Annotated in this window: 84 protein-coding genes, 2 tRNA genes and 4 pseudogenes (2 of these 90 cut by a window edge); 51 read left to right on the top strand and 39 right to left on the bottom strand. The window is 71.8% G+C overall.

Annotation, left to right across the window (positions count from 1 at the left end; genetic code table 11):
* A protein-coding gene (locus HCK00_RS04950; RefSeq protein WP_168100517.1) for a flavin-containing monooxygenase crosses the window boundary here: on the bottom strand, positions 1 to 17 show its 5' portion. 1,144 nt of this gene lie to the left of the window's left edge; the window shows 17 of its 1,161 coding nt (coding positions 1–17); its start codon is at positions 15 to 17; its stop codon lies off the left edge, out of view.
* Positions 18 to 396: 379 nt separating this feature from the next.
* Positions 397 to 1,047: a TetR family transcriptional regulator gene (locus HCK00_RS04945; RefSeq protein ID WP_168100516.1), complete on the bottom strand. Its 651-nt coding sequence runs from the start codon at positions 1,045 to 1,047 to the stop codon at positions 397 to 399.
* A 325-nt stretch (positions 1,048 to 1,372) separates the two neighbouring features.
* On the opposite strand from HCK00_RS04945, the gene HCK00_RS04940 reads away from it, so the two are divergent.
* The 3 genes from HCK00_RS04940 to HCK00_RS04930 all read left to right on the top strand — a co-directional run bounded on the left by HCK00_RS04940 (position 1,373) and on the right by HCK00_RS04930 (position 6,464).
* The gene (locus HCK00_RS04940) at positions 1,373 to 2,176 is read left to right on the top strand and encodes a VOC family protein (protein WP_168100515.1); all 804 of its coding nucleotides are present in this window, start codon (positions 1,373 to 1,375) and stop codon (positions 2,174 to 2,176) included.
* 446 nt (positions 2,177 to 2,622) lie between these two features.
* On the top strand, positions 2,623 to 5,196 hold the full coding sequence (afsK, locus tag HCK00_RS04935; RefSeq protein WP_168100514.1) for a protein serine/threonine kinase AfsK: 2,574 nt from the start codon (positions 2,623 to 2,625) through the stop codon (positions 5,194 to 5,196).
* A 653-nt stretch (positions 5,197 to 5,849) separates the two neighbouring features.
* Positions 5,850 to 6,464 (top strand): hypothetical protein, encoded by a 615-nt coding sequence (locus tag HCK00_RS04930; RefSeq protein ID WP_168100513.1) that lies wholly within the window; start codon positions 5,850 to 5,852, stop codon positions 6,462 to 6,464.
* 219 nt (positions 6,465 to 6,683) lie between these two features.
* Here the strand turns inward: HCK00_RS04930 and HCK00_RS04925 are convergent, their stop codons facing one another.
* The 3 genes from HCK00_RS04925 to afsR form a co-directional block, all read right to left on the bottom strand.
* Entirely contained in the window at positions 6,684 to 6,833 is a 150-nt protein-coding gene (locus HCK00_RS04925) for a hypothetical protein (protein ID WP_168100512.1), read from the bottom strand.
* A gap of 199 nt (positions 6,834 to 7,032) precedes the next feature.
* Positions 7,033 to 7,194, bottom strand: coding sequence for a hypothetical protein (locus tag HCK00_RS04920; RefSeq protein ID WP_206320014.1), 162 nt, complete (start codon positions 7,192 to 7,194; stop codon positions 7,033 to 7,035).
* 381 nt (positions 7,195 to 7,575) lie between these two features.
* Entirely contained in the window at positions 7,576 to 10,518 is a 2,943-nt protein-coding gene (gene afsR, locus HCK00_RS04915) for an SARP-family global regulator AfsR (protein WP_168100510.1), read from the bottom strand.
* Between the two features lie 750 nt (positions 10,519 to 11,268).
* On the opposite strand from afsR, the gene HCK00_RS04910 reads away from it, so the two are divergent.
* Positions 11,269 to 11,913, top strand: coding sequence for a class I SAM-dependent methyltransferase (locus HCK00_RS04910; RefSeq protein WP_311765170.1), 645 nt, complete (start codon positions 11,269 to 11,271; stop codon positions 11,911 to 11,913).
* A 241-nt stretch (positions 11,914 to 12,154) separates the two neighbouring features.
* Here the strand turns inward: HCK00_RS04910 and HCK00_RS28640 are convergent, their stop codons facing one another.
* Both HCK00_RS28640 and HCK00_RS04900 read right to left on the bottom strand, forming a co-directional pair.
* The gene (locus tag HCK00_RS28640; RefSeq protein WP_375781915.1) at positions 12,155 to 13,369 is read right to left on the bottom strand and encodes a DoxX family protein; all 1,215 of its coding nucleotides are present in this window, start codon (positions 13,367 to 13,369) and stop codon (positions 12,155 to 12,157) included.
* 100 nt (positions 13,370 to 13,469) lie between these two features.
* Positions 13,470 to 13,864 (bottom strand): annotated as a pseudogene (locus tag HCK00_RS04900) (PHP-associated domain-containing protein); the annotation flags it as partial.
* 122 nt (positions 13,865 to 13,986) lie between these two features.
* On the opposite strand from HCK00_RS04900, the gene HCK00_RS04895 reads away from it, so the two are divergent.
* Entirely contained in the window at positions 13,987 to 16,662 is a 2,676-nt protein-coding gene (locus HCK00_RS04895; RefSeq protein ID WP_168100509.1) for a bifunctional FO biosynthesis protein CofGH, read from the top strand.
* Between the two features lie 318 nt (positions 16,663 to 16,980).
* Positions 16,981 to 17,631, top strand: coding sequence for an SRPBCC family protein (locus HCK00_RS04890; protein ID WP_168100508.1), 651 nt, complete (start codon positions 16,981 to 16,983; stop codon positions 17,629 to 17,631).
* A gap of 58 nt (positions 17,632 to 17,689) precedes the next feature.
* Here HCK00_RS04890 and HCK00_RS04885 read toward each other — a convergent pair whose 3' ends face one another.
* Positions 17,690 to 20,434: an AAA family ATPase gene (locus HCK00_RS04885; RefSeq protein ID WP_168100507.1), complete on the bottom strand. Its 2,745-nt coding sequence runs from the start codon at positions 20,432 to 20,434 to the stop codon at positions 17,690 to 17,692.
* 480 nt (positions 20,435 to 20,914) lie between these two features.
* Between HCK00_RS04885 and HCK00_RS04880 the strand changes: the two genes are divergently transcribed.
* Positions 20,915 to 22,030, top strand: coding sequence for an ADP-ribosylglycohydrolase family protein (locus HCK00_RS04880; RefSeq protein WP_168100506.1), 1,116 nt, complete (start codon positions 20,915 to 20,917; stop codon positions 22,028 to 22,030).
* A gap of 274 nt (positions 22,031 to 22,304) precedes the next feature.
* Here HCK00_RS04880 and HCK00_RS04875 read toward each other — a convergent pair whose 3' ends face one another.
* The 3 genes from HCK00_RS04875 to HCK00_RS04865 all read right to left on the bottom strand — a co-directional run bounded on the left by HCK00_RS04875 (position 22,305) and on the right by HCK00_RS04865 (position 25,110).
* Entirely contained in the window at positions 22,305 to 22,565 is a 261-nt protein-coding gene (locus HCK00_RS04875) for a DUF397 domain-containing protein (RefSeq protein WP_168100505.1), read from the bottom strand.
* Positions 22,566 to 23,111: 546 nt separating this feature from the next.
* A complete protein-coding gene (locus HCK00_RS04870; protein ID WP_168100504.1) occupies positions 23,112 to 23,969 on the bottom strand; it encodes a helix-turn-helix domain-containing protein in 858 nt (285 codons plus the stop codon).
* 418 nt (positions 23,970 to 24,387) lie between these two features.
* Complete coding sequence (locus HCK00_RS04865; RefSeq protein ID WP_168100503.1) at positions 24,388 to 25,110, bottom strand: GOLPH3/VPS74 family protein; 723 nt, start codon at positions 25,108 to 25,110, stop codon at positions 24,388 to 24,390.
* Positions 25,111 to 26,650: 1,540 nt separating this feature from the next.
* On the opposite strand from HCK00_RS04865, the gene HCK00_RS28370 reads away from it, so the two are divergent.
* Positions 26,651 to 28,828, top strand: a complete 2,178-nt coding sequence (locus HCK00_RS28370) for a D-alanyl-D-alanine carboxypeptidase family protein (RefSeq protein WP_168100502.1) — start codon at positions 26,651 to 26,653, stop codon at positions 28,826 to 28,828.
* Between the two features lie 277 nt (positions 28,829 to 29,105).
* Here HCK00_RS28370 and HCK00_RS04855 read toward each other — a convergent pair whose 3' ends face one another.
* The 5 genes from HCK00_RS04855 to HCK00_RS04835 form a co-directional block, all read right to left on the bottom strand.
* Positions 29,106 to 30,347, bottom strand: a complete 1,242-nt coding sequence (locus tag HCK00_RS04855; protein ID WP_168100501.1) for a lipase family protein — start codon at positions 30,345 to 30,347, stop codon at positions 29,106 to 29,108.
* Positions 30,348 to 31,446: 1,099 nt separating this feature from the next.
* Positions 31,447 to 33,915 (bottom strand): HelD family protein, encoded by a 2,469-nt coding sequence (locus tag HCK00_RS04850; protein ID WP_206319980.1) that lies wholly within the window; start codon positions 33,913 to 33,915, stop codon positions 31,447 to 31,449.
* 387 nt (positions 33,916 to 34,302) lie between these two features.
* Complete coding sequence (locus HCK00_RS04845; protein WP_168100693.1) at positions 34,303 to 34,503, bottom strand: DUF397 domain-containing protein; 201 nt, start codon at positions 34,501 to 34,503, stop codon at positions 34,303 to 34,305.
* Positions 34,504 to 34,578: 75 nt separating this feature from the next.
* On the bottom strand, positions 34,579 to 34,791 hold the full coding sequence (locus tag HCK00_RS04840) for a DUF397 domain-containing protein (protein WP_168100499.1): 213 nt from the start codon (positions 34,789 to 34,791) through the stop codon (positions 34,579 to 34,581).
* On the bottom strand, positions 34,788 to 35,726 hold the full coding sequence (locus HCK00_RS04835) for a helix-turn-helix domain-containing protein (RefSeq protein WP_168100692.1): 939 nt from the start codon (positions 35,724 to 35,726) through the stop codon (positions 34,788 to 34,790). The genes HCK00_RS04840 and HCK00_RS04835 overlap by 4 nt, the downstream gene beginning before the upstream one ends.
* A 170-nt stretch (positions 35,727 to 35,896) precedes the next feature.
* On the opposite strand from HCK00_RS04835, the gene HCK00_RS04830 reads away from it, so the two are divergent.
* Together HCK00_RS04830 and HCK00_RS04825 are read left to right on the top strand one after the other, a co-directional pair.
* Positions 35,897 to 36,373 carry an ATP-binding protein gene (locus HCK00_RS04830; protein ID WP_168100498.1) on the top strand — a complete coding sequence of 159 codons (477 nt, stop codon included), beginning with the start codon at positions 35,897 to 35,899 and terminating at the stop codon, positions 36,371 to 36,373.
* 104 nt (positions 36,374 to 36,477) lie between these two features.
* Entirely contained in the window at positions 36,478 to 36,969 is a 492-nt protein-coding gene (locus HCK00_RS04825; RefSeq protein ID WP_168100497.1) for a GNAT family N-acetyltransferase, read from the top strand.
* Between the two features lie 307 nt (positions 36,970 to 37,276).
* Here the strand turns inward: HCK00_RS04825 and kilB are convergent, their stop codons facing one another.
* The 3 genes from kilB to HCK00_RS04810 form a co-directional block, all read right to left on the bottom strand.
* A complete protein-coding gene (gene kilB / locus HCK00_RS04820; protein WP_168100496.1) occupies positions 37,277 to 37,750 on the bottom strand; it encodes a plasmid transfer protein KilB in 474 nt (157 codons plus the stop codon).
* A gap of 81 nt (positions 37,751 to 37,831) precedes the next feature.
* Entirely contained in the window at positions 37,832 to 39,679 is a 1,848-nt protein-coding gene (locus tag HCK00_RS04815; RefSeq protein WP_375781914.1) for a phospholipid carrier-dependent glycosyltransferase, read from the bottom strand.
* Positions 39,680 to 40,068: 389 nt separating this feature from the next.
* Positions 40,069 to 40,686: a histidine phosphatase family protein gene (locus HCK00_RS04810; protein WP_311765150.1), complete on the bottom strand. Its 618-nt coding sequence runs from the start codon at positions 40,684 to 40,686 to the stop codon at positions 40,069 to 40,071.
* A 375-nt stretch (positions 40,687 to 41,061) separates the two neighbouring features.
* On the opposite strand from HCK00_RS04810, the gene HCK00_RS04805 reads away from it, so the two are divergent.
* Positions 41,062 to 41,457 carry a VOC family protein gene (locus tag HCK00_RS04805; protein ID WP_168100494.1) on the top strand — a complete coding sequence of 132 codons (396 nt, stop codon included), beginning with the start codon at positions 41,062 to 41,064 and terminating at the stop codon, positions 41,455 to 41,457.
* 65 nt (positions 41,458 to 41,522) lie between these two features.
* Here HCK00_RS04805 and HCK00_RS04800 read toward each other — a convergent pair whose 3' ends face one another.
* Positions 41,523 to 43,430, bottom strand: coding sequence for a protein kinase domain-containing protein (locus HCK00_RS04800; RefSeq protein WP_311765149.1), 1,908 nt, complete (start codon positions 43,428 to 43,430; stop codon positions 41,523 to 41,525).
* A gap of 634 nt (positions 43,431 to 44,064) precedes the next feature.
* Between HCK00_RS04800 and HCK00_RS04795 the strand changes: the two genes are divergently transcribed.
* Complete coding sequence (locus tag HCK00_RS04795; RefSeq protein ID WP_168100493.1) at positions 44,065 to 44,577, top strand: GNAT family N-acetyltransferase; 513 nt, start codon at positions 44,065 to 44,067, stop codon at positions 44,575 to 44,577.
* A 270-nt stretch (positions 44,578 to 44,847) separates the two neighbouring features.
* Entirely contained in the window at positions 44,848 to 45,720 is an 873-nt protein-coding gene (locus HCK00_RS04790; RefSeq protein ID WP_168100492.1) for a MerR family transcriptional regulator, read from the top strand.
* Positions 45,721 to 45,874: 154 nt separating this feature from the next.
* On the opposite strand, the gene HCK00_RS04785 is transcribed toward HCK00_RS04790, so the two are convergent.
* Positions 45,875 to 46,468 carry a TetR/AcrR family transcriptional regulator gene (locus HCK00_RS04785; protein ID WP_168100491.1) on the bottom strand — a complete coding sequence of 198 codons (594 nt, stop codon included), beginning with the start codon at positions 46,466 to 46,468 and terminating at the stop codon, positions 45,875 to 45,877.
* 61 nt (positions 46,469 to 46,529) lie between these two features.
* Here HCK00_RS04785 and HCK00_RS04780 point away from each other — a divergent pair, with 61 nt between their 5' ends.
* Together HCK00_RS04780 and HCK00_RS04775 are read left to right on the top strand one after the other, a co-directional pair.
* On the top strand, positions 46,530 to 47,255 hold the full coding sequence (locus tag HCK00_RS04780; protein WP_168100490.1) for a CPBP family intramembrane glutamic endopeptidase: 726 nt from the start codon (positions 46,530 to 46,532) through the stop codon (positions 47,253 to 47,255).
* A gap of 299 nt (positions 47,256 to 47,554) precedes the next feature.
* Positions 47,555 to 48,115, top strand: a complete 561-nt coding sequence (locus HCK00_RS04775; RefSeq protein WP_168100689.1) for a TetR/AcrR family transcriptional regulator — start codon at positions 47,555 to 47,557, stop codon at positions 48,113 to 48,115.
* Positions 48,116 to 48,280: 165 nt separating this feature from the next.
* On the opposite strand, the gene HCK00_RS04770 is transcribed toward HCK00_RS04775, so the two are convergent.
* Positions 48,281 to 49,075, bottom strand: a complete 795-nt coding sequence (locus tag HCK00_RS04770) for an aminoglycoside 3'-phosphotransferase (RefSeq protein WP_168100489.1) — start codon at positions 49,073 to 49,075, stop codon at positions 48,281 to 48,283.
* A gap of 114 nt (positions 49,076 to 49,189) precedes the next feature.
* Here HCK00_RS04770 and HCK00_RS04765 point away from each other — a divergent pair, with 114 nt between their 5' ends.
* The 9 genes from HCK00_RS04765 (at position 49,190) to HCK00_RS04725 (ending at position 57,168) form a co-directional block, all read left to right on the top strand.
* The gene (locus HCK00_RS04765; protein WP_168100488.1) at positions 49,190 to 50,395 is read left to right on the top strand and encodes a helix-turn-helix domain-containing protein; all 1,206 of its coding nucleotides are present in this window, start codon (positions 49,190 to 49,192) and stop codon (positions 50,393 to 50,395) included.
* A 75-nt stretch (positions 50,396 to 50,470) separates the two neighbouring features.
* Positions 50,471 to 50,962, top strand: coding sequence for a hypothetical protein (locus tag HCK00_RS04760; protein ID WP_240965262.1), 492 nt, complete (start codon positions 50,471 to 50,473; stop codon positions 50,960 to 50,962).
* Positions 50,959 to 51,153, top strand: a complete 195-nt coding sequence (locus tag HCK00_RS04755; RefSeq protein WP_168100487.1) for a hypothetical protein — start codon at positions 50,959 to 50,961, stop codon at positions 51,151 to 51,153. Before HCK00_RS04760 ends, HCK00_RS04755 begins: the two co-directional genes overlap by 4 nt.
* 223 nt (positions 51,154 to 51,376) lie before the next feature.
* Positions 51,377 to 51,916 carry a hypothetical protein gene (locus HCK00_RS04750; protein ID WP_168100486.1) on the top strand — a complete coding sequence of 180 codons (540 nt, stop codon included), beginning with the start codon at positions 51,377 to 51,379 and terminating at the stop codon, positions 51,914 to 51,916.
* Between the two features lie 96 nt (positions 51,917 to 52,012).
* Positions 52,013 to 52,279, top strand: coding sequence for a hypothetical protein (locus tag HCK00_RS04745; RefSeq protein ID WP_168100485.1), 267 nt, complete (start codon positions 52,013 to 52,015; stop codon positions 52,277 to 52,279).
* A gap of 272 nt (positions 52,280 to 52,551) precedes the next feature.
* Positions 52,552 to 53,229, top strand: coding sequence for a DUF3159 domain-containing protein (locus HCK00_RS04740; protein ID WP_168100484.1), 678 nt, complete (start codon positions 52,552 to 52,554; stop codon positions 53,227 to 53,229).
* Between the two features lie 409 nt (positions 53,230 to 53,638).
* A complete protein-coding gene (locus HCK00_RS04735; protein ID WP_168100483.1) occupies positions 53,639 to 54,262 on the top strand; it encodes a TetR/AcrR family transcriptional regulator in 624 nt (207 codons plus the stop codon).
* 202 nt (positions 54,263 to 54,464) lie between these two features.
* Positions 54,465 to 55,124 carry a TetR/AcrR family transcriptional regulator gene (locus HCK00_RS04730; protein ID WP_168100482.1) on the top strand — a complete coding sequence of 220 codons (660 nt, stop codon included), beginning with the start codon at positions 54,465 to 54,467 and terminating at the stop codon, positions 55,122 to 55,124.
* 151 nt (positions 55,125 to 55,275) lie between these two features.
* Positions 55,276 to 57,168 carry a S9 family peptidase gene (locus HCK00_RS04725; RefSeq protein ID WP_168100481.1) on the top strand — a complete coding sequence of 631 codons (1,893 nt, stop codon included), beginning with the start codon at positions 55,276 to 55,278 and terminating at the stop codon, positions 57,166 to 57,168.
* 257 nt (positions 57,169 to 57,425) lie between these two features.
* On the opposite strand, the gene HCK00_RS04720 is transcribed toward HCK00_RS04725, so the two are convergent.
* Entirely contained in the window at positions 57,426 to 57,992 is a 567-nt protein-coding gene (locus HCK00_RS04720; protein WP_168100480.1) for a dihydrofolate reductase family protein, read from the bottom strand.
* 692 nt (positions 57,993 to 58,684) lie between these two features.
* Here HCK00_RS04720 and HCK00_RS04715 point away from each other — a divergent pair.
* Together HCK00_RS04715 and HCK00_RS04710 are read left to right on the top strand one after the other, a co-directional pair.
* Complete coding sequence (locus tag HCK00_RS04715; protein WP_168100479.1) at positions 58,685 to 59,950, top strand: alpha/beta fold hydrolase; 1,266 nt, start codon at positions 58,685 to 58,687, stop codon at positions 59,948 to 59,950.
* 29 nt (positions 59,951 to 59,979) lie between these two features.
* A complete protein-coding gene (locus HCK00_RS04710; RefSeq protein ID WP_168100478.1) occupies positions 59,980 to 61,053 on the top strand; it encodes an alpha/beta hydrolase family protein in 1,074 nt (357 codons plus the stop codon).
* 384 nt (positions 61,054 to 61,437) lie between these two features.
* Here HCK00_RS04710 and HCK00_RS04705 read toward each other — a convergent pair.
* Positions 61,438 to 61,570, bottom strand: a pseudogene (locus HCK00_RS04705) (Uma2 family endonuclease); the annotation flags it as partial.
* Positions 61,571 to 61,985: 415 nt separating this feature from the next.
* Here HCK00_RS04705 and HCK00_RS04700 point away from each other — a divergent pair.
* The 3 genes and pseudogenes from HCK00_RS04700 to HCK00_RS28635 all read left to right on the top strand — a co-directional run bounded on the left by HCK00_RS04700 (position 61,986) and on the right by HCK00_RS28635 (position 65,581).
* A complete protein-coding gene (locus tag HCK00_RS04700; protein ID WP_240965261.1) occupies positions 61,986 to 63,716 on the top strand; it encodes an acetolactate synthase large subunit in 1,731 nt (576 codons plus the stop codon).
* Positions 63,713 to 63,943: pseudogene (gene ilvN / locus HCK00_RS04695) on the top strand (acetolactate synthase small subunit); the annotation flags it as partial. The gene HCK00_RS04700 and the pseudogene ilvN, both read left to right, overlap by 4 nt.
* A gap of 1,176 nt (positions 63,944 to 65,119) precedes the next feature.
* Positions 65,120 to 65,581 (top strand): tyrosine-type recombinase/integrase, encoded by a 462-nt coding sequence (locus tag HCK00_RS28635; RefSeq protein ID WP_168100476.1) that lies wholly within the window; start codon positions 65,120 to 65,122, stop codon positions 65,579 to 65,581.
* A 46-nt stretch (positions 65,582 to 65,627) separates the two neighbouring features.
* On the opposite strand, the gene HCK00_RS04685 is transcribed toward HCK00_RS28635, so the two are convergent.
* From HCK00_RS04685 to HCK00_RS04650, 8 genes are all read right to left on the bottom strand, one after another.
* Positions 65,628 to 65,700 (bottom strand) — tRNA-Arg (locus tag HCK00_RS04685).
* A gap of 417 nt (positions 65,701 to 66,117) precedes the next feature.
* The gene (locus tag HCK00_RS04680; RefSeq protein ID WP_168100475.1) at positions 66,118 to 66,516 is read right to left on the bottom strand and encodes a hypothetical protein; all 399 of its coding nucleotides are present in this window, start codon (positions 66,514 to 66,516) and stop codon (positions 66,118 to 66,120) included.
* Complete coding sequence (locus HCK00_RS04675; RefSeq protein ID WP_168100474.1) at positions 66,513 to 67,367, bottom strand: IS5 family transposase; 855 nt, start codon at positions 67,365 to 67,367, stop codon at positions 66,513 to 66,515. The genes HCK00_RS04680 and HCK00_RS04675 overlap by 4 nt, the downstream gene beginning before the upstream one ends.
* 88 nt (positions 67,368 to 67,455) lie before the next feature.
* Positions 67,456 to 68,862 carry a hypothetical protein gene (locus tag HCK00_RS04670; RefSeq protein WP_168100473.1) on the bottom strand — a complete coding sequence of 469 codons (1,407 nt, stop codon included), beginning with the start codon at positions 68,860 to 68,862 and terminating at the stop codon, positions 67,456 to 67,458.
* On the bottom strand, positions 68,852 to 69,802 hold the full coding sequence (locus HCK00_RS04665; RefSeq protein ID WP_168100472.1) for a site-specific integrase: 951 nt from the start codon (positions 69,800 to 69,802) through the stop codon (positions 68,852 to 68,854). Before HCK00_RS04665 ends, HCK00_RS04670 begins: the two co-directional genes overlap by 11 nt.
* Positions 69,803 to 70,076: 274 nt before the next feature.
* Positions 70,077 to 70,146, bottom strand: a tRNA-Gln gene (locus HCK00_RS04660).
* Positions 70,147 to 70,200: 54 nt separating this feature from the next.
* Positions 70,201 to 71,049, bottom strand: coding sequence for a helix-turn-helix domain-containing protein (locus HCK00_RS04655; protein WP_168100471.1), 849 nt, complete (start codon positions 71,047 to 71,049; stop codon positions 70,201 to 70,203).
* Between the two features lie 182 nt (positions 71,050 to 71,231).
* Positions 71,232 to 71,714 carry a hypothetical protein gene (locus HCK00_RS04650; protein ID WP_168100470.1) on the bottom strand — a complete coding sequence of 161 codons (483 nt, stop codon included), beginning with the start codon at positions 71,712 to 71,714 and terminating at the stop codon, positions 71,232 to 71,234.
* 579 nt (positions 71,715 to 72,293) lie between these two features.
* Here HCK00_RS04650 and HCK00_RS04645 point away from each other — a divergent pair.
* From HCK00_RS04645 to istB, 4 genes are all read left to right on the top strand, one after another.
* The gene (locus HCK00_RS04645; protein ID WP_168100469.1) at positions 72,294 to 72,617 is read left to right on the top strand and encodes a helix-turn-helix domain-containing protein; all 324 of its coding nucleotides are present in this window, start codon (positions 72,294 to 72,296) and stop codon (positions 72,615 to 72,617) included.
* A gap of 410 nt (positions 72,618 to 73,027) precedes the next feature.
* Positions 73,028 to 73,153: a hypothetical protein gene (locus HCK00_RS28115; protein WP_277348172.1), complete on the top strand. Its 126-nt coding sequence runs from the start codon at positions 73,028 to 73,030 to the stop codon at positions 73,151 to 73,153.
* Between the two features lie 103 nt (positions 73,154 to 73,256).
* Complete coding sequence (istA, locus tag HCK00_RS04640) at positions 73,257 to 74,504, top strand: IS21 family transposase (protein ID WP_168100468.1); 1,248 nt, start codon at positions 73,257 to 73,259, stop codon at positions 74,502 to 74,504.
* Positions 74,501 to 75,298, top strand: a complete 798-nt coding sequence (gene istB / locus HCK00_RS04635) for an IS21-like element helper ATPase IstB (protein WP_168100467.1) — start codon at positions 74,501 to 74,503, stop codon at positions 75,296 to 75,298. The genes istA and istB overlap by 4 nt, the downstream gene beginning before the upstream one ends.
* Positions 75,299 to 75,790: 492 nt before the next feature.
* Here istB and HCK00_RS04630 read toward each other — a convergent pair whose 3' ends face one another.
* Complete coding sequence (locus tag HCK00_RS04630) at positions 75,791 to 76,330, bottom strand: VUT family protein (RefSeq protein WP_206319950.1); 540 nt, start codon at positions 76,328 to 76,330, stop codon at positions 75,791 to 75,793.
* 478 nt (positions 76,331 to 76,808) lie between these two features.
* Between HCK00_RS04630 and dpdE the strand changes: the two genes are divergently transcribed.
* Genes dpdE through dpdD form a run of 8 tightly spaced genes read left to right on the top strand, consistent with a single transcriptional unit; the run spans position 76,809 to position 94,415 of the window.
* Complete coding sequence (gene dpdE / locus HCK00_RS04625) at positions 76,809 to 80,084, top strand: protein DpdE (RefSeq protein WP_168100466.1); 3,276 nt, start codon at positions 76,809 to 76,811, stop codon at positions 80,082 to 80,084.
* Positions 80,077 to 82,674 carry a protein DpdF gene (gene dpdF, locus HCK00_RS04620; RefSeq protein ID WP_168100465.1) on the top strand — a complete coding sequence of 866 codons (2,598 nt, stop codon included), beginning with the start codon at positions 80,077 to 80,079 and terminating at the stop codon, positions 82,672 to 82,674. Before dpdE ends, dpdF begins: the two co-directional genes overlap by 8 nt.
* On the top strand, positions 82,674 to 83,606 hold the full coding sequence (dpdG, locus tag HCK00_RS04615) for a protein DpdG (protein WP_168100464.1): 933 nt from the start codon (positions 82,674 to 82,676) through the stop codon (positions 83,604 to 83,606). The genes dpdF and dpdG overlap by 1 nt, the downstream gene beginning before the upstream one ends.
* On the top strand, positions 83,599 to 86,691 hold the full coding sequence (dpdH, locus tag HCK00_RS04610; protein ID WP_168100463.1) for a protein DpdH: 3,093 nt from the start codon (positions 83,599 to 83,601) through the stop codon (positions 86,689 to 86,691). Before dpdG ends, dpdH begins: the two co-directional genes overlap by 8 nt.
* A complete protein-coding gene (locus HCK00_RS27320) occupies positions 86,688 to 87,374 on the top strand; it encodes a hypothetical protein (protein WP_240965260.1) in 687 nt (228 codons plus the stop codon). Before dpdH ends, HCK00_RS27320 begins: the two co-directional genes overlap by 4 nt.
* Entirely contained in the window at positions 87,371 to 91,870 is a 4,500-nt protein-coding gene (dpdJ, locus tag HCK00_RS04605; protein WP_311765148.1) for a protein DpdJ, read from the top strand. Before HCK00_RS27320 ends, dpdJ begins: the two co-directional genes overlap by 4 nt.
* On the top strand, positions 91,867 to 92,385 hold the full coding sequence (gene dpdK / locus HCK00_RS04600; protein WP_311765147.1) for a phospholipase D-like domain-containing protein DpdK: 519 nt from the start codon (positions 91,867 to 91,869) through the stop codon (positions 92,383 to 92,385). The genes dpdJ and dpdK overlap by 4 nt, the downstream gene beginning before the upstream one ends.
* Positions 92,382 to 94,415: a protein DpdD gene (gene dpdD / locus HCK00_RS04595; RefSeq protein WP_168100461.1), complete on the top strand. Its 2,034-nt coding sequence runs from the start codon at positions 92,382 to 92,384 to the stop codon at positions 94,413 to 94,415. Before dpdK ends, dpdD begins: the two co-directional genes overlap by 4 nt.
* 67 nt (positions 94,416 to 94,482) lie before the next feature.
* On the opposite strand, the gene dbpB (HCK00_RS04590) is transcribed toward dpdD, so the two are convergent.
* From dbpB (HCK00_RS04590) to HCK00_RS04575, 4 genes are read right to left on the bottom strand one after another with little or no spacing between them, the layout of a single operon-like run.
* Complete coding sequence (dbpB, locus tag HCK00_RS04590; protein WP_168100460.1) at positions 94,483 to 95,577, bottom strand: DGQHR domain-containing protein DpdB; 1,095 nt, start codon at positions 95,575 to 95,577, stop codon at positions 94,483 to 94,485.
* A 47-nt stretch (positions 95,578 to 95,624) separates the two neighbouring features.
* Positions 95,625 to 96,848 (bottom strand): tRNA-guanine transglycosylase DpdA, encoded by a 1,224-nt coding sequence (gene dpdA / locus HCK00_RS04585; protein ID WP_168100459.1) that lies wholly within the window; start codon positions 96,846 to 96,848, stop codon positions 95,625 to 95,627.
* Complete coding sequence (gene dbpB / locus HCK00_RS04580; RefSeq protein WP_168100458.1) at positions 96,845 to 97,987, bottom strand: DGQHR domain-containing protein DpdB; 1,143 nt, start codon at positions 97,985 to 97,987, stop codon at positions 96,845 to 96,847. Before dbpB (HCK00_RS04580) ends, dpdA begins: the two co-directional genes overlap by 4 nt.
* Complete coding sequence (locus HCK00_RS04575) at positions 97,984 to 98,805, bottom strand: hypothetical protein (RefSeq protein WP_311765146.1); 822 nt, start codon at positions 98,803 to 98,805, stop codon at positions 97,984 to 97,986. The genes dbpB (HCK00_RS04580) and HCK00_RS04575 overlap by 4 nt, the downstream gene beginning before the upstream one ends.
* 202 nt (positions 98,806 to 99,007) lie before the next feature.
* On the opposite strand from HCK00_RS04575, the gene queC reads away from it, so the two are divergent.
* The 5 genes from queC (at position 99,008) to HCK00_RS04550 (ending at position 105,570) form a co-directional block, all read left to right on the top strand.
* On the top strand, positions 99,008 to 99,703 hold the full coding sequence (gene queC, locus HCK00_RS04570; RefSeq protein WP_168100456.1) for a 7-cyano-7-deazaguanine synthase QueC: 696 nt from the start codon (positions 99,008 to 99,010) through the stop codon (positions 99,701 to 99,703).
* Between the two features lie 2 nt (positions 99,704 to 99,705).
* Complete coding sequence (gene queE / locus HCK00_RS04565; RefSeq protein WP_168100455.1) at positions 99,706 to 100,341, top strand: 7-carboxy-7-deazaguanine synthase; 636 nt, start codon at positions 99,706 to 99,708, stop codon at positions 100,339 to 100,341.
* Positions 100,342 to 100,698: a 6-carboxytetrahydropterin synthase QueD gene (queD, locus tag HCK00_RS04560; protein WP_168100454.1), complete on the top strand. Its 357-nt coding sequence runs from the start codon at positions 100,342 to 100,344 to the stop codon at positions 100,696 to 100,698. It begins immediately after the preceding gene.
* 2 nt (positions 100,699 to 100,700) lie between these two features.
* On the top strand, positions 100,701 to 101,468 hold the full coding sequence (locus tag HCK00_RS04555; protein WP_168100684.1) for a GTP cyclohydrolase I FolE2: 768 nt from the start codon (positions 100,701 to 100,703) through the stop codon (positions 101,466 to 101,468).
* Between the two features lie 1,276 nt (positions 101,469 to 102,744).
* Complete coding sequence (locus HCK00_RS04550; RefSeq protein WP_240965259.1) at positions 102,745 to 105,570, top strand: FUSC family protein; 2,826 nt, start codon at positions 102,745 to 102,747, stop codon at positions 105,568 to 105,570.
* Between the two features lie 1,023 nt (positions 105,571 to 106,593).
* Here HCK00_RS04550 and HCK00_RS28795 read toward each other — a convergent pair.
* Positions 106,594 to 107,499: pseudogene (locus tag HCK00_RS28795) on the bottom strand (M6 family metalloprotease domain-containing protein); the annotation flags it as partial.
* 658 nt (positions 107,500 to 108,157) lie between these two features.
* Here HCK00_RS28795 and HCK00_RS04540 point away from each other — a divergent pair.
* Together HCK00_RS04540 and HCK00_RS04535 are read left to right on the top strand one after the other, a co-directional pair.
* The gene (locus tag HCK00_RS04540) at positions 108,158 to 108,886 is read left to right on the top strand and encodes a TetR/AcrR family transcriptional regulator (protein ID WP_168100453.1); all 729 of its coding nucleotides are present in this window, start codon (positions 108,158 to 108,160) and stop codon (positions 108,884 to 108,886) included.
* Between the two features lie 383 nt (positions 108,887 to 109,269).
* The gene (locus tag HCK00_RS04535) at positions 109,270 to 110,943 is read left to right on the top strand and encodes an MFS transporter (RefSeq protein ID WP_168100452.1); all 1,674 of its coding nucleotides are present in this window, start codon (positions 109,270 to 109,272) and stop codon (positions 110,941 to 110,943) included.
* 368 nt (positions 110,944 to 111,311) lie between these two features.
* On the opposite strand, the gene HCK00_RS04530 is transcribed toward HCK00_RS04535, so the two are convergent.
* Positions 111,312 to 111,950 (bottom strand): GNAT family N-acetyltransferase, encoded by a 639-nt coding sequence (locus tag HCK00_RS04530; protein WP_311765145.1) that lies wholly within the window; start codon positions 111,948 to 111,950, stop codon positions 111,312 to 111,314.
* Between the two features lie 167 nt (positions 111,951 to 112,117).
* Here HCK00_RS04530 and HCK00_RS04525 point away from each other — a divergent pair, with 167 nt between their 5' ends.
* The 3 genes from HCK00_RS04525 to pfkB all read left to right on the top strand — a co-directional run.
* Entirely contained in the window at positions 112,118 to 113,149 is a 1,032-nt protein-coding gene (locus HCK00_RS04525) for a sigma-70 family RNA polymerase sigma factor (protein ID WP_168100450.1), read from the top strand.
* Between the two features lie 642 nt (positions 113,150 to 113,791).
* Positions 113,792 to 114,553, top strand: coding sequence for a DeoR/GlpR family DNA-binding transcription regulator (locus HCK00_RS04520; RefSeq protein ID WP_168100449.1), 762 nt, complete (start codon positions 113,792 to 113,794; stop codon positions 114,551 to 114,553).
* A gap of 232 nt (positions 114,554 to 114,785) precedes the next feature.
* Positions 114,786 to 115,343 carry the 5' portion of a 1-phosphofructokinase gene (gene pfkB / locus HCK00_RS04515; protein ID WP_168100448.1) on the top strand. 393 nt of this gene lie beyond the right edge of the window, so only the first 558 of its 951 coding nucleotides appear in the window; the start codon lies at positions 114,786 to 114,788; its stop codon lies off the right edge, out of view.

The following is a 115,343-nucleotide window of genomic DNA, read 5'->3' as shown; positions in this document are numbered from 1 at the left end:
GCGGTGTTTTCCGGCATGACCGTGAGCGTAGCGGGGGATTGACGTGTGTCGGTCAATAGGGTCGCCGCTCGTCCGGCCTGTGGTGCGCGGCGTGCGGTTCGGGGCGCACGGCGCACGGTTCGCGGCTCGCGGATGCCGGCGTCCGGGAACGGGAGGGGAGGGGAGGGGAGGGGTGGGGGTGACGGTTACGGGCGCGGTGGGAGCGCCGGGAGGCCGCTGTCCCCGCGGGACGGGCCGGCGCCGCTGCGCACGGCGGTGGTCCACTGCGGTGACCTGGGGGTTCTCGTCCGGGGCTGGGCGACGGCGCTCGGCCGCCGGCGGACGGCGCGCGGCGAGGTGGCCGGCGGCGGGGGAGCCGACTGGCCCGGGGGCTGGCGGTAAGGGTGCCGCGGCCGGTTACTTGGCCGGCTTGCGGCCGGTGATGCCGAGGTGGACCAGCGACGCCAGGGTCGGCTTCAGATCGGCCTGCTTGACGCCCCAGCCGGAGAAGCCCTTCTGGTGCGAAGCCACGGCCGCCAGCATCATGACCACCGAACCGGCCACGGCCGGGGCGCTGAGGTCCTTGTCGACGCGGCCCTTGTCCTGGAGGTCCTTCACCGTCTCGGTGAGCGAGCCGGCGACCGCGTTGAGGATCTTCATGCGGATCTTGGTGAACCGTTTGTCGCCCTCGGCCGCCCCGAGGTCCACGACCCGGAGGATGGCGTCGTTTCTTCGCCAGAAGGTGAGGAAGCCGTCGACGAGTTGCTCCGCCGTCCGGCGGCCGGCTCTCCCGGCCCAGGACTCCCCGGCCAGGAGGGCCGTGAGGGTGCCGCTGCCGTCGCGGGCCGTCTCCTCGGCGAGTTCCAGCACGGCGCCCTCGACGTCCGGGAAGTACTGGTAGAAGGTCGCGGGAGAGGTCCCCGCCTTGCGGGCGACATCGATGACCTTGACATCCCGGTACGGGGACGACTTGAGCATCTCGCCGAGACAGTCGAGGAGCTTCTGGCGCGTCGCCTGCCCTCGGCGTCCGGCCACCCGCCCGTCGACGGTGCGAACTTGTCCTGTCATGGCGTCAGCTTACCGACGGGTGATCGGGGCGCGATCTGACCGCGGGCAAACGGGGGGTGGCCCCGGAGCGTCCCCGGCCCGCCGGGTTCCGGGGTTTTCGCTGCTCCGGCCCGGTTGCTCCGTTCCGGTGAGACCGGCTCCGTTCACCGCCGTCCACCGCCTGCGGAGGGCGTTCCGGGGGCCCGGAACGCCCTCCGCGCGCGTCGCCCGCCGGTGCTCTCCGGCGCCGGCGGGCGGATCCCGGACACCGCCGATAGCCTGGTTTCAGCCGATAGCCGTTGTCGGGAACGGGGTGCAACGGCCGTATACGGGAGGTGTGGGTCCCATGGCTCCATTCGCGGAAGGCGCGCCCTGCTGGGCGGACGCCATGCTGCCCGACCTGGAGGCGGGCAAGCGCTTCTACGGGGACCTGTTCGGCTGGTCCTTCGGCCCGTCGGAGGACCGTTTCGGCCGCTACACCCAGGCGTATCTCGGGGACCGGGCGGCGGCGGCCCTCTTCCCCAAGACCGACGGGCGGATGCCGACGGCCTGGAACGTCTACCTCGCCACCCCCGACGCGACCGCCCTCGCCGCCCGGATCCGGGAGGCCGGCGGGAAGCTGATCAACGATCCCACGCCCGTGCACGACTACGGGGTGATGGCCACGGCCGCCGACCCGGGTGGCGCCGTCTTCAGCTTCTGGCAGCCCGGCACCCACCAGGGGTTCGAGGCGACGGGAGAGCCGGGCGCCTACGCCTGGGCGGAACTCCGCACCCGCGACAAGACGGCCGCGGACCCCTTCTACGAGCGGGTCTTCGGCTACGCCACCCGGGATGTCCCGGGCGCCGAGAGCAGCGGGGAGGACGACGGCGGCCTGGACTTCCGGGTCTGGGCGCCCGCCGGCCGGACACCGGGCGAGGAGAGCGCGGTCGGCGGACGCGCGGTCATGGACGAGCGCTTCCCCGCCGAGCTGCCCCCGCACTTCCTGGTGTACTTCGCCGTCCCGGACTGTGACGAGGCCGTGGCCACGACCGGCCGGCTCGGTGGCCGGACGACGGCCGGGCCGATGGACACCCCCCACGGGCGGCTCGCGACCGTCGCCGACGACCAGGGCGCCGCGTTCGCCGTCATCGCCCTGGCGGGCCGGTAGGCGCGGCTCCGCCGTCCGCCGCGGTCGCCCGGTCCCGAGCCCCGGTCCCGAGCCCCGTTCCCGAGCCCGGGCGCGTCCGCTCCGGGAGGCCGGGCGGGGCGGCTCCCGCCGGTGCGGGGACCCGGCGGGAGCGAGGGGGCACCGGGCGTGAACGTGATCGTTCCGGCAGGTGACGCCAGGTGTCCCACGGGCGGTGGCCGACCCTGCGTACAGTGTCGTCCCGGGTGGCCCGACGGCCTCTCGCCGGGGCCCTCGGCCGGGCCCGCCGCGCCGGACGGCGGCGTGGCGGAACGCCGTGGCCCGCGGCGTGACACCCCGATCCGGCCCCGGTTTCGCAACCACAGTCTCCGGCAGGAAGAATCAGGGTGCGTGCGCCGGGACGGTTCCCGGTGAGACGCGGCACGGGGCCGGACGACTTCGAGCCCTGACGGGGAGGTGGCAGGCAAGTGGCGGAGCAGCTGACGCAGCACGATCCGAGACGGATCGGCCCGTTCGAGGTTCTCGGACGGCTGGGCGCCGGCGGCATGGGACTGGTCTATCTCGCCCGTTCGGCGTCCGGCCGGCGCGTCGCGATCAAGACGGTGCGGACGGAACTCGCCGAGGACCAGTTGTTCCGGGTGCGGTTCACCCGGGAGGTGGAGGCGGCGCGCGCCGTCAGCGGCTTCTACACGGCCGCCGTCGTGGACGCCGACCCGCACGCCGCCGTGCCCTGGCTCGCCACCGCCTATGTGCCGGCGCCCTCCCTGGAGGAGATCGTGGGCGAGTGCGGCCCGCTGCCCGTGCAGGCGGTCCGCTGGCTGGCCGCCGGGGTGGCGGAGGCCTTGCAGTCCATCCACGGCGCCGGGCTCGTCCACCGTGATCTGAAGCCCTCCAACGTGCTGGTCGTGGAGGACGGGCCGCGGGTGATCGACTTCGGGATCGCCTCGGGAGCCTCCTCCACCCGGCTGACGATGACGAACGTCGCCGTCGGCACCCCCGCCTACATGTCCCCCGAGCAGGCCCGGGACTCCCGCAGTGTCACCGGCGCCAGCGACATCTTCTCCCTCGGCTCCATGCTGGTCTTCGCGGCCACCGGGCACGCCCCGTACCACGGCGCCAACCCCGTCGAGACGGTCTTCATGCTGCTCCGCGACGAGCCCGACCTGGACGGCCTGCCGGACGAGCTGCGCCCGCTCATCGAGTCCTGCATGCAGACGGAGATCGAGCGGCGGCCCAGCCCCGCCGACCTCCAGTCCCAGCTCGCCCCGCACCTCTTCGCCTCCGGCAGCGACGACAGCGGCACCGCGTCGGCCTGGCTGCCGTCGAGCGCCGTCTCGCTGATCGAGCAGCGGCGCGGCGGACGGCGTCCCGAACGCGGCCGGGCGGCCGCGGCGCTCCCCGCGGGGCCCCCTCCCGGAGGGCTCCCGCCGCCCCCCGCCGTCCCGGCGCCGGTCGACCCGCGCGGCGGCCCCGGGGCGATGGCGGCACCGGCCGCCCAGGGCGGTGGCGGGCTCGCCATCGGGCCGGGCGGTCCGCCCGCCGTGGGCCGGACCTCGATCCGGCCGGACGGTTCCCCGCCCGGCGCCCACGGGGCCGGCGCGTACCCGGGCGCGCCCCGGCGCGCCGCGGCCCACGCGCCCGGCGGGCGCCACGCCGCCGGTTACGGGCAGGACTCCGTCCTGCTGACCGGCTCCGGAGTCCCCATCGGCCCCGGGCCCCGCGCCGACGCCCGGGAGCCGCAGACACGGCCCGCCGCCGGGGACGCCACCGGCTGGGTCCGGCCGCCGAACGGGCTGCCCGCGCCGCCGCCGCTGCCCCCGGGCGCCCCGCCGCCGCCCGCGGCGCCACCGCCCGGTTCCGTGCCGGCGCAGCACGCCCCGGGCGGGACCGGGTCCGGCGGGGCCGGGCCCTGGCGGCCGTGGCGGTTCCGGATGTCCAACGACGTCTGGGGCACCCCGTCCGTGGTGGACGAACTGCTCTACGTCTCCTCGTTCGAGGTGCACGCGCTGGACGTGGCCACCGGCCGCCGCCAGTTCAAGACCCGCGAGGTCGCCTGGTCGATGGCGGTGGCCGACGGCCGGATCCACGCCTCCGACGGCCCCACGCTGCACGCCCTCGACGCCAAGAACGGCGCCGAGCTGTGGCGCGCCCCCACCGACGGCTGGGTCTACACCCTGGGAACCGACCGGGGCACCGTCGTCACCGCCACCCGCGGCGGCGGCGTGCAGGCCTGGGAGGCGGCGAGCGGCGAACGGCTGTGGGAACTGGACGGCGCGCAGAGCGACTTCGAGACCCCGGAGGCCGGCCCGGTCGTCCACGAGGACACCGTCTACGTCTGGTCCGGCGGACGGCTGCTGGCCCTGGAGGCCCGGACCGGCGCCGAACGCTGGTCCTACCCGGTCGGTGACGCGGCCTCCTGTGGCGGGGTGCCGATCCGGCTGCTGCCCGCGGCCGACGGCGCCGTGTACGTCTGCGCCGGCACCCGGGTCCTCGCCCTCGACACCGCCCGGGGCGACATGCGCTGGCGCTTCGAGGCGCCCGCCGCGTTCCTCGCCCCGCCGGCGTTCGGCCCGGGACCGGCGGTCACCGGCGGCGGGGTGTATGTCGTCGACTACCTCGGTACGGTCTACGCGCTCGACGCGGCGGACGGCCGCGACCGCTGGCGGATCGCCACCGAGTCCCGGCAGTCGACCGCGCCGCCGCTCCTCGCCGGCGGCTGCCTCCACGTGGGCAGCGGTGCCGCCCTCTACACCCTCGACGCGGTCACCGGTGCGCCCAAGTGGCGCTTCGCGGCGCAGGGCGAGGTGGTCGGCGCCCCGGTGGTGGCCGACGGCCGGGTCCACTTCGGCTCGGCCGACCACTGCCTCTACACCCTCGACGCTGCGGGCGGCGCGCTCCGCTGGAAGCTGGCGACCGGCGGGGAGATCACCGGCGCGCCGGTGGTGGTGAACGGTGTCGTCTACGCCTGCTCCAAGGACCGCTGCGTCTACGCGCTGGACGCCCAGAAGGGCACCGGGCAGGCACGGCCGCCGCAGCGCTGAGGATGGCGGGGCGGTGAAGAGGTGGCGCGTCCGTGAAGACCGCGCGGCTCGTGAAGGTGGCGCGGCGGTGAGGGTGGCGCGGCGGTGAGCAGGGCCCCTCGGTGAGCGGGGCGCGGGGACGCGGCCGTCGCCGGGGGCGCGGGCGGCGTGCGGAGACCGCGGCGGCGTGCGGCTCCGGCGGCGGTGTCCCGCCGCGCGGGGTGCGGAGCGCGCGGGGTGCGGGCGGCCCGGAGCGGTGGGGTGACGCACGGGGACCCGTGAGGCACGCCGGCTGTCTTCGCGGGCGGGTGAAGGCCGCGGGGGGCCGGAGGGGTGAGGGCCCTCCCGGAAGCCGTCGGATGCTCGCCGCGGTGGTCTCCGCGGTGGTCCCTGTGACCGGCGCGGTGTCCGTGCCGTGCGAGGGGCCCGGGGCGGAACGGTATCTGTGACACGGGTGTGACGTTCCGTGGCCTTGGCCCGGGCCGGGCTCTTGTAACGTGGCGTGCGCTCGTCAAGTCGGCGGCACGTTCGGCGCCTTCGCGGCCGGACCCGCTCGCCACGTCCACTCGCCGTGCCGGCCCGGCCCATGGGGCCGCGTCCGGCCGTGCCGTCCACGGGGGTTCAGCAACGTGATGCTCCGGCGTCCTGCCCGTCGTACCCGTCCTACCCGTCATGTGCGCACGCTCCGCATGGTCGCGGTCTGCACGCTCGTCGTCGTCGCCCTGACCGGGGCCCGCCACTCCCGGGGTGGCGGCGGTGGCTGCGACGGCGGCAGCAGCAGTGGCAGCGGTTCGCACAGCAGCGGTTCGTCCTCCGGCGGTTCGGACGGCGCCGGCTCGCACGGTGACTCCGGCTACGACTCCGGCGGCGAGGTCGCCAAGGACGGCGGGTACACGGGCGGCCTCCCCGGGAGCACCTCCGGCTCGTCCGGTGCATCCGGTTCATCCGGTGCATCCGGTTCATCGGGGTCGTCCGGCTCCGGCGGCGAGCGGCGGAGTTCCGCGCTGCGGGATGTCTCCCTCGTCTCCTGCGGCCCTGACGACTCGGGTACGGAACTGAGGGCCGTGCTGCGGGTGGAAAGCCCTGGCCGGTCGACCTACGACTACGACATCACCGTGGCGTTCTCGGAACCCGGTGGCGCCTCGCTGGGCACCGGCACGGTGAAGAACCTCCGGGTGCCGCAAGGCCGTGTGGAGACCACGGAGGTCACCGCCGTTCACCAGGGCGCCGGATTCGCCCCCGACGCCGTCAAGTGCGCGATCCGCAGCGCCTACCGCAGCACACCCTGAGGGAACGGCGGTACCCCAGAGGGGAACAGCGGCGCCGCCGGAGGGAACGGCGGTGGCCGCGCGGTTCCCTCCGGGGTACCGCCGTTCCCTTCTGCGTCAGGAGGGGGGACGGCCGTCAGGGGAACGCGCACCACGGAGGGCCGCACGCACGCGAACGGGGGCCGAGCCGTCATGGCTCGGCCCCCGCAGGTGTGCCGGGTCTGCCCGGGGCCGCTGGAGTCAGCCGTTGCCGGGGAGGGTCGAGTGGTCGTCCAGGGAGGCGAGGGTGCCACCCATCAGATGGTCGTCGGCGGCTGCCGGTGATGCGAAGGCAAACGCCAGGGCCGTCGCCGCGACGCAAGCCATCAACAGCCTCTTCGTGCGTGTCATTCCTTCTCCTTCATCGGGGGTGGCACCGCGTTTGTGCCCGGATTGTGCGGCAGCGTGATGGAAATGTAGCGTTGCTGGCTGAATTCTGCTGAAGGATGACCAAAGAGGTAGACACAGAGGCCCGTTGATGCACGACGGCCGCGGCGGCTCCCCCTCCGCGCCGCCGCGGCCGTTCCCCCGAACTCTGGTTCCGTGCGGTTCAGCCGGCGTCGTCGCCGGTCATGTGGCTGTCCTTGGTGGTGACCTCGCCGCCGCCGGTCATGTGGCTGTCCTGCGGAGTGGTCTCGCCGCCGCCGGTCATGTGGTCGTCCTGCGGCTTGGTCTCGCCCGACTTGCGCTGCGACGTCTTCTTGGTGGTCATGTCGTTCATCCGTTCAGTCGTAGCCAGGGGCCGAATAACCCGTCCGGCAACTCCCCCGACGGTTGCCGGACGGGTTCTCAGGGCCGCTCACCACAGAGGTGGCGCTACCTGACCGGTCCGCCTGCCCCCCGTTGCGGCGAATCGGTATGACTTCAGAATGGCGGAGACCGATGAACGATTGATAAACGTCTGCTACACCCGTCTGACCTGCGTCGATACCCGCCCGGCGGCCTGGTGGCCCGGCTCCGGACCGCCGGTCCCGCCGTCCGCGGCCGGGCGCGCCGGACCCGCTGACGGCGGAGACAGCGGGGACAGCGGGGACAGTGGGGCTGGTGGGGGCAGTGGGGGCAGCCGTGGACGGCCGCGCCGGCGGGACCGGGGTTACGCGGCGGGGGCCAGCGGCTGCAACAGCGCGTGGACCTCGGCGGCTTCCGGGAGCTGGAGCTCCTCGTAGACCGCCACGGCGTCCTGCCAGCAGACCCGGGCCCGGTCGATCTGCCCGATCTCGTTCAGGGCGCGCCCGAGCAGCGTCAGCGCGTTGGCCCGCCGCCAGCTGCCGCCGAAGGTGCGCAGCACCGCCAGCGACTGCTCGGCCAGGCTCGCCGCCTGGGCCGGCTTGCCGGCCTTCAGGCTGAGTTCGGCCAGCCGGAAGTAGGTCATGCCCTCCCACAGCCGCTGCCGGCTCCCGCGGAAGATGACCAGGGCGTCACTCAGCTCCTCGTGGGCCCGGTCCAGCTTGCCGGCCTGGGTCAGCGCCAGGCCGAAGGCGTACTTGCCGTTGGCGAGCCGCATGGTGACACCGGATTCCCGGTAGATGTCCACGGCCTGTTCGGCCAGCGCGACGGCGCTCTCCACGCGGCCGGTGTTGAGATGGGTCCGCGAGAGGTTGCTCAGGACGCTCGCCACCGAGGTGCGGTTGTCGTCGGCGCGGAACAGCTCCAGCGACTGCTGGAGGTGGGCCTCGCCCTCCTCGTACCGCTTGAGGTAGTTGGCGGTGATCCCGTGGTTGTTGCGGGCGTGGGCGGAGGCCACCGGGTCGCCGGCGGAGTCGCCGAGCAGGGCGGCCTCCCCGCCCAGGACGTCGGCCTCCTCGAACTGTCCCGTCATGTTGTAGAGGCTGCTCAGGGCGGTCAGTGCCCGGGCCTCGGCCGGCTTGTCCCCCGCCGTGCGGGCCGCCTCCCGCAGGGTGAGCGCCGCCTGTTCGAAGGTGCGGGGGTCCACGCCCGACTCGGAGAGGTCCTTGGCGACCAGCAGCAGGTCCACCCCGCGGCGCACGACACCGGCGCCGGTGGACTGGTGGGCGCAGGCGAGCAGGCAGCGCGCCTCGGAGAACAGCCACTCCAGGGCGGTCTCCCGGCCGGAGAAGCTCAGCCCGTGCGGGGAGGCCGTCGCGACGTGCTCCGGGAGCCGGTCGCCGGGGCGCTCCATGGCGTACACCCGCGCCGTGGTGGTCAGGTAGAAGTCCAGCAGCCGGGAGAGCGCCGCCTCGCGTTCCACCGGCGGCAGCTCGTCCCGCTCGGCGCAGGCACGCGCGTAGAGCCGGACGAGGTCGTGGAAGCGGTAGCGGCCGGGGGCGGCGGACTCCAGGAGCGAGATGTCCACCAGGGACTCCAGCACCTCCTCCGCCTCGTACGGGTCCAGGGCCAGCACGGCGGTCGCCGCGGCCAGGGAGATGTCCGGGCCGTCGGCCAGGCCCAGCAGGCGGAAGGCGCGGGCCTGCTGGGGTTCGAGCTGGCTGTAGCCGAGTTCGAAGGTGGCCTTGACGGCGAGGTCGCCGGCCTGGAGCTCGTCCAGCCGGCGCCGCTCGTCGGCGAGCTTCGTGGCCAGGACGGAGACCGTCCAGGTGCGGCGCGAGGCGAGCCGGGAGGCGGCGATGCGGATGGCGAGCGGGAGGAAACCGCAGGCGGCGACGACATCCAGGGCGGCGTCGCGTTCGGCGGCCACCCGCTCGGGGCCCACGATCTTGGTGAAGAGCTGGAGGGCCTCCTCGGGGCTCATGACGTCCAGGTCCACCAGGTGCGCGCCGGCCAGGTCCACCATCCGGGCCCGGCCGGTGATCAGCGCCGCGCAGCCCTCGGTGCCCGGCAGGAGCGGCCGGACCTGGGCGGCGTCCCGGGCGTTGTCCAGCAGGACGAGCACCCGCCGGCCGTCCAGCACGGAGCGGTAGAGCGCCGAGCGTTCGTCGAGGGAGTCCGGGATGGCGGCGTCGGCGCGGCCCAGGGCGCGCAGGAAGGAGCCGAGGACCGCCTGCGGTTCGGCGGGACGCGGTCCGGCGCCCTGGAGGTCGACGTAGAGCTGGCCGTCCGGGAAGTGGTCCCGGGCGGCGTGGGCCACGTGCACGGCGAGGGTCGTCTTGCCGACGCCGCCGATGCCCGCGACGGCGGAGACGGCCATGATCCGGCCCTCCGCGGTGGCCAGCTGCTCGCTCAGCTCGCCGACGAACGCCGTCCGGCCCGTGAAGTCCGGGACGGTGGCCGGGAGCTGCGCGGGCCGCACCACGGCGTTCGCCGACTCGCCGTCGTCACAGTCCGAGGGGGCCGCCAGGTCGTCGTCGGCCTCCAGGATGCCCTGGTGGAGGTCGCGCAGCTCGATCGACGGGTCGACGCCCAGCTCCTCGGCGAGCAGCCGGCGCGTGTCGGCGTAGACGGCGAGCGCCTCGGCCTGCCGGCCGCCCCGGTAGAGCGCCAGCATGAGCTGGGCGCGCAGCCGCTCGCGCAGCGGCTGCTCGGCGGTGAGCGCGGTCAGCTCGGAGACCACCTCGGCGTGACAGCCCGCCTCCAGATCCAGGTCGATCCGGGACTCGGTGAGCTGGAGCCGCCACTCCGCGAGCCGGTTCCGCTGGGCCTCGGCGTACGGGCCGGGCAGGCCGGCCAGGGGCTCGCCCTCGAACAGGTCGAGGGCCGCGGAGAGCAGTTCCCTGGCCGAGCGGCGGTCGCCGTCGCTGCGGGCCTTCTCGGCCTGGTGGGCGTACTCCTCCGCGATGGCGAGGTCGAGGGCGCGCACCGCCAGACGGACCGCGTAGCCGCCCGACTCGCTGAGCAGCGTCGTGTCGGCGTCCGGGCCGAAGGTCTTGCGCAGGCGTGAGGCGTAGGTGCGCAGCGCGGCGAGCGCCGCGTCCGGCGGCTCCTCGCCCCACAGCGCGTCGACCAGCTCGGCGGCCGTGGCCGTGCGTCCGCGGCGGAGCAGCAGGGCGGCGAGCAGGGCGCGTTGCTGGGGGGAGCCGGTGGACAGCTGCTCCTCCCCACGCCAGGCTCGTACGGGACCGAGCACCGCGAAGCGCAGGCTGCTCGTTCCGCTGCCACCGTCCATCGCTGCCCCCTGCATGTCAGAGTCGTGCGCGCACAGGTCAGTCTGCCTTGCACATGACTGTGGCGTCAGTAGAGGCGCCCGGTCTCCACAAGGCTCGTACAGAGGCCGGGGGTTCGTACACCTGACGGTGTGTCGAATCGGCCACCCGCCGTGAGGGCCGGGGCGGCCCGATCCCGACGGTGAAATCACTGATCCGAGCAGCGGTAGGTGAACCTCCGGTTAAGCACCCACTCTCGGGGAGCGCGGCCCTCCACCGCCACCGTGCAATTTCAGCCAGGTTCGGCCAAGTTGAGCCAGCTTCGGCCAGATTCGGCGCGGCGTGGAGAAGTGCGCCCTCAGGGGGCGCCCGGGCGTGCCGGGAGCAGGGCGGCGCGCGACCGGGGCGCGTGAGGGGCGGTTCGATACGGATCCGGGCTGTCGACAACGCCCGGCCGGTGCGCTGGGATGGTGGACATGACAGCGAAGGGGAGCGCGGAGGGCGGCCGGGGAGGTGGTCCGGAGGGCGGCCCGGCACAGGAACCGGCGGGAGGCTCGGCGCGGGGCCCGGTGGCCGGTTCCGTGGCGGGCCCGGCAGGTGAGGGCTCGGCCCGCGCGGGCGCCGCGGGCGGCGGGGACGGTGATCGTGGTGCCGGCGGGACGGATGGTGCCGGCGGGGACTCCCCGCACGGCGGGACCGGCGGGACCGGCGGGCCGGAGCCCCGGGAGCCGGCGGAGCACCGGGCGCCCCGGCGGCGCGACGGTTACCGGGGCACGGGGCCGGGTGCGATCACCCCGGACGGCTGCGCCGTGGAGCTGTACGCGCGGATGCCGGTGGGCGACGAGCCGGACGTCGTCGAGAGGCTGATTCCCCGCGGTGCCCACATCCTCGAACTCGGCTGCGGGGCCGGCCGGGTGACCCACCCGCTGCTGGAACGCGGCTACACCGTCACGGCCGTGGACGAGTCACCCGAGATGCTGGAGCGGGTGCGCGGCGCGCGGACGGTCCGCTCCCCGATCGAGGAACTCGACCTCGGGACGCGGTTCGACGCCGTGATGCTGGCGTCCTTCCTCGTCCACGCCGGGGACCCGGCGGTGCGCCGGGGACTGCTGGCGACCTGCCGCCGTCATGTCGCCGAGGGCGGCGCGGTGCTGATCCAGCGGGAGCCGGAGGACGCGCACACCCGGGTGCCCCGGGAGCGGGCCGTGCCCGGCGGGGGCCTCGTCCGCATCGCGGCCTCCGAGCCGGTCGCTCCCGGCGTCCGCGCGGTGCGCTGCGTGTACGAGTTCCCGGGCGCCCGGTGGACACAGACGTTCCTGTCGCGGCCACTGACCACCGAGACCTTCGAGGAGGCGCTCGCGGAGGCCGGGCTGGTGGTGGACCGCTACGCGACCGAGGACCGCACCTGGGTGCTGGCGCGGGCCGCTCACTGACCTGCCGGCGGGACCGCACGCGGAAGACCGGCCTCACCCGAGGGGCGGGGCCGGTCCTCCGTGGCCGCGTGGTCTGCCGCGTCGGCGCCTGGTCTTCTGCCGGTGGCTGTACCGGCGGCTGTCCCGGGGGCCGTCCCGGCGGCTGTCCTGACGTCCGTCACCTCGCCGGCCCGCCCGGGCCGGGGCGACGGGACCGCGTACGCCGCCGGACGTCTCTCCGTGCGGGCGTACGCCGGGCCGCTCAGTGGCTGACCAGCTTCCGCAGGCCGTGCCGGTGGCCGGAGACCTTCCCGGCGAGACCGTCACGGGAGGCGATCCCGGCGGGCAGCGAGGACAGCGCGGACGGCACCGCGAACCCCTGGGAGCGGCGGGAACGGGAGGAGAACAGCCCGCCCTTGCCGAACCGGCGCTTGCGGCCCTTGCCGAAGCGGGGCTTCCGCGCGCCGGACCCGAGGGCGCTCAGGCCGTTCAGGGCTCCGCCCTTCGCCGCCCCGGCCTGGGAAACCGTCTTCGAGGCGGCCTTCGACGCGGCCTTCGAGGTGGCCTTCGACGCGGAGGACGCGGTCCTGGAGGTGGTCTTCGCGGCCGCCGACACCGACTCGGCGGTGGACTTCGCGGCGGTCGACGCCGTCTTCGACGCGGCCTTGGAGGCGGCGGCCGCGGAGTCCAGCGCCACGGACGCGGCACCCGAGGCCGCCTTGGAAGCGGCCTTCCTTGCCGCGCGGGAGCTCCGCCTGGCCTGCTTGACGCGCGGCTTCACCGTGGCGGCCGCGCCGCTCAGCCCCTGCGAACCGGCCCGGGAGGCGGACCTGGCCTGCGCGGCGACCGGTGCCGCCGCGGCCAGCAGCGCCCCCGGGGCGGCGGAAGCGGCCTTCCGCGCCGCCTCGGCCTGCCCCGTGACCGAGCCCTTCATGTGCCTCATGTGCTTCGCCGGCTTCGACGGCCCGCCGATGCCGAGCCGGGGACGCTTCCCCGCGGCCGAGGCGGTACGGCGGACCAGCTTCATCTCGCGGCGGGCGGTGTGCGCGGCGTGCTGCGCGCGCCAGTTGAGGGACGGCCGGCCGCCGGTGTCCGAGGCCGCGAGCAGCAGCCCGCCGAAGATCGACAGATTCTTCAGGAAGTGGATGCGCTGCTGGGTGCGGTCCTCGGTGTCCTCGCTCTCCCAGAACCGGTGACCCGCCAGCGTCGTGGGCGCCAGACTCCCCGCCAGGGCCAGCGCGGACAGCCGCGGGAACTTGCCGAGCCCCAGCATCGTGCCGGCCACGACCTGGACGGCGCTGTTGAGCCGCACCGCCTGCTCGGTGTTCTCCAGCGGCAGGTCCACCCGGTCGCTGAGCGGGCCGACGACATTCTCGGCGGCCGGGGCCACCGCCTCGGGGTTGCGCAGCGTGTTGATGCCGCTGTAGACGAAAACGGAGGCCATCAAGGGCCGGGCGATCCATCGCAGAGCACTCATGCGCTACCCGGTGCCCGCCCTGCGGCTCGTCATGCACATTAATGCGCCACCTGGGTGAAGACGGTGGAATACGGGCGACGGAAACGGGCCGTTCGGGGGTGGCGTGACGGGGCGTCGTGCGCCACTCCACCGTGCCGCTGCCCGAGGCGGGCAGCCCGGTGGCGAACACCTGTCCCTGGTCGGTGAGGAGGCGCACCGTGCAGCCGGGCACCCCGGAGACCTCCAGCCGTACCGTGACCTCCGGCTCCGGTGCCGTCCGCAGCCGCCCCCGACCGGCGCGGCGCGCCCCCGGACGTCGGCCGCCGTGAAGGAGAGCCCGACCGCCGAGGACTCCGCGAGCCGGCAGCGGCCCGCCCGGAGGCCCGCGAGGACCGCCGTCCGGGACAGGTCGTCGGCGAGCACCACGGTCTGCGGCAGCCCCACGTCCTGCCCGGCGCGATGGGCGTCACTGCTGCCCGTCGCGGGAAGCCACCGCCCGGGGCCGCCCGCCGCCGCCCGGGCCCGTCCCGCTCTCGCGACACCCCGCCCCACCCCTCCGGGTTCGCGCCGCCCCGCCCGCCGTCCGGTGGTTTCCCCCGCCCTCTCGTCCGCCCGGCCCTTCCGCATACGCTCGGAGGATGACCACGCGCGCGCAGGGCCCGGAGAACGCCGGGGCGGAGACGGACGGCACCGCCGCCACCGGCCCCACAGCTTCCACTGACCCCACCGCTCCCACCGCTCCCACCGCGAACGCCATGCGGCGGGCCCTGAGGCGGGCCCGTGACGGTGTCGCCCTGGACACCGCCGAGGCGGCGGTCCTCCTGCGGGCCCGCGGTGCCGACCTGACCGCCCTGATGGCCTCGGCGGCCCGGGTGCGGGACGCCGGGCTGGAGGCGGCCGGCCGGCCCGGGGTCATCACCTACTCCCGCAAGGTCTTCATCCCGCTGACCCGCCTCTGCCGGGACACGTGCCACTACTGCACCTTCGCCACCGTGCCCGGCAGGCTCCGCCGGGCCGGGGAGGGGATGTTCCTCTCGCCCGGCGAGGTGCTGGACATCGCGCGCCGCGGCGCCGAACTGGGCTGCAAGGAGGCGCTGTTCACCCTGGGCGACCGGCCCGAGGAGCGCTGGGAGGAGGCGCGGGAGTGGCTGGCGGCGCACGGCTACGACGACACCCTCTCCTACGTGCGCGCCATGGCCGTCCGCGTGCTGGAGGAGACCGGGCTGCTGCCGCACCTCAACCCGGGCGTGCTGACCTGGACGGACTTCCAGCGGCTGAAGCCCGTCGCCCCGTCCATGGGCATGATGCTGGAGACGACCGCCACCCGGCTGTGGTCCGAGCCGGGCGGCCCGCACCACGGCTCGCCCGACAAGGAGCCCGCGGTGCGGCTGCGGGTGCTGGAGGACGCGGGCCGCTCCAACGTGCCGTTCACCACGGGCATCCTCATCGGCATCGGCGAGACCCCCGAGGAGCGGGCCGAGTCGCTGTTCGCGCTGCGCCGCACCGCCCGCGCCTACCACGGCGTGCAGGAGGTCATCGTCCAGAACTTCCGCGCCAAGCCGGACACGGCGATGCGCGGGATGCCCGACGCCGAACTGGAGGAGCTGGCCGCGACGGTGGCCGTCGCCCGGCACGTCCTCGGCCCCGCCACCCGCCTCCAGGCCCCGCCCAACCTGGTGGACGACGAGTACGCGCTGCTGATCCGCGCCGGCATCGACGACTGGGGAGGCGTCTCGCCGCTCACCCCCGATCACGTCAACCCCGAGCGCCCCTGGCCGCACCTGGACGAGCTGGCCGCGCGCACCGCCGAGGCCGGTTTCGAGCTCCGCGAACGGCTCACGATCCACCCGGAGTTCGTCCGCCGCGGCGAGCCCTGGCTCGACCCCCGGCTGCTGCCGCACGTCACGGCGCTCGCCGACCCGGAGACCGGGCTGGCCCGCGAGGGCGTCACCCCGTCCGGGCTGCCCTGGCAGGAGCCGGACGAGCAGTTCACCGCCACCGGCCGCACCGACCTCCACCGCACCGTGGACACCGAGGGGCGCACCGGGGACCGCCGCGCCGACTTCGACGAGGTGTACGGGGACTGGGAGGCGCTCCGCGAGGCCGCCGCCCCCGGCATGGTCCCCTCCCGGATCGACGCCGACACGCGCTCGGCGCTGGCCACCGCCGCCGACGACCCCACCCGCCTCACCGACGAGCAGGCCCTGGCCCTCTTCCACGCCGACGGCCCCGCCCTGGACGCCCTCTGCGCGGTCGCCGACGACCTCCGCCGCTCCGCCGCCGGGGACGACGTCACGTACATCGTCACCCGGAACATCAACTTCACCAACGTCTGCTACACCGGCTGCCGCTTCTGCGCCTTCGCGCAGCGCCGTACCGACGCCGACGCCTACACGCTCTCCCTCGACCAGGTGGCCGACCGGGCCCAGCAGGCGTGGGAGGTCGGCGCCGTCGAGGTGTGCATGCAGGGCGGCATCCACCCGGACCTGCCCGGCACCGCCTACTTCGACCTGGTCCGCGCGGTGAAGGAGCGCGTGCCGGGGATGCACGTCCACGCCTTCTCGCCGATGGAGGTCGTCAACGGCGCCTCCCGCACCGGGCTGTCCGTCCGCGACTGGCTGACGGCCGCCCGCGAGGCCGGGCTCGACTCGATCCCGGGAACCGCCGCGGAGATCCTCGACGACGAGGTCCGCTGGGTGCTCACCAAGGGCAAACTGCCCGCCGCCACCTGGGTCGAGGTCATCGAGACCGCGCACGAGCTGGGCCTGCGCTCCTCCTCCACGATGATGTACGGCCACGTCGACCAGCCCCGTCACTGGCTCGGGCATCTGCGGCTGCTCGCCGACGTGCAGCGCCGGGCGCTGGAGAAGGGCGCCGCCGGGTTCACCGAGTTCGTGACGCTGCCCTTCATCCACACCAACGCCCCCGTCTACCTCGCGGGCATCGCCCGGCCCGGCCCGACGGTGCGCGACAACCGCGCCGTCACCGCCATGGCCCGGCTGCTGCTCCACCCGCACATCCCCAACATCCAGACGAGCTGGGTGAAGCTGGGCGCGGACGGCGCCGCCGAGATGCTCCGCTCCGGCGCCAACGACCTCGGCGGCACGCTGATGGAGGAGACCATCTCCCGGATGGCCGGCTCCTCCTACGGCTCCTACCGGTCGATCCGCGACCTGACGGCCATCGCCGAGGCCGCCGGCCGCCCCGCCCGGCCGCGCACCACCCTCTACGGCCCGGTCCCCGAGGAGCGCCGGTCCGCCGCCGCCGCCTCCGACGGCCGGCTGCCGGAACTGCTGCCGGTCCTCGGCGACTGACCGCGGCGACCGGCTGCGGCGACCGGCCGTGGCGGGGGACGCCCGCCGGGCGCCGGCGCGGTGGTCCGGCGGCCGGCATCCGGGGGGATCAGGCGGCCCTGGACGCCGGCCGTGAGGACGGCGGGCCGGGACGGTGTCCGCGGGCCGGCCGGCCGGCGGTGCCCCCGTCCTCCTCCCGCTCGGGGGCCCGGCGCCCGTCCCGCGCCCCCGGGGATTACGTAGCCGGCGGGGTTACGTAGTTTTCGCCGATGCGGCGGGGCAGCGGCGCGCGGGAGGGTCGGTACCGCACAGCAGGTACCGATTCCAGGAGTTGCTCCCATGCCCGCCATCCGCAGCACCGGCGTCCGCGCCGCTCTCGTCACGGCCCCGCTCGTCGCCGTCGCCGTCCTCGGCACCTCGGTCGCACCCGCCGGCGCCACCGGTACGGCACCCCGCACGACCGGCACGTCGCTCACCTGCCGGGGTGCGGGCGTCGACCCCGACGCCGTCGTCCGGTACAGGACCGAGACCGTGATCCACGCGCCGCTGAGCACCATCTGGAAGCTCCAGACCGACGTGGAGCGCTGGCCGTCCTGGCAGAAGCCCGTGACGACCAGCGAGCGGCTCGACCGCGGCCCCTTCCGGGCGGGTTCGGCGTTCCGCTGGACGACCCCCGTGCCCCCGAACCCCCTGACTCCGGCCACCAGCCTGGACATCACCTCGACCGTCAAGCAGGTCAGGACCGGCTCCTGCATCCGCTGGACGGGCCCCGCCGTCGGCGAGCAGCTGCGGATCGACGGCGTGCACGTGTGGAACTTCACCAAGGTCCGGGGCGGGGTGCGCGTCACCACCGAGGAGACGCACCGCGGCGAACTGGTCGACGCGAACGTCGACTTCGCGACCCAGGTCCTCGGCGCGGGTCTGGAAACCTGGCTGCTCGAACTGAAGACCGCGGCCGAGGCCCGCGCCGGCCACCACGGCCCGCGCTGAGCGGAGGGGACGGCGGGCACCGGCGGACGTCCGGGAGCGGGCGGGCCGCGCGGGTGCCTCAGCGGAGGCCCGGCACGTCCTTGAGCTGCCTGCGGGAGGTGATGCCGAGCTTGCGGAACACATTCCGCAGGTGGGCGTCGATCGTGCGGGGGCTGAGGAACAGCCGCGTGGCGACCTCCTTGGACGTCGCGCCGGTCGCGACCAGCCGCGCGATGGACACCTCCTGCGGGGTGAGCCGGTCGTGGACGGGCGTCGCCGCCGGGCCCCGTACCCTCTCCCCCGCGGCCCGCAGCTCGTCCGCCGCCCGCCGGGCGAACGCCTCCAGCCCTGCCCCGGACAGCAGTTCGTGTGCGAGGTGCAGCTGCCGGGCGCCGTCGCGTCTGCGGCCCCGGCGCCGCAGCCACTCCCCGTACAGGAGGTGGGCGCGGGCCCGGTAGGGCAGCAGGGGGCTCTCCGCCAGGCGCTCGACGGCCTCCCGGTAGTGCCCCTCGGCTCCGGTCACCAGTCCGCGCGCGTACGCGGCGATGCCCAGGCCCGAGGCGGTGCCGCCGGCCTCGGTGCGTTCGGTCAGCGAGGCCAGCGCCGCCGCGGCGGCGTCCGGCTCGCCGCAGCGGACCGCCGCCTCCACCAGTTCCGGCAGGGCGAACCCGGCGAGATAGAGCTCGCCGGATTCCGCGGCCCGCCGGGCCGCCGCCAAGGCGGCGGGATAGTCGGCCAGGCCGTTGTTGAGCACGGCCGCCGCCCAGTGGACATGGGCGACGATCTGCCCGGTGCCGCGTTCGGCCGCCTCCGCCGTGGCCGTGGCGAAGAGTTCGGCCGCCGCCTCGCGCCGGCCACGCATCGCCGCCAGGTGCAACCGGTGGTAGAAGACGGGCGGCCCGCCGAACGCGTCCGCGATCGCCTCCTCCTCGGCGATCGCCGTCGCCGCCCGCGCCAGGTCACCGCAGACCGCGGCGAGGGACGCCATCGGCGCGAGCCCGAGGCGCAGGACCAGCGGCGACCCCGACTCCTCCCCGGTCCTGATCAGCCAGTCGGTGATCGCTGCCTGGGTGTGCGGGTCCCACACCTCGGAGGCGAGCATGACGGCGAGCGCGGGCCTGCGCCGCCACAACGGACCGTCCCCGTCCCCGGTCCCGTCCCCGCCGCCGTCCCCGGCTTCGGCCGGGGGAGAGCTGAGCAGCTTCCGGACCAGGGGCACCGCCTCCCGGTGCCGCTCCTCGGCCAGCAGCGCGAGGACGTCCAGGAGGTCCGGCGCGTGCGTGGCCCCGGCCGGCGCGGCGGTCCGCGCGGCGGCCAGTACCGTGTCGAGCACCCCGCTGGACCGCCCGACGGCCATGCTCATCTCGACCGCGTCCAGGAAACACTCACGCGACCGCTGCGGATCCAGCGCGGCGAGCCGGTGGGCCGCCCGCAGCATGAACATCGGCCCGTCGCCGTCGGTGTGCCGTACGAATGCGATCTTCCCCCGCAGGAGATCGACCCGGACGTGCCGGAGTTCGTCGAGGGGCGCGCTCTCCACGGTCGCCAGAAGTTCCGCCGCCGTGTCGGTGGAGCCCGCGTCGAGGTGGGCCTGCACGGCCGCAAGGGTACGTTCGATGCGCCGGGCGGTGTCCAGCGACAGCGCGGCCGCGCGTTCGGCGAAGGCCGCCGCCGCCACCGCGCCGCCCCGTGACCGCGCGCGGGACGCCGACCGCTCCAGCTCCTCGGCGACGTCCTCGTCCGGTCCGGCGCTCGCCTCCGCCCGGTGCCAGGCGCGCCGGTCCGGGTCCAGGACCGGGTCGGTGACCTCGCCGAGGACGCGGTGGGCCGTACGGCGCAGGCGCGCCCCGGCGGCCCGGTAGACCGCGGACCGGGCCAGCGGATGGCAGAAGCGGACGCGGGTGGAGAAGTCCACCAGCCCGGTCGCCGCCGCGGCCGCGCCGGTCTCCGTCACGTCCAGGTCCAGTCTCAGCGCGGCGGGCCACAGAAGGCCGGGGTCGCCGGTCGGGTCGGCGCTCGCGATCGTCAGCAGCAGCCGGGCCTCTTCGGGCAGATCACGCAGTCTCTGCTGGAAACCCCGCTCGATCCGGGTCGGCACCGACGGCGCGCCGGGCGGGGCGTAACCGCCGGCCCTGGGGAGTTCGAGCAGGGCCAGCGGGTTTCCGCGCGACTCGGCCACGATCCGCCGGCGTACCTGCTCGTCCAGCGGGACCCGGGCCTTCGTGGAGAGCAGCGCCCGCGCGTCGGTGTCGTTCAGCCCGCCGACGGACAGGCCCGGCAGCGCGTCCAGTTCACCCGCCGGGGAGGGCGGGCGTACGGCGAGGAGCATCGCGACGGGCTCTGCGGAGATCCGGCGGGCGAGGAAGGCCAGCGCCTTCGACGAGGCCGCGTCCAGCCAGTGCCCGTCGTCGACCAGGCACAGCAGCGGACGCTCCCGGGCGGCGGCGGCCAGCAGCTCCAGGGCCGCCAGACCCATGCGGAACTCGTCGGGTACGCCCGCGGTCAGCCCGAACGCGACCTGAAGGGCCTCACGGCGCTGCGCGGGAAGTGCGGCGAGATGCCCGAGGACCGGCAGACACAACTGGTGCAGGGCGGCGAACGGCAGTTCGGCCTCCCCCTCCGACCCCGACGCCTCGATGACCAGGAAACCGGACGCCGTCCGCCGGGCGTGGTCCAGCAGCGCGCTCTTGCCGATGCCCGCCTCTCCGCGGAGGACCAGCGCCCCGCCCCGGCTTTTCCGGGCGGCGGCGGTGAGTTCGTCGATCCGGCAGGTCTCCTCGTGCCTGCCGTACAGGCGGCCGGAGGAGTGAACTGGTGTCCGCATGCCGCGTACCTTAGGCGAGCCGGCGCGGGGGGCCGGCGGCGTCGCCGGGGATGCGGCCTCGCCCTCGGAGGGCGGGCCGGCTGCCGAGCGCCCCGCCGGGTCCCTTCACGCCCGGCCGGGTCTTCTCCACCCGGCCGCGGCCCCCGCGGTCTCCGGACGCCCGGCCGCCCGCCCGGTGGGGTCCTGGCGGCTGCGTCCGCGCCGTCCGGGCGGGGCCGCCGCTCCCGGGGCGGCTCTTGTGGAACCGGTGTCCGAGGGGGCCCTGATCCGTGACAGGGTCGGGGCCTGGTCCGGAGGCCGCAGGCCACCGGACCCTGGCCGGCTCACACTCCACGGCCCCGCACGACAAGGGGTAACGGGCCGGTGGGCACGGGCACCGGTCCACTACAGTGCTGCGCGCCGAGGTGAGGGTGGGGGCGGCGTGCGCGGAACCCGGGGGCGCCCGGGGGCGCGGCCGAGGGCGATCGTGGGAGGGGAACAGTGAGCTCAGTGCGCACGGCCGTGTGGGGCCGCGCCGAACAGCAGGATTTCCGCAGCCGGGTGCGGGGCTGCCTGCTCGGCGGCGCCATCGGTGACGCGCTGGGCGCGGGCGTGGCCGCCGACACCCTCGGCGCCATCCGGGACGCCCACGGCGCGGAGGGGCTGGCCGATTTCGCCCCCCGGTACGGGCGGCGCGGCGCCGTCACCGACGAGACGCAGCTCACGCTCTTCACCGTCGACGGGCTGATACGCGCCCAGGTGCGCCGCGACACCGGGGCCTGGCACCCGCCCACCGACGTGCACCGCGCCTACCGCCGCTGGGCGGCGACCCAGCGCGAGTGGGGACCCGACGAGCGCCGGGCCGAGGACGGCTGGCTGGCGCGCGAGGAGTGGCTGTACACCCGGCGCGACCCGGAGCGCGCCAGCCTCAACGGGCTGGCGGACGACCGCATGGGAACCCTCGACCAGCCGAAGAACCCCCGCAACAAGGGGCACGGCGCGCTCGTGCGCTCGGCGCCGTTCGGGCTGCTCGTCGGCTGGGACACCCAGCTCGTGTTCCAGCTCGCGGTGGAGTGCGCCGCGCAGACCCACGGCCACCCCACCGCGTTCCTCTCGGCCGGGGCGTTCGCCGTCACCGTCCACGCGCTGGGCCGGGGCGCGGACCTGGAGCAGGCCGTGCAGCAGGCGCTGGCCCTGGTCTCCGGGAGACCCGGCCACGAGGAGACCGCCGCCGCCCTGACGGCGGCCGTCGACGCGGTACGGCAGGGGCCGCCCTCGGCGTCCCGGGTGGAGTCGCTGGGCGAGGGGCGGACGGCGGAGGAGGTGCTGGCCATCGGCGTCCACTGCGCGCTGGTCGCCGAGGACGTCCGCCACGGGCTGCTGCTCTCGGTCAACCACGGCGGGGCCTCCGACGCCACCGGCTCCGTCTGCGGCAACCTCCTCGGGGCGCTGCACGGGGAGACGGCGCTGCCGCCGGGCTGGCTGGCCGAGGTGGAGGGACGCCCGACGATCCTGGCGCTGGCCGACGACTTCGCGATGGAGATGACCCAGGGGCCCGCCCTGCACGGCCCGGCCGTCTCCTCCCCGGGCTGGCTGACGCGGTATCCGCGGTCGTGACCGCGCGCCTGGCACGGCGTGACGGGGCGGCGTAACTGTGGGGCGGCGTGACCGGGGCGGCGTGACCGGGACTGCGCCATCGGGGCCGCGTCATAGGGCGCGGCCCCTCGGCAGCACGGAGCCGAGCCCTCTCGGCCGTGACGGCGTGCGGTCGAGAGGGCTCGGCGGGTGGGGCGGTGGCGGTGGGGCGGTGAAGCGGCTCGGCGGCCCGGGCTCCGGGAACGGCCCGGGCAGCCGCGCTGGGGCAGCCGTGGTGGGGCCGCCGCGGTGGGGGTCAGACCTGGCCGGGGGCCCGCTCGCCCAGTTCGGCCAGGAAGGCACGCCAGGAGCCCCCGGTGAAGCTCAGGGACGGGCGGCTGACGTCCTTGGAGTCGCGGACGGCGACACCGGCGGCGGGTGCGGACACCTCGACGCAGTTGCCGTTGCCCGAGTAGGACGACTTCGTCCAGGCGGCACCGAGCCCGCGGGCCCGGCTGTGACGGTGGGGGCGGGGGTGGGGGTGGGCGTGGGGGGAGGAAACGGTTGGTACGGCCATGACGTGCTCCGGCGGATCGGCGGGGTGGATGTGACACGCCCTGGCCTCCGCGCCACTGGCGGTGCGGGAACCGGGGCGTGACCGACGCTAAGGCCCTGCGGAGCCGTGCCAGGAGCCCGTTTCACCCGTCCGAATTGCATATGCCCCTCATCCGGTCGGCGCGCCCGATCACCGGTGTACCCTGCCCCGACCAGGGCGCCGGAGCGTTTCTCCGCGGACCGCCCGACCGGCTGACGGTCTTCCTCCACCCGCTGCGGCCAGGCCCTCCGGCGAGCCCGCGACCCCCGCCCGGAGCCACGCACCCGGCCCCACGGCCGCGCTCCGTGGGGAAGGACGGCCCGGCTCACCCCCCTGTGCCCGGCCCGGGGCGTGCCCTGGGCCGGGCACAGAGGGACGGGTGCACGGGTCCACGGGCAAGGCCCGCACTCCCCGGGCACGGGCCAGGGGCCCCGGACCTCGACTCGCGGGCGCGTTTCCCCGGCCACGGGCCGGAGGGCCCCCGCGCCGCCCCGCCACGCCCCGGCCGGGGCACCGGGGTCCGGGCCGTCAGCGGGCGTAGTCCTTGGCCAGGTTCATCATCAGCCGGCGGCTCTGCTCCGGCGGGTCGGCCAGCGCCCGCAGGTGCTCGTACATCATGCTGTAGCGCTGCACCTCGTGGTGTTTCTCCAGGTACAGATCGCTGGTGACGCCCTCCAGGTAGACCACGCTGGAGTCGCCCTCGTTCGCGAACTCCAGCAGGGAGAAGGTGCCGACCATGCCGGGGTGCGCCCCCGCCGTGAACGGCAGCACCTGCACCGTCACATGCGGGCGGCGGCTCACCTCTATGAGCTGCTCCAGCTGTTCGCGCATCACCCGGCGGTCGCCGACCACCCGCCGCAGCGCCGACTCGTCCACCACCGCCCAGAAGCGCAGCGGTGACGCCAGGTCGTTGATGCGGTCCTGGCGCTTGATCCGGACCCCGACCCGGCGGGCCTTGTCCTCCGTGGACGCCTCGGGTTCCATGCCCTCGACCACGGCCTCCGCGTACTCCTGGGTCTGGAGCAGGCCGGGCACCAGCAGCGACTCGTAGTTGCGCACCGATGCCGCGGCGGTCTCCAGGCCGATGTAGACGCTGTACGGGATGTCGCCGAAGGCGTTCCACCAGCCCTGCTGGCGGGATTCCTTGGCCATTTGCATCAGCGACTCGACGACCCGTTCGTCCTCGACCCCGTAGACCTCGCAGAGGTCACGGACATCGCGCTGGTTGATGCTGCGCCGGCCGTTCTCCAGCCGGCTGATCTTCGACTGGGAGACCAGGAGCCGTTCGGCCACCCACTCTGCCGTCAGGCCCTTGGCCTCACGGAGCCGGCGTAACTCCTGACCCAACCGGCGTCGCCGGACCGTGGGATTGACATGGGACGCCACGAGGCCGCACCTCCGACTTGAGACCGCTGTTCGTTCCAGCAGATTGCCACCGCGGCGTGTCGCGGCGGGGGAAAACGGCGACACAGGGTCGTTCGGCGGCCACTTCGTGCTACGGCGCCCCCGGCGGCGGTTCCGCGCGTGGCAGACGGAGACGGGGCGCGGCGCGTGGTGATGCGGGGACGGCCCGGGTGCCGCCGCTGCCTCCTGGGCGGCCCGGAGGCCGGCCTGGCCCGGTGGGCGCGCGAGGACGGCGCCACGGCCCCCGGCGTCCGGCCGGGGTCACCCCCACGCCGTAGGGCGGGCGCGTGCGCGCACAACGGGCACGGCCGGTGGGCGAACGCCCCTCCGCCCCGCGCCGGGCCGCATCCGACACCGCGTGTCGGATGCGGCCCGGGCGCAGGGCGGGAAGGCCCTCAGCTCAGCGGGCCACGGCGCGCGCCATCGACCCGCGCCGGGGTTGCTGGGGGATGCCCTCGCTCGGGCCGCCCCGCGGCGGCGCCGGGCGGCGCGGCTGCACGGCGACACCGTTCTGCACGTCCATCACGGCGTGCGCGACGAGCCCGCCCATCGGGTCGTGCCGGATCAGATCCCGCAGGCGGGATCGGCACGACCGGCCCTCGTTGCCCGGGTAGAGGTGCTTGCCGAGCCCCACCGCGTGCGCGAGGGCCGCCAGCGCGGCCGTGCGCGGGTCCGGTGGTACACCGGTGCGGATCGCGTTGTCGAGCCGGTTCCTGATGTCCCGGCTGATCGCCGTCTCCGTCGCCTGGTAGCGCGTCGTCGGCAGCACTCCGCACATCTGGCCCTCCACGGCATGCACCATGCCGCAGCGTTCCAGATGGGTGAGGTACGTCTGGCGCAGCCCCAGCCGGGGCCCGCCGATCCAGTGGACCGCCCGTACCGGGCTGCCGCGACGGCGCAGCAACTCCAGTGCGGAGTCCAGAGTCGGATCTCCTGTCGGCCGTGGCAGCACCACGGCGATACGATCCCCGTCAGGGGCTATCCGTCCTGCCAGCGCCAGCTCCACTAGCTGTGCCCCGGCAAGACCGAGGTCGAGCGACTGCGGCTGTGCCGTGGTGCCCGTGGCCGGGTCCAAGGCCAGCAGCAGAAGCTCCTCCGGAATTGTTCTGCGGCTCCTGCCCATCCATGCCTCCCCGCGTGGATGTCAGACAGGGTGACCCCTCTCACAATGGTCTGTCGAGTGCGCGTGGGGAGTTTGTGAGGGAACCGTTAGGTATGTCGTCCTCGTCTAGCCGGTGAACGGGCATCGTGCGGGCACGGAAGACGGGCCTGGCGGGTCCGGTGGCGGGAGCGGAGGCCTCCGGGCGGGACACTGAGGCGGTGGACCGGCGGGCCGCGCCGCGCCGACGGGCCGGCGGGGGGCGGCGCCCGGAGGGGCGGACGGCGGGGCGGCCGGTGCGTGCGGGTCCGGCGAGGTTGTATGCGCCGGTTGCCGGCATCCGGTTTCCGGCATATGGCCGGTATGTGTAGGTGAGCGTATGGAGGAGGCATCGGTGGCGGGCGAGTCCCCCGGCAGTTCGGAGCAGCGGAGGTCGCCGGGGGTGAGGGCGGAAGCGGAAGGCGGCCGCGATCCGCGGCTCGCCGTTTTCGGAACCTCGTCCGGCGGTGAGCACACCGGCGGAGACGGTACGGAGAGCGGCGGCGCGACGGGCCGTGCGAACGGCGCGGGCCGGCCGGATGAGGCGGGCGAGGTGGCCGGTGAGGGAGCCGGCGACGGAGCCCGTGACGGCGGCCCCCGGGCCGGCGGCGGCCGGTCGGACGCGGCACGCGGGAGCGGGGGCGGCGCCGCGGGAGCCGGCGGAGACGGTTCGGCGGAGGACGCTTCCCCGGCGGACGCCGGCGAGCCCGAGCCCTCACCCGGCGAGGACACCGGCGGTACCACTCCGGGCGGGAGCCCGGCGAGGGAGCGCCGTGGGGGGCGCACGGACGGGCAGGGCGCGGACGGCACGGGCGTGACCGGGGAAGACACGGCGAGCGGCGATTCCGCTGCGGTGGACGGGCGCTCGGACGGCCGGCCGGACCCGCGTGCGGGCGGCGAGCCGTCCGCGGGCACGGACGGCGCGCCCGCCGCGAGGCCTGAGCCCGCGACGGCGGAGCCTGCGACGACGGCGTCCGCGAGGACGGAGCCCGCGGAGACCGGGACCGTGGACGGGGAGCCCGCGGAGACCGGGACCGTGGGAGGCGGGGCGGCGAAGGTCCGGTCCGCCGGGACCGGGTCCTCCCCGGCGACGGACGGCGAGGTGCGGTCGGCGTCCGAGGGCGTTGCTGAAGTGAACACTCCGGGGGATTCCGTGGTCGCGTCTTCGGACGCCGCGCACCGTGAGGACGCCGCGCACAGTGATGACGGCGCGGACCGTGACACGGAGAGCGCGGCCGGCCGTGGCGCGGAGCCGGCCACGCGCGTGCCCGCAGAGTCGTCCGACGGGCCGGCCGCCGAGGGCTCCGGGAAGCGTTCCGAGAGGGCGTCCACCGACAGGCCCGCGAAGGGGGCCCCGGCCGGGGACGGCGGGTCCGCCGGGCGGGAGAAGCCGGCGGCTTCCGGGACATCCGGAGAGCGGGCGGGTTCCGCCGGGGCCGGGGAGCCCGCACGGTCCACCGGGCCCGGGAGCCCGGCGGTGGCCGGCGGGTCCGTGCCGCGTGATCCTCGGGTCGAGGGGCCCGGCGTGACCTCGAAGAGCACCGGTTCCGGCGAGTCCGACGTGCCGGGAGGGCCGGAGGCGCCGGACCGGCAGGCGCCTGAGGAGAAGGCGCCGGAGAAGCAGACCCCCGACGGGAAGGCCACCGGCGAGAAGGCCCCCGGCGAGAAGGGGAGTGGCCCCGGCGGGGCGGGCCGTACCGCCCCGGCGGCCGGTGCGGTCGACCAGCCGACGACGGCGATCCGGGTGCGCAGGCCCCGCACCGGCACGTCCGGTGACGCCGAGCGGGACTCCCGCGAGCGGGACGGCGACGGGCCGGGCGCGGACGGCGGGTCCTCCACGCCGGATGCCCGTACGGGCACGGAGACCGGGACGGGCACCGGTGCCCGTCCCGGCCGGGGAGCCGGCACCGGCACCGGCGGCACCCCCGATGCCGGCGCCGACGGCGGGACCGGCTCAGGCGCACGCACCGGTACCGGATCGGGCGGCACCGGCACCGGTACCGGCAGCGCCCCCGCCACCGCTAGTTCCCCCACATCCGGCGGCGCGCGCGCCGGTACCCCCCGTACCGAGGAGTCCGCCGCCGAGCGGACCAGCACGTTCGTCCCCCTCCAGAGCGCGGAGGAGGCGCCCCGTACGCCCCGTAAGGCCGGGGGTTCCGCGCCCGCCTGGGCGGCGCGGGCGTCCACGGCCGGGGGGACGGCGGCCGGTACCGCTCCCGGCACCGGCGCCGCGGGGGGCGGGAACGGTGCGTCCGCGGCGGGTGCCACGTCCGCCCCGGGCACGGACACGGCCTCCGCCGGCGCGGGCACCACGGCGTCTCCCGCCGGGACCGCGAGCGCCGGGACCGCGACCGGGACGGAACCCGGGGCGGCCTCGCCGGAGGCCGAGGCGGAGGTGGAGTCGGAGCGGACCAAGCAGCAGCCGCTGCCCCCGCTCGACCTGCTGGCGCAGCTCACCAACACCCCGCCGCCCCCGGAGACCCCGCTGCGGACGATGGTCCGCCGGGTCAAGATCTGGACGCCGCTGGTGCTCCTGCTGGCGATCGTCTTTGCGGTCGCGCAGGCCGTCCGTCCGCTGCCGGAGCCGACGCTGACGCTGACCGCCGAGTCGCAGTTCGCGTTCGACGGCCAGAAGCCGTCGCTGCCCTGGCCGGAGGAGGGGCAGGCGCATGTGGAGATCTCCGGCCTCGGCTCGCTCGGCTCCTCCGGCAAGGAGAAGCCGGTGCCGATCGGCAGCGTCGCCAAGGTCATGACGGCCTATGTCTTCCTGAAGGACCACCCGGTCAAGAAGGGGGGCGAGGGCGTGAAGATGAAGGTCGACGCGCGGGCGGTGGAGGAGTACGAGAAGGGCAAGGCCGACCAGGAGTCGGTGGTGCCGCTGAAGGAAGGCCAGATGCTCTCGGAGTACGAGGCGCTGGAGGCCCTGATGCTGCCCTCGGCCAACAACGTGGCCCGGCTGATGGCCCGCTGGTACGAGCAGAAGCACTCCGAGGACTTCGTCGACAAGATGAACGCCGCCGCCGAGGACCTCGGGATGGAGAACACCACCTTCACCGACCCCAGCGGGCTGGAGAAGGACACCGTCTCCACCGCCAAGGACCTCGTGAAACTGGGGAAGGCGGCCATGGCGATCCCGGTCTTCAAGGAGATCTCCGCGAAGACGGAGTACGTCGACAGCCAGGGCGAGCGGCACCTCAACTACAACCGTCTCGTCCCCTACACCGGCATCGGCATCAAGACCGGCACCACCACCGCGGCGGGCGGGAACCTGCTCTTCGCGGCGGAGCAGCGGATCGCCGGGACGACGCAGCTGATCATCGGCGCGGCGCTGGCCCAGTACAAGGTGCCCGCCATCGACAGCGTGACGGCGGTCAGCAAGCAGCTGATCGAGAGCGCGCAGGCCGCTCTCGTCGACGCCAAGGTGGTGAAGAAGGGCGAGGTCGTCGGCCATGTCGACGACGGCCTGGGCGGGAGGACGCCCGTCGTCGTCACGGAGGACGTGACGGCGGTCGGCTGGCCGGGCCTGACGGTGGACCTCGCGCTCACCGAGGGCGGGAGGACGATCCCGCACGAGGCGGCGGCCGGCACGAAGGTGGGGCTGCTGACGGTGGGCAGCGGGCCCGGTCAGGTGAAGGTGGGGCTGGCACTGGAGGAGCCCAAGGAGGAGCCGGGCTTCGGCGCCAAGCTGTTCCGGATCCTCTGACGGGGCGACGGCCTCCGCGGAACGATCCACCTCCGGCGGGTCCGCCGCACTCTCAGCCCCGGCCGGGGCGGGGTGTGGCGGGCCCGCCGTTCCGCGCGGGGGGTGCCGGCGCGAGGGCCGGCCGGAGGGCGTCCGGCCGGCTCGGCGGGCCTGCCCGGATCGCCGGTTCGGTGCGGGCAAGTCCGTCGAGCCGGACGCCGGAGCCGTCCGGGCCGTGCGGTCCGCCGGGTTTCCCGGTCGTCCGGCCCCGTCCGGCCCGTCCGGCCCGGGGTCCCGTTCAGCTCCCGTCGCCGTAACCGGCCCCGTTCAGCAAGGGCGTGAGCCAGGCGACGAGGTGGGGCAGGTCGTGGTTGATGGTGGCGAAATGGACGCCCAGGGGCTCGTCCCCCGGGACCTCGCCCGCCGGGTAGCGCTGGTAGAGCAGGGGGCGGCCGCCGGTGGCGTTGAGTTCACGCAACTCCGCCACCAGGTCGTCCGTGCCCTGGAGCGGGGCCGGGTCGGCGCGGACCCGCGGATCGTCCGCCGCCTGGCTGATCCGGGCCGGGACGGGCAGCGTGAGGTCCGGGTTCATGGCGGCCAGCTGGGCGTCGAACCGCTGCTGGTCGGGGTTGGGCAGCGCGGGATAGGCCCCGCGGAACTGCTCGGTGCCGCGCAGCCCGCCCCAGGAGTCGGGGTGGCTCAGTCCGGCCCGGCAGCGCTCGTCGACGTGTGGCCACAGGGCGTGGGCCGCCCGGGAGAGCACCTGTTCGGGGCGGATGGCCGGATCACCCCCCAGGGCGCCGCTGAGCAGCAGCGGGGTGAAGGCGTAGCCGCCGTCCTCCGCGTGGGAGGGGACGACGGAGCCGGCGCGCACGATGCCGAGGAGGTGGTTGGCCGGGGCGATCGCCGCGACCCCCGCCAGGTCGAGATCGGGGTGGGAGGGGGAGTGGTGGGCGGCGAACAGGGCGGCCTGCCCGCCCTGGGAGTGGCCGACGATCGCGAAGCGGCGGGCGAGCCGCCCGGGGAAGAGCCGGCGGGCGGCGCGGACGATGTCGAGGACGGCGGCGGCGTGCGAGGCGCCGAGCATGTAGGGGTGGCGTCCGCCGGTGGTGCCGAGGTGCTCGTAGTCCGTCATCGCCACGGCCCAGCCGCGGCGGAGGAAGGTGTTGAGCAGGGTCTGCGGATAGGTGTTCACCGCGTGCGCGGGGGAGTGCACGTCGTCGCGCGAGGGCGCGCACAGGTCGGACACCCCGACCGTGCCGTGGGCCCAGCTGATCACGGGAAACCCCGCGGCCGGGGGCGGTGTGCGGGGCAGGGCGAGGATGCCCGAGGTGGCGACCGGACCGCCGTGCGCGTCCTGTGAGCGGTACAGGACCAGCCAGTTGTCGCCCTCCTTCAGCTGCGCGACCGGGTTGTCCAGCCGCCGCTGATAGACCGGTGAGCCACGTTCGCCCTCGGACGGGAGTTCGGGAGGCGTGTAGAAGGCGACCCCGGCGGGCGCGTTCTCCGGCGGATCCTCCAGCACGGTCGTTGTGGTCACGTGAGTCCTTTCGCGGGGCAGGGACACGAGCGGGACGGCGGCGGGAGCGCGGAGGCGGATACCGGGCGGAGCGCCGGCCGGAACGCTGGGCGGCGGAGCAGGCGGCGGAGCAGGCGGCGGAGAGGCGCGGTCCGGGCGCGGTGGAGCCCGGGGACCGGCCTGGGGTGGCCGGGGACCGGCCCGGGGTGGCCGGGCGGTGCCCACCCGGCCACACCGGACGGCCGGGGACCGGTGCCCCCGCCGGCTCCGGGTTCGGGAGCCGCCGGGCGGCGGAGGAGGGGACGGGTGAGCCGGGCGGGCTCCCGGAGCCGGGTACGGGCCCGCACGGCGTCCCCATGGCGCGGGAACACCGGCCGTGCCCGCTCCCGTTCCCGCACGGCTCACCACGAACCGGCAGCAGCCACGGGCCGCGACCGGCGCCTCTCATCGTCCCGGTGGCCCAGGCCAACACGCCAGACGGAGCGGGATGAACACCCCTTCGGGGGAAAAGCCTTGATAATCCCCCGCGTTTCACTTCACCGTGCGGGCCGGGCTCCCTGGCCGGGCTCGCCCGGTCCTCCCGGCCCGGCTCGGTCCTCCCGGCCCGTTTCTCCTGGCCCGGTCCTCCCGGCCTGGCCCGGCGTCGGTCTCGCCGCGCCCGCGCCGCCGGGTCCGGGTGTGCCGGCACCCGGACGTTGCCCGCGCTCGGGTGCCCCCGCACTCCGGGGTGCCCGCGCCCCGGGGTGCCCGTTCCCCGGCGCGCTCGCGCTCCGCTGGGCCGTTCTCCGGCGAGGCGGTGCTCCCGTGCTCCGGTGGACCGGTGACCCGTAGCCCCGTGCCGTCGCCGGTTCCGCCCGGACCTCCGGTCAGGGCCGGACACGGCCGGTCCGGTCCGGACCGGCTCCGGCGGTGTCACGCGTTTCGGTGGGACGGCCCCGTAGCCCGTGCCGTCGCCGGTTCCGTCCAAGCCTCCGGGCAGGATCCGACACGGCCAGGCCGGGCCAGGCCGGGCCGGACCGGCCGGTTCCGGTGGCGCCACGCGCTCGCCCTGGCCTCGGCCCCGCGCCTCGGAGGTCCGGCGTCAACCCACGACCCCACCCTCAGCCTTCGGCCCTCGACCTCAACCCCCGGCCCCGCTCCCGACCCCCGCTCCGTGCCCGTTCCGGGCCCCGCTTCCGCTTCCGCTCCCGTCCCCGGTCCCGGGGTCTGTCCATGACGTGAGCCCCGGTCCCAGCCCTGTCGGCAGTGGCGCGGCGTGGACGATGCCCAGCCGCTGCGTCGCCCGGGTGAGCGCCACGTACAGGTCGCTCACCCCGAACTCGGCCGGTTCCGCCACGATCACCGTGTCGAACTCCAGCCCCTTGGCCTGCCGGGGGTCGAGCACCACGACGGGCCGGGTGAGATCGGGACGGGGCCCGGCGGACGCCTCCGGCAGGGTGGCGGCCAGCGCGGCCACCCGCTCGCGGGGCGTGATCACCGCCAGCCGTCCCTCCCCGGCCGCGTCGCCGAGCAGGGCGGCCTCCCGGGCCACGGTCTCCGCCACCCCGGCCGCGAGGGCGGCCGCGGTGTCCCGGGCGGCTTCCGTACCCGTACCCGTACCCGTACCCGTGCCCGGCCCGGTCCCGACCCCGGCCCCGGCCCCCGTGACGGACCCCGCCCCGTCGGTGCCGGTGGTGGTGCCGGTGGCGGAACCGGCGCCGATGCCGCCGTCCACCGTGTGCACCCACGGCCGGTTCTCCGTCGTCCGGATCGAACGCGGCGGCCGGAACGCGGGGTCGACGGCGCGCAGGACCCCCGCCGCCACGTCCATGATCTGGCTCGGCGTGCGGTAGTTGACGCCCAGCCGGATGTGCTCCCAGCGGTCGCCGACGTACGGCGCGAGGATCCGCTCCCAGGAGCCGGTGCCGCCCGGCTCGGCGGTCTGGGCGGGGTCGCCGACGAGCGTCATGGAGCGGGTCGGGGAGCGCCGCATCAGCAGCCGCCAGGCCATCGGTGACAGCTCCTGGGCCTCGTCCACGATGATGTGGCCGAAGGCCCAGGTGCGGTCGGCCGCCGCGCGCTCGGCGGCGCTGCGGTGGTCGGCCTCCTCGGAGCGGTCGGCGAGCCGTTCGGCGTCGATGAGGTCGTGGGCGCCGAGCACCTCGGAGTCCTCGTCGTCGCGGTCCTCGAACTCCTGGGTCCGTGAGCCGTAGGAGAGGTCGAGCACGCCCTGCGCGTACTCGACGCGCTGCTGCCGCTCGGCCTCCTCGCGGGCGCGCGCCGCCGAGTCGTCCTCGCCCAGCAGTTCGGCCGCCTCGTCCAGCAGGGGGACGTCCGCCGGGGTCCACGGACCGCCCTCGCGGCGGATCGCCGCCGCGTCGGCCTCGGACAGGTGGACGGGATCGGCGAGGAAGTCCGCGACCAGCCGTTCCGGGGTGAGCTGCGGCCACAGGGCGTCGATGGCCGCCCGTACCTCCGGCGCGGCGGCGACGGAGACGCCGAGCTGGGCGATGTCGTCCGCGCCGAGGAGGTTGGGGCCGCCGTAAGGGTCGGCGCCGATGCGGTCGGCGAGCTGCGCGGTCAGTTCGTCGATGACGCGGAAGGCGAAGGTGGGGCGCGCGAGGTTGTGCGGAAGCCTGGTCTCGCGCGCCTCCTGCCGGGCGAGGGCGACCAGGTCGGCGTCGAGGAGCAGGTCCCCGTCCTCCGTGGCGACGACGGTGGCCGGCTCGGGCAGCGTCTGCCGGTCCCGTACGCAGGCCGCGAGGGCGCCGGCCATCTCGGTACGGCCCTTCACCTCGGCGGCCTCCGGGGTGTCGGTGCCGGTGGCCCGCACGCCGGGGAACAACTCGCCCGGCGTGGCCATCAGCACGCCCGTCTCACCCAGCGACGGCAGCACCTCGCCGATGTAGCCGAGGAACGCCGGGTTGGGGCCGACGATCAGCACCGCCCGGCGGGCCAGCAACTCCCGCTGCGCGTAGAGCAGATAGGCGGCGCGGTGCAGCGCCACGACGGTCTTGCCGGTGCCGGGCCCGCCCTCGACCACCATCACGCCTTGGTGCGGCGCGCGGATGATGCGGTCCTGCTCGGCCTGGATGGTCTGGACGATGTCGTGCATCCGCCCGGTGCGGGCCGCGCCCAGGGAGGAGAGCAGGACGGCGTCCGCGTCGGTGCCCTCGTGGCCCGTGCGCTCCCGGTCGGTGAGGTCCAGGATCTCGTCGTGCAGGGCGGTCACCGTCCGCCCCTCGGAGGTGATGTGCCGGCGACGGCGCAATCCCATCGGCGTGTGACCGGTGGCCAGGTAGAACGGACGGGCGAGTTCGGCCCGCCAGTCGATCACCAGGGGCGTGCGGTCCGGGTCGTCACGGCGCATACCGATACGGCCGATGTGGTGGTCCCGGCCGTCCTGGAAGACGAGCCGGCCGAAGCACAACCCGCGCTCCCCGGAGTTGAACGCGGCCAGCAGCCCGGAACGCTCCGCGACCAGCACGTCCCGCTCCAGCCGCGCCTGGTAGGTGCCGCCCGGGCCCTCCCCGGACGGGGTGAGCGCGGCCCGCAGCTCGCCCTCCGCCTGCTCGCGCAGCTCCTCCAGCCGTGCGTACAGCACGTCCATGAATTCCTGCTCGCGTTTCACTTCCACATTTGACAATTCGGCTCCCGCCCCGATAAGATGGCGTCATCAGACTTTCTCCGTGCCGCTCGCGCTGCCGTCGTGAACTGCCTTGTTCGAGACACGGAAACCACCAATATACGTCAGGAAATGCCCCGGCCCCCATTCGGCCGGGGCGTTTCTCTGTCCACAGGTGGGATACGGGGGCGGGGCCAACGGGTGCGGGCCGAGGAAGGGGTCGACGTCCGGCCGGACCGCCACCCTGTGATTCCCGTCGGCCGGCCCCGCAGCCGCCGCCCAGTCCCCGGAGGTGTGCTGGTCCGGAGAGCCGGATCGCGGGGCGACCGGATGCCGAAGGTACTCCGTGCCGCCGGAGCGAAGCCCCGCCCCTCAGCCCTCTGCTGCGTATGCGGTGAAACGCTCCCAGGCGACAGGCGTGACGGCGAGTCGGGGCCCGTGCGGGAGCTTGGAATCTCTGACGAACACCGCGCCGAGGGCGATGGCGGCTTCTACACACTCCGGTCCGTCATTGGTGCTGTGGCTGCTCTTGGTCCAGCACCGGGGCGTGCGGCAGGTCGGCCGACACTTCAGGGCTCATCTCACTCCAAGGGCTGTTGATCAGCAGAGACCGAGCGGCTTACCGGATGGGCCGGAAGCTGTGCTGGATCAGGTCGACCGCGCGGTGACGTGAGTGGTGAAGTCGGTCCAGGCGTCGGAAGTTACCGTGAGGCGTGGTCCGCCAGGACATTTGGAGTCCCGGACGAGGATCGCGCCGGGTATGGCGGCGGTTTCCACGCAGTCGGGACCGTCATTGCTGCTGTGGCTGCTCTTTGTCCACCGAAGTGAGCCGTGCAACCCCGTCGAGAGTATGAGGGTCATGTCTCTCCCAGTACTGTCTCGATGAAGGCCAGCGACTCCCGGGGCGGGAGTGCCTGGGCCCGTAGCATCCCGTAGCGCATCTCGAGGATCTGGACCTCTTTGGGTTCGGACACCAGATGGGTGGTGAGCTGAGCTTCCCAGTAGCCCACCGTCGTTCCGTCCCTAAGTTTCAGTACGCGCAGTTCACCCGCCATGCCGGCGTGTTCTTCGCGGTCCGTCGGCATGATCTGGATCGCGACGTTCCGCAGTTGAGCGACTTCCCATAGATGTTCGAGTTGACGGCGTAGCACCATTCTGCCCCCGATAGGGCGCCGCAGGGTCACCTCTTCTTGAACGAAGGTGAGATGTGGAGCGGGGCGCCGGTGGAAGATCTGCTGCCGGGCGAGGCGAGCGGTGACCTGCTGTTCGATCTCTTCCTCGTCGTATACCGGGCGCCGCATCCCGAACAGGGCTCTGGCGTACTCCTCCGTCTGCAGCAGGCCGTGCACGTTGTGGTTGCTGTAGGAACCCAGTTCGACCGCTTCGTCCTCGATTCTGGCCAGGTCGCGGACCTTCTTCGGGTAACGGGCCTCGGCGACGTCCTTCGCCATCGCCGCGATCTTGCCGTCGGCGGCCAGTACCCGGTCCGCGTTCTTCAGGAACTCCGGCCGCGGGATGCGCCTGGCGCGCTCCACGGAGGACACCAGGTCTTCCCCGTAACCGATGGCTTTGCCGAGTTCTGCCTGCTTGAGGCCCGCGCCTTCCCGCCAGAGTTTGATCTGTCGCCCGATGGCCCTGAGGACTGCTCCGTCCTCCCCCAGAAGCGAGTCCCAGCGGGTTTCGTCAGCCCCGTCCGTCGTGTACTCCGCCCACCGTCGCTCCTCGTCGCGGCCGTTGTGCGCGGTCTCGTCGTGATTTTCGTGCGTCACCGGTCCGCCCCTCCTGTGCGCGTGCATCCGCTCCGCTTGGTGTCCTTGGTCTCCGGTGCTCTCTCTGGCCAACAACCGCCGCCCGCGCCGCGTCACGACCGACAAGCGGTACGGGTCGACGCTCACGGCCGGACAACTACGCCCCGTGCCGACGTGGTTACTGGTCACCGTAGACGGCGGAGGCCACGCTGAGTGATGTGACGCAAGAAATCACCCGAACCGAGAATTCCGCTCAGGCACGCCAGTTCAGCGTGCGGCTCTCCGCCACCCGTCGCGGTGCCCGGCGTGCCCGGCGGCTGGCCGTCGCGCAACTGTGCACGTGGGGGCTGCCGTACGAGACGGTGGAACAGATCGTCGCGGAGCTGGCCGCCAACGCCGTGCTGCACGGGCATGTACCCGGCCGTGACTTCCGGCTGACGCTGTGCCTACCGGAGGTGAACACGCTCCGTATCGAAATCGCCGACGCCCGGGGCGACCGCTTGCCGCCAGCAACCGTCCCGGGGCCCCACCCGCGGACCGAGGGCGTGGACCCCCGGGCGGAAGGGGCGCCGGACGCCGAATCGGGCCGTGGCCTCCTCATCGTCGCTGCGCTGGCCGACCGCTGGGGCGTGGTCACGGGTCCGCCGCCGCGTAAGACGGTCTGGGCGGAGCTCGCGCTCCCCGGGGACCGGTGAGGCCGGGGGACGGGTGGGGCCGGGGGACCGGTGAGACCGGGGCCCGGCAGCCGGTCGGGGAAATCCGCTGGCCACGCGGGTTGGTGGTGCGGGAGGCTCGGCCCGTGGTTGACCTGCGATCCCTCTCGACCGAGGACGACTGGCCGCTGTGGCGGGACGCCCGCCTCGCGGCGCTGGCCGAGGCGCCCCACGCCTTCAAGTCCCGGCTGGCCGACTGGCACAGCGGCGACGAGGAACGCTGGCGCGCCAGGCTGACGGCCCCGGGGACGTACAACCTCGTCGCACTCCTGGGCGACGGGCGGATCGCCGGGGTGGCGAGTGGCGTGCCCGCCGGGCCGGGCGGGGTGTACGCGCTGCGGTCGGTCTGGGTGAGCCCGGAGGCGCGGGGGAAAGGGGTCGCGGACCGTCTGCTGACGGCGGTCGGGACCTGGGCCCGGCAGGCGGGCGCCACGGCCCTGCGGCTCACCGTGATGCCGGACAACGAGCCGGCCATCGCCCTCTACCGGCGGCATGGTTTCGCCCGCACCGACGAGCCGGGAGACCTCCTGGCGGACGGGGTGACGCGGGATCTCGTCATGCGCAAGCCGCTCGACTGATCACCACGGCCCGCGCCACCGGCCCCCTCCGCCACCGGCCCCCTCCGCCACCGGCCCCCTCCACCACGGGCCCTCTCCACGTCCGGCCCCCTCCGCCTTCGGCCCTCTCCACCTCCCACGCGGTCTCCGGGCGCCCCGGAGAGACGGACGGGTGTTCGTCCGAGGCATGCGCCCGCCGCCCGCCATCCGCCGTCCGCCGCCAACGGCTCGATGGGCGCCGCCCGTTGCCCGCCGTCCCCGTGGCGCTCAGCGGACCACCAGCCGAGGATGTCCTTGGCGAAACCCGCCTGCGCCGTCCCCGTGGCGCTCAGCGGACCAGGGGCGAGGCGCGCGCCACGAAGGCCTCGATGGCCCGCTTCGACGCGAGGTCGCGGGTGTCCCGCTCGGCCCGTTCCACCGCGAGGGAGATGTCCCGGGTGTGGTCGTAGGCGCGCTCGGCGGCGCGGATGACGTCCTGGTCCTCCGCGTCGGTGAGCAGCTTGACGCGGTACAGCGTCTGCCGGGCCATGGTCCGCAGGTGGTGGGCCTCGTCCCGGGCGGTGAGGAACGCCTCCCCCTCCGGGTCCTCCGCCCACCGGAACCAGCGGTCCGCCTGGCCCCGGCGGTAGTCCTCCATGGCGGCCGCGAACGTGCTGTACGCGGCTATGCGTTCCTGCCGCAGCGACTCCGAGCGCGTGAACTGCTCACTGCGCCGGGACGCGAGGCGCTGGAAGACGTGTGTGATCAGTGAACCCAGCAACGTTCCGACGACGGCCACGACACTCGTCCAGAGGGCTTCCATGACAGGAGTCGATCACAGGACCGCGCGGCACCGCACCGGGCGTGGAGGACCCGGCCGACGCCATCCCCGCCGGGCGCCGGCTCACCGTGGGCCCTCCGCCGCGTCCACCCGGAAGAGGGTGATCGAGTGGCCGATCCGCTCGACCGGTGTGCTCCTCTCCAGCAGCACCCGCAGGCGGCCCTTCGCCTTGGCGACGGAGGAGTTGGAGACCGCGAGGACCCCGCGCACCTCGCCGGGCGGGACCTCGCGCGGGTCGGCGGCGCGGATGCCGTAGTGGGCGGGGACGCCGCTGCCCTTGTAGACGAGCCAGATCCGCTCGCCGGGGTGGTGCTCGCGCAGGTGGCCGGCGAGCCGGCCCAGGTCCTGGCCCCAGTCGACGTTGGAGTCGTGCAGATGGCGGTGGGTCGCGGCCGGGCCGCCGAACGCCTCGTTGGCGTACGGCAGGTAGTAGGGGAACGTCCGCAGCGAACTGACGGCGACGGAGAGGAGCAGCAGCGAGGCCGTCACCGCGTGCACCCGCCGTCCCCGCCGCCCCCGTGGCCGCCGGGCGACCGCACCGGCCGCCGCGACCGCCAGCAGCATCGGCAGGAAGACGGCGTAGCGGACGCCGAGATCACGCTCACCGGTCATCGCGGCGGCCAGCAGCACGGCGGCCGGGGCGAGGACGTACGGAGCGGCCGGCCGCAGCCGGGGTGAGGTGAGAAGGGCGAGGACACCGGCCGCCCAGAGGGCGAGCGCGCCGAGCGGGGTCTTCACCAGCAGCGCGGCCGGCAGGTAGTACCAGAGCGAACCGGAGTAGAGCCGGCCGAAGAGGAAGCCCTCCCAGGTCCTCGCCTCGAAGCCGAACTGGATCCGCATGCCGTCCCGGAACGGTTCGGGGAACGGCAGCAGATCGATGACGTGCCCGCGCAGGCCGCCGACGGCGGGCAGGTTCTGCGGCGCCGACCAGCGCAACCGAGGGTCGACGGCGAGATACGCGGCCCAGACGACGGCGACGGAGACCGCCGCCACGCCGAGAACGGAGAGGAGCACGAGCGCCGCGCGGCCGGACCGCCGGGACGGTGCCCGGAGCCGGGAGCGGGCCGGGGGCCGGGAGGGGGCGGCGCCCGGCCGTTCGTGCGCGCCCGCCGCGGGCCGTCCGCGCCCGTCGGTGGCCCGCCCCGGCCCGGTGGTTTGCCCTGGCCCGGTGGTCCGACGCGGGCCGGTGGCGTGCCACACCGAGACCGCGGTCAGGGCGAGCAGCACGGGCACCGCCGCCAGCATGCTCATCTTCACGGCCACGGCGGCCCCGAGCGCTCCGCCCACGAGACCGAGACGGAGGAACGGACGGATCCCGGGGCCCGCGAGCCGGGCCAGCCACACCTGCCACACCTGCCACACCGAGGTCAGGAGGAATCCGGCGGCCGGGACGTCGAGGGTGGCCAGCGAACCGTGGGCGATGACATCGGGCGAGAACGCGTAGAGCGTGAGCGCCGCCAGGCCGCCCGCGTCACCGGTGAGATCCCGCGCGAAGGCGAGAACGACGAGGCCGAGGAGGAGGGTGAACGCGATCACCGGCAGGCGGGCCGCGAGCATCAGCCGCCAGGGGTCGTTGCCGGACTCGTAGAGGAGGCGGCGGCCGAGCCGCGTCTGGTCGGTCAGGGAACCCGGTTCGAGACGGGGGCCGGCGAACGCGGTGCCCGCGGCCACGAGCAGTTTGCCCAGCGGCGGGTGTTCGGGGTTGAAGCGCAGGCTGTGTTCCTGCCGGTAGACCTCGGCAGCGGCCACGTACACCGGTTCGTCGATGGTGGGCGTCTGCCGCACGGCCGTGGTGACCATGGCGACGGCCATCTGCGTCAGCAGCGCGACGACGGCGAGGAGGTACAGCGGGCGGCGGTGACGGCGGAGGACGGCGAGCGCGCGGCGCGTCCGGGCCGCGCCGGTCGCCACCGCGGCCGCTCCACCGGCCGCCTCCCCGGCCGCCGGGTCCGCCGTCCCGGCGGGGGCCCCGGCATCGGAGCGGGCCCGGGGGACGGGACGGTCGCGGGGGACCTCCCCCGCGGCGGCACCGGGTTCGGCGGCGGAGGGAGGAGGCCCGGTCACGGCCGGAGCGGTCCGTCGGGCGCCCGGCCCGGCTCGCCGTGCGGCCGGGTGGCGCCGGGGGAGGGCAGGGCCAGGAGGGCGACCAGGAACAGGGCCAGCAGCATGACGAAGAACATGACCAGGGATACGTCCGCTCCGCGGGGATGTGCTCACCGGGAGCCGGGGCCCACGGGCGCGGCCCGCCCCCGGCCCGGGTCATGGCCGGCGCCGCACGGCCCGACCGTACCGGAACCGGCTCAGTACCGGAGTTCGTCGGGGAAGCCGGTCCAGCGCAGCTCCGGGGACAGATGAGCCATGTCGTTGAGGGCCAGGACGGACGCGGGGCGGCCGGGGGCGTAGCGGATCACGGTCAGGGCGGCGTGGGCGGGATGGAGCCCCATCCACCGCCACGGGGGTGCGTCGAGCGCGGCCCGGACGAGCCAGCCGATCAGGAAGGCGTGGGTGACCACCAGTTCGCGGCGCGGTTCGGCCGCGTCGACGGGGCCGGTGAAGCGGGCGAGCGCCTCGCGGGCGAGAGCGGGCCCCCGGCGCCGGTCCTCGGCGGGGTACGCGTCGAGACGGCGCAGCGCGGAGTCGGCGAAAGCCGGCGGCAGCTCCTCGCGGCGCGGCAGGTGGGGCAGGTAGTCACCGGCGGCCTCGGAGCGGTGCAGGGGCGTGCCGTCGAGGTGTCCGGCGACGAGCCGGGCCGTCCGCTCCGCCCGGGGCAGCGGTCCGTGGTGGACCACCGACAGGCGGGCTTCCCGCAGTCGCCTGCCGAGGGCGGCGGCTTGGCGGTCGCCGGCCTCCGTCAGCGTGGTCTCGTCCGGGGTGGCCTCACCGTGGCGGGCGAGGTAGAGGGTGCGGGTGGCGGTCACGGCAGGTCGGGTCCCGTCGTCGGTTCGGCGGCGCTTCGGTGCGGTGGCGCTTCGGTTCGGTGGTCCGGCCGGGTGGACGGGCCGGGTGGACGGCCCGGGTGGTCCGGCGGGGCGGCGCGGCCGGCGGCACCGTTCGGCCGGTGGGCCCCGCCCAAGCCGGCTGGCCTCCGGCATCGCTGCGATGCGGGACGCCGTCGCGGCGGAGCCGGTTCCCGCGTGGTGCCGATTCGGGGCGATGCCGCTTCCGGGACCGCAGGGCCCCGGCTGCGGGCCCGACCACCGTGCGACCGGAACCGCAGCCCCGGGGCGGGGGCGCGGCGGCCGGGGCCCGCGGGGCCGGCGGCGATGTCGGTGGTGGGGGTTAGCGTCGGTGGCATGGAGACCTCACCGCGATTCACCCTGGCCTCGACCACGCTGGACGCCCCCGACGCGCGCGAACTGGCCGGGTTCTACCGGGCCCTGCTCGGCTGGCAGGTGAAGGAGGATGTCGCGGACTGGGTGCTGCTCACCTCGCCGGGCGGTGGCGCCGGGGTGTCGTTCCAGACGGAGCCGGAGTTCGTCCGGCCGGTGTGGCCCACCGCGCCCGGCGAGCCGCAGATGATGGCGCACCTGGACATCGAGGTGGACGACCTGCCCTCGGCCGTCGCGCACGCCACCTCGCTCGGCGCCGTCCTCGCGGACTTCCAGCCCCAGGACGGTGTCCGGGTCCTGCTCGACCCGGTGGGCCACCCGTTCTGCCTGTTCATACACGAGGCACCGGACGCCGGCTGACCGCTGGGGGCACGGCGGCGGGGCGCCCGCCCCCCGGCCGGGGCGCCGGCGCGTGGCGCCCGGGATCAGCCGGAGGTGATGCGGAAGCTGTCGCCGACGCGGTCGAAGACGGGGCGGTAGCGGTCCCAGTCCTTCGCGGGGGCCGAGAGGTAGAGGACGTACTTCTTGCCGCCGGGGCGGCCGAAGCCGAGGTTGATCGCGCGGTAGTCCCGCTTCCGGCCCTCCCAGGTGAACTCCCAGACCGCGGCCGGCCTCTCCCGGTACTCGGTGCGGTTCATGCGCAGCTGGCGGTAGCCGGGGAGCTTTCCCTCCTCGCGGGAGCGGGCCTCGTCGTCCTTCCAGTCCTGGAGGGGGTCGTCGCTCGCGAAGTCCTGGACGTTGACCCGCAGGCCGGCCAGGCCGGTCGGGTCGACGTAGACGATCTCGTCGCCGCTCCCCGCCTTCTCGCGCGTCCAGCCGTCGGGGACGGGCACGGAGACGCCGAACTCCTTTTCCTCGGCGTAGTGGTAGCCGGACGGGAGCGGGGAGGGGGACGCGCCGGAAGGGCTCGCCGAGGGGGAGGAACTCGTCCGCCCGCCGGAGGCGGAACCGGTCCCCTCCGAACCGGCCCTTTCCTGCCACAGATACACCCCCGCGGCGGTCCCGCCCGCCGCGGCGATCACCAGGGCCAGGACGGCCCCCCATACGGCGGCCCGGCGGCGGCGCGGACGCGCGGGGTCGCGGGGGGCGGTGCCGTCGTGGAGGGCCGCCGGGGGCGCGCCGTGGGGGGCGAGGTCGGGGCGGGTGGAGCCGGGGGCGGGTTCGCCGGGCGTCCCGGTGGTCCCGGTGGTCCCGGGGGGCGCCTGGGCGGTGGAGGCGCCGGCCCCGGCCGTGGCCATGGGGGACGGGCCGGGCCCGGGGGAGCGGCCGGCGCCCGCGCCCCGGCCGGGGTCCGCTCGCGGGCCCGGCTCGTGGCCGGGGGAGGCTGCCGGGCCGGGCTCGTGGCCGGGCTCGTGGCCGGGCTCGGCGTCGGGCTCGTCTCCGGAATCGGTGGCCGTGCGGAGGGGCCGGCCGGGAAGTGTGCCGTCGTCGGTGGCGAGGGGCGCCGCACCTGGTGCCCCCGGGGACGCCGTCGGCTCGGGGGACGACGGCGCGCCCGTTCCGGCCGGGGCCGCCTCGCCCAGGCGCCGTTCGGTCTCCGTGGTCGTGGGACGCGCCTCGGGGGCCTTGGCCAGCAGGTCCTCGATCAGCGCCGTCAGCGGCCCCGGCCGGTGCGGTGGGGGCGGGGGGTCCGTGGTGATGGCGTAGGCGGTGTTGAGCGGCGCGTCCCGGCGGAACGGGGGCACGCCCTCCACCGCCTGGTACAGCGTCGCGCCGAGCGCCCACAGGTCCGAGGCGGGGCCGGGTGTGCCGCCGGCGAGGCGCTCGGGGGCGAGGTAGTCCAGCGAGCCGACCAGCTCCCCCGTCTTCGTCAGGGTGGACGCGCCGGCTGCCACGGCGATCCCGAAGTCCGTGAGCACCACCCGGCCGTCCTCGCCGAGCAGCACGTTCCCCGGCTTGACGTCCCGGTGGAGGACGCCCGCGGCGTGCGCCGCCCGCAGCGCCGCGACCATGCCGAGGCCGATCCGGGCCGCCTCCCCGTGCGGGACGGGACCGTTCCGCTTCAGCTCCTCGGCGAGCGTGCGCGAGGGGATGTACTCCATCACGATGCACGGCAGCCCCGCGTCCTCCACCACGTCGTGCACCACGACGACATGGGGATGGGCGATACCGGCGGCGGCACGCGCCTCCCGCCGGGTGCGTTCGTACAGCACGGCGCGCTCGTCCTCGGAGAGGTGCGGGGTCATGTGGAGGCGCTTCAGGGCGACATGACGGCCCAGCTCCTCGTCCCACGCCCGCCAGACGGTGCCCATGCCGCCGCTGCCGACCCGGTCCAGCAGGCGGTACCGCCCGCGGATCACCCGTCCCTCGTCCGCCTCAGCGCCGTACGACACCGCAGCCCCCTCGCGCTCGTCCCGGATCGTTCGTGCGTTGCGGCTACCCCGCGGGGGCGGACCGCGTCGCCGAGCGCTCCGGGAGTTCGCCACGGCGGCGGGATTCCGCCGCGCCGACGAGGGGCGACCCTGCCGGGACGCCCCGCCGAGCCGGCCGGTCCGCCGTCACCGGCCCGCCGGCTCACCGCCGTTGGCCCGACACGATACGGCGTCGGCCGCAGGGGGCGGCGCCCGGTCCGCGGCGACGACGGGGCCGGACAGACGCCATGGCGTGGCTGTTCGGTCATCCGATCCGGGCCGCCGGGCCGCAGTTCGGGATGATCCTCGCCATCCGGGCGCGGGGCGGGCCCCGGCTCCCCGGCCGCCACGCGTGGAGTCGCCGTCCGGCGGGTCGGGACGCGGGGACCACCCGGCGGAGTGGACGTTCCCGGTGGGGAATCGAGCGCGGCGGCCGGGGCAGCCGCAACTGTGTGCGGACGGGGTGCCGGGCGCCCCGTGGTCCGTGCCGTGGCCCGTTCCCGTGCCGCTCGTCGGTGCGCCGTCCGCCGTCTCGCCGTCCGCCGTCACGGTGCCGGTCGTCTCGCCGTCCCGGGCTCCGCCGTCCGTCCGGGCCTCCCTCCGTATGCTGACGGCCATGGTGAAGCTGGAGCGGCTCCGGGCCGATCACGCGGAGGCGCTGCTGGCCTTCGAGCGGGAGAACCGGGAGTACTTCGCCCGCTCGGTACCGGACCGGGGCGACGCGTACTTCGACGGTTTCCCCGCCCGCCACCGCGCCCTCCTCGCCGAGCAGGCGGCGGGCGCCTGTCACTTCCACGTCGTCCTGGACGAGCGCGGGGAACTGGTCGGCCGCGTCAACCTGGTCGATGTGCGGCGGGACACGGACGGGCGGGACGGGGCGGAGGCGGAACTCGGCTACCGCGTCGGCGAGCGGGCCGCGGGGCGCGGAGTCGCCACGGCGGCCGTCACGGAGGTGTGCCGGCCGGCCGCCGAGGAGTACGGCCTGACCGCCCTCACCGCCGAGGCGACCCTGGACAACCCGGCCTCCCGGGCCGTCCTCACCCGGACCGGGTTCGCCCCCGTCGGGGACATCGTCCTCGCCGGCCGCCCCGGCACGCGCTACCGGCGCCTCCTCACAGCGCCGCGCTGACCGCACCGCGCTGACCGCACCGCGCTGACCGGGGCCGGACATCGACGTGGCGGGCGCGGTGGCACGAAGGCGCGACAACGGGCGCGGGCGATGACCTGACGGCCGCGACGACTCGGCGGCTCAGGGTCAGCGCGACAACTCGGCGGCAACCCGCCGGCACGGCAACCCGTCGGCACGGCACCACCACCGCGCCCCGCTCGAACTCCCGCCCGGCCCGGCCGGATTCCGCTTGACCCTCACACCGTGTCAGGTGCTGAACTCGGAGCCGCCATGTTCACCATCGGAGACTTCGCCCGCCACGGCCGCGTCTCGGTCCGGATGCTGCGCCACTACGACGCCACCGGCCTGCTGCGCCCTGCCCACGTCGATCCCGCCACCGGCTACCGCCACTACACGGCCGCCCAGCTCACCCGGCTCAACCGGATCATCGCCCTCAAGGAGCTGGGCTTCACGCTCCAGCAGGTGCGGGACATCGTCGACGAGAAGGTGACCGCCGAGGAGCTGCGCGGGATGCTGCGGCTGCGGCGGGCCGAGCTGGAGGCGGCGATGACCGCGGCGGCGGCACGGCTGGCCCAGGTCGAGGCGAGGCTCCGGTCGATCGAGAGCGAGGGGCACATGCCCAGCAACGACGTCGTCGTCAAGAGCGTCCCGGCCGTGCGGGTGGCGGAGCTGACCGCCGTCGCCGCGAGCTACGACCCCCAGGACATCACCCCCGTCATCAGCCCGCTCTACGACGAGCTGTTCCGCCGGCTGGAGACGGCGGGGATCGCCCCCGCCGGCCCGACCCTGGCGTACTACGAGGACGCGCCGGAGGGCGGGGGCGCCGTCACCGTCCACGCGTGCGTACAGGTGTCCGCCACCGAGCAGGCGTCCGCTCCCGGCGCGGCAGGCGGGGCGGGTGGCGGGGACGGGCTCCGGGTCCATGACCTGCCCGCTTTCGAGCGGGCCGCGACCATCGTCCACCGCGGCTCCATGGACGGGGTGCTGCCCACGGCCCAGGCCCTGGACCGCTGGATCGAGGGCAACGGCCACCGGTCGGCCGGCTACCCCCGCGAGATCACGCTGGAGTGCCCGGAGAACCGCGACGACTGGGTGACGGAACTCCAGACCCCGGTGGTGGAGAGGGCTCCGGCGGGAGCCTGAGCGGCGCCGCGGGAGGAAGACGGAGCCCGGCCGGGCGCGCGAGGCGGCGGCCCGGTCCCGGCCGGGCGCGCGAGAGGCGGCGGGCCCGGCGCCGGCCGGGGTGTGACGCGGTGGACCTCGCCTCAACCGAGGGCGTGACGCGGCGGGACGGGCCTCAGCCGGGCGCCGCCGCGAGGCGCGTGAGGTGGCGGTCGATCTCCTGGCGTGCCGCGTCGGGGCTCAGGCCCGTCGTCAGGACGCGCACGGTGACGCCGTCCATCAGGGTCGTGAGCGCGGCGGCCTCGGCGCGGGCGTCGATGTGGGCGGCGACCCCGCCACCGGCCTGGCCGAGGGTGAGCAGCCGTTCGAGGTTGGCCCGCAGCTCCGCCTCGTTCTCGGCGAGAACCGCCGCCAGCCGGTCGTCGGCCAGCGCCTCCGAGGTCAGGACGAGCCAGACGCGTGCTTCGAAGACCCGTTCCGCGTCGAGCGGGACGAGTTCCCACACCGCCCGCCGGATGACCTCCGGCGTGATCGTGTCACCGGGAATCCTGCGCGCCCGCCGCACCACCCGGGCCGCCAGGTGCTCCAGGGCGGCGCGCACCATGCGTTCCCGGGTCGGGAGGTAGTGCTGGGCGGTGGCCAGGGCCATCCCCGCCTCGCCGGCGACGGCCCGCACCGTCATCCCGGCGGAACCGGAACGCCCCAGCACCGTGCAGGCCGCGGCGCCGAGCTGCCGCCGCCGCTCCTCGTGATCCACAACCTTCGGCACAGAGCCGATCCTAGATGATCGGTCGTTTGACCGATATAGGTCAGCCGCCTAATCTCCCTGCATGAGCACGTCCCCGCCGGGTGGCACGCACCCGAACGATCACGCCCCTCGCTTCACCTACGCCGACATGGCGCTGGTGCTCCTCGTCGGCGTCGGCCTCGCCAACTCCGCGGTGGCGGACTTCCTGGCGCGCGGGCCGGCCCACCTGGGGCTGTCCGGGACGGCCGCGGCGAGCATCGCCTGGTTCCTGATCAACGGCGTCCAGGTGACCGTCGGACTGCTGGTCGTACGGCACCGCTTCGGCGCGATCAGGCGCCCCCTCCTGCTGATCCGCCCCGCGCGGGGCCAGGTCGGCGCCGCGATCGGCTGGGGCCTGGCCAAGGCCGCCCTGACCCTCGGTCTGGTGCTGGCGCTGCCCGCCGCGCTCACCGAAGGGGGAGGCGGCGAAGGCGGCCACCCCGCCGGGAGCCTTCCGGCGCAGTTCGCCTTCGCGTTCGCCTTCGGTGCCCTCGCCTCCCCCTTCTACGAGGAAGTCCTCTACCGGGGCGTCTTCTACCAGGGGCTGGCCGCACGGCTTCCCGCCGTCACCGCCGTCGTCCTGTCGGCGGGCGTCTTCGCGCTGGTGCACCTGCCGCGCGTCTTCAACACCATCAGCGCGCTCTTCGCCGGTCTGCTCTTCGCCTGGCTCCTGCACCGCCACCGGAACCTCTGGGTACCGATCCTGGCCCACGCCGTGAGCAACGGAACCCTGGTCGTCCTGGCCTTCGCCGCCGAGGCGGCGGGGTGACGGGGTGACGGGGTGGCGCGGCCGAACCGGGACCCGGGGCCGGGTCAGGGGCGGCCGGCCCCGGGTCCGGCCCGGCCGCCGCCTGGCGGCTCACGGCGGACTATCGTGAACGCCGGCGTACGGCGGGGACAGGCCCCGGCACCGGCCGGCCCGGCAGGCGAGGGCTCCGGGCGCCGCCACCACGAAGCCCGGCCCGCCGTCCTCCCTCCACCGAGCGGGATGGCGCCGCCACGGCCCCACTCCGCGGAGGGACGGTGACCACGGTGACCACCGGAGCTGAACGAGGCCCACGCGAGCGGATGGTGTTCGCCGCCGCCCAGCTCATCCGCCGCCGCGGAGTGGCCGCGACGGGGCTGCGGGACGTCGTCGCGTACGCGGAGGCCCCGCGCGGATCGCTCCAGCACTACTTCCCGGGCGGCAAGACACAGCTCGTCGGCGAGGCCGTGGACTGGGCGGGCGACTACGCCGCCCGGCGCGTCGCCCGCTTCCTCGCCGCGCTGCCCGAACCCACACCGGGCGGGCTGTTCGCGGCGATGGTGCGCCAGTGGACGGACGAGTTCGAGACGGCCGGACGCCTCGCGGGGTGCCCGGTGGCCGCCGCGACCGTGGACTGCGCGGACACCGCCGAGCCCACCCGCGAACGCGCCGCGGCCGCGTTCGCGCACTGGACGCGTCCCGTGGCAGCGGCCCTGACGGAGCTGGGCGTACCGGCGGAGCGCGCCGAACCCCTGGCCACCCTCATGATCAGCTCTCTGGAGGGCGCGATCCTCATCGCGCGCGCCGAGCAGAGCCCACGGGCGCTCACCACCGTCGCCCGCGAACTGGCCCCGCTCCTCGACGGCCACGCCGCCGGGCGCTGACCTGCGCCGACCTGCCCCGACCTGCGCAGAAGTGCCCTGCTGTGCCCGGTCGTGCCCTCCGTTGGCCGAGAGGCACCGGCGTGCCCGCGTTCGTTCGGCCGTTCGCCTGCGGGTCCGTTCGCCCGCACGCCGGGAGGAGACGCGGGAATCCGGGGGTCCGGCCCCTCAGGTGGCGTCCCAGAGAGCCCGGTAGAAGCGGATCCGCTCCGGATCGGGTGCGATCCCGTAGGCGTCGAGGAGGGTGTCCTCCCACCCGGGACCGTAGTTCCACTGCGTGGCGTAGGTGGCGATGGCCAGGTCGGCCCACCGGTCCGCCACGCCGAGGGCGTCCAGGTCGACATGGCCCGCCCAGGAACCGTCCTCGTGCAGCAGGGTGTTGGGCGAGCAGGCGTCGCCATGGCAGACGACGAGCCGGTCCACCGGCGGGGCGGGCGGCAGGTCGGCGGGGACCGCGACGCCCCGCCGCCGGGCCTGCTCCAGCCGGTCCGTCACCGACCAGCTGAACGGGCACGAGTCGACCGGCAGCCGTTCGTGGAACACCCGCAGCCCCGCGCCGATGGCGCGCACGGCGGCCTCCGGACGCGCCTTCCACCGCGGGCTGACGGCGCTGTCCCCGGGCAGGCCGCGCGTGAGGAGCCAGTCCCCGGCCGCGCCCGCCTCGTTCTCCGTTGCGCCGCCCGTCCCTTCGTCCGTCCCTTCGTCCGTCCCCTGGTCCAGGACCTCGGGGACGGGGGTGTACCGGACGGCCCACCGCAGCCGTGCCGCCTCACCGGGCAGGTCCAGGCCGGAGCCCCGGGGCGCCCACTTGGCGAACAGCCGGCTCTCCCCCTCACCGATCTGGAAGGTCAGCCCGCCCGCCTCGTTGACCCACACGGGCAGCAGCGCACGCCCCCGGGCGAGCGCGGCGATCCTGGGCGGCACGGACACGTCACGGGCGGGCGGCCCGGAGTAGAGGCTCATCCCGGCATGCTGCTCGGCCGGACGCCACCGGACAACCGGTTTGCGCCCCAGGACCAACCCGCGAGGAGTAGCGTCCCGAACGCCGGGTCCCGCAGGGCCAGAGGGGGAGACCTGATGCAACACCCCATCGACGAGCACACCGGTGCCCGTATCGCGGATTACCGCAAGCTGCGCCACCTCACCCAGGAGGCCCTGGCGCAGCGGGCGTTTCTCTCCCGGAGCTGCATCGCGAAGGTGGAGAAGGGGCTCGCGCCCGCGACCCCGGCGGTGGTCGCGGCCGTCGCCCGGGTCCTCCAGGTGGACGTCGCGGTGCTCAACGGCCAGCCGTACACCTCACAGTTGCGGCAGGACCACCTCGACCGGCTGATCGCCCCGCTCTCCGACGCGCTGGACCTTTACGACCTGGGGCCCGACCCGGACATCACCCCGCGTCCCCTCGCGTGGATCGAACCCGAGGTCCGGCGGCTCTGTGAGAACACCTGCGCCACCGAGTACAGCGGCGTCGGTGAGAGACTCCCCGGCCTGCTGGGTGAACTCACCACCGCGCTGAGCCTCCTCCCCGCGGGCGAGGAGCGGCGGAAGGCGGCCGCGTTGCTCGCCTGGTGCTACTGGACGGCGTATGAGTTCGCGTACCGCCTCGGGTACCACCTGCTCGCGTCCATCGCGCTGGAGCGGATGGGCTGGACCGCCGAGCAGGCCCAGGACCCGCTGCTCCTGGCCGTCCGGCTGGGCCGGCGCAGCAGCATGCTCCTGCGCCGGGGCGACAACCGGATGGCGCTGAGGATCCTCGACCGCGCCCACCACCTGGTGGGTCAGCATGAGGAGCCGGGCTCCGTGCCCGCTCTGGCCGTGGCGGGAAGCTTGCACCTGGCGGCGGCCATCGCCGCCGCACAGGCGAAGGACGCCGACACGGTCACCGGACGGATGGAACTGGCACGCCGAAGCGCCGACGGCATCGGCCAGGACGTGCCCGAGGTCTACTGGGCCGGGTTCGGCGGCACGAACGTCCACCACTTCGACGTGGCCACCCGGGTCGAGCTGGGGAGGCTCGGTGAGGCCGTCCAGAGCGCGAAGGACCTGCGTTTCCCCGCCGGGCATCCGAGGATGCGGGTCGGCCGCTACCACATCGAGATGGCGCGGGCCTACACGGAGATGGGGAAGGCCGAGGCAGCACAGCGGTCGCTGCACCTGGCCCGGACCATCGCCCCGCAACAGGCGCGTTACCACCCTCTCGTACGGGAGACCATCGGCGCGCTGGTGCGCCGCCGACGGCGGGCCACGGAAAGCCTGTCGTCCTTGGCGGCCTGGGTGGGCCTGTAGAACCTCGGTTCGATACCCGGTTGTTCACGAGACATGAACAACCGGCGCCTCGACCGGCGACACAGTGATGACGCCATGAACACGAAGCGTCACCTGGAGTCAATGATGACGGCCGAGGGGAAGGTCGCGCCCGCATGGGCGCTCGAATGGGTCCGCCGCACCGGTGTGAGCCCCGATGACGCGGCGCGGGCCTGGGCGGCGGACGAACTGGTGGAGCTGCCGGTCGGCGTCGCCTGGGACCTCGTCGTGCTGCCCGTGCGGGAGGGCTGGCGCGCCGTCCAGATCCTCCAGGACCTCGGTGAGGCCGGGCCGGTCCTGCTCACCCCGCAGGGCGTGTCGGTGCTCGTCCCGCCGGGTTCGGCTCGCGGCTGGCACCTCCCGGGGGCGCGGATCCTCCGCCGGCCGGGGACCGTCGAGGCCCCGCCGCCGCGGGTCACGGCCCCGCACACGCTCTGCCGCCGCTCGTGGATCGTCCCGCCGGACGGCGGTGGGACGCTCTCCGACGCGGACGCGCTGTGGGGCGCGTACGCGGCGGCCCTGACGGCGGACGGGAGGGTCGGGCGGTGACCCCTTACTGCGTGACCTGTGACGAGCGCCAGGACCTCCGCCCTGTCCGGACCCGGCACGGCGCCGGCGGGCCCGGCTCGACCGTCTACGCCTGCCCGCGCCACGCCGCCGCGTACCCGCCGGAACCGGACCCGATCGAGGTCATCGAATCCATCCTCCGCGCGCGCGGAGAGCCGGATGACGAGGGGTGAGGGGTGGAGGAATGACGGGCGGGGGCGAAGGGTGAGGAGACCACCGGGGGAGCGGAGGGGGCACGGAACCGGCCGCGACGGAGGCGGGCGCCGGGACTCCCGCCCCGGGTGAGGGTGGTGCCACCGTGGGGCAGGCCCCTCCGCGGTCCGCTCCGCATGATCCTTCCTCCGGGGCATGCCGGGGGGTACCGTGCGGGGAAGGTGATCGGGGGAGGGGCGGGGCATGTTCGCCACGGGGGCAGGTTTCTACGCGTTGTTCGGGCTGGGCTGGTGGCTGAGCGGAGCCGGCGCGATATCGGGGGCGGCGAGCATCGTCGCCGTCGTGGCCGGTGCCGTCGCCACGGCGGGACTGCTGTTCCTCGCATGGCGGCGTACACCCGCCGGAACGGGGGGTCCCCCGTTCACGGAGCGTGGGCGGCGGCGGTTCCTCCAGGTCAACGTCGTGCAGTGGGTCCTCATCCTCACCGTCGTCCTGGGGTGCGTCCGGCTCGGGGCGCCGGAGTTCATTCCTCCGCTCGTCGCGTTCGTCGTCGGCGTGCACTTCCTGCCCCTCGCCGGTGTCTTCGGCCGGCCGGCTCTGCGCGTCCCGGCCGCCCTGCTGATCGCGGCCGGCGGCGCCGGCCTGGCCGTGTGGCTGGGCGGCGGATCCGCCGAGAGCGTGCGGCTGGTGGTGGGGGTCGCCGCTGCCCTGTCCTTGTGGGGCACGGGGGTGTGGACGGTGATGGCCGTGGGTGCCGCGGCGCGGGCCTCGGCCGATCGGTAGGGGCCGCCGCGCACCGGACCGGGGATCCCCGGCCGTCATCTCCCGCGCTCCCGTGGGCAGAAGCAGCCCATGGTGCCGCCGCGGAGGGGGAGGGCGATGAACTCGCAATGGTGGTACGGGACTTCACCCGTCCTGTCACCGGTCATGGTGCGGCTCGTGCGGTGGGGCCCGTGGCTCTTCTGGCCGATGCTGGTGGTGACCGCCGGCCTGCTGATCCTGCGGGTGGCCGAGGGCGCGGGTGCGGGAAGGGTCATCTTGGCCGCCGCCCAAGTCCTGGTGTGGGTGTGCCTGTTGCTCAACCACCGGTACGTGTGGCGCCGCCACCGGCGGGCCCTCGACGAGGAGACCGCCGGGCCGGTGTGACGGACGGCCGCCGGCCCGGCCGGAGCCGCTGCCACCGAAGCCACGGGCCGGCAGCCGGTGCCGCTCGACGTACCTGACGTCAGGCGACTCGCCGGACAGCCCGCTCGCCACCCCCGCGGATCGTGCCCCGCTCGGCAGCGCCGCCGCCGGCCTCACCCGGATGTGACCCACGCAGCGCCATCCCAGGTGGCTTGCTTTCTGTGTCACTTAATGCCAAGCTGTCATTTAGAGACAGAGAGCGCCCCGACGAACCCCCGGAAGAGCTGATCACCATGCAGACCACCAGGCCCCAGGAGGCGGCGACCGACATGCAGACGACAGACGAGCGCAAGCAGAAGTCGGCGCTGGAGCAGGCCGGTGGCGCCAAGGGGATCATCTTCTCGGCGCTCCCCGCCCTGGTGTTCGTGGTCGCCAACGGCCTCGGCGGGCTCGGGGTGGGCATCCTCGCCGCCCTGCTCGTCGCCGCGGGCATCGCGGTGGAGCGGCTGACGCGCAAGGAATCACTCCAGCCCGCGCTCGGCGGCGTGTTCGGCGTGGCGATCGCCGCCGGCATCGCCTGGTACACGGGATCCGCCAAGGACTTCTTCCTCATGGGCATCTGGCTGAACCTGGCCGGCGCCGTCGCCTTCGTCCTCTCCGTGGCGCTGCGCTGGCCCCTGGCCGGCCTGATCTGGAACTCGGCGACCGGCAAGGGCACCGTCTGGCGGGCGGACAAGCGCTCGCGGATCTACTACGACCTCGCCACCCTGGTGCTGGCCGCCATCTTCGCCGCCCGGTTCGCCGTCCAGCAGTACCTGTACCAGGCCGATGAGGTCGGCTCGCTGGGCGTCGCCAGGATCGTCATGGGCTACCCGCTCCTCGCCGTCGGCCTGCTGGCCGTCGCCTGGGCCGCCCGGGCCTCCGACAAGCGGCTGAAGGCCGCGGGGCTGGTGCCGGCCAGGCATGGCTGACCGGCGTCCTCTCCGCATCCCGTCCGTGCCGGACGGCCTTCACGGGCCGCCCGGCGCCGGCGTCCGGCCGGCGGCCACGGACGGACCCGGACCGTGACCGCGTCCGCTCCGCGTCCGCTCCGCGTCCGCTGCGGTGGCGTACGTTCCCTGGCGGTGATCGTGCCGTCCCGGCGCGCAGTCCGCCCCGGGACGGCGGGCCGGGCCGTGGCCCGGAGGCCCCCGCGGCATGAGCCCCGCCCCCACCACGGCCGCCGGAGCCTCGAACGCGGCCCGTCGTGGGACCACCGGCCCGGCGGAGGGGCCGACTGGTCATTGTCGTCACTCAATGCCATTCTGGCGCAAACAGTCGGGAGTAGGGAGCAGCGAGATGGCCGGTGCGGCAGCGACCAAGGGGCGGGGCCGGGGAGGCATGAGTGACCAGCGACGTCACCGGCTGCGCCTGGACGTCTCACGGGAAGCGGCCCGGCTCTTCTGGGAACAGGGCGTCGACGCGACCAGCGGGGACCAGATCGCCGAAGCCGTGGGCCTGTCGACGCGCACCATCTGGCGCCACTTCCGCAGCAAGGAGAGCTGTGCCGAGCCCATCGTGATGCGGGGCGTGGAGTGGGAGATGGCCACCCTGCGCAGCTGGCCCCCACAGCGCTCCCTGGAGGTGCACTTCGCCGCGGAGAGCAACAGGTTCGGCAGTGAGGCGAGCGACGTGGAGCGGACGGACACCGTGCTCGCGATGAAGATGATCCGGCTGGCCGACACGGAGCCGGCCATCCGTACGGCCTGGCTGATGGCGTGTGACCAGGTGGAGCGCGAGATGGCCGAGATCATCGCGCAGCGGCTCGGACTCTCCGCCGGGAACCTCGACGTACGCCTGCACGCCGCCGCGGCCTCGGCCGCCCTGCGGGTCCTCAACGAGCACATCGGCGCCGCCCTTCTGGAGGGGGTCGATCCCGGGGACTTCGCCGACGGCGCCGCCCGGATCGCGCAGGCGGTACGCAGGGCCACCGGCGGAGCCGTGGGGGACCCCGTCACCACCTGAGTGATCGCGACACGCCACGGGCGGCCGTGGGGTCGCGGTGCCTCCTGCCGTCGCGGCCGGCCCCGGGTGGTTCGGGAGGGGGTCGCCCGGTAGCCGGTTGCGTCACTTACTGCCAATATGGCGTTGAGTGAAGATGTGGTGGAGGGGTGGCGCGGAGATGGCCGAGGGCGTGGCATCGACGACAGGGCACAGACGTGGCGGGATGAGTGAGCGGCGGCGGCGCCGTCTGCGTCTGGAGATCTCGCGGGAGGCGGCACGCCTGTTCTGGGCGCAGGGTGTCGAGGGCACGAGTGGCGACCAGATCGCGGCGGCGGTGGGGGTGTCGACCCGCACCATCTGGCGCCATTTCCGCAACAAGGAGAGCTGTGCGGAGCCGATCGTGGCACGGGGTGTGGAGCGGGAACTGGCCGCTCTGCGCAGGTGGCCGCCGCACCGCTCCCTGGAGGAGCACTTCGCCGCGGAGGCCGGGCGGCCGGGCGGCGAGATGGGTCCGCTGGAGCGGGCCGACGCCGGGCTGGGCGTCAGGATGATGCGATTGGCGGAGACCGAACCGGCCCTGCGCACCACCTGGCTGATGGTCTGCGGGCAGGTGGAACGCGACCTGGCCGGGATCATCGCGACTCGCCTCGGGACCGGCCCGGACGACCTCGAGGTGCGTCTGCACGCCGCAGCCGTCGCGGCCGCCCTGCGCGTCCTCAACGAGGCCGCGGGGGCCGGCCTGGTGGAGTCTGCCGATCCCGGGAGGGCCGGCGAGGGGAGCGCCGCCTTGATCGCGGACGCCGTCCGCACCGCCACCGGGGGCGCCGTGGGCGACCCGGTCCCCCTCGTCGGGCGGGGCGCACTTGCCTTCCCTGTCACTTAATGACATTGTCGCTAAGTGACAGCATGGTGCTCCTGGCGGCCCTGATCACTGCTCGCCGGCCGGTTCCAGGCCGCGGATCCACCGCAGGCCTCCGCGCTCAGCCGCGGGGACGCGCCACTCGCTGTCGGGGACAGCCACAGGAAGGACCGACATGACATTGCCGAAGACCATCAGCGTCGAGGAGTTCTTCGCCCCTCCCGTGCGTTCGAGGGCCTCCCTTTCGCCGGACGGTACGAAGATCGCGTACCTGGCTCCCTGGGAGAACCATCTGAACCTGTGGATCGAGAGCGTCGACACGCCCGGGGACGCGCGGCGCGTCACCTCCGAGGACCGCAACCTGCTGAGCTACCACTGGACCCACGACCCGAGGTGGCTGCTCTACACCCGGGACCAGGGAGGTGACGAGAACCAGCACCTGTACCGCGTCGACCTCGAAGCCCCGGACGCGGCGGCCGTCGACCTGACGCCCTTCCCCGGCGCGCGCGTGACGGATCTGCGGCTGCCCGCCGCACGGCCGGGCACGGCGGTGTTCTCCGCGAACAGCCGGAACCCCGCCGTCTTCGACCTCTTCGAGCTGGACATCGCCACCGGTGAGCTGCGGACCCTCGCGGAGAACACCCAAGGCGGGGCCACCACCTTTCTGTACAGCGGCAGCGGAGACCCGTTCACCCTCCACTTCACCGATGAGGGCGACCTCCAGCTCTCGCGCTGGAACGAGACGACGCGGACGTCACGCCCCGTCGCCCGGTTCGACGGCGCGGACCATCCGCTGGGCGTCCATCCGCTGGAGGTCACCGCCGACGGCGACGGCGTGCTCTTCGGTTCGTACCAGGGCTCGGACAGGCTCCGCCTGGCCAGGCTGGACCCGGCGACCGGTGAGGAGACGGAGGTCGACTCCCACCCGCGGTACGACCTGGACACCCGGTCCCTTGTCTTCCCGGCACTGCCCTCGCCCCTCATCTTCAGCCGGCGCACGGGCGAGCTCATCGGAGTGCGCTACCTCGGGGAACGGTCGGTCATCCACGCGCTGGACCCGCACTTCGCCGAGGTCCTGGAGAACCTGGGCCAACTGTCCGACGGTGACCTGGCCCGCATCTCGTCCGACGAGAGCGAACAGCGCTGGGTCGTCAGCTTCACCCACGACCGCGACCCCGGGGCCACGTACTTCTACGACCACGCCTCGGGCGAGAGCCGCCTGCTGTTCCGGCCCCGTGGCCACCTGGACCCCGGGCAGATGGCGCCGATGACACCGGTGACGATCACCGCCCGGGACGGTCTCGCGCTCCCCTCCCACCTGACCCTGCCGATCGGGATCGAACCACACCGGCTGCCGCTGGCCCTGCTCGTGCACGGCGGACCGTGGGACCGGGACAGCTGGGGCTTCAACCCCGCCGTCCAGCTGCTCGCCAACCGGGGCTACGCGGTGCTTCAGGTGAACTTCCGCGGCTCCACCGGGTACGGCAAGTCGTTCATGAAGGCCGGCATCGGGGAACTGGCCGGCACGATGCACGACGACCTGATCGACGGTGTGAACTGGGCCGTCGAGCAGGGATACGCGGACCCGGACCGGGTGGCGATCCTGGGCGCCTCGTACGGGGGGTACGCGGCACTGGTCGGCGTCACCTTCACCCCCGATGTCTTCGCCGCCGCGGTGGACATCTTCGGGGTCTCCGACCTCTCCGCCTTCATGCGCAGCCAGCCGGAATTCGTCCGGCCCGCTCTCGCGGCCAACTGGTACCGCTGGGTCGGCGACCCCGCGGATCCGCAGCAGGAGGCCGACATGCTGGCACGCTCGCCGATCAGCCGCGTGGACCAGGTCCGCACCCCGCTGCTCATCGCCCAGGGCGCCAACGACGCGCGGGTGGCGCAGGCGGAATCCGACAACATGGTCCGGGCCCTCCAGGAGCGGGGGATCCCCGTGGAGTACATACTCATGGCGGACGAGGGGCACTCCGTCGAGAACCCGGAGAACGTGATCGCGCTGTACGGCGCCGTGGAGCGTTTCCTCGGCGAGCATCTCGGACCGGGCCGGGACGGTACGTAGCCGCGGTCCGTTCCGTGGCGGGCGGTGGGTGTTGGGCGGTGAGAGAACGTCACCGAGCCCGGGGGCGGGTACGGGGCACTCTTCGGAGTGCTCGTACCCGCCGCCGGCCCCGGCCGGCGATGAGCCGAGCCCGGGACGGCCGCGCTGGTCATCGTCCGCCGAGGGTCCCGGGCCGGTGACGGCTCGCCCGGCCACGCGGCCGAGGCAGGCCGGGCCTGCCGACGGTGGATGGCGGAGCGGTGTGTGGGCGCTGCTGCTCAGCGCCTCGTCTCGTACCTGGTCAGGACCACGTCGCCGGGGAACGTCCGCGTCTCCACCAACTTCAGGTTCACCCAGCTGTCCAGCGTGGTGAAGAACGGTGTGCCGCCGCCCACCAGGACCGGATGGGTGGCGATCACGTACTCGTCGATCAGCCCGGCGCGCATGGCCGCCCCGGCGAGCGTCGCGCCGCCGATGCTGAGGGGGCCGCCGTCTTCGGCCTTGAGCCGGGTGATCTCAGCGATGGCGTCGCCGGTGACCAGGCGGGTGTTCCAGTCGACCTTGTCGATCGTCGAGGAGAACACCACCTTCGGTGTCTCGCGCCAGACCCGGGCGAACTCGATCTCCGCCGGGGTGGCGCCGGGCTGCTGGTCGCCGGTCGGCCAGTAGGAGCTCATCGTCTCCCACAGCTTGCGCCCGTACAGCGACACACCACTCGCCTGCTCGTGGTCGAGCCACCGCTGGAACAGCTCGTGACTCGGCGGTCCGCTCCAGCCGATGTCGTCGCCGGCCGCGGCGATGTAGCCGTCCAGGGTCAGGTTCATGCCGTAGATCAGTTTCCGCAAGGGTCCGGCCTTCCGTCCGTGGGTGTCCGGTGTAGAGACCCGCGCGGGGCGGGAAACTCATCGGTGCGTGATCCGAGCCGGAGGCAATTCGGCGCCCGCGGTCCCGGAGACGTCACCGGACCGGCCCCCGGAACAGGCCCCGGGACAGGCACCGGCTGCGGCGCACTGCCGCCCTGCCCGAGGACGGCCGAGAGGGCAGCCGGAGTACTCCCCGCCGCCCGCGCGGAGCGAAGGCGGCCCGCCGCCTCCCCGCCGGCGGCGAAGCGCGCCCTCCGGGAAAACCACAAGCCTCTCCCGTGTGACGGGGATCACCTAACCTGCGGGCCGCCTCCGGCGTCTCAGGAGTATTCCCTGACCGCGTTTCTGTCCGCCCCCAAGGAGATCGAACGTTGAGACCTCGACGACGCCATGCCACCACGCCGGCGGTGAGTCCCCGGGTGCAGCAGCGTCGGCAGACTCGGGAAGACCGCCTGGTGCCTCACCCGCGCGCCGCTCGGCAGCACGGCCGGGCACCGTTGCGCCGGCTGCTGGCGGTCGCGGCGGGTGTGCTTCTCGTGGCCGGTACCACCGAGCCGGCCGTCGCGTCGTCCGATCCCCTGGCATGGGCACCGTGCGCTGATCGCCCCGCATTCGAGTGCGCCACTCTGACCAGGCCGATCGACCCCGACCGCCCCGATGGCGGCACTTTCCCCATGGCTTTGGCCCGCCACCGCGCGACCGAGCCGGACCGTCGCATCGGCGTGCTGGTGGTCAACCCGGGCGGCCCGGGAACCTCCGGCGTCAACTTCACGTTCAGCGCGCCATTCCATTTCAGTCCGGAGGTGCTGGCGCGTTTCGACATCGTCGGTTTCGACCCGCGGGGCGTCGGACTCAGCCAACCGGTGCGCTGCTCCTCCGAGCTGTACTTCGGCGGACCCACGACACACCCCACCGACCAGGCCGGATTCGAGAAGCTGCGCGAGCACAACAAGCAGGTGCGCGAGGACTGTGCCCGGCGCTCCGGGCCGATCGTGGACCACGTCTCCACCGACGACGTCGTGCGCGACGTCGACGCCCTGCGCCAGGCGCTGGGAGAACGGAAGATCAGCTACTACGGGCTGTCCTACGGCACGGTCATCGGCCAGCGCTACGCCGAACGCCACGGCGACAACCTGCGCGCGAACTTGCTGGATTCGGTGATCGACCGGGGCCTGAACGCTCACGACTCCGTGGCGGTACACGCCCGGGCTGCCCGGGACGTGTTCGAGGAGTGGACGCGGTGGAACACCCGCACCCCTGCCTCACCGCTGCACGGGCAGAACGTCGAAGCCCTGTGGGACGGCCTGATGGCCAAGGCGGCCCGGGGCGAGCTCGCCGATCCGGACGCTCCGGACAGCCGGATCACCACGTACGACCTGAGCGGGTCCCTGATCGCAGCGGGCTACGGTCCGGACTGGGCGGACCTCAGCTCGTGGGTCCTGTCACTCCACGAGGGCGATGCCACGGCCTCGCGGGCCGCACGTGTGGATGACCCGGAGGACACTCCGCCGTACGCCACCGCGTTCACCGCCATCTCCTGTGCCGATCTCAGCTTCCGCGTACGCACCTTCGCCGAATTCGACGCGCTGACGCGGGTGGAGAAGAAGATCTCCCCGCGCACCCTCGGGTCGACCCGCGGCAACGCGGCGCTGACCAACTGCCTCGGCGACCCCGAAGCCCGCAACCCGCAACGGCCGGGCACCATGCGGACGCACGTGCCCACCCTGCTTCTCAACACCAGGTACGACCCCGCAACCCCGCACGAAAGCGCGACCGCGGTACAGCGCCGGCAGGGCAAGGCGGCTGTGCTCGCGACCTATGAGGGGGCCGGGCACGGCGCGTACGAGCGCAGCGACTGCACCCGGCAGGTCGGCGACAACTACCTGCTGAAGCTGACCGTGCCGCGCAACGGGTTCTCGTGTCCGTCAGTGGACCAGTGACCCGCACACCTACGAGGAGAAATATCCACATGCGATTCGGCAGACTGAAAACCTCGGGGGTTGCCGCGGCGATCCTGACCGCCCTGATCACGGCCCCGGCGCCGGCGACAGCGGGCCCCGCGCACAACGGCACCTCGCGGATCGAGTACACGCTGGGAGACACGGCCTTCTCCGTGCCGGGATTCCTCGACGAGGAAAGGGAGAAGGAGGCCAAGATCGAGTTGACCGCTGTCGTCCACGCTCCGCAGTCCTCGCAGGGCCCCCGCCCGGTGGTGATGCTCGCGCACGGTCTCTGGACCACATGCGGCGATGACGCATCGCTGGGCTGGCCCTGCCCGGCGGGAGTACCGCCGGTCCGGAGCTACGCAGGCTATGACTACCTTGCGAAAGATCTCGCGGAACAGGGATTCGTCGTCGTTTCGGTAGGCGCGAACGGCATCAACGCGGGTGAGTTGGGAACCCCCGCCGACATGGCGCGCGCCGCACTGGTGAATAAGCACCTGGAGATGCTCCGTGACGCCAACGACGGCAAAGGGCCTCTGGCCGGGCAACTGCGGGCACTGCGCGGCAAGCTCGACCTGACCAACGTCGGGCTGATGGGACATTCCCGCGGCGGCAGGGGCGCGGTCTGGCAAGCAGCCGATATCCACGCCTCTGATCTCCCCCGCGGAGTCCGCCTGCGGGCTGTGGTCCCCCTCGCTCCCGCCGACTACCACGTTTCCGATCCGGACTCACCCGAGCACCTCAACTACCGCATCACGAAAATCCCGTTCGCCGTGCTGGCCGGGGACTGCGACGGGGGCGCGGTCATGAACCGCCGCTCTTACGCGAAGAACGCGGCCGGGCGCAACGAGGCCCCCTTCTACGAGGTTGACCTCGCCGGCGCGAACCACAACTTCTTCAACTCCGAGTGGGCCTACGACAACGACACCAGCTGCGCCCCGCAGGACACCTGGGACCCGGCCCGGGTGCAGGACGCGGCGAGCCGGTACATCGTCTCGTTCTTCCGGTTCCACATGCTCGGTGACCAGTCCGTCAAGGACACCGTCCTCAACGGATTCCCGGGAGCCCGCGTCACCACCCATCGGCCGGTGAGCAACTGACCTCCGGGAGATGACCGCAGGGCCGACGGCCCTCTCCAGGCACGCCCGGACACGCACCTCGTTCCCGGCCAACCCCGATCTGCCCCGGCGGTCGCGCCGCTTCGGCTGATCACGCCCGTTGATGTGGGAAGCGGATGTCAAACGCCCCGGACCATGATCGGTCCGGGGCGTTCCGGCCGGTGCCCCCGGCGGGATGCGAACCTGTGACCCCCGCTCCAGGAGTGGGATCGAATCCTGCCGGGGGATGCCCGGCGCTGCCGCGCGGCGCTGTTTCCCCTGGTCAGGACCGCACGGCGAGCCACTTGATCCAGCTCATGCCGCCCTGTGTCGGGCCGTCCGCTCACGCATCGCTCACGCACTGCCGGCTGCTGATCAGCCCGTGGGTCAGACCTGGCCGAGGTCGATCTCCACCCGGGAAGGGGGCCGCTGCCTTGAGGACGCCGGTGAACATGTCTCCGTCCCGGTAGGTCTCCGTTGCGGGGTCGAGAACGTAGGTGTACACGAGAGGGGCGCCTGTCGGTTCCATCGGGCCACCTTGGTGCGGGAGTTGGGCAAAGTCCAGCCCCTCCACGCGATCACGGGGCGGAGCGACTGGCCGGAGCACGGGGGACTGGCATCGCCACACAGCGGGAAGATAAACTGGGGCCGTGCGTTCTCGTGATTTGCTGCGGGAACTTGCTTGAGCCGTCACGAACGGACTCGCCTTGCTCCGACGAGGGTTCTGGTCCCTCGGAGCCGCCGAGCGCGTTGTCGTCACCCGACATCGCTCTGAGCGCGCCACCTCGTAGTACGTCCCGGACTTACCGTCCGTGAACTGCCGAGTTCTGCGCGCTGCCCTTCGAATTAGTGTTGCGAACGGGCGTCTTTCCTCTCATTCAACTCGTGTCAGCAGGCACGCCCAGTATTCGAGCCAAGCCAACAGGAACGAGCAGATGACCGAACAGATGACAGGTGCTCAAGCTCTGGTCAGGGCTTTAGAGCACGTCGGAGTCGACACCGTGTTCGGAATTCCAGGCGGCCAGATCCTACCCGCCTACGATCCGCTCTTCGACTCGACCAAGGTCCGCCACGTACTGGTCCGGCACGAACAGGGCGCCGGACACGCTGCGGAAGGCTACGCCCAGGCCACCGGCAAGGTGGGCGTCTGCATGGCCACCTCCGGCCCGGGCGCCACCAATCTGGTCACCCCGATCGCCGACGCGCACATGGACTCTGTCCCGATGGTCGCCATCACCGGTCAAGTGCCGAGCGGCGTGATCGGCACGGACGCCTTCCAGGAAGCCGACATCTGCGGCATCACCCTTCCGATCACCAAGCACAACTTCCTGGTGACCGACCCCGGCGACATCCCGCGCACCATCGCGGAAGCCTTCCACATCGCGTCCAGCGGCCGTCCAGGTCCGGTACTGGTCGACATCTCCAAGGACGCGTTGCAGGCCCGCACCGAATTCCACTGGGAACCGACGACACACCTGCCTGGCTACCGGCCGGTCACCCGGCCGCACGCCAAGCAGATCCAGGAAGCAGCCAAGCTGATCTCCGAGGCCGAGTGCCCGGTCCTGTACGTCGGCGGCGGCGTGCACAAGGCCGGTGCCTCGGCGGAACTACTCCGCCTGGCAGAGCTGACCGGTATTCCGGTCGTCACCACGCTGATGGCCAGGGGCACCTTCCCCGACAGCCACCCGCTCCATATGGGGATGCCCGGCATGCACGGCAGCGTCTCAGCGGTGGGCGCACTGCAGAAGGCAGACCTGCTCATCGCTCTGGGCGTGCGGTTCGACGACCGGGTCACCGGGCAGCTGTCGTCGTTCGCACCGCGGGCCAAGGTCATCCACGCGGACATCGACCCGGCGGAGATTTCCAAGAACCGGGTGGCCGACGTACCGATCGTGGGTGACTGCAGCGAGGTCATTGGTGCCCTCGTCCACGCGATCGATCGCCCCGGTGACCATGTCAAGTGGCGCGCGCTGCTCGACAGGCTGAAGGAGACGTACCCGCTGGGGTACGAGGACTTCGCGGACGGCTCGCTGGCTCCGCAATACGTCCTGGAAAGGCTCAGCTCCGTCGTCGGGCCGGACGCCCTCTACGTGGCCGGCGTCGGCCAGCACCAGATGTGGGCGTCCCAGTTCATCGGCTTCGAGAAGCCCGGCGCCTTCATCACCTCAGGCGGCCTGGGCACGATGGGTTTCGCCGTGCCCGCCGCGATGGGCGCCAAGATGGGGCGGCCGGACACGACGGTTTGGGCGATCGACGGAGACGGCTGCTTCCAGATGACCAATCAGGAGCTGGCCACCTGCACGATCGAAGGCGTGCCGATCAAGATCGCGGTCATCAACAACGGCAACCTCGGCATGGTCCGCCAGTGGCAGACGCTCTTCTACGACCAGCGGTACTCCAACACCGATCTGCAGACGGCCCAGCACGTCCCCGACTTCGTGAAGCTGGCGGAAGCCTACGGCTGCGTCGGTCTGCGGTGCACACGGCCCGAGGACGTGGACGGCACGATCGCCAAGGCAATGGAGATCAACGACGTGCCGGTGATCGTCGACTTCGTGGTCCACGAGGACGCCATGGTCTGGCCCATGGTCGCCGCCGGGACCAGCAACGACGACATCAAGATCGCCCGAGGCATGGCTCCGAGGTGGGAGAGCGACGACTCATGAGCAAACATACGTTGTCGGTCCTCGTCGAGGACAAGCCCAGCGCGCTCACCCGGATCACCGCCCTCTTCAGCCGGCGCGGCTTCAACATCGACTCCCTCGCCGTCGACCCGGCGGAGGGGGGCGGCTTCTCCAAGGTCACCCTCGTGTTCGACGCGGGCGACTCACCGCTGGAGCAGGTGACCAAGCAACTCGGCAAGCTCATCAACGTGGTGAGCGTCACCGAAGTCGGCCGTGCGCGGCCGGAGCCCGTGTACGAATCGGTGGCGGACTGAGCTGCGGCGGGGACGTGGCACTCACCGGAACAACGCTTTGAGCCCAGCTCGCCCCGTCCCCGTCGATCAGTCCGTCCCGCTCGCCCAGGTCCGCCGGCCTCTCCGAGGAGGGCATGTTCCCCTCCACCGGCCGGGACGGTGAGTTTCCCTGACGCCGCAGTCCTGTCCGACATCCAGCGTCCGGACTGGCTCAGATCGCGGATCTGCTGGAGAGGGTGGCCGGAGAGAAGGCGCCGCTGCCGGACATCGAGGCGACCCGCAGGCGCCTCAGTCACGGTCCGGACCTGACGAGCCGCCTCACGGCCGGCGACTGGCTGGACATGTGGGTGGCGGGCAAGAAGGGGCGGCAGAGCGCCATCAGCCGCGATGAGAGCAACATCAGGGTGCCCCTCAAGCCACGGATCGGGCACCTACGGCTCGACCGGCTCCGGGTTCTCCACCTGCCGGAGATGTTCGAGGCCATCGCCGAGGCAACGCCGAGATCGCGGAAGGCAACGCAGCCCGCCGCAAGGCGGTCGAGGGCCTCGCCCAGATCCCCTGGAAGGGGCGCGAGCACCGTGCCCGCCGCAAGGCGACGAAGGTGGCCATCGCAGACATGGAGCCCTACCGGCGCATCGTCGGTCCGGCCACGCGCCGGTGAGTTCGCTCCACTCTGCGGGCCGCACTGAACGCCGCGATCGCCCAGCAGCTCATCACCTTCAACCCGGCGGCCCACGTCGAGCTGGAGGCGGGCAAGCGGCCCACGGCGCTGGTGCGGACGGAGGAGCGCATCCTCCACTGGAAGCGCACCGGCGAGAAGCCCTCGCCGGTGATGGTCTGGACGCCGGAGCACGCCGGCCTCTTCCTCGACCACGTCGCGGAGGACCGCCTGTACGCGCTGTTCCACCTGATCGCCTTCCGAGGGCTGCGACGCGGTGAGGCATGCGGCCAGAAGTGGACGGACACGCACTTGGACGCCGGGCTCATCACCGTCGCCAAGCAACTCGTGGTCGACGGCTGGGAGGTGTACGAGGACGACCCCAAGACCGATGCCGGCGCACGCACCATCGCGCTCGACTCCGATACGGTCCAGGCCTCAAGCGGCACCGCGTCCAGCAGGACAAGGACCGCAAGGAGTGGGAGAGCGCTTGGGTGGAGACCGGCCGGGTCTTCACCAAGGAGAGCGGCGAGATGCTCCACCCCGCCAACGTCACGCGCCGCTTCATCGAGCTGTACGAGGAGATTGATCTCCCGCCGATCCGGCTCCACGACCTCCGCCACGGTGCCGCGACCCTCGCCCACGCGGCGGGGGCCGACCTGAAGGACATCCAGGAGATGCCCGGCCACTCCTCGATCACCATCATGGCCGACACTTACACGAGCCTGCTTCCGGAGGCGGACCTGGTGATCGCAAGGGCCGCCGCGCGGCTCGTACCGCGCGCCCGTGCCGCCTCCAGGAACGACGCTCCCGAAGCCCAGGCCGTGGCCGAGGCGGCGGAGGCGAACGTGCCGGACGTTGCTGCTCCGTCCGGAGAAATATCGGGGCCTGGCACCCCGTCCGCTCACGCACCGCTCACGCAAACGGCCCCGGACGAGGAGTCCCGGGCCGAGTAGGAGCCTCCCTGGGGGAGAAACCCCAGGTCAGGCGCGTAATGCGTCGTGCCCCCGGCAGGATTCGAACCTGCGACACCCGCTTTAGGAGAGCGGTGCTCTATCCCCTGAGCTACGGAGGCGGGGCCTTGCGTGAAACGTGGATGAATACTGTGCGCGATGTTCATCCGCTCCAGGCAAGGGCCTGGGACCGCCACGAGGACGGTCCCAGACAGGGTAGCGGATACAGGTGGGGTGGTGGGTGTGGGTCGGTGCCTCAGCTCAGATCATGATCGCGGGAGGCGCTGTCGGTCCGTACTGATGGGCTCCGCTGCAGCTGTGGGGCTGTCGGAGTAGGTGGGGTCCTCTTGGTAACGGGCGGCCGAGGTGGCGTTCTGGGCCAGGAGGAAGCCGAGCATGACGAGGCTCTGCGCTTCGGCGCCGAAAGCGATCATGCGGCGGTTCCACAGGGAGCGGTCGAACTGTGAGTGGGCGGTTCGTAAGGTGATGCCCGTTTCCGGCTGAGGTTGGGGCGAGGCCGGTGGCGAAGGTTCCGTCGGCTATTGCTTCCTGGTGAAGTTGCCGGTGTCTGCCTCGGCGATGATCCCGAGTTTGACCAGGCGTTTCAGCTTGGCGCGGGTGCCTTCGACGTTCTTCGGCAGCAGTTCGTGGCCGAGGGCTTCGCAGACGTCCTTGGCCCGTAGCGGCCCGGTCGCGTGGTTGAAGACGGCGAGGATGCGGGGGTAGTCCGGGTGCTCGGGCAGCTCCTGCGCGACAGCCGGGAGCCGGTCGGCGAGGCCGGTGACGGTCTTGCGGGTGATCGCGAGGTGCTCCAGGTGCGTCTCGGCCTCCCGCAACCTGGTCTGCAGGCCGTCGATCTGTGCGCGGAGGTCGTCGGCCAGGACCCGGGCGGCGTCTTCCTGGAGGTCCAGGGCGTCGAGCAGGGGCTGGATGTTCACGCTGCCACCGCCTGCGGCTCGCGCCAGGTGGGTGTGTTCGCGCCGGTGAGGCGCCGGGTCATGACGTGGGTCATCGCCCAGTAGACGCGGGAGGCGGAGGAGGAGGGGCGGTGCTCGTAGTCGCGGACCAGGCGCCGGTGCAGTATCAGGATCCCGTAGGTCTGCTCGACCCTCCACCGCTTCGGCTGCGGCACGAACCCCTTGACCTGTGGGTTGCGTGCGACGATCTCAACGTCAACGTCAACGCCCAGGCCGGCGCCGTGCATGACGACCTGATTCTTGAAGCCCTGGTCGACCAGGGCTTTGCGGACGGTTCCGGCGGCGTGCTCGGCGATCTGGTCCAGCAGGATGATGCCCGCGGCGTTGTCGTGCGTGTTCGCCGCGAGGACGGTGACCGCGATGACCAGGCCGAGGACGTCCACGGCCAGGCCCCGCTTGCGGCCCGGCACCCGCTTGGCCGGATCGTGGCCGGTCGTGGAGGCGGGGACCCCGGCGGTCACGTGGACACTCTGGGTGTCCAGGACCACCAGGGTCGGGTCCTCTAATCGTCGGGCCCGCTCCCGGACCTGGCAGCGCAGCAGTTCATGGATGACTTGGTCGGTTCCGTCGTCCCGCCACGCGGCGAAGTAGTAGTAGGTGGCGCTCTTGGGCGGCAGGTCGTGCGGGAGATAGGCCCACTGGCAGCCGGTCCGCCCCTGGTAGAGGATCGCGTTGACGATCTCACGCATGTCGTAGGCGCCCTGGTGGCCGCTGACCGAGCGGTGCCGGTCCTTCCACGCGGTGATCACCGGCTCGATCAACGACCACTGCTCGTCCGATAAGTCACTCGGGTACGGCTTACGTTCACTCACCCGGCCACATCACCAGATCATCAACCGCGGACCGGCAGATTCCGCCCCGCCGCCACACGATCAGGCGACAGCGGATCCACTCAAAGACTCACGAACCGCCCACTGAGAAGCCGGCTTCGGTGTCCTCGCGGCTGCCGTACAGGTTCTGGTGGACGGCGGTGTCGTCGGGGATCTGGAGGAGGTGTTCGGCGCGGTGGAAGCCGGTCTCGGTGTCGCTGCGGCCCTTCTCGCGTTCTCCGCTGGTGGTGGTGACTCCGACGGCTTCGCGGTGTTCGTGGGGGCCGCGGGGGCAGGGGACTGTGAGCAGGTGGTACCAGCGGTGGGTGTGAGTGCTGGCGCGGCGCTCGAGTTTGCCGACAGGCAGCGGGACGAGCGTGCTGGTGCCGTCGTCGAGGAAGGCGCGTTCGTGGACACGGCCGCCGTTGGACCACAGCTCGTGGCGGCACCGGCCGAAGTTCAGGGTGCGGATGTAGAGGGGCTTGGCGCCCTTGTGCTGCTTGTTGATCAGTAGGCGGCCGCGGCGGGCGATGACGTCGCGGTGCATGCCGCGCAGAGCGCCGTCATAGAGGACCCCCATGCAGCCTTCTGCGGCGTCGAGGATGGCGCAGGCGAGGTCGAGGGCGACGGCGGCCTCGCCGCCGGGCTGGTCGTGGGGGACGTGGGCGTAGCGCAGGAAGACGCGGCGGAAGTAGCCGCGGTGGCGGGTGGAGAAGACCACGAACTTGGAGCCGAGAACCATCGCCCCCTTCTCCTTGCTCTTGTCGTTGTCTGTGTCTCTGCTCTTCACTTCGCCCGCAGCGACTTCCGGTGTCGCAACGGCGGGCGGGTTGTTGTCGGCGCGGTCGGTGCTGCCTTCCTTCTGCCAGGAGGAGGCGGGGTCGACGCGGTGGCTGCGGATTTCTCCGGTGACGGGGTCGACGCTGAAGGGAGTGGTGGACAGGGTGGGGGACTTGGCGACGGTGCCGTCGCCGGCGATGAGCTGGTGGCGGTGGGGGTTGCTCCATGAGCGTCGTGCGTCGGCGGGCAGCAGGCCTTGGCGCTGGGCCTGGGCCAGGGCGAGGGCGGCGAAGGCTTCGCCGAGTTCTTCGCGGCGGGGAATGAGAAGGGTGCGCTGGGCGTGCTGCCACTGATGGCGTGAGGGTCCGGTCTCCGGCAGGCGTGCGGCTTCGTCGTGGCCCAGGTGGTGGGCGACGCCGTCGCGGATCGTGTCCCACACGGTGGGGTCCTGCAGGTCGCCGGCGCAGTAGCGGGCGGAGCCGTGGATGCCGCGCAGGGCGCAGAACAGGAGGTAGATGTAGGGCGGGTAGTGGGGCGGGCGTCCACGGCGGGAGCCGGGGTCCCTGTGAAGGAGCTCGGCGAGTTGGTACACGGCCTCGAAGCGGGCCACGTCCCTGGTTCGCTGGGTGACGGTGCGCAGGTCCAGTTCGCCGGCGCGGCGGGCCGTCTTCTTGCGGACCGTGCGTGGCAGGCGGTCGCCGAAGAGGTCATCGGGCATGTGGGGCGTCCCCGTTCGGTGCGGTGGCGGGTGTCGTTTCGGCGAGCCACTGGTGGCCGATGAGCGCGGCTGTGCTGTCCAGAGAGGTCATGCCGAGGTGGAGGGCCGCGGCTTCGATGCGGCCGGTGCGCACGTAGGTGGCCCAGCCGGCGTACGCGGTGATGGAGGCCGGTCTGACCGCCGGGTCCGCTCCCAGGCCGATGCGTTTGAGCAGGTCGCGCAGGGCGACGCAGGCGCGGGCCTGGACCTGCTCGTCGGTTCCGCCCCGGGCGGAGACGGCCAGCCGCAGCCGGTGCTCGGGCTGCGCTGTGGTGCGCAGGTGGTGGGCGCGGGCGGCCAGCACCCGGGCGCCGTAGGCGTCCAGGGAACACCAGCGCGGCTGTGTCTTGGCCGAGCCGTGCACCCAGACCCGGGCGGCGGGCAGGTCCAGATCGTGCACGCCGATATGGCCGATCTCGCCGCTGAAGGCGCCCGCCAGGGCGAGCGCGGCGGCAGCGGCATGGCGGGTCGGGCGGACGGCGAACTGGGCGGCGCGGCGCGGCTCGATGGCCTCGGCCTCCTCCAGCGGACGGGTGGCGCCGCATACGCGTGGGGGCAGCTCGATGTCGCGGGTGGGATCGGCGTTGGTGAGGGCCAGACGGCGGGCGGTGGCGAAACACATCCGCAGCACGCTGCGGCGCAGGTGCCGGGTGGACAGCGAAGCCGGGGCGACGCGTCCGTGGCGGGTGCGGCCGTGCGCATCGATGAACTGTGCGGCCACGACGGTGTCGACCTCGGTGAGCATCCGTGCACCACGCACGGCGGCGAAGGCCGCGAAGCGGTGCAGTAGCTGACCGAACCGGCTCAGCGTCTGTTCGGACATCTCCCCACGCGCCACCAGCTCCCGCCAGGCGGCCAACACACGGGTGATGGCAGCGCTGAGCGCGATCTCAGCGGCCATCCGTCGCCGCCGATACCGCCGCGCGGCCGGCGTGCCACCGGGGCGCGGTGAGCGAACACGTGACGTCGGGCATGGTGCGACCTCCATACAAATGGTGCGAACATGCACCACGGTGGAGAGGTCGGAGAGCTCCGGCAACAGGAGCGAGCCGTACCGGTGACAGGCGCACCCGTTCGGCACGGGTGCTGTTGTGTGATCAGAAAGCTGGGCAGACTGGGCGGCTGAGCATGGAGGCTGGCTCCCTTAGGTGACTGGCTGTCATGCTGCCGGTGGGTGGATGGCGAGGGGATCGAACCCTCCGCGCCCAAGGTTCCAGAGCCTCGCGCGGACACCAGCCGCCACCCTCGGGGCGCCGGCCCGTGCGGTCCGGCGCCCCGGCTCTGCGGGTATCCGGGTGCTCAGGTGTCGGGGGTCAGGGCCTGCAGGGTCTGCAGGATGCTTTCGAGGAAGACCGAGTAGCGGGCATCGGGCAGGTCCTGGATTTCCGGGCGGGACATACCGAGCAGCGGCGCGGCGTGCTCGGTGCGCTGAGCGTCCGTGCGCCTGGCCTGAGGGGCGGCATCCCGGTCCGGTGACGGGTTCTGTGGTCCCTCTGCTTGTCCAGGGTCCCGCTTCTCCTGCCCCTGCGTGCCCGGGGGCTTCGGGGGTGCAGGGGTGTCGGCTGGGGGCAGGCGGACCTGTAGGAGCTCGGCGTCACGCTGAACGATCAGCGCGATGTCCAGCCACTCGACCATGTACTGGCCGCGCATGGGCACCCCGGGCAGGCCGGCGCGCAGCAGGCGGGCCAGCTCCTCCTGCGGCAGGGGCCCGTCGGCCAGCAGGTCGATGGCCGCGGCGGCGGACCAGTGCGCGGTCAGCAGCGGGCGCAGCAGGAGTCGTGCCTGCGTGCGGTTGCTCCGCCATGCCTCGGCGAACTCCCGTCCGTGCTCGGTGATCGTGTACTGGCCGCGGCCGGCCTCGAGCAGCCCCACATCGGCCAAAAAGGCCATGCAGTCCCCGACGGTGGCCGCGCCGAGGCCGACGTGCTGGGCCAGCATCGCCCGCTGCACCGGGTCGCCATCGACCGCGAGGTCGTCGAGTGCCACAAGGATGTTGATCTGCTTGGCCGGGGCCGCACGGTAACTGGGCAGCGTGCGGCGCCGCGAGGCGGCGGTGCCGCGCCGTCGGTCGCGGTGCCGTGCAGTACCGGAGCGGACCGTGTTGCGGCCGGTTCCGGAATCTGCGCGTGCAGAGTCAGAAGAAGACATAGTGAGCCAATTTCCCGGCCTATTGAAGGCCGAATTCATGCAGGGCTCCCGCGTCGGCGCGAAAAGCGCCTACTATCGAGACCGATACGTGAGCCCAGAAAAACGCGTGTCCTCGTGCCGCCGACTTGCACTCGGCGGCACGTACGCGTGTGCGGGTAATTCGGGTGTCGAAAGAGCGGCCGCTACGCATCACCCTCTGCGGCGGCCGGAGACGGCGCGTACGTCCCGCGCTCCACGCGCACCAGCTTTTTGTCGGCGAACAGTTTGCTCATTCGACGCCGGATGCTGCTCGGCTTGAGGTCCGGGCGTGTGAGGCGCAGGTGCTCAACGACTTCGCTCCGGGTGGCGCGTCCGCGGGGCCGGACGAAGGTCATTATTTCCTGGGCGGTCGTCCGCGGCTCCCGCTGTACCGCGGGCCCGGGGTGCGGTGAGGTCGGTGCGCTGGTGTGGGGCGCCATATCCGGGGCGAGTAGTTCCTCGGCGCCGCGCATCACGCGTTCGGAGACCTCGGCGCGCGTGCTCGCCGACTCGAACGCCGAGCGGGCGGCACTCACCTCGGCCTCCGCCGCAGCCAGGCGGTCCTTCGCCGCGCAGAGCCGGCTGTCGTCCTCCGCAGCCAAAGACCGCAGTTCATCGAGGACAGCCAGGGCCGGTTGCAACTGCATGAAAGACCACCCTCGAACATTTCCGTCTCGACCATCGCCGATGGATTTCACCCGGCGCGTCTCAGTGGGGTGGATCCTCTCCCGAAATGCGCCCGCAAAGCCGCAGTCACCCAATCCCGGTGGCCTCGAACGCGATCCGAAAAGCAACGGGAAGTCCGTCGATGCAGAAATACGCTTCTCGGGTCGTAGACGTGTTGGCCTGGCATTTCTCGCGTCGACCTCAGTTACTCAGCGTCAGTGTGGTGCACGATGAAAAGCAGGGGCGCACGGAAGTGAATTGGAGGCTTGCGTGAGCGCGTGGACGCCCGCCCGGAGCCGGGGTGGCGCGCTCGGTGGCGGTGGCCGGCTGCGGGGCATGGCCCCAACGCGCGGCTGCGGGGTGAACGTGACGTACCCGGTCCTGCCGTGCCGGGCATGCGCTGATGGCGCCCGGTCGGCGGGATGCGGTTGAGCCGACACGTCGAAGGGTATCGAGACAGCACGTTCAAATGGTGTATGTATGCACCGTTGGTTGGTGAGGTGTCGACCGCTGGGCGATCAGGAGGTCGGCGGGTGACGGGTGCATGGGATGATCCGGGCATGCCCCGGAGTAGTAACGACAAGGTGCCGCGCGACTATGTCGCCGATGACACCTGGCCGTATGCCGCTCTCCCGGCGGACGCTCCCGTGAGTGCCCATTACGGTCAGGCGCTGGCCCGCAACCTGCAGAACGCCCTCGCTGTAAGTGGGTACAGCCTGCGCACTCTTGCCGAGGCCACCGGGATTACGCACTCCACCATCAGCCGGGTCCTGCATGGCAGGGTGCTGCCCGATCTTGGCACCATCGCTCGCCTGGAGGCCGTTTTCGGCTTCCAGATCTGGCCCGGTCCCGGAGCCCTGCCCCCGGCGGGCTCGCCGCGGTAGGGGTTGCGTCCCGGTGTGCCGTATCGCCCCGTCGCCCGTCCGGGCGTGCGCGGCGCGCCGACCCCGGCTACGTTCCCACTATGGGCATGTATGCACCAGGTATGGATGGTGATGTCTTACTCGCCTGCTTCGATCCGGAGCATCGGGTGGCCCTGATGAGGCCCGAGTCATCCGCTGCCGGTCATCACTTGAGGCTGCCCGCTGTGCAGCGCCAAGGGAGCGAGCCCCATGGCAGGGCCGCCCGGCGTCTGGTCCGTGAGCTGGCCCCAGGGGGGAGAGTTCGGATGGGGCGGGTCGCCGCCCGGATCCGCAGTGCCGCGCCGGGAGTTGCGTCCGGGGGGCCTGTCCGGTGCCGTCTGGTCACCGCGCATGTGTCCTTCGCGGGCGGTGTGTGGGGCGGCGATGGGCGAGTGGTCTGGGTTTCCTACGCTCAAGCTGCCGGATACGCCGCTGACATGGGTATCGCGGACCTGGGTCTCTTCCTGGAGGGGTACGTGGAGGGCTGGATCCCGGACGGCTGGATCAGCCTCGACTAGCGCGGCTGCGGTGTCGGCAACGCCTCAAAACGTTGCCGCCTCCAACGGATGAAAAGTGGCCCGTCTGAACCGTCTGGCTCGTTGAGTCAGGCAGGGAGGAAGGGTGATCAGCGTGGAGGACTGGGCGGAGATGCGCCGGTTGCATCGGTCCGAGGGCATGCCGATCAGAGCGATCGCGCGGAAGCTCGGGATCTCACGAACCACGGTGCGGCGGGCGGTGTCCAGTGACCGGCCGCCGAAGTACGAGCGGGCGCCGAAGGGGTCGATCGTGGATGAGGTCGAGCCGAGGATCCGGGAACTGCTCGAGATTTGGCCGGACATGCCGGCGACGGTGGTGGCCGAGCGGATCGGCTGGCAGCGGGGGATGACGGTGCTGCGGGACCGGCTGCGGGATGTGCGCCGGGACTACGTGCCGGCGGACCCGGTGTCCAGGACGGCTTATGAGCCGGGTGAGCTCATCCAGTGCGATCTGTGGTTTCCGCCGGCCGAGGTCCCGCTGGGGTTCGGGCAGACCGGCAGTGCGCCGGTGCTGGTGATGGTCAGTGGTTATTCGCGGTGGATCATGGCGAGGATGCTGCCGACCCGGTCGGCAGCGGATCTGATCGCGGGGCACGGGCGGCTGCTGACCGGGCTGGGTGCGGTCCCCAGGGCTCTGGTCTGGGACAACGAGGGGGCGGTCGGTTCCTGGCGGGGCGGCCGGCCGCGGCTGACGGAGGACTTCGCCGCGTTCGCGGGACTGCTGGGGATCCGGATCATCCAGTGCCGTCCGGGCGATCCGGAGGCGAAAGGCCTGGTCGAGCGGGCCAACGGCTATCTGGAGACCTCGTTCCTGCCGGGCCGGGTCTTCGCGTCACCGACCGACTTCAACGTTCAGCTGGAGGACTGGCTGCGGCGGGCGAACCGCCGGGTCCACCGCACGTTGCAGGCACGTCCCGCCGACCGGGTCGACGCGGACCGGGCGGGGATGCTGCCGCTGCCGCCGGTCGACCCGCCGATCTGGTGGCGCACGTCGCTGCGGCTGCCACGCGACCACTACGTCCGTGTCGACACCTGCGACTACTCGGTCCACCCTCTCGCCATCGGCCGCCGGATCGAGGTCAGGGCCGGGCTGGACGAGGTGCTGGTGTTCTGCGAGGGCACCGAGGTCGCCCGGCACGTCCGCTGCTGGGCCCGCCACCAGACCATCACAGACCCGGCCCACTCCGCCGCGGCCGGCGCCGCCCGCCTGACCGCCTGCAAGAACCCCACTGACGAGGACGAGGTCGAGGTCGAACAGCGGTCGCTGGACACCTACGACCGCATCTTCGGCGTCATCGAGGGAGGCCTCGGCAAGGAGGAGGAGATCGCATGACCACCACCACGACCACCTCCCCGGGCCGGGACGTCACCTCCGAGCTGGCCTATCTGACCCGGGTCCTGAAAGCGCCGGCCCTGCGGGAGGCGGCGTCGCGGCTGGCCGAGCGGGCGAAGGCCGAGGATTGGGGCTTCGAGGAGTATCTGGCCGCCTGCCTGCAGCGGGAGGTCGCCGCCCGCGACGCCCACGGCGCGGAGAGCCGCATCCGCGCGGCCCGCTTCCCGTCACGCAAGTCGCTGGAGGACTTCGACTTCGACCACCAGCGGTCGGTGAAACGGGAGACGATCACCCACCTGGGGACCCTCGACTTCGTCGCCGGGAAGGAGAACGTGATCTTCCTCGGCCCGCCCGGCACGGGGAAGACGCACCTGGCCACCGGCCTGGGCATCCGGGCCTGCCAGGCCGGTCACCGGGCCGCGTTCGCGACCGCTGCGGAGTGGGTCGCCCGCCTCGCGAAGGCCCATGAGACCGGCCACCTGGACGACGAGCTGGTCCGGCTCGGCCGGATCCCGCTGATCATCGTCGACGAGGTCGGCTACATCCCCTTCGAGTCCGAGGCCGCGAACCTGTTCTTCCAGTTCATCTCGGGCCGCTACGAGCGGGCCTCGGTGATCGTGACCAGCAACAAACCCTTCGGCCGCTGGGGCGAGGTTTTCGGCGACGACACCGTCGCCGCCGCCATGATCGACCGCCTCGTCCACCACGCCGAAGTGATCTCCCTCAAGGGAGACAGCTACCGCATGCGCGGCCGAGACCTCGGACGGGTCCCCGCCGCCAACACCAGGGAATGACCAACATCAATTGACAACGGGTCCACTTTTCATCCGTTGCCTCCGGTCCACGATTGCGCCGTTGCCGACACTGCGGCTGGCGCAGTGCAGGGCCGCGATCGATCGCCACGTCCGGTCGCAGCCCTGCGCAGGTCAGATTTGAAGCACGGTCATGAGCCGCAGCAGCTGCCTGCCGATGCTTGGACCTGCTCGGGCTCGGCCGCTGGTGCGGAACTGATCTGGTCGGCCGGGGCAGCGGCGCAGCAGTCCGCCGACCACCCGGTGCTATGGCACCGCGACTACCCCAAACAGCGGCCCGGACGGTTGCTGCGGGCGACCCTGCACGGGAGTCGTTCCCTGGGACACCATCCACCAGCCACCCGAGGCCAGCGCGTGGGCGCGCACCGCACCGACGCTGACGATCAGCCTCTTGTTCTGCAGCGCGCCCACGGCAGCCCCATGATCCTTTAGTTAAAGGATAGCGAACCGTCTGGAGCTGCCGATTTTGCAGCCTTATGCGGGGGGCAGGGCTTCTGCGGCGGTGAGCTTTCGGCGGCGTAGGAAGGCGAGGACCGCTACGGCCCCGAGCGTCATCCACGCCTTTCCGAGGATCTGCCCTTGCAGGAAGTCGAAGGAGCCGAATGCCATCCTGAGGAAGATCAGACTGTCGGCGACTAGTCCCACCGCGTTCGAGGCGAGCATGGCGACAAGGAGCCCTCGTGTGCGGAGCGGCTCGTAGACGGCGAAGTCCATCGTCTCCGCGACGGCGAACGCGGCGGCCGACGCGAAGGCCAGGGCCGGGTCGGCCAGGAAGTAAGAGACGACAGTGCCGATGGCGATCGCTGCGAGGATCGCACGGCGGCCTGCGGCCTCACGGGCGAGGTCGCGCAGCACCAGGGCCAGGCCCACCATGTAGACGCCGGCCGGGGCTTCGTAGCCGAAGCCGACGGGCAGGGCGCCGATGTGAGTGACGGCCAGGTTGGCGGCCAGGATGGTGGCGATGTAGGCGACGAGCGTCGCGATTCCGGCAGGAGCGGGGACGTTCACAATCATTTTCTTTCTTGGTGTGACAGGAGCCCTGCCCACCTGCGCTGAGCGGAACGAGGCGGACGGCGTCCAGACAGTACAGCTCATGCCACTGACGCGGGCAGGGCGGTTGGAATAACTGCAGTTCAACTGCTTCTTGTTCCGGCCTCAACGGGACGGGCGGACGGAATCGTCTCGATCGGTACCTTGCGGAGGGGTCGACTGGGCGTCTTGGGCCCGGCTGTGCTCGTGCGGACCAGCCACGCACGCGGGTCGAGAATGAGCCATCGTCATATGCAGAATGATGCGCACCTACACCCCTACCTCACCCACTTTGAGCGCTCTTAGATCGGTATGTCGTGCGGTGAGCGGAGGATCACCGACAGCTCCCGGCCACTCTCGAATGCCTATGCGGATTCGTATTCGCCATCTTCGACGCTGTTGTCAGTGCCTCCGTTTAGGCTCATCAGCACTGTCATACGAGCAGGTGGGGGGTGACCAGTAGATGTCTTCGGGCTTCGCAGTCGGACACCTCGTCGAGTTCCGGGGAGGCCCTGGAATCGGACGGGTGGGAGCTATCACAGACGGCTCATTGCGCGTGGACTTTTTCGAGTCCACGGCCGAGCCCACAATCGAGTCCCAGATCGTCCCCGCGCCGGCCTGTAGACGGGTACGACTGGCGGCCCAGACACGGGCATTCCGGCACAATCCGAGCACCGGCGAGTGGATGGCGGGCCGCATTCTGGACACGGCCCCCAACGGATACTTCGTCCGGTTCCCCAACGCCGACTACGACATGCCGGTCCCCGAAACCGAACTCCGGGTCCGCTGGAACAAGCCGGTGCGCAATCCACTTGAGGTCCTCGTGTCCGGCGGCAACGAATCCGGCCACCTGTACAACGCCCGCCTTCCCATGTTGCACAACCTGGTCGCTCAGCGCGCGGCCAGCGCCAGCACCCCCGCTCTCCTGGCGGCCGCCGCCGAGATCTACCCGCACCAGGTCCGCGCCGCGCTGACCGTGCTCTCCGACCCCGTCCAGCGCTATCTCCTCGCCGACGAAGTCGGACTCGGCAAGACGATCGAAGCCTCGTACGTGGCGCTGCAGACCCTGATTGACAATCCGCAGGCGCGCGTCACGTTCCTCGTCCCCGATGCCCTCCGCCGGCAGTGGATGACCGAACTGCGTACGAAGTTCTTCACCGATGACTTCCCCAGGCGCGTAAGGATCATCTCCCACGACTCTCCCGACCTGTGGGAGCAGTATCACGGCAGTGATCTCGTCGTGGTAGACGAGGCCCACCAACTGGTCCAGGACCGCGATGACACTGACCCCATCTATCGCGCACTGCGGGATCTCGCGCACTCCGCGTCAAGGCTCCTCCTGCTCTCTGCCACACCCGTCACCTCTAGCCACACCACGCACCTGGGGCTACTGCACCTGCTCGATCCGGACGTCTACAAGTGGAGCGAGCGAGAGGAGTTCGCACGGCGCTACCAACACCGGGCCGAATTGGCGAACCACGTTCTTAGCCTCGACGCGGAATTCCACCCTCTGCTGCCGTCTACGATCGAAATGATCAAGGAGTTGCTGCCCCCGGAGGACTCCCGCTTCACGCACCTTGCTGCTGACGTGCTCGAGTTGCTGGACGAGTACGAGGGCCTCCGCGACGAGGTGAGGATGCCGGATCTGGAGTCGCGGGTGACCGCTCTTCGGGCGCACATCAGCGAGACCTACCGGCTGCACCGCCGAGTGATCAGAAACCGCAGGTCGAACGTCCTGCGCCAGAATGACGACTCGGCAGCCGTCGCCTACGAGGTCCGCGGCCGTGCCGAGCCGGAGAAGCTGATGGCCCAGTCCTACTCCCCGGCCGCCGACAGCCTCCTGGCGTGGCAGACCCAGCTATGGGGCTATCTCCTCGACGAGGGTCTGGAGAACCGGCGCACCGACTACGCGCTGGCCCTGGCCGTGCTCGCTTCCCGTCTGGGCGGCTCATCTGCCGACTATCTGGACACCCTGCGCTGGAAGGTGCGTCGTGACGAAGGCGCTGCTGAGCGTGCCGGGCTGAGTGCCAGGGAGCGGAAGTACCTCTCCAGCGTGCCGGTGGCGCCGCATGAGGCGGAGACTCTGGAGAACCTCGAGTCAGAAAGCGCGGGAGAGGAAGCCCGGGAAGTCGACGAGCTCATCGACGCCCTTCTTCCCGCCCTGCGTAAAGGGGGCCGCATCGCTGTCTTCTGCGGCCCCGGATCCCTCGCCTCGACGCTCACCGAACGTCTGCGAACTCGCTTTCCCAAGGTGAGCTTCTTCGAGCACACCCGCAGCGCAGGCCCCGACGCGTCTGAAATGGCGACTTCCTCATGGCGAAAGCCCGTCGTAAGCGCTGCCGTTCTCATCGCCGACGACTCTGCGGAGGACGGCCTGAACCTCCAGGCAGCCCGGTCCGTGGTCCACGTGCGTCTGCCGTGGTCGCCCAATCAATTGGAGCAGCGCCTGGGCCGCACCGACCGATATGTCGAATCCAACGAGCAGCGCCAGGCACCCCGCCAGTACGTTCTCACGGACGCTGAAGCCCACAGCGACGAATGGCTTTCGCTGCTCACCGACGGGTACCGCATCTTCGACGGATCGGTGTCCACGCTTCAGGACGCCATCGCCGAGGGCCTCCCCGCTGTCTGGGCTCAGGCCCTCGAGCACGGTCCGGAAGGCCTGCCGGACTTCGCCGAGGCGGTTCAGGAGCAACTCGCTCGAGCCCGCCGTGAGATCGACAGCATGGACACCCTTGAGTCGATCTTCGACACATCGCCGCACGACATCGACTTCGCCGAACGGCTGGCCACTTTTGACGCCGACTGGGCCGCCACCCGCGACGACCTGCTCGGCTACACCGGACGGGACGGTTCGGACGGGATCAAGCTCCGTCACACCGAGCGCAAGATCAATAACGTGATGTGTGAGGTATTCGACCTGAAGTCACGCCCCCTCATCTCCCCCCACCTCTATGACCGAGCGAACCTCACGGAGGAGATGGCCAAGGGCACGTGCAGTCGCTCGCAGGCCCTCAAGGCTCCCGGCACCCGGCTGTTCCGCATCGGAAACCGGCTGGTCGACACGCTCGCCAGCGTTGTCTGGTGCGACGACCGCGGTCAAGCCACGGCCTTTTGGCGCGCGGAGGCGGCACACCGTGGGGAGCCGCAGCCCTACTTCGGCTTTGACTATGTGGTCGAAGCCGACATCTCTTCGGCGCTCGCACTGACGCTGCCGCTCGTACAGCAGCCCCGCGATGCGGAAACTGCGTTGCGGCGCCAAGCCGAACGGCTCCTCCCGCCCTTCACACTGAAGGTGTGGGTACCGGCCGGAGCATCCGAAGCCCTGGTGGACGGGGACATCCGAAGGTGGCTGCAGGATCCCTACCGCGCCACGGATCACAACTACAACTCCAAGAACATCCACGAGTTGATGGATCTGTTCGACGGGCAAGCGCGCTACGCCGCATCCGCGCGGGGTGCCGAGGCAGTGGCTCGCGCAGAACTCAAGCGGGTAACAAACTTGGCCGACAGGTGCGCCGGGGCCCAGGAGCAGGGACGCCAGCGCCTGTCCGTGGCAAGGTCCCAGGCCGAAGCCCGCCAGGCAGCAGGCCGGCTGCTGGGCGAGAAGGAGAATTACCTGTTGGATGTCGCCATCACCGACGCGCTGGTGCAGGGACTGAGCAACCCGACGGTCCGCCTCGTGGCGGCGACATGCCTGGTGAAGCAGGGGCTCAGGAGGATCCCTCGCAGTGACTGACAACTGGACCGGTGCCAAGACGCTCTTCGACCACCTCTCCGAGTACCGAGGCCTTCAGCAACTCCCGGACGTTCCCGGGGCGAAAGGGACGTTGCGCAGGCTCCGTGACGCTCTGACCGGCGAACCCGGCAGGTGGCGGGACCTGGCCTCGCTCACCCGGCAGATCTTGCTCGAGGCTCAAGCGCGAGAGAACACCTCCGGCTTCACGATTCCGCTGCTCCCGTGGCTACCCACGCGAGAACAATGGGAGGAGATGCGCTGTCAGACGGCGATACGCGATGGCGGCACCAACGTGTGGGTGAGCGCGCTGCCGTGGCACCCGCCCGTGCCGGACGCTGTTTCCCGCCAGGCGGCGCAAGAAGACCTTCGGCAGATCTATCTCGGTGAGGACTCACCGCACCGCCGCAAGCTGGACTCCTACCCGGCCGACCCGTTTTTCACCACCGCCCTCGGTGACGACCACAGCCACTATGTCTCGGCCGGCCAGCGACAGGCCGCCAGGGCTGTCGCGCTCGCCGAGCCGGGAAGCACCACGATCATCTGCCTCCCCACAGGGCACGGAAAGACCGCCGTAGCAATGGCTCCCGTGCTCCTGGCCAGCAAGAGCAGGGGCGTATCAGTTGTCGTGGTACCCACAAGTGTTCTCGCGGCCGACCTGGAGCGGCGCGCCTTCGAGATCCTCGACGAGCACGGGCCACACAGCCCCACCCGCCGGTACGCCTACACCAGCGGACTGTCCAAAGAAGACCGACGGCTTATGCGGGAGGACATCTCCGCAGGCCGCCAGCGGCTGGTGTTCACCTCACCCGAGGCTCTGGTGAAAAGCCTGAAAGGGCCCCTGGAGGACGCGGCCGAGGCGGGGTTGTTCAACTACTTCGTGATCGACGAAGCCCATCTGGTCGAGCAGTGGGGCAACAGTTTCCGGACCGAGTTCCAGACGATGTCCACACACCACCGAATGTGGCTCAGCAAGGCGCCAGAAGGCCGGCAGCCGGCGACCGTGGCGATGAGCGCGACACTCACGGGCCAGCAGGTGCAGACACTCGACACCCTGTTCGCTTCGCCGCAGCAGGCGGAGATCGTGTGGGCCTCCCAACTCCGTCACGAGCCGAGCTACTACCTCGACATCTTCCCGAACGAGGAAGACCGCCAGACCGCCGTGCTGGAGGCCGTCTCATACCTGCCAAAGCCGATGATTGTCTACACGACCAAAGTCATCGACGCGCAGGAGTGGGCAGGCCGACTCCGCAGCCACGGTCTTGGCCGCGTAGCCAGCGTCACGGGTGAGTCCAGCGAACTGCAGCGGCGCGATGCCCTGGTGGGATGGACCGGCAGGACCACGGAGGGCGATGCACCGACGCGATACGACATCGTGGTGGGCACCTCAGCCTTCGGCCTGGGGGTGGATCTCGACGACGTCAAGACGGTGGTGCACGCCTGTCTGCCGGAAACAGTGGACCGCTACTACCAGGAAGTGGGCCGGGCCGGACGCAATGGAAGCCCTTCCCTCGCCTACCTGGCCACCACGCGTAAGGACGAGGCCATCGCCGACCGGATGAGCGATGAGGTGGTCATCGGCGCCCCGCGCGCGTGGCAGCGATGGGAGGCAATGTTCCACAACCGAGAGACCATCCAGGAGCGTCACCGGGTGAGTCTCGATTCCTACCCCCCCGACATGAACGAGGGCTTTGAACGCAACCGGCAATGGAACATCCGGATCCTGAACCTCATGATGCGATCGGGGATCCTGACCGTCCATCCTCCACAAGAGCCCGCCATCCATGAGGGCGAATCACATACGTCCTGGAGGGCGCGCCTTGATTTGTTCTATGCCAGCGCCGACGGCTACGCCGACGTGCAACTCCTCGATTCCGACGCGAGGAACCCCGAGCAATTTGCCGAGCGGTTCATGGCTGAGCGTCAAAAGCTGCTGGATGGGCGGAAGTCGGCCCTTCGCGAACTGAAGGCTACCCTGCGACGTGATCAGTGCATCGGCGATGTACTGGGGGCGTATTACCGAATCGCACACGGCGAGGGTTACCGCCGCACCGGGGTCACCTGCCGGGGCTGCCCGCACTGTCGGGCCACCGCCGAACTCCTTCCCGCAGGATTCTACCGGCTCGCTGGGGAACCGCGCCCGCTGCTGCCGACCCCGGGGGCGCCCGGGCGTTTGCCCTTGACGCCGTACTTCGGGGAACGGCATTGCCTGAGCCTGTGGTGGGAAGACGCCGGCGACCAGGTACTGGCGGCACGCCTGGTGGATAGCCTGGTCCGCCGCAGGATCAGCGTCGTCGGAGGGCCGGGCCTGGACGGCCGCCTCAGAAGCCAACTCCAGGCGACAGCACGCACGCGCACGGTGATCTTCGACGACGACGGCGCTCTTCTCTCGGACTGGGCCGGCCCCGTCATCTGGATGGCCGATCCGTTCACAGATCATCCGGGGCCGCAGATCACTCAACGCTTCGCCTGGGATGCACCGACCTACCTGATCCACCCCCGGGTCATGCAGCATCCAGAACGGCGAGACACTCTTCTCGTCGATGTCCACCCGGCGAACCTGTCGATCCGCCGTGCCCTGGAGGAACTCTGATGACTCTCTTGAACGTCGACGCAGCCATCCCCTCCCAGACATGGGCACTCGTGCGCCTGCTGACCTATTGGGGTAAGAGCATCGCGATGGAGGAGGCACGGGCGCTGGTCAGTCCCCTGTCCCTGCGGACAGAGGACACCTCGACCAGGCCTCCCTTCGACTGTGCCGTGGCATCCCTCCAGGCCCTGGAGTTGGCTCGGGTCGATACCGGTCAGCAAGAGCTCTCACTAACCGGACCGACCAGAGATCTGTCCAGCAGCGATGACCTGGAGACCTACACCCGCATCCTGCGTCGTGCCGTCCTCAAGGCGGATTACAACAAGGACCTGGGCGTCGACAACGACGCGACAGGGCCCAAAGACCTGACCCGTGCGCTGGCCTGGTTGCTCATGCACGATCCCATGGAGCGACCGATCGACTGGGTCGCCGCACAGCAACTCCTGGATCAGGAGGACGGCAAGGACCGCAAACTGCTGAAGGAGGAGGTGCTTCCCCTCTTCCCCAACGACACCCGCTGGCCCCGGTTCGGATACTGGGCCACCGCTCTTGGGCTGGCTGCCGCACCTGTCTTTCGCACTGACGGCCGCGGCCCGCTCATGCCGGACTGCACGCTGGCCGTCAGGCAATCCGTGCTCGAACTGTGGCAGCCGGGCCAACGTGTGAATGCCGTCGAGGCCCTGCAGATGCTGCGAGAACACCTGCCCGTCCTGCCCGGCGGCGCACACTCGCTGGCCGTAGGGCTCCCCAACCCGGGTGACAGCGTGGCCGGCACTGCGCTCTCCTTTGCCTTGCTGCGCGGTCACGACGAGAAGTGGCTGCGACTCGAGCAGGACGACGACGCCCGGAGGATCCTCCTGCTGCACGATCCCGAACGGCCCGGAAGCCCCCGGCCCATCAGCGACATCACGATCCTGGAGCCCACCGATGGCTGACTTCCGCGGAACGCTCTGCTGGGACCCGGCAGTGGCAGCCTCCACCATCAACACCGAGGCGGTCAGCCCTTCCAGGGCCGTCTTCCTTGCCACGCACGCACCGCTGCGGATCAAGCGCGCCCGGATTATGGACGGGAAAGAGATCGCCATCGAGGGCGACTCGATCGGGGAGCGGGCCGTCCTCACGGAGTTCATGGCGCTCCGTGCAGACAGCGGCGCCCTGCTCATGCCCGTCGTTGGCGACTCCGGCTCGGGCAAGTCGCATCTTGTGCGATGGGTGCGCGAAGAGTTGGCCGTGATGGAGGAGGGCGCAAACCAGCGCGAGGTCATCTACCTCGAGAAGTCCAAGACCAGTCTAAAGGCTGTCGTCAGTACGCTCATTGCCAAGGCTGACAGCAGCGAGCTGGCACAGCTGAAGGACGACATCAACAGATTCACTGAGGGCATCGACGAAGAGTCCCTGGCACGGCGCATCCTCAATGAGCTGAGCGAGGCGCTGGAAGCCACCCCTCCCCACTCGGAATCACGCCCCCTGGCCCGCATGCTCGTCGGCCCGGGCAAGTTGGCAGCGGTACTCCTCGACCCTCATGTCCGGGCCGAACTGCTCGCACCGGGCAACTTCGTACCCGAACTGGCCCACCAACTCATCCATAACCGCAGGGACGGGCAAGCGGACCGCCCCGAGGGCTTCAGTGTCAGCGACCTTCCGCTCGACATCCGCGACATCCAATCCGCCTCGGGCATGGCCCAACGTCTGCTCGGCACCATCAGCACACGCGGCGACCTGCAAGGCGTCGCTGTCGACCTGCTCAACAAGCACCTCGAATCAGCCATCAAGAGCGCCGCGAATCTCGGAGCGGGCCGTCTCCTCGACGCGATGACACAGGTGCGCGAGGAATATCACCGCCAGGGCAAGGAGATCGTCCTACTCATCGAGGACTTCGCCCTCATCCAAGGGGTCCAGCGAGACCTCCTGGATGCCGTCGTAGAGGCAGCCCACCGCGAGGGCAAAACGACTCTCGCGCCTATCCGCACCCTCATGGCCGTGACGACCGGCTACTTCCAGTCCCTGGACGAGACCGCCCTGACCCGTATCCAAGCTGGCACGGGCTACGTCTACCACCTGGACGTGCCCTTCAGCCCCGAGGAAACGGGACGCTCCGAGATCGCCTCATTCGTCGGCCGATATCTGAACGCCGGGCGGGTGGGCCGCCACGAACTCGAGCGCGCGCACAACGGCGAGGTCCCCAACAAATGCCTGAGCTGTTCGTTTCGCACAGGATGCCACGCGGCATTCGGGGCAACCGATGAGGGCTTCGGGTTGTACCCGTTCAACGAGACCTCTCTCGTCAGGGCGGTCCACTCGACGGCAGACCAGCACAAACCCTGGTCCTTCAACCCACGTGCCGTGCTGGGAAGCGTCGTGCGACCGGTCCTGGTCGAACACGCCATGGCCCTCAAGCAGGGCGAGTTCCCCGATCCCGCCTTCCGGCAACGCTTCCGGCCCACGAAACTCGACCGGCCCGTCAGCCGTGACGTGCTCGGCTACGTAGCCGAGCACGACCCCGCCTCTGCGGAGCGACGCAACCTCGTGCTCGAGTTCTGGGGAGATGCCCCTGAGCGGGCCACCGACCTCCACCCCACCATCCTGGAGGCCTTCTCTCTGGAGCCGCTGGGCGGTGAGACAGGACAACGCCGTCCCTCAACTGCTCCCAGTTCAAAGCCGGCCGACGACAGCGCGCCAAGGCCCGATACGGGCGCCAGCAACCGACGCGACGCGCTTCCCGGCGAACTGCAGCGCATGCTGGAGACCGTGGATGACTGGGTAACCCTCGAAGGCGGCCTGGATACCTCCACCGCGAACCGAATCCGCACCGTCGTCTCCACCGCCGTATTGCAGCGCTATCAATGGAACGCACCACTGATGCGCGAGGTAGGCAGCACCGAACTGCGCCGATCCGTGTGGCCGACGAAGGCGACCGTTGTATCCATCGAGGGAGCCAAGGAAAATCTCGCCGGCGTCGAGGACGCCCCCATCACCTTCTCGCGTCGCCCCAAGGACAGCTGGTTCTTCGACAGCCTCCTCAGAGCTGAACGGGGGTATCCGGCGCGCGCCGAGGACATCCGCAGGCTGGCGTTCCTGGCAGAACAGCACGGCCGCGATCTCACCGCACGGCTGCAGCGCCACATGGACATCACCGACGACCACCTCGTCGCAGCTTTGCGCGCATCGCTGCTCGGGGCGGCGCTGGCGGGCATGGCCTGGCCCGGAATGGCCCCTTCTCAACTCCTGACCGCAGCGCTCGACGAAGGACAAGAGTGGCGGCGCGAGGACGGGCGGTTCCGTGCGCCAAAGTGGATGGACCTGCTCCAGGGACACCTCCAGGCGCGGCCCGATCTCGTGCGGCAACTGCGTCATGCCGTCGGCATCGCCCAGGGTATCGGCGGCGTGAACATGGTCGACGCCGCTCGTGTCCTGCCTTTGCTCGAGAAGGCCGCTTCCGTGTGGGACTGGGATGTCCAGGCGCTGGATGTTCCCAAGTGGGTGCGGCCGGCGGTCACCGGGTTCGCGTCCTGGACGACCCTCGTCCAGGACCAACTGCACCGCCACACAGAGGTGCTCAGCTCTGTCCGCAGCCGTCATCCGCGAGGTACCACTGGCGTCCAGACCATGGCAGCGCTCCGAGACGCTCTTGCTGCGGCCCGCGAGGTCGGGCTGCCGCTGACGGCCGAGCAGACACGCCGATTCGACGCGCTCCTGCAGGACGCCAAGAACGCGAACTGGAAGGCTGTCTCGGCGCTCGAAGACGATCTGGCCAAGACCGGCGACACCACGTCCGGCCTCACAACGGTGCACAAAGCCGGCGTGGTTGCAGCGGTCAAGGACCGCGGCGACTCGCTCATCCTGATTCAACAACTCCTCGTGGCCAGCGACGACTGGCTGGATGCGGCACTGGCCAGCGCGCAGTCACGATCCAGCGGATCCGCAGGCGACAGTGCGGCAGAAGACGTGGGGCAAATCTGTGCCGAGTGGCAGGCATTCACCACTGTCCCGTCCGCCACAAACGACGGTGAGGAGCGGTGACCAACGTGTCCGTGTATGACAAGGCCGTGCAGCTGCAAAACCGCGCCCGCCAGATCGCGGCGGGCGCCGTCGGGGAAAAGGAGGCGGCCCGCGCGCTGAGCCGCTCGAGAGAACTGCGGGCGGGCCTGGCCGAACTCAGAACGCAGGTGGAGTTGAGCCACGCACTGGCCGCCCTGGGCGCGGCACATCAACCTGACCTGTCCGGCATTGACGCCGCGCGCTCCGCCTTCGAGCGCAAGGCCCTCAATGGGCTGCCCAGTGACGCGGTCTTCAACACGGCCAGGAAGAAAGTGCAGGAAACCGCAAGCAGGCTCAAGGCAGAGAGCACCGCGGCATGGGCCACCTGGGCCACCGCTCAGGTCGCTGCTCTTCCGCTGGCCCGCATCCCTATCCTGTCGCACGGGGAACGCGAAGCCGCACGTACCAGGGAGAAGGACCTTCGCCAGGCCGTCGCCCCCAAGAACCTGTCCAAGACAGATCTCACCCTCTTCACCGGCACGTACGCCCTCCTCGCGGAGTCCCTGCTCGACAAGAGCGATCCTCCCGGCGAACTGCTGGCTCTCCTGGACGTGCTGGAAAAGCGCCCCAGCCCCACGCTCCGCGACATCACCGACAGCGATATCGCGCTGCTGCGCCAGTTCGAGATGGACATCCACATCACTCTGCAGAGGAGCGGAGCGTGACCGAGCAACTCGATATTCGCTTCGCGAACGAACTTCTCAATCGCCTCGAAAATCACGAACTCCCCTTGTTGAACTGGGGGGTCACGGAGACTGCCCTTTCCAGAGCCGAGGTGATCGAGACCATTGACGATCTCCTGCACAGACACGAGGCCGCCCCGACGGGCATGTCCGCCGACGCCGTGCTGGAGGAGTTCCTGCTTCGTGCCCTGCTGTTCGAGGTGCCGGTTCCCGTGACATCGCCGCCGCGGTATCGCACCCGCCTGGCGGAGACGCTCAGACTCACCACCGGTCTTCGGCAGCTCTTCGACCGAGGCGGCTGGGCGAAGGAGGAACAGCCGGGCTGGTGGCAGCACCAGCGCCGCCTGGTCGCCGACTACCGGCTACACGTAGCCCCTCGACGCTACCCGCACCGGGATATCCGGGCATCCGATGCCCTGCGCGAACTGGCCCACCTGCCCCACTGGGGGGAGGTGCAAAGCCACGTCGCAACCGCCCAGATGCAGGGCCGCAAACTGGCGCGCTTCCAACTGGAGGCCACCCGGTCGGTGTTCATGTCCCTCAACTCCGAGCGATCCAAGGGGATCATCGTCGGTGCCGGTACAGGTAGCGGTAAGACACTCGCGTTCTACCTGCCTTCCTTTGCTGCAATGGCCCAGCACGCGCACCCCGGGACGGCAAAGCGCGTGCACACCCTGGCGCTCTATCCGCGCAAAGAACTCTTGCGCGACCAGCTTCGAGAATCGATCCGCTCGGTGGACGATGTCGAGCAGGCACTGCGTCAAAGCAGGCGGCGTCCCATCCGAGTCGGCGCGCTCTACGGAGACACCCCGTGGAATGCCAGGGACCGCAGACTCGAACCGAACTCCGGCGTCTCCAACGCCTGGAAGCGCACTTCCCACGGCGTGGTGTGCCCGTTCCTCCCCTGCACCACCCCAACCTGCGGCACGGGGGAACTCTTGTGGACCGACGAGGACCGCAGGCGCGACCGTGAACAACTGACCTGCACCCGGTGCGGATACACCCTGCAGGACGGGCGTCTTGCGCTCACTCGGGAATCCCTCAAAAAGAACCCGCCGGATCTGCTGTTCACCACGACGGAGATGCTGAACCGTTCCAGCGGCGACAGCTATCTGGAGTGGCTGCTCGGCTGGCGCGGCGCCCCCTCGGCCCCCTCTCTTGTGCTGCTGGATGAGGTGCACACCTACAGCGGCCTGCACGGTGCGCAGGTGGCCCTGCTGCTGCGCCGCTGGCGTGAGGCCGCCCGACGCCCCATGACGTTCGTCGGCCTGTCCGCAACCCTGCGCGACGCGGACAAATTCTTTGCGCAACTGGTCGGTCTGCGGCCGGGCGACGTCGACCCGATTGAACCGGCCGAAGAGGCCATGCAGTCCGAAGGCCGCGAATACGCCCTTGCACTGCGCGGCGACCCGGTATCCGGAACAAGCCTGCTGTCCACTTCGATCCAGACGGCCATGCTCCACGGCCGCATGCTCGACCTGGACACGAGGCAATACCTGTACGGCTCCACCGGCTTCCTGTTCACCGACGACCTGGACGTCACCAACCGCTTCTACAACGACCTGCGCGACGCGGAAGGCGGCCAGAACCGGGCCGGCCGGCGCAACGGCCGGAAGCCCGTCCTTGCGGGCCTGCGCTCCTCTGAACGCAACGAGCACGCTGCGCGCTACCTCGATGGTCAGTCCTGGGACATCGTCGAAAAGATCGGTCATGACCTCGACCCCACCTTGCAACTCCACCACTTGCATGTTGGCCGGACCTCCTCCCAGGACGTTGGAGTCGATCACAACGCGAACCTGACCGTAGCGACGGCGTCCCTAGAAGTCGGCTTCAACGATCCGCGCGTAGGCCTGGTCCTCCAGCACAAAGCGCCCCGCGATGCAGCCTCGTTCATCCAGCGGCGCGGCCGCGCCGGCCGAGAGCGCGGCACCCGGCCAATGACGGTGGTCACCCTCTCGGACTACGGCCGCGACCGGCTCGCCTACCAGGCATACGAAACCCTGTTCGCGCCGCAGGTGCCGGCCCGGAGCCTGCCCATCGGCAACCGCTTCGTCCTCAAGATCCAAGCCACGCAGTCCCTGCTGGACTGGGCCGGCCGCAAACTCCGTTCGAAGAAACTATGGGCCGACCCCCGCAAAATACTCAGAGCCCCCGCCAGCCATACCGTGCGCGACGAGGACCGGCCGGGCCACAACATGCTGACCTCCCTCCTGCAGGCCATCCTCGACAAGCCTGACCTGCAGGACGAACTAGCCCAGCACCTGGGAAGAGCGCTGCAGATCAGCGCAGACGAGGTGCAGGCTTTGTTGTGGGAGCAGCCTCGCTCACTGCTGCTGTCGGTCGTTCCCACCGCGTTGCGCCGGCTGCACAGTGACTGGTCGTTCCAGCGCATTGAACCGGGCGCCAAGGAAGGCACGCTGCTTCCCGAGTTCATCACGCGCTCGCTCTTCGAGCCGCTGAACTTGCCCGAGGTCGAACTGCTTCTGCCATTCACCACGCACGACACGCTGGAGCAGTTGCCCATCGCCCGAGCGCTGCGCGAGGCCGTACCAGGGCGCGTCAGCCGACGATTCGGACACCGCAGAGACGAACACCGCACATGGCTGCCGGTACCGCCCGCCGGCGACACGTTGCCACTGCCCCAGATCGTTCAGCATGCCGATCCCGAGGGCACCTGGCATCCTGAGGGGCACGCATCGGAGGGACTCCAGGTCTTTCGGCCCACCCAGTTGAACCTGGAGCAGCCGGGCCCGGAAATTTCCGACCGGTCGCAGGGGATCCCGCTCTGGGGCACACAGATCGTCGTCTCCCAGGAGGCGCCTCCGACCCCGGCAGACATTCCCAGCCCCTCGCTGTGGCACGAGCGCGTGCAGGCCGTCCGCTTCGGCACGCACGCCGTCGGCAATCCCATCGAGATGCGACGCATGACCTTCGGCGCCGACTGCCAGGTGGCGCTCGAGCGTGGCGAAGTCGAAACCCGCAAGGTCCACTACGAGTTGCACGGCAAACCGGCTGCGCTCGGCTTCCGGCTGGGGGTCGACGCCGTGCAGATCCTGCTCCGGCCCCTGAATACTGCAGACCCCGCCGTCAGGCAGTACCTGTCGTCACCGCAATGGCGGTCCCTGGCGTTCTCGCAAACCTTTGCCGAGGACCCTGCCCTCGATGACGTCGCGAACAAATTCCAGCGCGCGTGGCTGGGCCAGGTCTACCTCACCGCCTTCGCGCTCGAAGGCCTCAAGCAAGCCCGGACCGCCCCCGAGATTCGAGCCTCGCTCGCTGGCGGAGCATGGACCGGGGAACTGCCCCGCATCCTCAACGTCCTCTATCGCGACACCAACGACCCTGACCACGCTATCGAGAATGCGCGGCTGGTCGGCGGGCTCACGGAGTTGCTGCGCGACCCGCAGGTTGTCGCCGCCGTGGACCATGCGGCCGAACACCTCGTCGCCCCGGACATCGCCGAGCGCACGGTGGACCTGGCACAGCGCGCCTATCGCGACACCGTGGCCGCGGCGATCCTCGCCGCCGCGCAGCGTGCCTGCCCCGACGCGCAGGACGGGGACCTGATTGTCGACGTGATGCCGGGGGCTGGCCCCGGTGAACCGGCTGTCGTGTGGCTCAGCGAGACCTCCATGGGGGGCCTGGGCGTTGTCGAGAGCCTGGCACGCTTCTACGCAGGAGACCCCCGGCGCTTCTGGGCGCTTGTCACCAGCGCGTTCGCACCCAGCGACTACGAGTACGTAGATGCCACCCTTACCCGGTTGCTGCGTCACCTGGCCGACGCCCCTCAGGGAGATGCCGCACAGGCCATGCGCGCCCTGCGCGCAGCCGACGGTGCCGAGTCGGCCCAGGAGGCCCTGGACGTTCTACTGGCCGCATGGGAGCAGTTGGACGGCCGCCCTCGGCGCACGGCGGTATCAGCACTGTCCACCCGCCTTCTCCGGCCCGGAACCGGCCCCGACACTGATACGCAGGCCCTGGCTATGGTCGACGCGTGGAGCACATTGGAGCAGAGGCTCGGTGTGGAAGTTGATGCGAACGTCATTGCCTTCGCCGTCGGCGACAAGCAACTGCTCGCCGGCGGAACAAGGCAGTTGACGGCCGACCAGGCCTTCAGCATGCTCTGGCCCCGCGGGCGACAGGCCCGCACACAGGATCTCCAGCACTACCAGCCTTACGCGGACGCGCCGGTACTAGATCGCCTCCTGGTGCGCGAGGCTCACAACGAGCGGCTGCCCGAGGTCGACGTCACCGCCAGCGACTGGGACCTGGCCTATCAAAAGGCGATGTCCGACAGCGGCGCCGCCGACCTCATCTGTCCCGCAGACGCCTCGCGCGCCCTGGCCAAGTCTCTGGTCCGCGTACCGGCCCTCCCGGTGCACCGGGACGTCATGGTCGTCTACGGCGAGGTTCGCGGCTACGCCAGGCATCGAGACGAACTCCGTGTACGGGTGGAGTTGCGGGAGGCAACCCAGTGAAGGATCTGACCAGAACCGTGCGCACCAGCGCCCGTACAGGGCTGCGCATAGACTCGACGCTGTCCGCGGCGCTGATGGCCGAGATACTCGACCCGAGCACCGACCTGTGGCTGGTCTCGCCGTGGATCACCGACATTCAGGTGATCGACAACAGCCACGGCACCTACGACGCCTTCTTCGGCGACGTCCCGCCCAGCGGATGGCGGCTGTCTGACACGCTCCTGCGCATCGCGGGCGCCGGCGCCCACGTGCACGTGATCACGCGCCCGGACTCGCACAATGATGCCTTCCTACGGCGGATGAGTGCGCCCGGCGTGGAGCGAGTGCACATCGAGCGTGACCCCGATGTCCACGAGAAGACCCTGTGCGGGCAGGAGTGGATCCTCACCGGGTCAATGAACTACACGGTGCGCGGCATGGCCAAGAACGACGAACTAGTCACCTACAAGGTGGGCGGGCCGGACGCCGGCCAGGCACGGCTGGACCTGGCACAACGGTGGGGGAGTGTTTCGTGACGCAGATACAGCATGAGCAGCGAGAGGCCCTCGAAACTTTCCTGCAACGCTTCTTCGGCACGGGAAACGGCGTCTGGCCGGTCCTCGATCCCGATTACCGCTTCAAGGACCGCACTCTTCCCTTCGTCGAGGCCCTTCGCCGCGGCGACGACGCCCCGGCCGTGCTCCCGCGCGCCTATACGGACCGCGACCGCTTCGTTGTCTATGTCATCGCGCGGGAACCCGGGGAACGGGCCAAGACAGCCGAGTTGATCCGGGCCTTCGCCGGCCCCACTTACATCGCGTATGACGAGCAGGTCGGCATCCAGCCCGTATGGCTGGACCCTGCCGACCCCGTCGAGCAGGCCATCCGCGACTACGCCGGCGAGCGGGCCACGTTCCGTCTGGAGACGGGGCGCACCCTCGAGCACCGCCGGAATCTTGCCGGGGCCCTGGAGTTGATGCAAAGGACCCAGGCGCGCCGTCCCCCCAGGATGTGGCGGGTGGCAAAGCCGATCGGCCGGCTCCTGGCAGAGTTCGACGCTTCCCTCTCCGCGGGAGCCGAGGCAGCCTCGAGCGTGGTCCTCGACCACTTGGAAGCGGCGGGCGTCACTGCGGCCAACCTCGCCAACTTGAGGATCAAGCGGCTTGACCGGCTCGGCCGCAGCGAGGAACTCCTCCAACTGCCCCGACTGGCCGACGTCGTCCAACAAGACCTTCCCCTCCCGGTCAGGGAAGCCATTTTGAACGCCGTGTACGCGGCACTGGAACGGCCCCTGGTGGAGGGTGATCTGCCGGCCGCGCGGGCACGGCTGGAGGAGCAGGGACGGATCGTCTCTGCCTTGCTGGACACCGCTGGAGGCAACCTCGGCGCCCCGGCCCTCTCCGTGCTTTTGCTGGCGGCCACCATCGTCGATGACCTCCCTGTCCTGCGTCGTCTCGCGGAAGCTGTACACGGTCAGGACCGCGTCGGCGCATTGTCCCCGCTGCTCTGGCAAGACGCTCAGCGCGTCCTGGCTGAAGGCGATGCAGCCGCAGAGCCTGCCGCCGATGCGGACCCCGGGCCGCAGATTGCCGCAGACGACACGCCGCCGGCCGAGCAGAGTGTCGGCTCCTGGCCGGCCTTTCTCGCTGCCGTAGCCGCGGGGAGCAGCCAGGGCGCCAAGGCCATCGAGGAACGCAGCTGGAGCGCATGGCCCCCGCCGGCAGACCACGACGCAGTGCTGGCCGAGTTGCTGGACGGATTGGAGAACCAGGCTGCCGAGGAGGCCTGGGGGGCGGTCGGGGCGTTCATCGAAGCCGTCGGATATGCGGCCCCCGCGGGCCTGACAGCGCATGCGTTCGTGCGGAACGCGGTCGCCTTTGACCGGTTCGGCCCCGGCGACCTCGCCGCGCTTCAGGCACTGGTGGAGATTGCACTGCGTGCTGCCCCCTCCGCACAGACTTATGCCGAACTACTTGATGAGATCGGCGCCTATCGCAGCCGCTGGGTTTCCCCCGAACGGGCCGCGATTGCGCTGGACTTCGTCGATCGGCTGTTCCTGGCCGCCTGCCCGGACCAGCAGGCCCGCAGCACGCTCGCCTACGACCTGCTGGAGCCGCTGTGGCGCCACCAGGGACGGCTCAACGAAGCAGACCTGGCGTTCGCCAAGCGTCTGTCCGAAGAAATGGACGTCCCGTTCTCCTGGCAGGAGCGGGCTGCCTCCGACGGCGACCAGGAGTCGCCGCTCTCCGATATTGCGCCCATGAAGGTGCTGCTATATTCCCTGGACGAAGCCGTGCTCACACGCTGCGCCGAAGAGATCAAGCAACTGGCCCCCGCGGTGGACGCCGCTCGATCCAGCGATCATGTCGGCAGCGCGCAACTCCGGCAGAAGGCTCGCTCCGCTGATCTGGTCGTCATCGCGACGCGCTGTGCGAAGCACGCGGCAACCGGCTTCATCACGCAGCACGCCCGTACCCAGCACATCTTCTATGCGGACGGCAGCGGCTCGGCATCCATGCTGCGGGCGGCGGTCACCGGCCTGCGCTCTGCTGCAGGAAGCCGCTGACGCACCGGTGGCCTCCCCCTCCCCACTTTCGTGGATGAGGCCACCGGTGGAAACCACAAAGGTGTGACTACTTGCTGACCCGGGCCTGCAGGTGGCTGCTGAGCAGCCGCACGTCGCCGGCCGTGTTCTGGAGGCTGTTCCAGTTGCGTTCCTGGCCGTCCGAGAACATCCATTTGCCCGATGTCCAGGCCACATGGCCTTCCAGCCCGCGCAGGGTGCTGCGGACCTTGTCCCAGTTGACCTTGCTGTAGTGGACGTCCGCGGTGAGCCGGTCCATGACGAAGCCCATGGCCTGGATGCCCACACCATGGGTCAGCCTCGACTCCTTGGGAGGCTTGCCCCACGCGTCCTTGAACATGCTCGCCACGGGCTTCCAGAAGGACAGCAGATGCGCCAGCATTGCCTCTTCGTCGCCGGTACCGTCCTCGGCGTTGCGGTACTGGTACAGGGCGCCTTCGTAGATGCTGTGTTCCAGCATCTTCAGAACGCTGTTGTCCTTGATGTTGCCGCCGGGCGACGTGGGGCTACTGATCCTTCCACTGAAGGGGCCATCCCCCATGTTCAGCAGGACCATGATCTTCGCCGCGAGTTGGCGGCGCGCGTACGAGCGCGGCAGTTGGCCAGTGGTCTCGGGCAGCAGTTCGTACACGAGGCCCTTGGGTAGCGGCTTGGTCGAGTTGACCAGGATGAACTGCGACCGCTGCTCTTCCTGGGAGGCAATGAATCCCACTGCCGCGACGGGGAACTCCGCCAGGTCGGCGTCCCGGATCGCGGCGCTGCGCTGCTGGCCGTCTACGAGCCAGGCCGGCTTTTCGTGCTCGGCGAGCGACTCGTCGACGGGGATGACCAACTCGCCCGGGACGGCGTAGTCGATGCCCTTGGTGGGCCGGCCGGCAACGAACTCCACGCGGTCGTCGAACGCAAGGACCAGGGCGTTGGGCAGCATCGCCCCGTCGGACTCGAGGTAGCGGCGGATAGCCCGGATGTGGCTGAGGGCCTCGGGGCGCTGATACCCCTGCAGTTGCTTCTCGTCATCGCGGCGGATGCGCGAGACGGCGGTGAAGTCGTGCAGCTTCTTGCCATCGACCGCGAAGCAGTAGATTTGCTTGTCGCCTTGATTCACTTGCAGGGCGGGGAGTCGCAACGCGTATCGGTCGGCCACATCTTCTCCTAGGTGGGCAGTTCGTAGACATCGGGCGGTTCAGGTGTTCACGTGAAGTTGAGCTTGCTCATCTTCGCCTGGAGGACGGTCATGTTATGAAATCCGCGACGCTTGTTCCGTTCGGTGCCGCGGAAGATGACGATCTCGACGCCCAGGTCCTTGCAGAGAAGGCAGGAGCAGTGCTCCCAGGGCCGGTCGGCCAGGGTTTTCTTGTATTTTCCGTGGTACTTGGCCCATTTTTTCTCGTCAACGAGAGTCAAATAGGTCTCCAGGGCCGCCATGGCCTTGGGCAAGTCCAGTTGCTCGCTGCCGTACGCACGCAAGGCGTGGAGGCATTCGCGCTCAGCCTTGATGGCGGCTGACTGGGAGACCACTCCCGCCAGAATCTGCCTCTTGAGCGTGGGGTTCCCGTCGACCTGGGGGACCCTGACGGCCGTGTAGGTGTCCTCGGCGGTGTGGAAGTTGTTGCGCTCGTCCATGAAGGCCTGCCGGAAGGCAGACGTACTGTCGAAGCTGGCCACGCCGCGCTTGGAGAATTCTTCCATGCTGCCGATGCGCGTGATGCCCAGCAGGTGCAGTTTGGTGTTGTCCTTGTCGCGGATCTCTTCGATCTTGTCGAGGCAGGCCATGATCTCGTGGGTCTTGAGGGGGACCATGCCTCCCAGAGCGATGCGCTTGTATCCCATGTTCTGGAGTTGGGTCACGCTGTCGGCATAGCTGGCTGGGCTCCATCCCTGGGCGGCCCCGAAGGGGATGACCTTGCTCTTGCGGGCCTCGATGCCAGCAAGGAATTCCTCGGCGAGCCTCAGCGAGATGCGCCGACGCTCGGCCCACGCTGGGTCGACCTCGGCTTCGGTGGCCTCCGGCCGGTAGCCGAAGATCACGTGGTCGATGCTGACACCCTCGTCGAACTGGCATCCTTCATAGAAATCGAGAACTTCTTCAACTGAGTACGGAGGGATCTTCTCGTCGACGTAGTTGAATGCGCCGCAGTCTCCGAGACTTTCCATTCCTTCGGGGAGTCGGAAGAAGTCTCGAACGCCGAGGCGGTAGAGCCGCTGTCGTTGGGGAGCAGTGTACTTTCCGGCACCCTTGACAGAGCCGTCAACGATGGCCTTGCTGACCAGTATGCCTTTGTAAGGGGCGGGAGTGACTACCTGGTGCGCATAGCGGTCATCGCGTTGCCGGACACGAAAGTCGGAGTATTCATCGGTAAGGAAGTTGTAACTCGGGCTGACTTGGTCCTGACTGTCCGGAAAATAGAACTTCACGACGCGCTGGTCCTCGACTGGAAGTAGATACGAATCAAAAGGTTCGAAAGGGTACTGATATGCCGTGGTGTGTTCTGGAGTTCGTCCCACGGGGTGTTGAGTTCCGGCCAGCGCCCCTTGGTCCAATGGCAGTGGGGAGCGATGAGCGCCAACTCGGCCTTGGCTCGCTCGTAGGCCTCGGGTGAACCCGGTTCGGCGACAGCGAGGACCCGGTCCATGACTCGGTCCATGAGTCGCCCCATCGAGCGGATGCCAACACCGTGCATGAGGCGGCTCTTGGTCGGTGACATGCCCCAGGCCTCGGGGAAGGTGTCCCGCACCGCGCTCCAGTAGGTGATGAGGATGCTGCGGATCGTGGCGGTGTCGACCGTCCCGTTCGAGAGGTTCTTGTACGGGAAAAGGGCGCCCGACGGCTTCAGGGATTCCTCGATGGCGGAGATCAGACTGTTGTCCTTCACCACGGCGCTGGTTCGCTTGTCCGTGATGGTCGACGCCTGTTTGATCAGTCCTTTGAAGGGGGAATCGGCGTCCTGGTTCAGAGCATTCACCAGGACAGAGGGGAGTTTCTTCGCGGACAGTTTCGTCGGGAGTTTGGTGTGCACCTCGGGGAGAAGTTCCGTCACAAGGTTACCGGGCAGTGGCGACACCGTGTTGACGCGCAGGAACTGATCCCGCTGCACCTCGACGTCCTCGGCGACAAAGCCGGCCACCATGACGGGCAGCTTGGATCTGCGAGTGCGCGCGAGCGCTAGGCTCCGCTGCTGGCCGTCCACGATGAAGGCAGGCCGGGGTGCACTGGGCGACTCGGGCAGGAAGATCTCCAGCGTCCCGATGGTGGAAAGACCGTCCGTGCTGTTCGGCCCGCGGCTGCCTCGGAACCGCACCGAGGCCGGAAGGGCAAGGATGAGGCCGTTGGGGAAGAGCACGTCCTCGCTGTCGAGGTACTCCAGGATCTGCTTCACGTGCTGCTTCTTCTCGGGCCTCTGGTACCCGAACAGTTTGCCCGCTTCGTCCCGGGAGATCCGCGAGACATCGGCCACCCGGTCAATCTCTCCCGCCTCGAGCGCGAACACGTACAGCGGGATGCCCGGATTCTGCTCGACCCGCAGTGCCCTGCGCCTGATGACGTCTTCTGTCACCGCTCCCCCATGGTCCTCTTGTACAGACTGGCAAACCTGCTCTGCTCACACGCTCGACCGCTGTCGCGCAGCGCCCGCAGCAGCCGGGTACGGGAGATGTCCGGCACCTTCGCCACCTCCCGCCCGATAAAAGCGATCACGTCATCATCCGACATGGGTTTCCGGTTGTACTGCACCGGCTTCGTGGTGGCGGTCGACCACGCGGTCCACGCCTTCTGCGCCTCCGGCGAGGTGAGCGCATGGCCCTGGGAGTGCTCGAGCCACGCTGCGGCCATGCGCGCGTTCAGGCTCGTCAACGTACCGCCCAGCGCGTGGCTCAGGCCGGCGTCGGATCGGACCCGGTGCACTCCGGGGACCTCGCGCACGCCCCCGATGAGCAGTGCCTCGCCGTCTTGCTCCCCCAGGGCGATCAGTTCCTCTTCCATGGCGCCCGCGTAGACCTCGGACAGCACCATCAGGACCGGCCCCCGGCGGCCGAGATCCTGCAGCGTGGCCCGACCGGTTCCCGCCTGAAGGTGGCCCCACCACCGGGCGTTCTCCTCCGATGACGTGGCGACGGCATCGGCGTGCCGCGTGCTGAAGGTTGCCGCATAAACGGGTGTCTTCTGAACCTCGGGCTCCACAGGCTGCAGGCCCAGCCCGGCCGAGGCCACCCACAGTTCCGCCTGGTACCCCGTGGCCGAGGCCGCCGTCACCAGCCGGCGCGATCGGGCCCAGTGGTCACCGCGGTAGAGATTCTTGAGGGAGTGCAGAGAAGGTCCTCCGCGGGCGGTCGCGCTCCGTAGGCGCTCCTGCCAGTTGCCGGAGCGCTGCTTCACGCTGCCCTCCGGCAGGTTCCTGGCGCACAGGGCCGCGTCCGGCCTCTCGACCTTGCGGTCAGTGCACGTAACCACCAGCGATAGTTGCCCCACGCGGTTCGACTCCCGACGCTCATAACTCGTACTTCCTGGTGGTTACTCTACCTGTCAGTTTCCACGCTAGGCTTCAGGCGTACACAACGGTCTAACTAGGGAGTAAGGCATGGCACGTCCTGCGATCGTTCTGCTGAGCGGTGGTCTGGACTCGACCACGGTCCTGGCCATCGCGAAGGACCAGGGCTACACGCCGTACGCCCTCAGCTTCCGCTACGGCCAGCGTCACAGCGTGGAGCTCGAGGCCGCGAAGCGCGTGGTCGAGGCCCAGGGCGCGGCCCGGCACGTCATTGCTGACATTGACCTGCGAGTTTTCGGCGGCTCCGCGCTGACCTCTGACATTGAGGTGCCCAAGCACGACTCTCTTGACCACACCGGGGAGGGCGGCGTGCCGATCACTTATGTGCCTGCACGCAACACGATCTTCCTGTCGTTCGCACTGGCATACGCCGAAACTGTCAACGCGAGTGACATCTTCACCGGTGTCACTGCCGTCGACTACAGCGGCTACCCGGACTGTCGTCCCGAGTACATCGACGCGTACGCAAAGATGGCCAACCTGGCGACCCGGGCCGGCGTCGAGGGCACCCAGCAACTCAAGATCCACTCGCCGCTCATGGAGATGTCGAAGGCCGACATCGTGCGTGAAGGCCTGCGTCTGGGTGTGGACTACTCCATCACCTCCAGTTGCTACGACCCCGACGAACAGGGACGTGCCTGCGGCCGCTGCGAGACCTGCCTGCTGCGCCTGAAGGGCTTCGCCGAGGCCGGTTCCACCGACCCCGTGCGGTACCAGGACGCCTGAGAATGACCTATCTGATCAAAGAGATCTTCTACACCCTCCAGGGCGAGGGCAGCCATGCAGGCCGCCCGGCGGTCTTCTGCCGCTTCTCACGCTGCAACCTGTGGACGGGCCTGGAGAAGGACCGCCATCGCGCCATCTGCAAATTCTGCGACACCGACTTCGTGGGCACCGACGGCGAAGGCGGCGGCCGGTTCGCCACGCCCGAGGGCCTCGCCGAGGCCGTGGAGAACACCTGGCCGTCTGAATCCGCCGAGCACCGCTTCGTCGTGTGTACGGGCGGCGAGCCGCTGCTGCAACTCGACGAAGCAGCCGTCGAGGCCCTGCATGCCAGGGGCTTCGAGGTCGCAGTGGAGACCAACGGCACGCGCGTGCCGCCGGCGGGCATTGACTGGCTGTGCGTGAGCCCCAAGATCGGCTCCGAACTCGTGGTCGATAAGGGCGACGAGTTGAAGCTGGTCTATCCCCAACTGGGTGGGGACCCGGCCCAGTTCGAGGCGTTGGACTTCAGTTACTTCCGCCTTCAACCGATGGACGGCCCCGACGTGGAGGCCAACACCCGTGCAGTGGTCGACTACTGCATGAAAAACCCGCGCTGGATTCTCTCTCTCCAGACGCACAAGTATCTGGGAATTCAGTAAATGGAAATCTTTCGCGAGTTCAACTTCGAGGCGGCGCACCGGCTGCCCAACGTCCCCGAGGGCCACAAGTGCTCCCGACTGCACGGTCACTCCTACAAGGTGATCGTGCACGTCGAGGCGCCGGTCGACCCCGAGGCGGGCTGGGTATTGGACTTCGGTGACCTCAAGCGGACGTTCAAGCCGATCGAGTCGCAACTCGACCACTATTACCTGAACGACATCGAGGGCCTGGAGAACCCGACCAGCGAGGTCCTGGCCCGCTGGATCTGGGAACGTCTCCAGCCCAACTTGTCGGGGCTCTCGGCTCTTACGGTCCGCGAGACGTGCACCTCGGGCTGTACGTACCGGGGCGAGTGAGCATGCACGACATCCAAAACGAGACCGACTCCCGGGGTATTGAACTCGACCGGGTCGGTATCGACGGCGTCCGCTACCCCGTGTCCTTCGAGGACGGCCACCTCGGTCAGGAGGGCATCGCGGACTTCGAGGTGACGGTCCGCCTCCAGCACGACCGGCGCGGTACGCACATGAGCCGCATGGTTGCCCTCGTGCACGAGCACTTGCAGAGATTCGACCCGCGGCGGTTGCCCACCGTCCTCAAGACCGGTGCGGATCTGCTGGATGCGCCCGCCATCACCGTGGCGATGGCCATGCCCGTCAGCACGACCGTGGTCGCCCCGGCAAGCGGCCGTGAGTCAAAGCAGGTGCACGACATTCGCATCGAAGGGCACTGGGACAACGGCAACGTGACGGTCCAGACGGCCGTGACCGCGGAGGTGACCAGCCTCTGCCCGTGTTCCAAAGCCATCTCCGACTACGGCGCACACAATCAACGCAGCCAGGTCACGCTCACCGTGACCGGCCAGGGCGACACCCCCTACCCCCTGCCGGTTCACGGCGCCGTGCGGTTGCTGTCGTCCTCTGCCTCGGCGCCAGTGGTGCCCTTGGTCAAGCGCGCCGACGAGCGTGTCCTGACCATGCAGGCGTACGACAGTCCAGTGTTCGTTGAGGACATGGCCCGCACGGTCAGTGCCTCCTGCCGGGATCGGGGCCTTCGGCACGCGGTAAGTATCCGCAACCTGGAGAGCATCCACAGCCACGATGCCATCGCCTTCATCTCTGGTTAGCCACCCAGTCCACGGCATCCAGCGCGCGGGCTCTCTCTGGCCCTGCCCCTGTGCATCGCATGGGCCGGGCCAGCTTTCGTGCGCCTTTCAGTCTGGAACGCCTGTGCCGGGGGGTATCGGCTTGTGTTCCGTAGATGGTTCAGGTCAGGGCGGTGAGTGCGAGGCAGACGGTGTCTGGCCGCGTGCGCGCCCGCATTCGAATGGGCGGGGGCTCGATGGCCGTTCCATCCCACAGGGACGGGTCGGCCGGTATTCAGCAGCTGTGCCACATCCCTCGATCCGGTCAGCTGCGACCCCTGGGTGAACGGCGCAGCCTCGGTGCCGGGTGTGCGGTCCGGCCACACTTGCAGTGCCCTCAGTTCGGAGGCCCTCAACGAGGCTACGGCGTCGGCGTCAGTCACGCGGCGCTACACAGCTGACGTGCGGGGAGGCCCTACGCTTTCCCGATTCGAAGCAGGGGCGTTTCGAGGCCTCGCTGCGACGGGCCCCTGGCCTGCGGTTTCGTAATTATCCGCAAGGCCCACGGAGGCGATTGGGTCAACGGGGACCGGTGGGGTTCCTGCTGATCCTGGTGGGCTTGGGGTGCGGCCGTAGTCGCGGCCCCCGGTCAGTGTAGCGGGTGGGGCACCTTGATCAATGGCGGATGAGGAGGGGCCTGGAGCGGCCGGGAGATGGCGCGGAAGGGGGTTCGCGGTCGGGGGTGCCGGTCGGAACCCCCGGTGTTCGGTGGGAGCCCGCGGTGTCGACCGACACCCCGGTGTTCGGTGGGAGCCCTCGGGTCGGCCGGAGCCCCGGTGGGCGGGGTCGGGCAGGTCACGGGGCCGGCCTCGGGCGGTCGGTACGTCCAGGGGGGAGCAGTGCGATTTCTTCGGCCGGTGTCACCGTCCTGATCGGGTCCGTCCCTCGCCTGCGACGGCGGTGGCGGCCTGAACGCGATCCGGTGGTGGGCCGGGTGGGGCGGGCTGGGAGGTATCGCGGGGCGCGCCCGGCCGGGTGTGAGGGGTGGGCGCGAGAGGGGCTCGGGATGACAGGGATGTGGCGGCAGCTCCCCGTCTCCTCGCCCCGGGCCGGTGTTCGCCCTTCTCACCGTTCTCACGGGCGAGTTGGCGGAGCTTTTGGTTCCGCAGGTTCCCCTCCCACCCCCGTTCCACGGTTCGGCCATGGTGGGGGCGCGGGCCGGGCCCGCTACGGTGACGAGGTCTTCGCAGGTCGAGACTGGCGCGGGAGTGAGACGTGGAACGTGGGGAAGAGCGGATCCGGGGAGGGAAGCGCCACCATGAGCGCATCATCCGCTGACGGCGGCGGGCGCGGAGAGGGCGCGCGGCGTGAGCCGTCCCGCCGTCCCGCCGTGCCGCGGGCCGGAGCCGGGGCCGGGGCCGGGCGACGGTGGGCGGTGCGGCTTCCGGCCTCGGACCCGGGGCTGTTGCGGCTCATGGCCGGGCTGCGGACCGTCCTGTCGGTCGGACTGACCCTGGGGGCGCTGGCGTTCGTGGGCCTCCCCCTGCGGGTCCAGGTCGCGGGCGCGATGGGAGCGCTGGTCACGACCATCGCGATCGGCGAGCGCCGCCCGCGCGAGCAGGCGGTGACGCTCGCGCTGGGGCTGCCGGTGGCGGCGGCGTCGGTCGCGGCGGGCACCGCGCTGGCGCCGTATCGCGTCCTCGCGGACGCCGTGTTCATCGCGGTGATCTTCGCCGCGGTCTACATCCGGCGCTTCGGGCTGCGTGGCAAGGCGCTCGGGATGATCGCCTTCCAGATGTTCTTCATCGCGCAGTTCGCGCAGGTGAACCTCGCCCAACTGCCGCAGGTGGGGCTGGCCTTGCTGGTGGCCTTCGGCTGTGCTGCGGTCGTGCGGTTCGGGGTGGTGCGGGTGACGCCCGAGCGGACCCTCGACCTGCTGATCGGCTCCTTCCGCACCCGGCTCCAGCAGGCCGTTTCCGCGATGGTCGAACTGGCCGAGGCGGGGGCGGGCGGCCCCTCGGTACGCGCCGGGGCGCCCGGACAGGACTCGGGCGGAGTGGCGGGAGGCGGTGCGGAGGCCGCCACGGAGCGGAACGGTCCACCCCCGGCCGGGGAATCGGCGGCAGGCTCCGGTGCGGACGGTTCCGCTTCCGGGCCGGGCGAGCCGGACGAGCGGGATGACCGGGCCGAGCGGCGGCTGCGGCGCCGGATCGTCCGGCTGCACGAGGCGGCCCTGATGATCCAGGACCGGCTGGAGGACAGCGACCCGGACGAGCAGACGGCCGCCTCCGTCGAACGCCGCGTCGCCGGAATGGAGGTCTCCGCCGAGCGGCTGGCCGCCGTCCTCCTCGACCACGACCGTCCGCCGCACACCCCGTCCGTCACCGCGCGCCTGCGTGAGCTGTACCAGGCGGTGAGCCGGGACTGGCTGCTCCAGCGCACTCCCGTCGGGCTCGGCTACGTACGGGAGCGGCTGCTGGGCTACTGCGAAACCGAGCGGCTGGCCCGCGAACCGGCGTCCGACCAGGAGGTGCTGCGCGCCATCGGCGAGTTGGTCTACAGCGCTCTGGGACTGGAGATCGCCCTGGGCCGGGGTGACGGTGACGCGGACGACCGCCCCCGGACCAGCCGGTACCGCGAGGAACTGGAAACGGAGGAGCTGTCCCGGCGCGCGGAGCGTGAACGGCCCGAGGGCGGTGGCCGTGCCGTCCCCCTCTCGGGTGAGGGCGCGCGGGACGGTGCGCGCGCCGATGCCGGGGCGCCCGGTACGGACGGCGAACGCGGACGGCCCGGTACGGACGGGAGCAGCGACGGAGGAGGGCGGGCGCTCGGGGCCGGCAAGGCGTGGTCCTTCGGCCGGAAGCCGAAGGACAAGAACAAGAACAAGAACAACGACGAGCCGAAGGACCCGAAAGGCAAGGAGAAGCGGAAGGGCGAGAGGGAACGGGCGGGTGAAACGGCGCGGAAGGACGGCGCGACGCCCGGCACCGACGCGGAGGAACCGTCCGACGGCGAACCCCGCGGTCTGCGCCGTCCCAGCACCCGCACCGCATTCCAGGTCACCGTCGGCTCCGCGCTGGCCATCGCCGGCGGTGAACTGCTGTCGCCGCAGCGGTGGTACTGGGCCGTCCTCACCTGCTGGGTGGTCTTCCTCGGCACCGCCTCCACCGGCGAGATCCTGGTCAAGGGCTACCGGCGGCTCACGGGCACGGCCATCGGGGTGTTCGCCGGCGCCGGTCTGGCCGGTCTCGCGGGCGGGCGCCCCGGGCTCGCGTTCGGCATCATCCTGATCTGCGTCTTCGCCGCGTTCTACGTGGCGCCCGTCTCGCACACCCTGACGTCGTTCTTCATGACGTCGATGCTCGGCCTGCTCTTCACCCTCCTCGACACCTACAGCAGCGCCGTGCTGCTGCTGCGCGTCGAGGAGACGCTGATCGGCGTCGCCTGCGGGCTGATCGCCGCGCTGCTGGTGCTGCCGATCCGCACCTCCGAACACACCGACGGGTTGCTGCGCACGGTCCTGGAACGGATGCGGGACGTCACGGAGGAGGCGGTACGCCGCCTCAGCGGTGAGCGGGGCGGCTCGGCACCGGTCGCCGGCGCCGATCTGCTGGAGGCCGCCCGGGAACTGGACGACGCGCTGGACGGCCTGCGCGCCGCCGTCAAACCGCTCACGCACCCCATCAGCCCACTGCGGACCCGGAGCCAGACCGCCCGTTACATCCTCGCGCTGCTGGACGGCGGCGCCTACCACGTGCGCAGCCTCGCTGCCGTCGCCGAACAGGTGACCGGAGGCAGCCGGATCAGCCCCGACCCCCGGGTGGCCTCCGCCGCCGGACGTCTCTCCCGCAACCTGCGGACGCTCACCGACAGCCTGGCGGAACCCGGGGAGCGGCCCGCCGAGGGCGGTGTGCTGCTGCCGGCCTCCGACACCCTCACGCTCGCGGTGATCGAACACCCGGCGCGATCCCCGGTCGGCGCCCGGGTGGCCCGGCACATCCAGCGGCTGGACGAGATCGTCATCGGGCTGGCCGAGCCGCTGGGCGTACCCGTGGAGGGCGGCGGCACCCGGGGGCGGACGCCTTCCGGGGGAAAGCCCGCGCCCCCGAACGGGCAGGACGACGCCGGCGGGGCGGCCGCCTGACCGGGCTCGCGTGGACGACCCGCCGGCCGCGCGCCCCGGCGCGCGATCGCGCCGAGGCCGGACGGCACGGGCCTCGCCGGACGGCGGGGCGGCCGGGAGGCGGCAGGTCGGGACGGCAGCAGGTCGGGACGGCAGCAGGTCGGGACGGCGGAAAGGGGATGCGGACAGGGCTCCGGCCGGTGACCGGGCGCCTTCGCCGCATGATCGGGCCGGCGGGAGCGGCGGCGCGTCGTCCGCCGCCGGTCACGGCCGCGTGACGCGGATCCGGTGGGTACCGTCCGGCTCCCGTCCCGTGACCCGGACGGTGACGCCCGTGCGCGGGTCCCGGTAGCTCTCGCCCACGCCGAAGGGCGCGTCCGTCAGCTCCGCGGTGAGGTTCGGGGACCGGGAGCAGCCGCCGCTGCCGGGGGTGCTGTCCCGGACCTCGACCGGGCCGTCGCCGGTGGACACCCGCGTGTCCACCCAGTAGACGAGGACACCGGGTTTGCAGACTTCTTCGTCGTTGCCCGTGCGGGTACGGACCTCGGCGGCGTAACCGGCCGTGTCGGTGACGGGTATGTAGACGAGCCGGGTGTCCGGTCCGGCGGAGGTGTCGTGGCCGGGGCGGCGGTGTCCGGTGACCCCGTCCGCGCGGGTGGGCGCGTGGGTGGGAGCGCGGACGGGAGCGGGGCCTCGGACGGCCCGGGGGGCGGTGTCCGGGAGGCCGCCCATGTCCCTGATCTCCCCGGCGGCGGCGGCGGTGGGGGCGGCGGTGGTGGGGGCGGTCGGGGTGCCGGTGTCGCCGCCGGCACCGGGGCCTGTTTCGGTGCCCGTGCCCGTGCCTGTGCCTGTGCCTGTGCCTGTGCCTGTGCCTGTGCCTGTGCCTGTGGCTGTGCCTGTGCCCGTGCCCGTGCCTGTGCCCGTGCCCGTGCCGGTTCCGTCCGGGGTCGAGACGCGCTCCGTGCTGCCGTCCTGCCCGCGGCCCCCGGCCCGGCCGGCGTCCCAGGGGCCGGAACGGCCGCCGTCCGCGGGGAGGGGCTCGCCGAGCGGGCGGAGGGTGTGGTCGCTGCTTCCGCTGCCGGTCGCGCACGCCACGTGCCGTTCGTCGTCGAGCCAGCCGAGTTTGCGCTTGTGCCAGCCGAGGAAGTCGTTGCCCGGCCCCCAGTCCTCCGACATCAGATCCCAGTGGCCGACCCGGTGGCCACCGTCGGCGGTGTAGAGGTCGGGCAGCCCCAGGGCGTGGGCGTTCTCGTGGGGGAGTACGCGGTAGGCGTTGGCCGCCGCCCCGGGCGAACCGTCGTCCTGGCGGCTGTAGATGAACGAGACGGCGCTCAGGGGTATGCCGTCGGCGCGCGGGGAGTCCTGCACGCCTTCCATGCCGGTGAAGCTCACCGACAGGACGGAGTCCGCCGCGGGGGGCCCGGCATTGGGGGTCACCAACACGTTGACCAGGTCGTACCGGCCGAAGTCCACCCGGGCGTCGGCGGCCCGTACGAGGTCCCGCACCAGCCGGCGGTAGCCGGATTCGTACCCCGAGCCGCGGGTGATGCCGTACTCGGCGAACGGGCGGGGCATCCGCAGCCAGCCCTTGACCGGGGTCTCGGCGCGGTAGTCGAGAGCCCCGTAGGAGCTGGTGGCGTACCAGTCGGCGGTGGCCGGGAAGAACTCGGCGAAACGTTCCCGCGCGCTGCCCTCGCCGCGTACGTCGGGGAAGTCGATCATGAGGGTGAGGGCATGGAGCGTGCCGGTGCTCGGTGCGTGGCCCGGCGGGGTGGGGACGCCCTCCGACAGCTGGACGCCTCCCGAGTATCCGGGACCGCAGGTGGCGCCGGGACGGGCGAGCGACGCGGCACCCGGGCCGGGGAGGGCCACGGGGACGGCGGCCGGCGCCCCGGCCAGGGATATGGATATGGACGTCAGCGCGAGGACGGCAGCCGAGAGGCGGGGCAGCCGGGGGGACCGGGACCGGAGCGGGCCCGGGGACGGCCGGGGTGGGGTGCGCGTGCGGGCGCTCCGCGCCTGCCTGGTGCGCCGGGAGCCGGGGTGCCCGCCGGTGCGGTGCCGGCCGGTGAGGTCCGGGCGGGTGACGTGCTGCCGCATGCGGTCGCCTTCGTGGTCGGTGCGCCGCCGGTCGAGGCGGTTCGGGCGGGGCCGGGACGAACGGGACCGGGTGCCCTCGGGGGCAGCGGCCCTGGGGGCCGTGGGCGTACGGGTGTACGGACGGCCCCGGACGTCGTCCCGTCCGTTCCTGGGTGTGACCACTGTGCGCCGAGTGACCGAAGAGGCGCGCGCGGTAGGCGGCCGATCGTGGGGAAACGGTGCTCCGATCGGGGGTGGCCGGGGTCGGCCGGGGTTTCCGCGGGCCGCCGGTCGCTGCGCTCCTCCCGCGCACACACACCGCGATGTGGCGGGCGTCACGTCGCGACGGGAAATGGTCCGGGGCGGGCTCCTGTTCGACTGTGTGGGACACGAACCGGGGAGATGTTCCCCGGTTGGCCCCCGGGTTACGTGACAGTGGCCCGGCCCGGTCCCCGTGAACCTGCCGAGCTGTGGACCTGCCGAGCTGTGGGAGCTACAGAGCTGTGGGACCTGCTGAGAGGAGAGAACCGTGCGGACCCCCGCCACCGCGCCGACGCGCAAGGAGGAGCCCCGCCTGCGGGCCGACGCCCTGCGCAACCGCGAGCGGATCGTGGCGGCCGCCCGGGAACTGTTCGTGGAGCACGGAGCCGAGATCCCGCTGGACGAGGTCGCACGCCGGGCGGGAGTCGGCAACGCGACGCTCTACCGGCACTTCTCCGACCGCGACGACCTCATCCGCCGGGTCACCCTCCATGTCACGGAGCGGATCATCACCGCCGCCGAGACGGCGCTCGCGGAGGAACCGGACGGTTTCGAGGCGCTGTGCCGCTTCGTCCACGCGGCCGTCGCCGAGCGGATCGGCGCGCTGTGCCCGCTGCTCGCCGGCGCGGGCCGGAACCACGCCGAGAGCAACGGCGCGAAGGACGGCCAAAACGACACCCGGAACGACACCCAGAACGACGCCCGGAACGACGGGAGCGACGAGAACACCGTGGCGCGCGAGCGGCTCGGGCGGGCGGTCGAGGCGCTGATGGAGCGTGCGCGCGCCTCCGGGCGCCTCCGGGACGACGTCGAAACAGGCGACCTGCTGGTGGCCGTCACACAGCTCACCCGTCCGCTGCCCAGTACCGGGTGCGCCGAGTTCGACCGGTTCGTCCACCGGCACCTGCGGCTCTTCCTGGACGGCCTCCAGGCCCCCGCCCGCTCCGAGCTCCCCGGCTCCGCGGCCACCTGGGAGGACCTGCGCCAACGAACCTGACTGCGCCGCCCGACTTCACCCCGGGCCCGGCCCGCACCGGCGTACGACCGGCCGGCGGGACGCCCCGCCCGGACGGGCCGGCTGCCCCGCCGTTCGCTGGACCACGTCAACAACGCGCCGTACCCGATGCCGTGACGTTCCCACCGGCCCGGCCCGGCCGGTAACGGCACGAGGCCGCGGTCGGACCCGTTCCCACCGGGACCAACCAGGGCGCCGGCGATACCCGGCTGCACGTCCCGGCCGCCCGTCGCTGTGGCCCTCCGCCCGTCCGCCCTCCCGTTCTCCCGCCTCTTCGTCCCTGCGCCTCCCCGTCTTCTTTCCTGCCGCCGACCGCCGTAACGGCCGGCCGTACCGAACCACCGATCCCACAGGGGGAAACCGTCATGCCGACCATCGAGACCCGGCCCGATCCCCAGCGCTGGAAAGCGCTGGCCTTCATCGCCCTCGCCCAGTTGATGGTGGTGCTCGACGCGACCATCGTGAACATCGCCCTCCCCTCCGCCCAGACCGACCTCGGCATCACCGACGGCAACCGGCAGTGGGTCATCACCGCCTACGCCCTGGCCTTCGGTGGGCTCCTGCTCGCCGGCGGCCGGATCGCGGACCTCTGGGGGCGGCGGCGCGCCTTCCTCACCGGCCTCGGCGGTTTCGCCCTCGCCTCCGCGCTCGGCGGAGCAGCCTCGTCGACCGCCGTGCTGCTCGGAGCCCGCGCGCTGCAAGGGGTGTTCGGGGCACTGCTCGCCCCGGCGGCGCTCTCCCTGCTGGCGGTGATGTTCACGGACGCGCGGGAGCGGGCGAAGGCGTTCGGTGTGTTCGGCGCCATCGCGGGGGGCGGCGGTGCCATCGGGCTGATCCTCGGCGGGCTGCTCACCGAGTACCTGAACTGGCGCTGGACGTTCTACGTCAACATCCCCTTCGCCGTGGTGGCCGCCGCCGGCGCGCTGCTGGTGATCCGGGAGCCCGCGGGGGCGCGCAATCGTTCCCGGCTCGACGTCCCCGGGGTGCTGCTGGCGACGACCGGGCTGGTCTCCCTCGTCTACGCCTTCTCCCGCGCCGAGTCCCACGGCTGGAGCGACGGATTCACCGTCGGCCTGTTCGCCGCGGCCGGCCTGCTCCTCGTCGCCTTCGTCGCCGTCGAGGCCGGGGTGCGGCATCCGCTGCTGCCGCTGCGGGTGGTGCTGGACCGCAACCGGGGCGGGGTCTATCTCTCGCTCGGTCTCGCCGTGATCGGGATGTTCGGGCTGTTCCTCTTCCTGACCTACTACCTCCAGGTCGTGAAGGACTACAGCCCCGTCATGACCGGACTGGCATTCCTGCCGATGGTGGCCGGCATGATCACCGGTTCCACGCAGATCGGCGCGCGGCTGATGACCCGCGTCCGGCCGCGGCTGCTGATGGCCCCGGGTTTCCTGGTCGCCGCGCTGGGTCTGCTGATCCTGACCCGTATCGACGTGGACACGCCGTACACCACGGTGATCCTTCCCGGACTGGTGCTGATGGGCCTCGGCATGGGCAGCGCCTTCATGCCCGGTATGAGCCTGGCCACCTACGGGGTGGAGCCGCGCGACGCCGGAGTGGCCTCCGCGATGGTCAACACCTCGCAGCAGGTCGGCGGGGCGATCGGCACCGCACTGCTGAACACCGTCGCGGCGGGCGCCACCACGGCCTACGTCACCGCGCACGCGGCCGGCGCGGCCACCGGCGGTACGGGTGCCGCCCGGGCGGCGGCGGAGACGCTGCGCCTCCAGGCGATGGTGCACGGCTTCACGACGGCGATCTGGTGGGCGTTCACCATCCTGCTGCTGGCCGCCGCGGTGGCCGCCGTGCTGGTCAACGCGCGGCGCCAGGGGGCGACGGTGGTGGCGGGCACCGGCAGGGGCGGCTCCGGTGGCACCACCGGTGACGACCGTGACGGTGCGGCTGGCCATGACGGTGCGGACGGCCGGGGAACGACGACCGGGCAGGACGGTGCGAGGGCCCAGGACGGCTCGACGGGCCGGGGAGGGCCGGAGGGCGACGAGGGCCAGGCCGCGCCCGTCCCCGTCCTCGCCCACTGAGCGGTCCTGACGGCCGTCCACCGAGCGGCCTGACCGCCGTCCGGCGAGCCGTCCCGACGACCGGACGGTGAGCCGGTGCCCGGCCCTCTGACCGTCCCTGCCCGTGCGCGGCGGACGGAGGGCCGGCGGAGGCAGGGGCCTCGCTTCGGGGGGAGCGGGGCCCCTGCCGTGTGCGCGGCAGAGGGGGGGAGCCCGGCCCGGCCCCCTGTCGCCGGAGGCCGTTCCGGGCCGGCGCGCGGCAGCCCGGCTGCGGGTGCGGCGCGCGGGTGGGGCGGCCGCGGGTGACGGGCGGCGGCCCGGGCGGCGGCCGCCATCCCGACCCGCCGACGTGATCCACGACCCGACACGACCCTCCGAGGTGATCCGCCTCACTGCCCTTCCCCGGGCGGGGCCTCGCCGGGGGCGGGCGGCGGGCCCACGGGGGCCGTGCCGGCGCCGAGCCGCTTCTCGTACCAGGCGACGTCCCAGTAGCGCCCGAACTTCCGCCCCGCCTCGTGGAACACGCCGATCCGCCGGAAGCCGAAGCGCTCGTGCAACGCCACGGAGGCCGCGTTCGGCACCACGATCCCCGCGTAGGCCCGGCGGAGGTCGTGCCGTTCCAGGACGCGGAACAACGCGGTGTAGAGACGCGTTCCCACTCCGAGCCCCATGGCCTCGGGAGCGCAGTAGACCGTCACCTCGACCGAGGTCGCGTACGCCGGTTTCGGGCGGAACGGGCTGCCGGTGGCGTAGCCCAGCAGCCGGCCTTCCGGGGAGCCGGGGGAGCGGGGGCCGCCGGGACCGCCCGGACCGCAGACGCCGCCGGGTTCGCGGCCGATGGCAACCAGAAGGGGATGCGGGCCGTCCTCCGGGTGGGAGAGCAGCCAGGGGCGGCGCTCCTCGGGGACGAAGGGGGCCGTGTCGAACGTGATGGGGGTCTCACGGACGTAGTGGTTGTAGAGCTCCGTGAGCGCCGGGAGGTCCGCCTCGCCACCTGCTCTGACCTGTATCTCTGTGTGCCGATTCACCGATGCCCCCAGGGCGTGTGGCGGGCCAGGGTACTGCAAGATCGGTTGATCCGCCGGTCGGCATGGGAATTCTGTCCGGTTTCCAGTCGTTGTTCCCATCGGAACGGGCACCCGCATGGGTGTACGTCCGCCGAAGATCGCGACCTACTCAACGTAAGGGAGCATGCATGGCAACCCGTGCCGTCGCCCGTCGTCAGCCCGCCGCCTCCGGCGCCGATGACCGGGTCAACAGTGTTCGCGCCGCGGGCGAGATCGCCGATCGCGACCTGGTCGGCATGTACCTCGACGAGATCGCTCGCACACCCCTGCTCGACGCCGCCAAGGAGGTCGAGCTGTCCCAGGCCATCGAGGCCGGCGTCTACGCCCGGCAGATCCTCGACGCCGACGCCGACGCCGGTGTGGTGGGGGGCGACGCCGCGACCGAGGTCAACGCCGCCGGGGCGACCCGTGAGGAACTGGAGACGCTCGCCGCTGACGGGGAGCGCGCCAAGGATGTCTTCATCCGCTCCAACCTCCGTCTCGTCGTGGCCGTGGCACGCCGCTATCCGCGGAGCGGGCTCCCTCTCCTCGACCTGATCCAGGAGGGGAACGCCGGCCTGGTGCGCGCCGTGGAGAAGTTCGACTACACCAAGGGCTTCAAGTTCTCCACCTATGCCACCTGGTGGATCCGGCAGGCCATCACCCGTTCCATCGCGGACCAGTCCCGGACCATACGGCTCCCCGTCCACCTGGTCGAGGAGCTGGGCCGGATACGGCGGGTGCAGCGCGAGTTCAACCGCGAACACGGCCGCGACCCGGAGCACGCCGAGATCGCGGCGGAGCTGGGCAGCAAGCCGGAGCGCGTGACCGATGTGCTGGACTGGGCGCGCGACCCGGTGAGCCTCAACATGTCGGTCGACGACGAGGGCGAGACCCAGTTCGGCGACCTGCTGGAGGACACGTCCTCGGCGTCCCCCGAACAGTCCGTGATGATCATGCTGCGCCGCGAAGGGCTGGACGACCTGATCGGCAAGCTCGACGACCGCACCGCCTCGATCATCAAGATGCGGTACGGCATCGAGGACGGCAAGGAGCGCACGCTCACCGAGGTCGGCCGGCAGCACGGCCTGACCCGGGAGCGGATCCGGCAGATCGAGAAGCACGCCCTGCTGGAACTGAAGAAGATGGCCCGGGACACCGGCTTCGACGCGGCCGCGTGACCCCGCGCCGGCCCCGGCGGTTCGCGAGACCGCTGCCGCCGCCCGTTCCGTACCGCGCACCGAGCCCCGGCGCCTCACCGGCGACCGGGGCTCGGTGCGCGGTGGGCGTTCGGTTCGGGGCCTGTGCCCGTACCCGGGGCCGTCGCGCTCTCCGGCGGGCGGCCGGGGTTCCGGGCCCCGTGCTCCGGCAGGCGGCCGGGTAGCCGGCGCCGGTTCCCTCCGGCGCCCCGTGAAGGGGTGGGGCCAGGGCCCTGGTGCGGACCCTCGCGGATCGGGTGTGCCGACTGTGCCGTGTGTGCCAGGTGGGCCGGGTGTGCCGGCGGGTCGCGTCCCCGGATGCGGGGTGGGACGGCCCTGGGGTGTGGTCGCCGGTGGGGCCGCGCGGAGCGGTGCCCATCCGCCGCCGGGTGCTGCCGAGGGGGAGGAAAGGAACCGGGTCCGCGCCCGCGCGAAAGGTGCGCCCGGCCCGTCGGGCATCTCCGGTCCGCGTCCGCCGGGGATGCGGACCCCGGATCCGGGGTCTCGAAGCCCCCCAAGGCCCGTCTGTGCCCGTTTCTGCCCGAACGTGTTTACTTCCCCCTCGCGTGGTCGTACTCTGCGGGTAAGGCCACACGATCGGACATCGAACGGATGTAAACCCCCATGTACGCACCGGAGCGTCAGCAGGAGATCCTGCGTCTCGCCCGCGAGAGCGGGCGGGTGGAGGTCGTCTCCCTGGCCGAGGAGTTCCAGGTGACCGCCGAGACCGTACGGCGGGACCTCAAGGCTCTGGACCGGGCCGGCCTCCTCCGCCGGGTGCACGGCGGAGCGATCCCGGCGGGCCGGCTGGACTTCGAACCCGGACTCGCCGAGCGCGACACCGTCGCCGCCGACGAGAAGGAGCGCATCGCACGCGCCGCCCTCACCGAACTGCCCGGCGGGGGCAGCGTGATCATCGACGCCGGGACCACCGCCGACCGTCTCGCCGCCGCCATCCCCGCGGAGTCCACCCTCACCGTGGTCACTCACGCGCTGCCGATCGCCGCCCGCCTGGCGGACCACCCCGGGATCGCCCTCCACCTGGTCGGCGGGCGGGTACGGCACCGCACTCGCGCCGCTGTCGACGCCTGGGCGCTGCGCGGGTACGGCGAACTGCGGGCCGACGTCCTTTTCCTGGCCACCAACGGCTTCTCCGCCGCCGGTGGTCTCACCACGCCCGATCTCGCCGAGGCCGCGGTCAAACGCGCGGCGGTCAAGGCCGCCCGGCGCGTGGTGCTGCTCGCCGACTCCGCCAAGGCGGGACAGGAGCACTTCGCCCGCTTCGGTGATCTCGCCGACGCCGACCTGCTGATCACGGACACCGGACTCGATCCGGCCACCGCCGCCGCCATCGAGCGCGACGGCACGGAGGTGCTCCGCGTATGAACCGCGATTCCCGTCCCGTCTCCCCCTCCCGGCCCCGGGCGCGCTCCGCGGCGGCGTGTTCCGGTCTCCGCGTCCGCCGCGCCCGCGTTCCCGTGGCGACCACGCGCGGGCTGCGGGGGAGGCCCGCCGCGGAGGGCTCGCGCGGGCCGGCTCCCTCTCCGGTTCCTGCCGCTCCCCGTTCGGCCGCCCGGGCCGGGATGACCGCCCGGACCTCGGAGGAGGCGGGTCGTCCGTGATCCTCACCGTCACCCCCAACCCCAGCCTCGACCGTACGTACGAGGTGCCCGCACTCGACCGCGGAGCCGTGCTGCGCGCCACCGGTGACCGGATGGACCCCGGTGGCAAGGGCGTCAACGTGTCCCGCGCCGTCGCCGCGGCGGGGCACCGGACCGTCGCCGTCATGCCACTCGGCGGTCCCGCCGGCGCCGTGATCGCCGACCTCCTCGGCGGCGAGGGGATCCCCGTGGCCGGTGTCCCCGTCCTCGGCCACACCCGCTCCAACATCTCGGTCGTCGAGCCGGACGGGACCCTGACGAAGATCAACGCGGCGGGCCCGGAACTCTCCGGGGACGAGGCCGAGGCCCTGCTGGAGACGGCCCGCGGCCACGCCGCCGACGCCTCGTGGGTCGCCTGCTGCGGCAGTCTCCCGCGCGGCCTGCCCCTGCGCTGGTACGCCGAACTCGTCGAGCGGGCCCACCGGGCCGGCGCCCGGATCGCTCTCGACACCTCCGGACCGGCCCTCACCGCGGCCCTGCCCGCCCGGCCCGACGTCGTCAAGCCGAACGCGGCC

The sequence above is a fragment of the Streptomyces zingiberis genome (genome assembly GCF_012034935.1).
GTDB classification, from domain to species: Bacteria; Actinomycetota; Actinomycetes; order Streptomycetales; family Streptomycetaceae; genus Streptomyces; species Streptomyces zingiberis.
Note: the sequence above shows the minus strand (reverse complement) of the source record. Positions and strands in the feature narration are given on the sequence as shown.

Coding starts and splice junctions, on each gene's coding strand:
- dpdH (WP_168100463.1), top strand. CDS start 83,599: ATGGCTGACTTCCGCGGAACGCTCTGCTGGGACCCGGCAGTGGCAGCC.
- HCK00_RS04835 (WP_168100692.1), bottom strand. CDS start 35,726: ATGCACGCGCACAGGAGGGGCGGACCGGTGACGCACGAAAATCACGAC.
- HCK00_RS04765 (WP_168100488.1), top strand. CDS start 49,190: ATGCAACACCCCATCGACGAGCACACCGGTGCCCGTATCGCGGATTAC.
- HCK00_RS04665 (WP_168100472.1), bottom strand. CDS start 69,802: ATGGCCGCTGAGATCGCGCTCAGCGCTGCCATCACCCGTGTGTTGGCC.
- dpdE (WP_168100466.1), top strand. CDS start 76,809: ATGTCTTCGGGCTTCGCAGTCGGACACCTCGTCGAGTTCCGGGGAGGC.
- HCK00_RS04710 (WP_168100478.1), top strand. CDS start 59,980: ATGCGATTCGGCAGACTGAAAACCTCGGGGGTTGCCGCGGCGATCCTG.
- HCK00_RS04555 (WP_168100684.1), top strand. CDS start 100,701: ATGCACGACATCCAAAACGAGACCGACTCCCGGGGTATTGAACTCGAC.
- HCK00_RS04885 (WP_168100507.1), bottom strand. CDS start 20,434: ATGCGGACACCAGTTCACTCCTCCGGCCGCCTGTACGGCAGGCACGAG.
- HCK00_RS04790 (WP_168100492.1), top strand. CDS start 44,848: ATGTTCACCATCGGAGACTTCGCCCGCCACGGCCGCGTCTCGGTCCGG.
- HCK00_RS04650 (WP_168100470.1), bottom strand. CDS start 71,714: ATGCAGTTGCAACCGGCCCTGGCTGTCCTCGATGAACTGCGGTCTTTG.
- HCK00_RS04750 (WP_168100486.1), top strand. CDS start 51,377: ATGTTCGCCACGGGGGCAGGTTTCTACGCGTTGTTCGGGCTGGGCTGG.
- queC (WP_168100456.1), top strand. CDS start 99,008: ATGGCACGTCCTGCGATCGTTCTGCTGAGCGGTGGTCTGGACTCGACC.
- HCK00_RS04630 (WP_206319950.1), bottom strand. CDS start 76,330: ATGATTGTGAACGTCCCCGCTCCTGCCGGAATCGCGACGCTCGTCGCC.
- HCK00_RS04655 (WP_168100471.1), bottom strand. CDS start 71,049: ATGTCTTCTTCTGACTCTGCACGCGCAGATTCCGGAACCGGCCGCAAC.
- HCK00_RS04700 (WP_240965261.1), top strand. CDS start 61,986: ATGACCGAACAGATGACAGGTGCTCAAGCTCTGGTCAGGGCTTTAGAG.
- HCK00_RS04670 (WP_168100473.1), bottom strand. CDS start 68,862: ATGCCCGATGACCTCTTCGGCGACCGCCTGCCACGCACGGTCCGCAAG.
- HCK00_RS04525 (WP_168100450.1), top strand. CDS start 112,118: ATGGCAACCCGTGCCGTCGCCCGTCGTCAGCCCGCCGCCTCCGGCGCC.
- HCK00_RS04760 (WP_240965262.1), top strand. CDS start 50,471: ATGAACACGAAGCGTCACCTGGAGTCAATGATGACGGCCGAGGGGAAG.
- HCK00_RS04890 (WP_168100508.1), top strand. CDS start 16,981: ATGCCCGCCATCCGCAGCACCGGCGTCCGCGCCGCTCTCGTCACGGCC.
- HCK00_RS04940 (WP_168100515.1), top strand. CDS start 1,373: ATGGCTCCATTCGCGGAAGGCGCGCCCTGCTGGGCGGACGCCATGCTG.
- HCK00_RS28640 (WP_375781915.1), bottom strand. CDS start 13,369: ATGAGTGCTCTGCGATGGATCGCCCGGCCCTTGATGGCCTCCGTTTTC.
- HCK00_RS04730 (WP_168100482.1), top strand. CDS start 54,465: ATGAGTGAGCGGCGGCGGCGCCGTCTGCGTCTGGAGATCTCGCGGGAG.
- HCK00_RS04725 (WP_168100481.1), top strand. CDS start 55,276: ATGACATTGCCGAAGACCATCAGCGTCGAGGAGTTCTTCGCCCCTCCC.
- istB (WP_168100467.1), top strand. CDS start 74,501: ATGACCACCACCACGACCACCTCCCCGGGCCGGGACGTCACCTCCGAG.
- HCK00_RS04745 (WP_168100485.1), top strand. CDS start 52,013: ATGAACTCGCAATGGTGGTACGGGACTTCACCCGTCCTGTCACCGGTC.
- queD (WP_168100454.1), top strand. CDS start 100,342: ATGGAAATCTTTCGCGAGTTCAACTTCGAGGCGGCGCACCGGCTGCCC.
- HCK00_RS04925 (WP_168100512.1), bottom strand. CDS start 6,833: ATGACACGCACGAAGAGGCTGTTGATGGCTTGCGTCGCGGCGACGGCC.
- HCK00_RS04945 (WP_168100516.1), bottom strand. CDS start 1,047: ATGACAGGACAAGTTCGCACCGTCGACGGGCGGGTGGCCGGACGCCGA.
- HCK00_RS04735 (WP_168100483.1), top strand. CDS start 53,639: ATGAGTGACCAGCGACGTCACCGGCTGCGCCTGGACGTCTCACGGGAA.
- HCK00_RS04535 (WP_168100452.1), top strand. CDS start 109,270: ATGCCGACCATCGAGACCCGGCCCGATCCCCAGCGCTGGAAAGCGCTG.
- queE (WP_168100455.1), top strand. CDS start 99,706: ATGACCTATCTGATCAAAGAGATCTTCTACACCCTCCAGGGCGAGGGC.
- HCK00_RS04550 (WP_240965259.1), top strand. CDS start 102,745: ATGAGCGCATCATCCGCTGACGGCGGCGGGCGCGGAGAGGGCGCGCGG.
- HCK00_RS04840 (WP_168100499.1), bottom strand. CDS start 34,791: ATGACCCTCATACTCTCGACGGGGTTGCACGGCTCACTTCGGTGGACA.
- afsR (WP_168100510.1), bottom strand. CDS start 10,518: ATGCAGGGGGCAGCGATGGACGGTGGCAGCGGAACGAGCAGCCTGCGC.
- HCK00_RS04875 (WP_168100505.1), bottom strand. CDS start 22,565: ATGGCCGTACCAACCGTTTCCTCCCCCCACGCCCACCCCCACCCCCGC.
- HCK00_RS04895 (WP_168100509.1), top strand. CDS start 13,987: ATGACCACGCGCGCGCAGGGCCCGGAGAACGCCGGGGCGGAGACGGAC.
- HCK00_RS04850 (WP_206319980.1), bottom strand. CDS start 33,915: ATGGACGTGCTGTACGCACGGCTGGAGGAGCTGCGCGAGCAGGCGGAG.
- HCK00_RS04645 (WP_168100469.1), top strand. CDS start 72,294: ATGCCCCGGAGTAGTAACGACAAGGTGCCGCGCGACTATGTCGCCGAT.
- HCK00_RS04740 (WP_168100484.1), top strand. CDS start 52,552: ATGCAGACCACCAGGCCCCAGGAGGCGGCGACCGACATGCAGACGACA.
- HCK00_RS04865 (WP_168100503.1), bottom strand. CDS start 25,110: ATGGGCAGGAGCCGCAGAACAATTCCGGAGGAGCTTCTGCTGCTGGCC.
- HCK00_RS04715 (WP_168100479.1), top strand. CDS start 58,685: ATGGCTTTGGCCCGCCACCGCGCGACCGAGCCGGACCGTCGCATCGGC.
- HCK00_RS04920 (WP_206320014.1), bottom strand. CDS start 7,194: ATGACCACCAAGAAGACGTCGCAGCGCAAGTCGGGCGAGACCAAGCCG.
- HCK00_RS04780 (WP_168100490.1), top strand. CDS start 46,530: ATGAGCACGTCCCCGCCGGGTGGCACGCACCCGAACGATCACGCCCCT.
- HCK00_RS04770 (WP_168100489.1), bottom strand. CDS start 49,075: ATGAGCCTCTACTCCGGGCCGCCCGCCCGTGACGTGTCCGTGCCGCCC.
- HCK00_RS04805 (WP_168100494.1), top strand. CDS start 41,062: ATGGAGACCTCACCGCGATTCACCCTGGCCTCGACCACGCTGGACGCC.
- dpdG (WP_168100464.1), top strand. CDS start 82,674: ATGACTCTCTTGAACGTCGACGCAGCCATCCCCTCCCAGACATGGGCA.
- HCK00_RS04795 (WP_168100493.1), top strand. CDS start 44,065: ATGGTGAAGCTGGAGCGGCTCCGGGCCGATCACGCGGAGGCGCTGCTG.
- HCK00_RS04775 (WP_168100689.1), top strand. CDS start 47,555: ATGGTGTTCGCCGCCGCCCAGCTCATCCGCCGCCGCGGAGTGGCCGCG.
- HCK00_RS04520 (WP_168100449.1), top strand. CDS start 113,792: ATGTACGCACCGGAGCGTCAGCAGGAGATCCTGCGTCTCGCCCGCGAG.
- kilB (WP_168100496.1), bottom strand. CDS start 37,750: ATGGAAGCCCTCTGGACGAGTGTCGTGGCCGTCGTCGGAACGTTGCTG.